The sequence below is a fragment of the Methylobacterium planeticum genome, assembly GCF_008806345.1.
GTDB classification, from domain to species: Bacteria; Pseudomonadota; Alphaproteobacteria; order Rhizobiales; family Beijerinckiaceae; genus Methylobacterium; species Methylobacterium planeticum.
Window position 1 is genome coordinate 56,422 of record NZ_VZZJ01000014.1, and the last position, 89,301, is coordinate 145,722.

The 89,301-nt window shown below is 67.8% G+C and carries 69 protein-coding genes and 5 pseudogenes; 44 read left to right on the forward strand and 30 right to left on the reverse strand.

All coding sequences use genetic code 11. The annotated features are described in order from the left end of the window. Positions 1 to 46 precede the first annotated feature (46 nt). The 5 genes and pseudogenes from F6X51_RS16415 to F6X51_RS29060 form a co-directional block, all read left to right on the forward strand. A complete protein-coding gene (locus F6X51_RS16415; protein ID WP_246696841.1) occupies positions 47 to 361 on the forward strand; it encodes a hypothetical protein in 315 nt (104 codons plus the stop codon). A gap of 64 nt (positions 362 to 425) precedes the next feature. After that, positions 426 to 1,772 carry an efflux RND transporter periplasmic adaptor subunit gene (locus F6X51_RS16420; RefSeq protein WP_150964759.1) on the forward strand — a complete coding sequence of 449 codons (1,347 nt, stop codon included), beginning with the start codon at positions 426 to 428 and terminating at the stop codon, positions 1,770 to 1,772. Positions 1,773 to 1,817: 45 nt separating this feature from the next. Further along, positions 1,818 to 4,988 (forward strand): efflux RND transporter permease subunit, encoded by a 3,171-nt coding sequence (locus F6X51_RS16425; protein WP_150964760.1) that lies wholly within the window; start codon positions 1,818 to 1,820, stop codon positions 4,986 to 4,988. Between the two features lie 74 nt (positions 4,989 to 5,062). Next, the gene (locus F6X51_RS16430; protein WP_150964761.1) at positions 5,063 to 5,257 is read left to right on the forward strand and encodes a hypothetical protein; all 195 of its coding nucleotides are present in this window, start codon (positions 5,063 to 5,065) and stop codon (positions 5,255 to 5,257) included. A gap of 26 nt (positions 5,258 to 5,283) precedes the next feature. Continuing rightward, positions 5,284 to 5,391: pseudogene (locus F6X51_RS29060) on the forward strand (ABC transporter substrate-binding protein); the annotation flags it as partial. A 123-nt stretch (positions 5,392 to 5,514) separates the two neighbouring features. On the opposite strand, the gene F6X51_RS16440 reads toward F6X51_RS29060, so the two are convergent. Further along, positions 5,515 to 7,290, reverse strand: coding sequence for a cache domain-containing protein (locus F6X51_RS16440; RefSeq protein WP_150964762.1), 1,776 nt, complete (start codon positions 7,288 to 7,290; stop codon positions 5,515 to 5,517). Between the two features lie 418 nt (positions 7,291 to 7,708). Here F6X51_RS16440 and F6X51_RS16445 point away from each other — a divergent pair, with 418 nt between their 5' ends. Together F6X51_RS16445 and F6X51_RS16450 are read left to right on the forward strand one after the other, a co-directional pair. Beyond that, entirely contained in the window at positions 7,709 to 8,686 is a 978-nt protein-coding gene (locus F6X51_RS16445; RefSeq protein ID WP_150964763.1) for an ABC transporter substrate-binding protein, read from the forward strand. 262 nt (positions 8,687 to 8,948) lie between these two features. Further along, positions 8,949 to 10,154: a PepSY-associated TM helix domain-containing protein gene (locus F6X51_RS16450; RefSeq protein WP_150964764.1), complete on the forward strand. Its 1,206-nt coding sequence runs from the start codon at positions 8,949 to 8,951 to the stop codon at positions 10,152 to 10,154. 15 nt (positions 10,155 to 10,169) lie between these two features. On the opposite strand, the gene F6X51_RS16455 is transcribed toward F6X51_RS16450, so the two are convergent. The 3 genes from F6X51_RS16455 to F6X51_RS16465 all read right to left on the reverse strand — a co-directional run bounded on the left by F6X51_RS16455 (position 10,170) and on the right by F6X51_RS16465 (position 17,194). Next, complete coding sequence (locus tag F6X51_RS16455; RefSeq protein ID WP_150964765.1) at positions 10,170 to 12,350, reverse strand: TonB-dependent siderophore receptor; 2,181 nt, start codon at positions 12,348 to 12,350, stop codon at positions 10,170 to 10,172. 478 nt (positions 12,351 to 12,828) lie between these two features. After that, a complete protein-coding gene (locus F6X51_RS16460) occupies positions 12,829 to 15,972 on the reverse strand; it encodes an efflux RND transporter permease subunit (protein WP_150964766.1) in 3,144 nt (1,047 codons plus the stop codon). Position 15,973: 1 nt separating this feature from the next. Then, positions 15,974 to 17,194 carry an efflux RND transporter periplasmic adaptor subunit gene (locus F6X51_RS16465; RefSeq protein ID WP_407658578.1) on the reverse strand — a complete coding sequence of 407 codons (1,221 nt, stop codon included), beginning with the start codon at positions 17,192 to 17,194 and terminating at the stop codon, positions 15,974 to 15,976. 144 nt (positions 17,195 to 17,338) lie between these two features. Between F6X51_RS16465 and F6X51_RS16470 the strand changes: the two genes are divergently transcribed. From F6X51_RS16470 to F6X51_RS16500, 7 genes are all read left to right on the forward strand, one after another. Continuing rightward, positions 17,339 to 17,821, forward strand: coding sequence for a MarR family winged helix-turn-helix transcriptional regulator (locus F6X51_RS16470; protein WP_246696843.1), 483 nt, complete (start codon positions 17,339 to 17,341; stop codon positions 17,819 to 17,821). A gap of 201 nt (positions 17,822 to 18,022) precedes the next feature. Further along, a complete protein-coding gene (locus F6X51_RS16475; protein ID WP_150964768.1) occupies positions 18,023 to 19,066 on the forward strand; it encodes an alpha/beta fold hydrolase in 1,044 nt (347 codons plus the stop codon). Then, a complete protein-coding gene (locus F6X51_RS16480; protein WP_150964769.1) occupies positions 19,056 to 19,592 on the forward strand; it encodes a cytochrome P460 family protein in 537 nt (178 codons plus the stop codon). Before F6X51_RS16475 ends, F6X51_RS16480 begins: the two co-directional genes overlap by 11 nt. 151 nt (positions 19,593 to 19,743) lie before the next feature. Beyond that, on the forward strand, positions 19,744 to 20,049 hold the full coding sequence (locus F6X51_RS16485; protein ID WP_246696844.1) for a GCG_CRPN prefix-to-repeats domain-containing protein: 306 nt from the start codon (positions 19,744 to 19,746) through the stop codon (positions 20,047 to 20,049). 125 nt (positions 20,050 to 20,174) lie between these two features. Further along, the gene (locus F6X51_RS16490) at positions 20,175 to 21,359 is read left to right on the forward strand and encodes a lipase family protein (protein WP_150964770.1); all 1,185 of its coding nucleotides are present in this window, start codon (positions 20,175 to 20,177) and stop codon (positions 21,357 to 21,359) included. 267 nt (positions 21,360 to 21,626) lie between these two features. Beyond that, positions 21,627 to 23,576, forward strand: coding sequence for an amylo-alpha-1,6-glucosidase (locus F6X51_RS16495; protein ID WP_150964771.1), 1,950 nt, complete (start codon positions 21,627 to 21,629; stop codon positions 23,574 to 23,576). 14 nt (positions 23,577 to 23,590) lie between these two features. Then, the gene (locus F6X51_RS16500) at positions 23,591 to 26,272 is read left to right on the forward strand and encodes an MGH1-like glycoside hydrolase domain-containing protein (protein ID WP_150964772.1); all 2,682 of its coding nucleotides are present in this window, start codon (positions 23,591 to 23,593) and stop codon (positions 26,270 to 26,272) included. A gap of 149 nt (positions 26,273 to 26,421) precedes the next feature. Here F6X51_RS16500 and F6X51_RS27975 read toward each other — a convergent pair whose 3' ends face one another. Then, a complete protein-coding gene (locus F6X51_RS27975) occupies positions 26,422 to 26,580 on the reverse strand; it encodes a hypothetical protein (RefSeq protein WP_191970145.1) in 159 nt (52 codons plus the stop codon). 1,053 nt (positions 26,581 to 27,633) lie between these two features. Next, positions 27,634 to 27,888 carry a hypothetical protein gene (locus F6X51_RS16510; RefSeq protein WP_150964773.1) on the reverse strand — a complete coding sequence of 85 codons (255 nt, stop codon included), beginning with the start codon at positions 27,886 to 27,888 and terminating at the stop codon, positions 27,634 to 27,636. 281 nt (positions 27,889 to 28,169) lie between these two features. On the opposite strand from F6X51_RS16510, the gene F6X51_RS16515 reads away from it, so the two are divergent. After that, positions 28,170 to 29,099, forward strand: a complete 930-nt coding sequence (locus F6X51_RS16515) for a UDP-3-O-acyl-N-acetylglucosamine deacetylase (RefSeq protein WP_150964774.1) — start codon at positions 28,170 to 28,172, stop codon at positions 29,097 to 29,099. A gap of 484 nt (positions 29,100 to 29,583) precedes the next feature. Here the strand turns inward: F6X51_RS16515 and F6X51_RS16520 are convergent, their stop codons facing one another. The 5 genes and pseudogenes from F6X51_RS16520 to F6X51_RS16540 form a co-directional block, all read right to left on the reverse strand. After that, positions 29,584 to 30,669, reverse strand: a complete 1,086-nt coding sequence (locus F6X51_RS16520; RefSeq protein ID WP_150964775.1) for an ABC transporter ATP-binding protein — start codon at positions 30,667 to 30,669, stop codon at positions 29,584 to 29,586. Continuing rightward, complete coding sequence (ugpE, locus tag F6X51_RS16525; RefSeq protein WP_150964776.1) at positions 30,669 to 31,493, reverse strand: sn-glycerol-3-phosphate ABC transporter permease UgpE; 825 nt, start codon at positions 31,491 to 31,493, stop codon at positions 30,669 to 30,671. The genes F6X51_RS16520 and ugpE overlap by 1 nt, the downstream gene beginning before the upstream one ends. A 70-nt stretch (positions 31,494 to 31,563) precedes the next feature. Beyond that, positions 31,564 to 32,445, reverse strand: a complete 882-nt coding sequence (locus F6X51_RS16530; protein ID WP_150964777.1) for an ABC transporter permease subunit — start codon at positions 32,443 to 32,445, stop codon at positions 31,564 to 31,566. Positions 32,446 to 32,475: 30 nt separating this feature from the next. Next, positions 32,476 to 33,819, reverse strand: coding sequence for a sn-glycerol-3-phosphate ABC transporter substrate-binding protein UgpB (ugpB, locus tag F6X51_RS16535; RefSeq protein ID WP_150964778.1), 1,344 nt, complete (start codon positions 33,817 to 33,819; stop codon positions 32,476 to 32,478). 691 nt (positions 33,820 to 34,510) lie between these two features. After that, positions 34,511 to 35,035 (reverse strand): annotated as a pseudogene (locus F6X51_RS16540) (LysR substrate-binding domain-containing protein); the annotation flags it as partial. A gap of 146 nt (positions 35,036 to 35,181) precedes the next feature. Between F6X51_RS16540 and F6X51_RS16545 the strand changes: the two are divergent. Next, positions 35,182 to 35,421 carry a hypothetical protein gene (locus F6X51_RS16545; RefSeq protein ID WP_150964779.1) on the forward strand — a complete coding sequence of 80 codons (240 nt, stop codon included), beginning with the start codon at positions 35,182 to 35,184 and terminating at the stop codon, positions 35,419 to 35,421. Positions 35,422 to 35,870: 449 nt separating this feature from the next. After that, on the forward strand, positions 35,871 to 36,176 hold the full coding sequence (locus F6X51_RS16550; RefSeq protein ID WP_150964780.1) for a DUF4214 domain-containing protein: 306 nt from the start codon (positions 35,871 to 35,873) through the stop codon (positions 36,174 to 36,176). Between the two features lie 42 nt (positions 36,177 to 36,218). Here the strand turns inward: F6X51_RS16550 and F6X51_RS16555 are convergent, their stop codons facing one another. From F6X51_RS16555 to F6X51_RS16570, 5 genes are all read right to left on the reverse strand, one after another. Beyond that, positions 36,219 to 36,473, reverse strand: coding sequence for a hypothetical protein (locus tag F6X51_RS16555; protein ID WP_150964781.1), 255 nt, complete (start codon positions 36,471 to 36,473; stop codon positions 36,219 to 36,221). A gap of 423 nt (positions 36,474 to 36,896) precedes the next feature. Beyond that, positions 36,897 to 37,106, reverse strand: coding sequence for a hypothetical protein (locus F6X51_RS16560; RefSeq protein WP_150964782.1), 210 nt, complete (start codon positions 37,104 to 37,106; stop codon positions 36,897 to 36,899). Positions 37,107 to 37,161: 55 nt separating this feature from the next. Next, positions 37,162 to 37,380: a hypothetical protein gene (locus tag F6X51_RS28640; protein WP_246696852.1), complete on the reverse strand. Its 219-nt coding sequence runs from the start codon at positions 37,378 to 37,380 to the stop codon at positions 37,162 to 37,164. Further along, positions 37,332 to 37,565 carry a hypothetical protein gene (locus F6X51_RS29065; protein WP_407658579.1) on the reverse strand — a complete coding sequence of 78 codons (234 nt, stop codon included), beginning with the start codon at positions 37,563 to 37,565 and terminating at the stop codon, positions 37,332 to 37,334. The genes F6X51_RS28640 and F6X51_RS29065 overlap by 49 nt, the downstream gene beginning before the upstream one ends. Before the next feature lie 150 nt (positions 37,566 to 37,715). After that, complete coding sequence (locus tag F6X51_RS16570) at positions 37,716 to 38,441, reverse strand: GntR family transcriptional regulator (RefSeq protein WP_150964783.1); 726 nt, start codon at positions 38,439 to 38,441, stop codon at positions 37,716 to 37,718. A 125-nt stretch (positions 38,442 to 38,566) separates the two neighbouring features. On the opposite strand from F6X51_RS16570, the gene F6X51_RS16575 reads away from it, so the two are divergent. From F6X51_RS16575 to F6X51_RS16605, 7 genes and pseudogenes are all read left to right on the forward strand, one after another. Continuing rightward, complete coding sequence (locus tag F6X51_RS16575) at positions 38,567 to 39,934, forward strand: class-II fumarase/aspartase family protein (RefSeq protein WP_150964784.1); 1,368 nt, start codon at positions 38,567 to 38,569, stop codon at positions 39,932 to 39,934. 105 nt (positions 39,935 to 40,039) lie between these two features. After that, positions 40,040 to 41,389, forward strand: coding sequence for a cation:dicarboxylate symporter family transporter (locus F6X51_RS16580; RefSeq protein ID WP_150964785.1), 1,350 nt, complete (start codon positions 40,040 to 40,042; stop codon positions 41,387 to 41,389). Next, positions 41,328 to 41,900, forward strand: a pseudogene (locus F6X51_RS16585) (transposase). The gene F6X51_RS16580 and the pseudogene F6X51_RS16585 overlap by 62 nt, the downstream one beginning before the upstream one ends. A 198-nt stretch (positions 41,901 to 42,098) precedes the next feature. Continuing rightward, positions 42,099 to 42,977 (forward strand): helix-turn-helix domain-containing protein, encoded by an 879-nt coding sequence (locus F6X51_RS16590; protein WP_246696846.1) that lies wholly within the window; start codon positions 42,099 to 42,101, stop codon positions 42,975 to 42,977. Between the two features lie 203 nt (positions 42,978 to 43,180). Then, positions 43,181 to 44,194 carry an aldo/keto reductase gene (locus F6X51_RS16595; protein WP_150964786.1) on the forward strand — a complete coding sequence of 338 codons (1,014 nt, stop codon included), beginning with the start codon at positions 43,181 to 43,183 and terminating at the stop codon, positions 44,192 to 44,194. A 9-nt stretch (positions 44,195 to 44,203) separates the two neighbouring features. Further along, positions 44,204 to 44,626, forward strand: coding sequence for an SRPBCC family protein (locus F6X51_RS16600; protein WP_150964787.1), 423 nt, complete (start codon positions 44,204 to 44,206; stop codon positions 44,624 to 44,626). Positions 44,627 to 44,738: 112 nt separating this feature from the next. Next, positions 44,739 to 45,161 carry a hypothetical protein gene (locus F6X51_RS16605; RefSeq protein WP_150964788.1) on the forward strand — a complete coding sequence of 141 codons (423 nt, stop codon included), beginning with the start codon at positions 44,739 to 44,741 and terminating at the stop codon, positions 45,159 to 45,161. Between the two features lie 119 nt (positions 45,162 to 45,280). On the opposite strand, the gene F6X51_RS16610 is transcribed toward F6X51_RS16605, so the two are convergent. Beyond that, positions 45,281 to 46,672 (reverse strand): MFS transporter, encoded by a 1,392-nt coding sequence (locus tag F6X51_RS16610; RefSeq protein WP_246696847.1) that lies wholly within the window; start codon positions 46,670 to 46,672, stop codon positions 45,281 to 45,283. Between the two features lie 87 nt (positions 46,673 to 46,759). Then, positions 46,760 to 48,136 carry an NAD(P)H-dependent oxidoreductase gene (locus F6X51_RS16615; protein WP_150964789.1) on the reverse strand — a complete coding sequence of 459 codons (1,377 nt, stop codon included), beginning with the start codon at positions 48,134 to 48,136 and terminating at the stop codon, positions 46,760 to 46,762. A 162-nt stretch (positions 48,137 to 48,298) separates the two neighbouring features. Here F6X51_RS16615 and F6X51_RS16620 point away from each other — a divergent pair, with 162 nt between their 5' ends. Beyond that, a complete protein-coding gene (locus F6X51_RS16620) occupies positions 48,299 to 49,195 on the forward strand; it encodes a LysR family transcriptional regulator (protein WP_150964790.1) in 897 nt (298 codons plus the stop codon). On the opposite strand, the gene F6X51_RS16625 is transcribed toward F6X51_RS16620, so the two are convergent. Continuing rightward, positions 49,143 to 50,135, reverse strand: coding sequence for a LysR substrate-binding domain-containing protein (locus F6X51_RS16625; protein ID WP_150964791.1), 993 nt, complete (start codon positions 50,133 to 50,135; stop codon positions 49,143 to 49,145). The genes F6X51_RS16620 and F6X51_RS16625 overlap by 53 nt on opposite strands. A gap of 402 nt (positions 50,136 to 50,537) precedes the next feature. Here F6X51_RS16625 and F6X51_RS16630 point away from each other — a divergent pair, with 402 nt between their 5' ends. The 12 genes and pseudogenes from F6X51_RS16630 to F6X51_RS16690 all read left to right on the forward strand — a co-directional run bounded on the left by F6X51_RS16630 (position 50,538) and on the right by F6X51_RS16690 (position 70,253). Beyond that, entirely contained in the window at positions 50,538 to 51,404 is an 867-nt protein-coding gene (locus tag F6X51_RS16630; RefSeq protein ID WP_150964792.1) for a class II aldolase/adducin family protein, read from the forward strand. A gap of 494 nt (positions 51,405 to 51,898) precedes the next feature. Continuing rightward, positions 51,899 to 54,133: a hypothetical protein gene (locus F6X51_RS16635; RefSeq protein WP_150964793.1), complete on the forward strand. Its 2,235-nt coding sequence runs from the start codon at positions 51,899 to 51,901 to the stop codon at positions 54,131 to 54,133. Positions 54,134 to 55,081: 948 nt separating this feature from the next. Then, the gene (locus tag F6X51_RS16640; protein ID WP_150964794.1) at positions 55,082 to 56,581 is read left to right on the forward strand and encodes an ABC transporter substrate-binding protein; all 1,500 of its coding nucleotides are present in this window, start codon (positions 55,082 to 55,084) and stop codon (positions 56,579 to 56,581) included. Continuing rightward, positions 56,581 to 57,525: an ABC transporter permease gene (locus tag F6X51_RS16645; RefSeq protein WP_150964795.1), complete on the forward strand. Its 945-nt coding sequence runs from the start codon at positions 56,581 to 56,583 to the stop codon at positions 57,523 to 57,525. Before F6X51_RS16640 ends, F6X51_RS16645 begins: the two co-directional genes overlap by 1 nt. Positions 57,526 to 57,622: 97 nt before the next feature. Then, entirely contained in the window at positions 57,623 to 58,534 is a 912-nt protein-coding gene (locus tag F6X51_RS16650) for an ABC transporter permease (RefSeq protein ID WP_150964796.1), read from the forward strand. Then, positions 58,531 to 59,577, forward strand: coding sequence for an ABC transporter ATP-binding protein (locus F6X51_RS16655; RefSeq protein WP_150964797.1), 1,047 nt, complete (start codon positions 58,531 to 58,533; stop codon positions 59,575 to 59,577). The genes F6X51_RS16650 and F6X51_RS16655 overlap by 4 nt, the downstream gene beginning before the upstream one ends. Further along, entirely contained in the window at positions 59,574 to 60,509 is a 936-nt protein-coding gene (locus F6X51_RS16660; RefSeq protein WP_150964798.1) for an ABC transporter ATP-binding protein, read from the forward strand. The genes F6X51_RS16655 and F6X51_RS16660 overlap by 4 nt, the downstream gene beginning before the upstream one ends. Beyond that, positions 60,506 to 62,093, forward strand: a pseudogene (locus tag F6X51_RS16665) (gamma-glutamyltransferase family protein). Before F6X51_RS16660 ends, F6X51_RS16665 begins: the two are co-directional and overlap by 4 nt. Positions 62,094 to 63,268: 1,175 nt before the next feature. Further along, positions 63,269 to 64,144: a DUF4344 domain-containing metallopeptidase gene (locus F6X51_RS16675; RefSeq protein ID WP_150964800.1), complete on the forward strand. Its 876-nt coding sequence runs from the start codon at positions 63,269 to 63,271 to the stop codon at positions 64,142 to 64,144. Positions 64,145 to 64,656: 512 nt separating this feature from the next. Then, on the forward strand, positions 64,657 to 66,336 hold the full coding sequence (aspT, locus tag F6X51_RS16680; protein WP_150964801.1) for an aspartate-alanine antiporter: 1,680 nt from the start codon (positions 64,657 to 64,659) through the stop codon (positions 66,334 to 66,336). Between the two features lie 29 nt (positions 66,337 to 66,365). Continuing rightward, positions 66,366 to 68,012 (forward strand): aspartate 4-decarboxylase, encoded by a 1,647-nt coding sequence (gene aspD / locus F6X51_RS16685; protein ID WP_150964826.1) that lies wholly within the window; start codon positions 66,366 to 66,368, stop codon positions 68,010 to 68,012. A 42-nt stretch (positions 68,013 to 68,054) separates the two neighbouring features. Further along, positions 68,055 to 70,253, forward strand: a complete 2,199-nt coding sequence (locus tag F6X51_RS16690) for a hypothetical protein (RefSeq protein WP_150964802.1) — start codon at positions 68,055 to 68,057, stop codon at positions 70,251 to 70,253. A gap of 42 nt (positions 70,254 to 70,295) precedes the next feature. Here the strand turns inward: F6X51_RS16690 and F6X51_RS16695 are convergent, their stop codons facing one another. After that, positions 70,296 to 70,529, reverse strand: coding sequence for a hypothetical protein (locus tag F6X51_RS16695; protein WP_150964803.1), 234 nt, complete (start codon positions 70,527 to 70,529; stop codon positions 70,296 to 70,298). Between the two features lie 388 nt (positions 70,530 to 70,917). Here F6X51_RS16695 and F6X51_RS28985 point away from each other — a divergent pair, with 388 nt between their 5' ends. After that, entirely contained in the window at positions 70,918 to 71,070 is a 153-nt protein-coding gene (locus F6X51_RS28985) for a hypothetical protein (protein WP_191970146.1), read from the forward strand. Between the two features lie 278 nt (positions 71,071 to 71,348). Here the strand turns inward: F6X51_RS28985 and F6X51_RS16705 are convergent, their stop codons facing one another. Next, positions 71,349 to 71,777, reverse strand: coding sequence for a potassium channel family protein (locus tag F6X51_RS16705; RefSeq protein WP_150964804.1), 429 nt, complete (start codon positions 71,775 to 71,777; stop codon positions 71,349 to 71,351). A 740-nt stretch (positions 71,778 to 72,517) separates the two neighbouring features. Here F6X51_RS16705 and F6X51_RS16710 point away from each other — a divergent pair. Then, a complete protein-coding gene (locus F6X51_RS16710) occupies positions 72,518 to 72,922 on the forward strand; it encodes a hypothetical protein (RefSeq protein WP_150964805.1) in 405 nt (134 codons plus the stop codon). A gap of 75 nt (positions 72,923 to 72,997) precedes the next feature. Next, positions 72,998 to 73,183: a hypothetical protein gene (locus tag F6X51_RS16715; RefSeq protein ID WP_150964806.1), complete on the forward strand. Its 186-nt coding sequence runs from the start codon at positions 72,998 to 73,000 to the stop codon at positions 73,181 to 73,183. Between the two features lie 51 nt (positions 73,184 to 73,234). On the opposite strand, the gene F6X51_RS16720 is transcribed toward F6X51_RS16715, so the two are convergent. The 5 genes from F6X51_RS16720 to F6X51_RS16740 form a co-directional block, all read right to left on the reverse strand. Continuing rightward, entirely contained in the window at positions 73,235 to 73,618 is a 384-nt protein-coding gene (locus tag F6X51_RS16720; RefSeq protein ID WP_246696849.1) for a PRC-barrel domain containing protein, read from the reverse strand. Positions 73,619 to 73,743: 125 nt separating this feature from the next. Continuing rightward, on the reverse strand, positions 73,744 to 76,926 hold the full coding sequence (locus F6X51_RS16725) for an efflux RND transporter permease subunit (RefSeq protein WP_150964807.1): 3,183 nt from the start codon (positions 76,924 to 76,926) through the stop codon (positions 73,744 to 73,746). Positions 76,927 to 76,930: 4 nt separating this feature from the next. Next, positions 76,931 to 78,049, reverse strand: coding sequence for an efflux RND transporter periplasmic adaptor subunit (locus F6X51_RS16730; protein ID WP_150964808.1), 1,119 nt, complete (start codon positions 78,047 to 78,049; stop codon positions 76,931 to 76,933). Between the two features lie 121 nt (positions 78,050 to 78,170). Continuing rightward, positions 78,171 to 79,343 (reverse strand): AraC family transcriptional regulator, encoded by a 1,173-nt coding sequence (locus F6X51_RS16735; RefSeq protein ID WP_246696850.1) that lies wholly within the window; start codon positions 79,341 to 79,343, stop codon positions 78,171 to 78,173. Positions 79,344 to 79,465: 122 nt separating this feature from the next. Further along, on the reverse strand, positions 79,466 to 80,077 hold the full coding sequence (locus tag F6X51_RS16740; protein ID WP_407658581.1) for a hypothetical protein: 612 nt from the start codon (positions 80,075 to 80,077) through the stop codon (positions 79,466 to 79,468). Between the two features lie 761 nt (positions 80,078 to 80,838). On the opposite strand from F6X51_RS16740, the gene F6X51_RS16745 reads away from it, so the two are divergent. Genes F6X51_RS16745 through F6X51_RS16755 form a run of 3 tightly spaced genes read left to right on the forward strand, consistent with a single transcriptional unit; the run spans position 80,839 to position 83,710 of the window. Next, positions 80,839 to 81,399, forward strand: coding sequence for a GbsR/MarR family transcriptional regulator (locus tag F6X51_RS16745; protein WP_150964809.1), 561 nt, complete (start codon positions 80,839 to 80,841; stop codon positions 81,397 to 81,399). Positions 81,400 to 81,443: 44 nt separating this feature from the next. Beyond that, positions 81,444 to 82,208: a DUF4166 domain-containing protein gene (locus F6X51_RS16750; RefSeq protein WP_150964810.1), complete on the forward strand. Its 765-nt coding sequence runs from the start codon at positions 81,444 to 81,446 to the stop codon at positions 82,206 to 82,208. Beyond that, positions 82,205 to 83,710 (forward strand): TIGR01777 family oxidoreductase, encoded by a 1,506-nt coding sequence (locus F6X51_RS16755; protein ID WP_150964811.1) that lies wholly within the window; start codon positions 82,205 to 82,207, stop codon positions 83,708 to 83,710. Before F6X51_RS16750 ends, F6X51_RS16755 begins: the two co-directional genes overlap by 4 nt. Positions 83,711 to 83,902: 192 nt before the next feature. On the opposite strand, the gene F6X51_RS16760 is transcribed toward F6X51_RS16755, so the two are convergent. The 3 genes from F6X51_RS16760 to F6X51_RS16770 are packed head-to-tail and all read right to left on the reverse strand — an operon-like array spanning position 83,903 to position 87,738. Beyond that, positions 83,903 to 85,498: a sensor histidine kinase gene (locus F6X51_RS16760; RefSeq protein WP_150964812.1), complete on the reverse strand. Its 1,596-nt coding sequence runs from the start codon at positions 85,496 to 85,498 to the stop codon at positions 83,903 to 83,905. After that, the gene (locus F6X51_RS16765) at positions 85,495 to 86,196 is read right to left on the reverse strand and encodes a response regulator transcription factor (protein WP_150964813.1); all 702 of its coding nucleotides are present in this window, start codon (positions 86,194 to 86,196) and stop codon (positions 85,495 to 85,497) included. Before F6X51_RS16765 ends, F6X51_RS16760 begins: the two co-directional genes overlap by 4 nt. 9 nt (positions 86,197 to 86,205) lie before the next feature. Beyond that, the gene (locus F6X51_RS16770; RefSeq protein ID WP_150964814.1) at positions 86,206 to 87,738 is read right to left on the reverse strand and encodes a DUF4153 domain-containing protein; all 1,533 of its coding nucleotides are present in this window, start codon (positions 87,736 to 87,738) and stop codon (positions 86,206 to 86,208) included. 432 nt (positions 87,739 to 88,170) lie between these two features. On the opposite strand from F6X51_RS16770, the pseudogene F6X51_RS28650 reads away from it, so the two are divergent. Further along, a pseudogene (locus F6X51_RS28650) lies at positions 88,171 to 88,278 on the forward strand (IS481 family transposase); the annotation flags it as partial. Between the two features lie 59 nt (positions 88,279 to 88,337). Here the strand turns inward: F6X51_RS28650 and F6X51_RS16780 are convergent. Next, a complete protein-coding gene (locus tag F6X51_RS16780; protein ID WP_191970147.1) occupies positions 88,338 to 88,844 on the reverse strand; it encodes a hypothetical protein in 507 nt (168 codons plus the stop codon). Positions 88,845 to 89,301 lie beyond the last annotated feature (457 nt).

Consider the following 89,301-nt stretch of genomic DNA (forward strand, 5'->3'; position numbering starts at 1 on the left):
TTCGCATCAGAGTTCGCGGCTGTTATTTGTACAGGATCGCACGGCCATGATGCTCACTCTTCCTGCTGTCTGGATCGGGGCGACTCTGATCGTCGCGGTCGCGGAGCGCGTACCGGACTACGATGTCCGCCCGAGCTGCCACGCGGCGACGTCGCTGATGAGCCTCGACCCGAAGCGTGAGGTGCAGTGCCTCAACGACGAGGACAGCGCCCGCCGCGAAGTCGCCAGGCAATGGGCCGGCTTCCAGCCCGTCGATCGCGAGCGCTGTGCGGCCGAGGCGCAGCTCGACGGAACCCCGAGCTACGTCGACCTGCTCGAATGCCTCACCCTCGCCCGCGAGGCGAAGGCCGGGAAGGATTGAGGGAGGCGCGGGCCGGTCGCTGCGGCCCGCACGAACCACCGCGCCGTGCGCGAGGCAGAACCGCATGCTCATCGCATCATGGCCCGCAGGATCCGCCCCGAGCGACGCCGAGGCCCAGGCCTCCGGAGGCACCTCGCCGTGCCTCCGGGCAGGCAGGATAGCGCCCGTCGCCACGCTTCCCCTCGCGACGCTCGCCCTCCCGCCGCTCCTCGTCCTGGCAGGCTGCAACGAGCGCAACCAGTACGTGCCGCCGCCGCCGCCCGCCGTCTCGGTGGCGCAGCCGATCGAGCGACCGGTCACGCGCTACTTCGAGCTCACCGGCAACACGCAGGCCTTCGCGAGCGTCGATCTCGAGGCCCGCGTCCAGGGCTTCCTCGACGCGATCACCTACACGGACGGGGCGAGCGTCCGGAAGGGGGCGCCCCTCTTCACGATCCAGCGCAACACCTTCGAGGCGCAGCTCAAGCAGGCGCAGGGCAGCCTGGCGGCGCAGGAGGCGGGGCGCACCAATGCCCAGTCCGAGTACCAGCGACAGGCGACGCTGGGCCGGCAGGAATTCGCCTCGCAGGCCCATGTCGAGGACACCAAGACCAAGCTCGACCAGGCCAGCGCGGCGGTCGTCGAGGCGCAGGCCAACCTCGACCTCGCCAGCATCAACCTCGGCTACACGCAGATCCAAGCCCCCTTCGACGGGGTCGTCACCAACCACCTGATGGATGTGGGGGCGCTGGTCGGCGTCGGCGGCCCGACGAAGCTCGCCACGATCGTCCGGGTCGATCCGCTCTACGTCTACTTCAATGTCAGCGAGCAGCAGGTGCTGCGGGTCCGGCAGGCCCTCGTCAGCGCGGGACGGACACTCGGCGACCTGTCGCGGATCCCCGTCGAGATCGGCCTGCAGAGCGAGACCGGCTACCCGCATACCGGCGCGCTGAACTACGTCGCGCCCCAGGTCGACCCGTCGACCGGCACGCTGCTCGCACGCGCGATCTTCACCAATTCGGACCACGCCCTCATGCCCGGCCTGTTCGTCCGCGTCCGCGTGCCGGTTCAGCGCGACGCGAAGGCGCTTCTCGTGCGGGACGATGCCATCGGCACGAGCCAGCAGGGCGCCTACGTGCTCGTCGTGGGCGCGGACGACACCGTTGCCCAGCGCGTGGTGACGCCCGGGCAGCGCGAAGGGCGCTACCGCGTGATCGAGGCCGGCCTCGCGGCGGGCGACTGGGTGGTCACCGACGGCATCCAGCGCGCCATCCCGGGCGCCAAGGTGGCGCCGCAGCGGATTCCCCCCCCGAGCCTGGCCGCGGAGGCCGCCGAAGCGACGGCCCTGCCGCCCACGGTCCCGCCCGGGACGATCCTGCCCGCGACGGCCTCGCCCGAGACGGCCTCGCCGGAGGCCTCTCCCCGCCGCTGAGGCGTCCCCGCCGGCTCTCCTCGAACCCGGATCGTCAGGCCTGCCATGATCTCGCGCTTCTTCATCGAGCGGCCCGTCCTCGCCAACGTGCTGGCCCTCGTCATGGTGCTGATCGGGGCGGTGTCGCTCTTCGGGCTGCCCGTGGCCCAGTACCCGAACGTGGTGCCGCCGACCGTGCAGGTCACGACGCGCTATCCCGGCGCGAGCGCCCGCACGGTGGTCGACACCGTGGCCCTGCCGATCGAGCAGCAGGTCAACGGCGTGCAGGGCATGCTCTACATGCAGTCGACGAGCGCGAGCGACGGCACCTACACCCTGACCGTCACCTTCGCGATCGGCACCAATGCCGACCAGGCCCAGGTTCTGGTGCAGAACCGGGTCGCGATCGCGATGCCGTCCCTGCCCCAGGCCGTGCAGGTGCAGGGGGTCACGACGCAGAAGAAATCGACCGCGATCCTGCAATTCGTGACGCTCTCGGCGCCGGACGGGCGCTACGACAGCCTGTTCCTGGCCAATTTCGGGGTCATCAGCCTGCAGAGCGAGCTGGCGCGCCTGCCCGGCGTCGGCAGCGTGACCGTGTTCGGCGCGGGCCAGTACGCCATGCGCATCTGGCTCGATCCCGATCTCGTCCAGGCCAGGGGCCTCACGCCGAGCGACGTCATCAGCATCGTGCAGCAGCAGAGCCAGGAGGTGACGGCCGGCGCTGTCGGCATGCCGCCGATGCCGAAGGGCCAGGATTTCCAGTACACCCTCAACGTCAACGGGCGGCTGAACGACGCCGCCGATTTCGAGGCCATCATCCTGAAGGCGGACGCGCAGGACGGCGGCCGCATCACCCGGCTGCGCGACGTCGGGCGGGTGGAGCTCGGGGCCCAGACCTACAGCCAGTCCTTCACGCTGAACGGCCAGCCCGCGGCGGGGATCGGGATCTACCAGCTGCCCGAGGCCAACGCGATCACGGTGGCGGGCGAGGTCCGCGCCCGGATGGCCGACCTCGCCAAGAGCTTCCCGCCTGGCCTCGCCTACGCGGTCCCCTTCGACACGACGGGCTTCGTCGAGGCCTCGATCCACGAGGTCTACGTCACCCTGTTCGAGGCCGGAATCCTGGTGCTCGTCGTCATCATGGTCTTCCTCCAGGACTGGCGGGCCATGCTGGTGCCGGCCACCACCGTCCCGGTGACGATCATCGGCGCCTTCGCGGCGATGGCCGCGCTCGGCTTCTCCGTCAACCTCTCGACCCTGTTCGCGATCGTCCTCGCCATCGGCATCGTGGTGGACGACGCCATCGTGATCGTGGAGGGGGTCGCCCACCACATCGAGCGGGGCCTGCCCCCGCGCGAGGCCGCCGAGAAGGCGATGGACGAGCTCTTCGGCCCGATCCTCGGCATCACCCTCGTGCTGATGTCGGTCTTCGTCCCGGCCGCCTTCCTGCCCGGCCTCACCGGCCAGCTCTACAAGCAATTCGCCCTCGTGATCGCCGCGACCGCCCTGATCAGCGCCGTCAACGCGGCCACGCTCAAGCCGACCCAGTGCGCCCTCTGGCTGCGCAAGCCCGTGCCGCCGGAGCGGCGCAACGCCTTCTACCGCGCCTTCAACCGGGTCTACGACGTCGCCGAGGGCGCCTATGCCCGGCTGATCGCCCGCATGGTCCGCCGCAGCGGCGCCATGGTGCTCGCGGCGCTCGTCCTGATCGGGCTCGCCGGCTGGGGCCTGACGCGCCTGCCGACCGCCTTCCTGCCGATCGAGGACCAGGGCTACGTCCTGATCGGGGCGCAATTGCCGGACGGGGCCTCGAAGGAGCGCACGGACGCGGTGATGCAGCGGATCGCCGCCCTGGCGAAGGAGACCCCGGGCGTCGACCAGGTGCTGACGATCAGCGGGATCTCGGTCCTCGACAACAATGCCACGCTGCCCAATGCCGGCGTCGCCTACGTGGTGCTCAGGAGCTGGGACGAGCGCGGCAAGGCCACCGGCCAGGACCTGCGCAGCCTCTACGCGCACCTCACCCGAAGCCTCGTGCCGATCGAGGGCGCCACCACCTTCGTGCTCGTGCCGCCGCCGATCCAGGGCATCGGCAACGCGAGCGGGTTCACCCTGCAGGTGGAGCTGCGCGACGGGAATTTCGACTACCCGCTGCTGGAGAGCCTCGCCCGGACGATCGTGGCGAACGGCAGTGCCCAATCCGCGCTGCAGAAGCTGAACACCTCCTTCCGCGCCGGCGTCCCGCAGCTCTCGGTCGTGGTCGACAGGGTCAAGGCGGAGGCGCTCGGGGTCACGGTCGGGCAGGTCTTCTCGACCTTGTCGGGCTATGTCGGCTCGGCCTACGTGACGCAGTTCAACAAGTTCGGCCGGACCTTCCAGGTCTACGTGCAGGCCGCGCCGGACTTCCGGCTGCGCCCGGAGGACATCCAGACCCTCTACGTCAAGGCCGGCAACGGCACGATGGTGCCCCTCGGAACGATCGTCGACGTCAAGACGGTGCAGGGCCCTTCGCTGATCAGCCTCTACAATCTCTACCCGACCGCCACCATCGTCGGGGGCCCGGCGGCGGGCTACAGCTCGGGCGAAGCGCTCGCGCTGATGGAGCAGATCGCCGGGACGGTGCTGCCCCTCGGGGCCGGCTACGACTGGACCGCGATGTCCTACCAGGAGAAGGCGGTCGGGACGCAGATCTACCTCGTGTTCGCGCTCGCCATCGTGCTCGTCTACTTCGTGCTCGCCGGCCAGTACGAGAGCTGGATCCTTCCCCTCGCGGTCCTGCTTGGGGTGCCCCTGGCGCTGCTCGGCACGGTCGGGACGCTGACGGCCCTCGGGGCGGCCAACAACCTCTACACGCAGATCGGCCTGATCCTGCTGATCGCGCTCGCGAGCAAGAACGCCATCCTGATCGTCGAGGTCGCGCGCGAGCGGCGTCGCGAGGGCCTGGAGATCGTGGCCGCCGCGGTGGAGGCCGCGCGCCTGCGCTTCCGGCCGATCCTGATGACCTCCTTCGCCTTCATCCTCGGCGTGCTCCCCCTCGTCACGGCGACCGGGGCGGGTGCGTCCGCCCGCAAATCGATCGGCATCACGGTCTTCAGCGGCATGCTCGCCTCGACCTGCCTCGCGGTGCTGTTCGTCCCGTCCTTCTACGTGGTGCTGCAGCGCTTCGAGGAGTGGCGAGCCGGGCGCAGGCACCCGTCGGGGGTGCAGCAGCCGTCGGTTTCAGAAGCGACCTGATGCGGGTGCGGAGCGAGGCGAGGCCGACGGGGCCGAGACCTGGTCCGCTCGCGACCGGAGGCCGGGACGGCCTCGTGTCGCCATCCTGTTGCCGGACAGCGACCCTCGGAGGGCGCGAGGCGGTGCTCGGGATGCGGCGGCGCGACCTCGGATCGCTCGTCTGCGGCGCGGCCATCGCCCTGCCCCGCGGCCTCCGCGCCCAGCAGCCTGCGCGGCCTGAGACCGGCTTCCTGACCTCCGCCGCGAATTCGCGGATGCGGGCGGCCTGATCTCCTACGGCTCGAACTTCCCCGAGCTGTTCCGCGTCGTCGGGCAGTATGTGGGCCAGGTCCTGAAGGGGGCTCGCCCCGGCGATCTGCCCGTCCAGCGTCCGACCCGGTTCGAGCGCGTGATCGATCTCAGGACCGCGAACGCGCTCGGCCTGACGATCCCGCCGATCCTGCCGGCTCGCGCCGATGCGGTGATCGAGCAGGGCGTCCCGGCGCGTTCGGGCTGGTCGTGCTCCCGGCGCGTCGGCGTCGCCTCTCTACCCGGCGACGACCGTTTCCGTGCGGACGATGCCGTAGACGTCGACGCCCGCCTCGAAGCCCTTCAGGGCGCGCGATCCGAGGGGGACGATCTCGATGAGCCCGTCGACCAGGCCGGCCAGGGCGGCATCGATCAGGATCTGGCCGTTCTCCGCGGCGGCGCAGAGGCGCGCGGCCAGGTTCACCACAGGGCCGATCGCCGTGTAGTCGAGCCGGTTCTCGTACCCGATCTGCCCGACGGTCGCAGACCCCATCGCGGCGCCCACCCCGAAGCCGATGGCGTAGCCCCGGCGGTGCCAGGCCGTGACGAGCGATTGCACGACATCCTGCATGGCGCTCGCCAGCCGTATGGCCTTCGGGCCGGGCTCGGGGCAGGCAACGGGCGCGTTGATGAGGACCATCAGCCCGTCGCCCGCGAAATGCGTGAGGGTGGCGCCATGCTCGGTGATCACGCGGCCGAGCGCATCGAAATACGCGGCGAGCACCTGGATGACCTCCTCGGGGGCGGTCTTCGCCGAGAAGGGCGTGAAGCCGCGCAGGTCCCCGAAGATCACCGCGACCTCCACGCGTCGCCCCTCGAGGACGCGGTCGTCCCCGGTCCGGTCGACCAGCTCCGCCACCTGAGGGGCGAGAAAGCGCCGGAGCCGCGCGATGCGCTCCTGCCGCTCCTGCGAGAGGGCGAGCTCGCCCGCCATGGCGTTGAAGCGCTGCGCCAGACGGCCGAGCTCGTCCGTCGAGGCCACGGCGATGCGGTGGTCGAAATGGCCGGCGCCGATCTGCTCCGTCCCGTATTCGAGCTGGCGGATCGGGCCCGTCATCCGGCGCGCCAGCCAGAACGCCAGGATCCCCGCGAAGGCGGTGCCGAGGAGGAGCAGGGCGGCCGTGCGCCAGAGCGCCCGGTCGATCGGGCCAAACGCTTCGACCAGCGGCTGGTGCACGATCACGGTCCAGTCGACGCCCGGAACCTGCGCCATCGCCGCGATCACGGAGGCTCCCGAGGTGTCCTGGCCGATCGCCGAGCCGCCCTCCGCCCGGATCGCGTCGCGCAGCATCCGGAACGGGCGGGCCGCCACCGGATCCCCGCCGCGCAGCACGAGGCTGATATCGGGATGCGCGATCAGCCGGCCCTCCGCATCCAGCACGAAGGCCTGCCCCGTGCGCCCGACCTGGATCGCCGAGATCACGTCCCAGATCAGCTTGAGGTTGATCTCCGCGATCACGATGCCGGCGGCGGAGCGATTGCCCGCGACCGCGATCGTCATGAAGGGTTCGGAGCCGCGATAATAGGTCACCGGCCCGTACCAGACCCGGGCCGCCCGGGCCTGCGCCACCGCGACGTCGCCGGAGAGGTCGACAAGGCTGCCCACCCGGTTGAGGCCGACGCGCGAGACGCGCAGGCGCTCCCTGCCGGCGCCGTCGACGAGGGTGAGGCTGACGATGGCGGGCACCTGCCGCATGAGCCTCAGGGCATCGAGCCGCTGCCCCTCCTCGGCGCCCGCATTCCAGGAGAGCTGAACCATCCAGCCGAGCTGGTCCCGGATGCCGTCGATGAAGCTCTCGATGCGCGAAGCGGCAGCGCGGGCCTCGACGCCCAGCAGCTCGTTCAGGCGCTCGCGCTGGTCCCGGTAGCCGAACCACGCCTCCGTGGCCCCGCTCCCCAGGAGCGGCACCATCACGGCGGCGAACAGCACGAGGAAGTACTTCCTCAGCAGCGACGTGCGCAGCAGCGACTTGCGCAGAACGGGTTCGCCGGCCCGGGTCGGTGAACCGCTCATGGCCGGGGATGCCGGTCCGGCCCGGCGCCCGCGCGGGCGCACGGCTCGGATCCGCCTCGCCGGAACAGGGTGTCGCGCCGCCCCATGCCATGGCCTCCCAGCGGCCCGCAACGGTCGGCCGACTATGCCACGGGGTGGTGCCGGCGTCAGTGGGGCGTCCGCGCACGGACCTTGCGGTTCAAACAGCGCGGCGCTTTCGCAACGGACCGCGCGGAGCCCGACACAACGCTCCGGCTCGCCCAGACCGGATTGGTGACCCGATCCCGCGGGACTATGGTGCCGATGGGGCGGCGGGCTCCCGAGATGGACGCGCCGTTGAGCACGCCCGACTGAGCACGCCCGACGGCGCGAGCGCGCGTCACCCGCGCGCCCGAAGGTCCGGCGTGGGCCAAGATCCTGATCGGACGATGGGGATCCCATGAGGCGACGCGAGGTCATCCTGTTGTTCGGGGCGACGGCCCTGACGCGTCCGGCCCGAGCGCAACAGCCGGCGATGCCGGTCATCGGATATCTCGGCCCGGAATCCCCGGAGATCTATGCCAGTCGCCTGCGTGCCTTCCGCAAAGGGTTGGCGGAGGTCGGCTACAGCGAGGACCGCAATGTCGCCATCGCGTTCCGGTGGGCGGAGGGGCGCTACGAGCGGCTGCCCGCGCTCGCGGCGGAGCTCGTCGGGCAGCAGGTCTCGGTCCTGGCCGCGCCGGGCGGGGCGCCCGTGGCGCTCGCGGCGAAGACCGCGGCGGCGCATATCCCGATCGTGTTCGAGATGGGGGGCGATCCCGTCGCGCTCGGCGTCGTCGACAGCCTGTCGCGGCCGGGCGGGAACCTCACGGGCGTGTCCAGCCTGAGCGTCGAGGTCTCGCGCAAGCGGCTCGAATTCCTGCACGAGATCCTCCCCGGCGCCCCGGTCATCGCGGTCGTGGCCAACCCGACCAGCCCGACCGCCCCCCTGCAGCTGGGCAATCTCCAGGAGGCGGCCGGCAATATCGGGGTGCAACTCCAGATCCTGCAGGCCAGCACGGAAGCCGAGCTGGAGGCGGTGTTCTCGGACCTGCCGAAGCAGCGCGCGGGCGGCCTCGTCTTCACCTCGGACCCGTATTTCGCCAACCGCAGCCAGAGGCTCGCGGATCTGACGCGGCGCCATCGCGTCCCGGCGATCACCCAGTCCCGCGACTTCCCCCTGGCCGGCGGCCTGATGAGCTACGGGGGCGACTTCGAGCAGTCGCACCGCGACGCCGGCATCTATGTCGGGCGGATCCTCAAGGGCGAGAAACCCGCCGACCTGCCCGTCCAGCTCGTCACGAAGGTCGAGCTGTTCATCAACCTGCAGGCGGCCATCGGGCTCGGCATCACGGTTCCGCCCACGCTGATGATCAGCGCCGACCGGGTGATCGAGTGAGCGTCGCTGACGCGTTCCGGAGGTGCCGAGACCGCAGCCCGACATTTGGTTGAACCGGGTCGGAAGGCGGACGCCGAGGAGTCGGGATCGCAGGCTCGGCCGGTCCGCCTCGAAGAGGTTTCCCGCTGAAGCCGGCTCTCGGCGATGGCGTGGCAGGGCGCCTTCGCCTCCTGCAACGCGGACCCGCGACTCGGACAGGCGCGCGGCCGTCCCGGTCCATCGTCAAGGCGTGTGTGGTCTGCTAGGCAGGCTCCCGATCGCCATGCACCCATCGCTTCCCACACCCCGCACCCTCCTGTTCCGCCTGCACTGGGCGCTCGGTCTCACGGCCGGTCTGGTGCTCGCCCTGATGGGCCTGACCGGCGCCCTGATGAGCTACGAGGAGGCGATCACCGCCTTCGCGAACCGCGACCGGGCCGTCGTCGCCGTCAGCGATCGCCCGCCTCTGGGGCCCGAGGCGCTGGTGGCCCGAATCGAGGCGCAGCAACCGGGCCTGACCGTCAACGCGCTCGTCCTGTCGGGGGACCCGAGCGCGAGTGCCTTCGCTCGCTTCCTGCGCGATCCGAAGACCGGCGCCCGCCCGGCCGCCGTCTACGTCGACCCCTACGACGGCACGGTGCTGGGCCCCACGCGGCTCGACGAGGCGTTCACGACCGTGCGCGCGCTGCACCGCTGGCTCCTGATCCCCGGCGACGGCAAGGGCTGGGGCCGCACGATCACGGGTGCCTGCGCGCTCGCGCTCCTCGTCTTCCTCGCCACCGGCCTCTACCTGCGCTGGCCGAGGATCCACCGCTGGCGCATCTGGCTCAAGCCGAGCCTGTCGCGTCCGGGCCGGCCGCGCTGGTGGTCTCTGCACGCGGTCGCGGGCACCTGGCTCCTGCCGGTCTATCTGGTGATCGCGCTCTCGGGGCTGACCTGGTCCTACGGCTGGTTCAAGGACGGCGCGACCTGGCTGCTCACCGGCAGCGCGGGCAAGGCCGGCGAGATGCGGCCCGCGCGCGGCGGCGGCCGCAAAGGGGCGGGAGACGCCGCCGCGACGAATCCCGGAGGACCCGCCATCGACCGGGCCTGGGCGGCGTTCCAGGCCGGCGAGGGTCGCGAGGCCGCCCGCTCACTTCTGACCCTTCCGGGGCCCGACGCGAAGGTGATCCGCATCCGCTGGCTCGCCAGGGGCGCGGAGCAGCCGAAGGAGCGGAACGAGGCGACGTTCGATCCCGTGACCGGTGCGCCGCTCGTCGCCGAGCGCTACGCCGACAAGCCCCTCGGTCAGCGGCTCGCCGACAACATGCTGGAGGTCCACCGCGGCCGGTTCTTCGGCGACCTCTTCGCGCTGATCTTCTGCCTCGCAGCCCTTTCCATGCCGGGCTTCGCCGCGACGGGCCTCGTTCTCTACGTCCTGCGCCGCCGCGCCGGCCGCCGCCGAGCGGCTGCGATCACGCCCCGGCCTCTCCCCGTCGCCGGCGAGTAGGCCCGCGCGCGATCGCTACATCCGCGCGGTCAGGGTGGCGAGCACCGAGAGCGGCGCGCCGGGCGCGTTGTTGAACTGGTTGAACGGTTGCTCGATGTAGCGCGCATTCGTCAGGTTGCGCATGTTGACCGACAGCCGGTAGTGCTCGTCGAAATCGTAGTACACCGCCGCATCGACCCGGGTATAGGCGCCCACCGCGTAGCTGTTGTTGAGGTCGCCGAAGCGCCGGCCGACATAGGTGACACCCGCCCCGAGACCGAGGCCCCGCAGGGGTCCCTCTTGGAACTGGTACGTCGTCCAGACGCTGCCGCTGAAGCTCGGAACGGCGGTGAGCCGGTTGCCGACCGCGAAGGTGGTGTCCTTCGTGATCCGCGCGTCGAGGTAGCCGACGCCGCCGATGATCTTCCAGCCCGGCAGGATCTCGCCGGCGAGATCCGCCTCGAGCCCCTCCGAGCGCTGCTGTCCGGTGATGACCGAGAAGCCGGTATTCGTCGGATCGGTCGCCGCGACGTTGTTGCGGGAGAGGCGGAAGGCGGCCGCCGACAAGGTCAGTCCGGGGTTGAGGTCGAGGCGCGTGCCGATCTCGTATTGCTCACCCGTTTCCGGTGCCGGATTGACGACGTTCAGCACGTTCGCGGTCTGGGGCACGAAGGACGTGGCGTAGCTCGCGTAGAAGGTCAGCGGCTCGAAGGGCCGGTAGATCAGGCCGACGCGCGGCGAGGCTCCGAACAGCTCCTGCTCCGGCGGGATGGTCTGGGAGGCCGGCAGGCGGTTGAAGAAGTACTGGCTGCCGAAATCGAACCGGGCACCGACGACGAGCTGCAGCTCGGGGGTCAGCACGATCTGGTCCTGCACGTAGACCCCGAAGAGTTCGAGCTTCTGCTTCAGGTCCGCCTGGAAGCCGAGGGCGCCGGGAATCGCGCCGTAGATCGGGTTGAGGAAGCTGATCGAGGCGAGGGTGCCCTGCTGCGAGAACGGATGCCGGTAGCCGTTACTGTACTCGAAGCCGACGAGTGCGGTGTGCGCGAAGCCGAAGGTGTCGAACTTCAGCACGGCCTCGGTCTGCGTGTCCACGCCGGCGAAGGTCGAGTTGACCGAGGTGTCGCGCCGCGCCACGAGCGTTCCGGCCGCATTGACGCCGGTCGCGCGGGCGGCGAACAGGTCGAAGGCGCCCCATTGCCCGTTGATCACCTGCCGGATCGTCAGGTGCTCGCTGACATCGTGCTCGGCCTTCAGCGTTATGGAATTCACCTCGCCGTAGTAGCGCGAGAAGGGCTCGCCGTAGAAGCGGCTGATGTTGTCGAGGGGAACGCGACCCCGATAGGCGATCAGCCCCTCGTCGTACTGGCTGTGCTGCTTGCTGAACTCGGCGTTGAGGTAGACCCGCGTGTCGGCGGACGGCGTCCAGGCGAGCGCGGGCGCCACGAAGGTGCGCGTGTTGGTGTTGTCGCCGAAGTTGCGGAAGGTCGGATCCTCCTGGGCCGCGAAGGTGAGGCGGCCGGCGAGCGTGTCCGACCCCGCGATCGCGCTCGACACCGAGCCCTGTACGCGCCGGAAGCCGAAGCTGCCGCCCTGGACGCTGACATCGCCGGACGGATCGAAGGTGGGGCGGCGCGTGACGATGTTGATGGTCCCGCCGGGATCCCCGCGGCCGTAGAGCACCGAGGCGGGCCCCTTCAGCACCTCGACGCGCTCGGCGTTGGCGAGGTCGCGCTCGACCGGATAGAAGGTCGCCGCCGGGCTGACGAGCACGCCGTCGACGGCGAAAACCTGCGTGCTGAACCCGCGGATGACGTAGTTCTGCGAGCGCCCCTGCACGGTGCTTCCGGGCTGCACGTTGCTGACATTGGTCACCGCATCCGTCAGGCGGCGGTCCTGCTGATCCGTCAGCACCTCGCGCGGGACGATGGTGATGCTCTGCGGCGTGTCGCGCAGCGCGGTGTCGGTGCGCGTCGCCGTGCCGGAACGCGTCGCGCGGTAGCCGATGACGGGGCTCGTCGCCGTCTCACGCCCCTGTCCGGTCCCCGACACGTTGAGTTCGGAGAGGACGACCTCGCTCTCGGCCGGGGCGGCCTGTGCCTGGGCGGCCGGCACGAGGTGCGGCGCGCAGCTGCTCACCAATCCGATCGTGACGGCCGCAAAGTGGTCGCGACACCGGCCGCTGGCCGGTCGCACGTGTTCGAGGGGGCGCACCATAGCTTGCACTCGTTCGCGGAAAGCAGGGTTACGCTTTCGGACGAGGACCGTTGAATGCAGTTAGACCGCCAAGGCAATATTTATGGGATCATTCATCCGGGGCTGAGCCGTTTATCAGCGGCAGGTTGCCAAAATAGCACGACATCAAATTATAATACTTATAAATACATCTTTTAGTTGTGTTATGAAGCATGTCTACAGATGCTGATCGTTGCCGTCGTGCAAGCATCCAGCGGGATGCGCCGGGATCGACCGCCTCGCTGCGCGCCGGGGCGACGGAAGATTTCACGAACGGATCGACGTCCGTGGGTGCGCGATCGCCGCCGACCGGTGGGGCCTCGGAACCGAATGTCCGGATAACCCGCAAGGCAGCCGGCAGGCCCGCGGCGCGGGTCGGGAACGGATCAATCGTGGCGGTTCGTCGCTCGCACGGCGAAGGATCGCACGGCGAAGGATCGCGATGCCCAAAACCGAAGGCTCACTCGGCGGCCTGGAGCGCGCGCGGCTCGTGGGCGTCCTGCCGGCGGAGCTTCGGATCCTCGGTCTCCTTGCGGGAGAACAGGTGTGCGAGCTTGTCGAGATAGATGTAGATCACCGGCGTGGTGAACAGGGTCAGCACCTGACTGACGGCGAGCCCGCCGACCATCGCGTAACCGAGCGGCTGGCGGATCTCGGCGCCGGTCCCGCCCTCCACCATCAGCGGGATGCCGCCGAGCAGCGCCGCCATCGTGGTCATCAGGATCGGGCGGAAGCGCAGCAGGGCCGCACGGCGGATCGCCTCCTCGGGCTCCAGGTTGTCGGCCCGCTCGGCCTCGATCGCGAAATCGACCAGCATGATGCCGTTCTTCTTCACGATGCCGATCAGCAGGATGATCCCGATGAGGGCGATCAGGCTGAAATCGTAGCCGGCCCAGAGCAGCACCGCGAGCGCGCCGACCCCCGCCGAGGGCAGGGTCGACAGGATGGTGATCGGGTGGATGAAGCTCTCGTAGAGCACGCCGAGGATCAGGTAGACCACGAACAGCGCCGCGAGGATCAGGAGCGGCACGGTGCTCAGGGATTGCTGGAACGCCTGCGCGGTTCCCTGGAAGCCCGTCGTGAGCGTCGGCGGGACGCGCAGCTCCCGGTTGGCCTGCTCGATGGCGGCCGTCGCCTGGCCGAGGGCGACGTTCGGCGCGAGGTTGAAGCTTACGGTGACGGCCGGGAACTGGCCCTGGTGGTTGACCGAGAGCGGCGCCACCGGGACGGTCGACCATTGCGAGAAGGCCGCGAGCGGCACCTGTCCGCCGCCGTTCGGCGCCTTGACGTAGATCTTGTCGAGGCTCTCCGTCGTGCCCTGCAGCGCGGGCAGCACCTCCAAGATCACGTGGTAGCTGTTGAGCTGGGTGAAGTACTGGGCGATCTGGCGCTGGCCGAACGCGTCGTAGAGCGTGTCGTCGATCATCTGCGGCGTGATGCCGAAACGGGAGGCGGCGTCGCGGTTGATCTTGAGGGTCAGCGTCGTGCCGTTCGTCTGCTGATCGGTCGCCACGTCGCGCAGTTCGGGCAGCGTCTTCAGCTTGTCGAGGATGCGCGGCGCCCAGGTGTTCAACTCGGACAGGTCCGGGTCCTGCAGGGTGTACTCGAACTGCGTGCGCGACGTCCGCCCGCCCGTTCGCACGTCCTGCGAGGCCTGCAGGAACACCTTCACGCCCGCGATGCCGTTGAGCTTCGGGCGCAGGCGCCCGATCACCTGGAAGGCGTCGGCCTCCCGCTCGTCGCGGGGCTTGAGCGTGATGTACATGCGCCCGGAATTGAGAGCCTGGCCGTTCCCGCCGATCACCATGGCGACGGTGGCCACCGCCGGATCAGCCTGGATGATGGCGCCGGCCCGCTCCTGGCTCTTCTGCATGGCCGCGAAGGAGATGTCCTGACCGGCCTCGGTGATGCCGATGATCAGGCCGGTATCCTGCTGCGGGAAGAACCCCTTCGGGATGATCACGAACAGGTAGACGGTGAGCGCCAGGGTGGCGAAGAAGGTCAGGAGCGTGATGAAGCGGAAGCGCAGGGCCACGTCGAGGGCGCGCTCGTAGCCGCCGAGCAGCGCCTCGAAGACGCGCTCGCTCATGAGGTAGAGGCGTCCGTGCCGCTCCTCGTCGTGCGGCTTCAGGAGGCGCGAGGCCATCATCGGGGTCAGCGAGAGGGAGACGAAGGCCGAGACGCCGATCGCCATCGACAGGACCACCGCGAATTCTCTGAACAGCCGCCCGATGATGCCGCCCATCAGGAGGAGCGGGATCAGCACCGCGATCAGCGAGATGCTGATCGACACGATGGTGAACCCGATCTCGCCCGCGCCCTTGAAGGCCGCCTCCATCGGGCGCATGCCGCCCTCGATGTAGCGGCTGATGTTCTCCAGGACCACGATGGCATCGTCGACGACGAAGCCCACCGAGATGGTGAGCGCCATCAGCGAGAGGTTGTCGAGGGTGTAGCCCGCCATCCACATCAGGGCGCAGGCACCCAGGAGCGCTAGCGGAACCGTGACGCTGGGGATGATCGTCGCCCAGAGGTTGCGCAGGAACACGAAGATCACGCCGACCACGAGGGCGATCGTCAGGAGCAGGGTGAACTGCACGTCCTCGACGGAGGCCCGGATGGTCTGGGTCCGGTCGCTCAGGATCCCGATCTTGATGCCCGAGGGCAGCGCGGCGGTGATCTTCGGGAGCTGGGCCTTGATGCTGTCGACCGTGTCGATGACGTTGGCACCCGGCTGCTTGAAGACGACCAGGAAGACGCCGCGCTTGCCGTTCGCCCAGGCCGCCTGCTTCGCGTCCTCGGGTCCCTGGACCGCCTGGCCGATGTCGCGGACCCGCAGCGGCGCGCCGTTGACGTAGGCGACGATGACCTCGTTCCAGTCCTTGGCCGCGGTGAGCTGGTCGTTGGCGTAGATCGTGTAGCTGCGCGTCGCCCCGTCGATGTTGCCCTTCGGGTTGTTGACGGTGGTCAGCGAGAGCTGCGTGCGCACGTCCTCCAGCGAGAGGTTCTTGGCGACGAGCTTGGCGGGATCGATCTGCACGCGCACCGCCGGCTTCTGCTGCCCGCCGATCAGCACCTGCGCCACGCCCGAGATCTGGCTGATGCGCTGAGCCAGCTGCACGTCGACGGCGTCGTCGACCTCGGTCAGGGGCAGCGTGTCGGAGGTTGCCGAGAGGAGCAGGATCGGCGAGTCGGCCGGGTTGACCTTCCGGTAGGTCGGCGGGCTCGGCAGGGTCTTGGGCAACTGGCCGCCGGCCGCATTGATCGCCGCCTGGATGTCGTTGGCGGCGGCGTCGATGTTGCGGGTGAGGTCGAACTGCACCGTGACCGCCGACTGGCCGAGCGCGCTCGTCGAGGTCATCTGCGAGACGCCCGGGATCTGCGCGAACTGCCGCTCCAGCGGCTGGGCCACCGAGGACGCCATCGTCTCCGGGCTGGCCCCTGGCAATTGCGCCGAGACCTGGATCGTCGGGAAGTCGACCTGAGGCAGCGGCGCGACGCCGAGCAACGGATAGGCGACGACGCCGAGGAACAGCACGCCGACCATGATCAGCGTCGTGGCGACGGGATAGCGGATGAAGGTGCCCGAGATGCCGGCCTTCATGTCAGCGCTCCTGGCTCGGCGATGCCGGGCGCGGCGCGGCCTGCGCGGTCTCCCGCGCCCTCGCCTCCGCCACCCTGGATCCGGGCTGGACGCGGTACTGCCCTTCCTGGATCACCCGATCCCCGGCAGCGAGGCCGTCGGTCACGAGGGTGCGTCCGTCGCTCGAGCCGGATACCGTGATGGCCTGCTGGCGGGCCTCGTTGTCCGGGCCGACGACGAACACGAACAGGCCGCTCGGCCCGTGCTGAACGGCGTCGTCCGGGATCGTGAGCGCATCCCGCACGATGCCGAGGCGCATGCGGGTCGAGACCGACAGGCCCGGCCAGAGCGCGTGGTCCGCGTTGGCGAAGGCGGCCTTGAGCCGGATCGTGCCGGTCGCGGTGTCGACCTGGTTGTTCACGAGATCGAGCCGCCCCTCGGACAGCTTGGTGAGGCCGTCCGTACTGCGGGCCTCGACCGGGACGGTGCCCTTGGCGAGCGCCGCCATGATCCGCGGGAGCTGCTCCTCGGGCGCGGTGAACACCACGAAGATCGGCTCGACCTGCGTGATCGTGACGATCGCGGTCTGGGCGGAGGCGTTGACGATGTTGCCGGCATCGACCTGCCGGAAGCCCGTGATGCCATCGAGGGGCGAGCGGATGGTGGCGTAGCTCAGCTGCGTCTGGGCGTTGTCGATCGCGCCCTGATCGGCGGCGATCTGCGCGGTGAGCTGGTTGACCGTCGAAGCCTGGGTATCGGTCTGCTGGCGCGAGGCGAACTCGCCGAGCCGGGTGTAACGGTCGAGGTCGGCCTTGGCGTTCTTGAGGTTCGCCTCGTCCTGCACCTTCTTGGCCTTGGCTTGATCGAGGGCCGCCTGGTAGGGGCGCGGATCGATCTCGGCGAGGATGTCGCCGCGCCGAACGGTCTGTCCCTCCTTGAAGGCGATCCGCTGGACCTCCCCGTCGACGCGGGTGCGGACCTGCACCGTGTTGAAGGCCTGGACCGTGCCGAGCCCGTCGAGCACGCGATTGAAGGGCTGCCTCTCGACGCTCGCCAGCGTCACGGGGATCGGCGGCGGCGCCTTGGCCGCCTGCGTCGCGGCGGCCTCCGGCCGGACCCGCTGCCAGCCGTAGAAGCCCCCTGCCCCCGCGAGCGCCGCGGCGATCAGCAGGACGAGCGCCGTACGCCCGGGCCGCCGCGACGGCTGCTTGTTCTGCTGCATGGGCTTCAAGGTTCCGTGCATCGCAGTGTATCCGCGTCTGCAATTCCGGCGAGCCAGCCTCGACCGCCCCCGCCCTTCGTTGACACTCCTTTGGATGCATACATATGATATGTATCCATATTGTTTCGGGGTCGTTCCCAAATGGCCGCAGGCCCACCGGAAGACTTGCGGCGCGAGCTGATTTCTCAGCTCATGGAGACGGCCCGACTTCTCCGGTACTACGTCGATCGTCGTGCCCGCGACCGCGGTATGACGCGGGCCGAATGGCTGATCCTGCTACGCCTGAGCGAGCGCGAAGGCCTGTCGCAGGTGGAACTCGCCGATCTTCTTGAACTGAGGCCGATCTCCCTCGTTCCACTGCTGGATCGCCTGGTTCGGCGCGATTGGGTGGAACGACGCCGGGGGATCGCGGACCGGCGCTCGAACCACCTCTACCTGACGGAGGCCGGCCGTGCGGCCGTTGCGGGTCTCGATGGGCTGCGGGAGGACATCGCCCGGCACGTAGTGGGCGAGCCCGCTCCGCATGATGTGCGGACAGCCCTGTCGCTGCTTCGCCAAATGAAGGAGCGGATCAAGGCGGACGAGCCCGACGCGGCGCTGTCCGCCTTGATGGCGCCCGACGTGCCGGTGCCGACGGAAGCGGGATGAAGGCCGGACTTTCGAGGCCGAGCGTCGCGCCCTGCGCGGAGGATGCGCCTGATGGCTCATGAGGCAGCCCACGGGCGCGTCCGCGCGCATCCGCACCGGCTCCGGCCTCAACCGGCTTTCACGTCGTCCGCATCGGCACTTGATCGGGACACGCGGGCTCGGCTTCATCCGCGCAACCGTCAACACGGGCAGGAGAGCCAGATGGGTGAGACGATCGATGTTGAGCGGCGGCGCCTCGTTGGCGCCGCCGCCGCGGCCTTCGCGGCGACCAGGCTCGGCCTGATCGAATCGGCCAGGGCGCAGTCCGGCCAAAGCCCGTCCGGCGGTCCCGCGGATGCGCCGCACACCGCGCTCGGCGCCCTGAAGCGGATCGACGCCGGTGATCTCAGCATCGCCTACGCCGAGGTCGGGCCGGCGAGCGGCGCTCCGGTCCTGCTGCTCCACGGCTGGCCCTACGACATCGACAGCTACGCCGACGTCGCGCCGGCGCTCGCCGAAGCGGGTTACCGCGTCCTGATCCCGTATCTGCGCGGCCACGGCGCCACCCGCTTCCTCTCCCCGGCGACGCCGCGCAACGGCCAGCAGGCGGCCATCGCCGTCGACACCCTCGACTTCATGGATGCGCTCAAGATCGAGCGGGCGATCATCGCGGGCTACGACTGGGGCGCGCGGACCGCGGACATCATCGCGGCACTCCGGCCGGAGCGCTGCAGGGCGCTGGTCTCGGTGAGCGGCTACCTGATCGGCAGCCAGGAGCGGAACGCGAAGCCTTTGCCGCCGAGAGCCGAGCTGCAATGGTGGTATCAGTTCTACTTCGCCACCGAACGGGGCCGGGAGGGCTATGCGCGCCATACCCGCGACTTCGTGCGGCTGATCTGGGAACAGGCCTCCCCGCGCTGGCGCTTCGACGATGCGACCTTCGCGCGCTCGACGCGCGCCCTCGACAATCCGGACCATGTCAGCGTCACGATCCACAATTACCGCTGGCGCCTCGGGCTCGCGCAGGGCGAGACGAGGTACGACGAATGGGAGCGGAAGCTCGCCGCCTTGCCCGTCATCCCGGTCCCGACGATCACCCTGGAGGGTGACGCCAACGGGGCGCCTCATCCCGAACCGGCCGACTATGCCAGGATGTTCACCGGCCGCTACGAGCACCGCCTGATCACGGGCGGCATCGGACACAATCTTCCGCAGGAGGCACCGCAGGCCTTCGCCAAGGCGGTGGTCGACGTCGATGGCTTCTGAGCGCCGCAACGCCTTCCCCGGGCCCCTTCGCCGCTTGCTGTTCGTGGCCGCAGCGCTTCCGGGCCTGCTCCTCGCCACGGCCCGCGCCGGCGACGACGCGCCGCGGCCGGAGGGATCGCCGATCTTCGGCGTGACCATCCCTGAGGGCTACCGCGACTGGCGGCTCGTCGCCCCGGCCCTCGAGGGGGAGCCGTTGAACGAGTTGCGGGCCGTGCTCGGCAACGACACCGCGATCACAGCCTACCGCGACGGCACGCTCCCCTTTCCGGACGGGACGATTCTGGTGAAGCTTGCCTGGCAGCACGTCCCCTCGCCCGAGTTCGAGCCGGCGACGATCCCGGGCCGATCCACGACCGTGCAGGTGATGGTCAAGGACGCCAACCGATACCCGGAGACGGGCGGCTGGGGGTTCGGCCGCTTCATCGACGGCAAGCCCGTCGACGAGGCTCAGCACCGGACCTGCTTCGCCTGCCACGAGGCCCGCGTGAAGCCGCACGATTTCGTCTTCACGCGCTACGCTCGATAGGCGCAGACCGCCTGGATGCGCGGGATCGTCCGCGCTCCGGCCCGGTGGGACGGTACGGAAATTACCGACACTTGCGCGAAGCTTGGCAGGGGATTGTCAGTGCGCGTGTCGCAAGTCTTCTTGGTTCGCGACCGCCGGAGGCTTCGACACCATGAAGACGACCATCCTGGCGCTGTGCGCCGGATTCGGGCTCGCGGCGCCTGCCCATGCCCTGCCGATGATCCGTGATCCCGGAGCTTCGGGCCCCGTCACCCTGGTGGCGGGGGGCTGTGGTCCCGGGCGCTGGCGTGGTCCCTGGGGTCATTGCCGGAACACGCCCTATGTCGGCCCGCTGCCCGGCGGCTGGTATCAGGTGCGCGCCGGCAACGGCTGCCCGCCCGGATATTGGCGCGGCCCCTGGGGCCATTGCCGCAACACGCCCTACCACGGACGCCTCCCGGGCGGCGGCTGGAAGTAGCGTCCCGCCATCCGCGAGGAACAGGGCGTGGCGGGTCCCGCCACGCTCAAGGCCCAGAACGTCCGGAGGGCGCGGTGAACGAAGTCGTCCAGCATGAGCCTGCCTCCCGGCGCGGTCGGCACGCGATGAGGCTGGGGGCATGCGCCGTCCGCGTGTTCGGGATGGTCGCCCTCGCGGCTTGCCTGCAGACCGTCGCCGCCGGCGTCGAGGCGCGACAAGCCCCTGCGGGCGGCGCGGGCGCCCGCGCCGCGCCCGGGACCCTGCTCGACTGGCAGCCGCTCCCGAATGCGCCGGAGGGAGCCGCGGCCTATCGCGTGCTCTACCGCTCGACCGGCCTGCGCGGCGAGCCGATCGCCGTCTCGGGCGCCATCATCGTGCCGGGTGGGCCGATCCCGCCCGGCGGCCGGCCCATCGTGGCCTGGGCGCACCCGACCACCGGGGTCGTCGACAAATGTGCGCCGTCGCTCGCTCGCGGCCTGTACCGCTCGATCCAAGGCCTCGGTGAGATGCTGGCGCGGGGCTACATCGTGGCCGCGACGGACTATCCGGGCCTCGGCACGCCGGGCGTGCACCCTTACCTCGTCGGCATCAGCGAGGGCCGGGCCGTGCTCGATTCGGTGCGGGCCGCTCACCAGCTGGCCAAACCGGCCGGAGCCGCGCCCGCATTCGCCGTCTGGGGTCATTCACAGGGCGGGCAGGCCTCGCTGTTCACCGGCATCCTGGCCCGGAGCTACGCGCCGGAGCTGACGCTCGTGGGCGTTGCGGCGGCCGCTCCGGCAACCGAGCTCGCCACGCTGATGATGGCCGATCTCGACACCTCGGGCGGCAAGAACCTGACGGCCATGACGCTGTGGTCGTGGTCGCGCGTCTACGGAGCACCCATCACGAAGGTGGTCACCCCCGCCGCGCTGCCCGTGATCGATGAACTCGCCAACGATTGCATCGAGACGATCGTCGACGTGCTGGAACGGCGCGGCCCTTCGCGGGCGCTCGACCGCAGCTTCCTCGCGGTGGACAACTTGGCGGATCGCGAGCCCTGGCGATCGCTCCTCGCTCGCAACACGCCCGGTCCGCTTCCGCCCGGCATACCGGTCTTCCTGGCGCAGGGCAGTGCGGACAACCTCGTGCTGCCGCGCGTGACGCTCGATTACCGGGCGAGGTTGTGCCGAGCCGGCAGCCGGGTCGCGTTCGATCTGGTCCCGGGCGTCGGACACCTCTCGATCGCGCGCGACGCGGCGCCGGCTGCGATCGACTGGATCGGGGATCGCTTCGCGGGCGAGCCGGCCCCGAGCAATTGCGGGGCGAATTGAAGGACCGGCCGGCGGCGGTGTCCGCCCCCCAGCGAGGCGGAAGCGATGCCGGATGTCCTCGCAGCACCAAACCGAGCGTGAGGGGCCGACGACCAAACCCGTTCCCGGTTGCCGCGACACGGGACACAGTGCCGTCGGGCGTCTGCCGTGCGGAATGCACCGTCCGCTTGCCGAACCCGACCGATCCGTATCCCGTGAGAGGCGCCGGCCGCCCCGAACGGCGAGCCTTTCGGCCAGTCGGGAGACCGGCATGACGCGGAGACCTCGATGCCCGCCACAGAACCCGCGGAGGCGATCGTTCCCGGCGAGCGCGATGAATGGCTGGAGGCGGATGGGCTCGGCGGCTTCGCTTCCGGGACGGCCTCCGGCCTGCGCACCCGGCGCTACCATGCGCTCCTGCTGACCGCGACGCGGCCGCCCACGGGCCGGGTCGTGCTGGTGAACGGGTTCGAGGCATGGGTCGGCACGGGGTCCGGCACCTTCGCCCTCAGCACCCAGCGCTACCATCCGGACGTCCTCTACCCTCGCGGCTTCGAGGCGATCCAGACCTTCACCACCGAGCCGTGGCCGACCTGGACCTACCGCCTCGCCGACGGAGCCGAGATCCGACAGGAAATCCTCGTCGATCCGGATGCCTGCGAGACGCTGCTGCGCTGGCAGCGCGTCACCGGAGAGGGGTCATGCCGGCTCACCCTGCGGCCCCTGCTCTCCGGGCGTGACTACCACGCGCTCCACCGGGAGAATGGCGCCTTCGACTTCGCGGCTCGCTGCCAGGGCGGGAACGTGGCCTGGCGCCCCTACCCCGACCTCCCGGCCATCGCGGCCCTCACCAATGGCCGGTACGCGCACGAACCCGCCTGGTATCGCCAGTTCCTGTACGCGGCCGAGCGCGAGCGCGGCCTCGACGACATCGAGGATCTCGCGTCCCCGGGCACGTTCGAGTTCGACCTCGACGGCACGCGGCCGGCCGTCATGGTGCTGCGGGTGGGCGACGGCCTGGCCATCCGTGCCTCGTCCTACGCGGAACGCCTCGCGGCGCAGGCGCGCACGGGTCGGCATGCGACGAGATCGCGGCTGCGCGGATCCGCGCGGAGCTATCGTGTCGACCGAGGCGCCGGAAGCACGCTCGTGGCGGGCTTCCCGTGGTTCACGGATTGGGGCCGCGACACGTTCATCGCGCTGCGCGGCCTGCTCCTTGCACTCGGGGAACTCGAAACCGGGGAGGGCATCCTCGATGCCTGGGCCGGCGTCGTCAGCGAGGGGATGATGCCGAACCGCTTCCCCGATTCCGGCGAGGCGCCCGAGTACAATTCCGTCGACGCCTCGCTCTGGTACATCGTCGCCGTGCACGAGTTCCTCGCGGCCTGCGAGGCGGCCGGCCGGGTGGTGGCCGAGCCTGTCGCCCGCAGGCTGCGGCTTGCATGCGAGGCGATCCTGTCGGGGTACGCGTCCGGCACGCGGTTTGGCATTCGGGCAGACCGCGATGGGCTGCTCGCAGCCGGGGCACCCGGCCTCCAGCTCACATGGATGGATGCCAAGGTCGGCGACTGGGTCGTGACGCCCCGCATCGGCAAGCCCGTCGAGATCCAGGCCCTCTGGATCAACGCGCTCCATATCGGGGCAACCCGCTGGTCGCCGAGCCTCGCGCAGGCCGAGGCGCGCGCACGAGCGGCCTTTCGCGACCGCTTCATCGGCCCCGCCGGCGGCCTTCACGACGTCGTCGATGTCGGGCACATACCGGGCACGGCGGATGCGAGCCTGCGCCCGAACCAGATCTTCGCGGTCGGCGGTCTCCCGTTCGCCATCCTCGAAGGAGAGGCGGCCCTCGCGGTGGTGGAGATCGTCGAGCGCAAGCTCCTGACGCCCCTCGGATTGCGCACCCTGGCGCCGGACGATCCGGCCTATGTCGGGCGTTATGCGGGCGATCCCCGGGCACGGGACGGGGCCTACCATCAGGGCACGGTCTGGCCCTGGCTGCTGGGCCCGTTCGTCGATGCGTGGCTCGCCGTGCGGGGCCGGTCCGAGGCGGCCAAGGCCGAAGCCCGCGCGCGCTTCCTGCCACCGCTCTCGGCGCATCTCGGCGAGGCCGGCCTCGGCCACGTATCGGAGGTCGCCGACGGAGACTCGCCGCATCGGCCCGGCGGCTGTCCGTTCCAGGCTTGGTCGCTCGGCGAATACATCCGGATCCAGCGCATGCTGGACCTCGCGCCCCCCTGACGGAGAGCCATGACATGCCAGAGCCAGAACCGGATGGACGCCGCCTTCTCGACACCGTCGAGGGCCGCCGCCTGCGCATCTGCGCCGACGAAGGCTGGCACCGCTGGGGGCCCTATCTCAGCGAGCGGCAATGGGGGACGGTGCGGGAGGATTACAGCGCCGACGGAACGGCCTGGGACTACCTGCCCCACGACCATGCGCGCTCGCGCGCCTACCGCTGGGGCGAGGACGGCATCGCCGGCTTCAGCGACGACCGACAGCTCTGGTGCCTCGCGCTGGGCCTGTGGAACGAGCACGATCCGATCCTGAAGGAGCGCCTGTTCGGCCTCACGAACGAGGAGGGCAACCACGGCGAGGACGTCAAGGAGCTCTACTACTACCTCGACGGGACCCCGACCCATTCGTACATGCGGATGCTCTACAAGTACCCGCACGGCGCTTTCCCGTACGCGGATCTCGTCGCGGAGAACGGGCGCCGGAAAGGTCACGATCTCCCCGAATACGAGCTGATCGATACCGGCATCTTCGATGAGAACCGCTACTTCGACATCAGCGTCGAATATGCGAAGGCCGGCCCCGACGACATCCTGATGCGGATCACGATCGTCAACCGGGGGCCCGTGGCCGCGCCGCTTCAGGTCCTGCCGCAACTCTGGTCGCGCAACACCTGGTCCTGGCGGGAGGGTGGCGCGCGGCCGCTCCTGCGCCTCGCCGAGGAGGCAACGGTCGAGGCGACGCGCGCGAACCGGCCGACGCTCTGGTTCCAGGCGCTCCAGCCCACCGAGTTCCTGTTCTGCGAGAACGAGACCAATGCACAGCGCCTGTTCGGCTGGGGCGAGACGCATCATTCCAAGGACGCGATCAACGACGATGTCGTGGCCGACCGCCGGGACCGCGTCAATCCGCTGAAGGAGGGGACGAAATGCGCCGCGCTGAGCCGGCACGTCATCGCCGCCGGCGCGAGCCTCGTGCTGCGCTATCGCCTGGCCCCGGACCGGACGACGCGCGACACCGCAGCCTTCGACCGTGCCGTGGCCGAGCGTCTCGCCGATGCCGACGAATTCTACGCCGTGCTCCAGCGCAGCATCGGCGATCCGGACGCGCGCCTCGTGCAGCGTCAGGCCCTCGCCGGCATGCTCTGGTCGAAGCAGTTCTACCACTTCGATGTGCGGCGCTGGCTGGCGGGCGACCCCGGGCAGCCCGAGCCGGCCGAGAGCCGCCGCCATGGGCGCAACAGCGATTGGGACCATCTCAACAACGCCGACATCGTCTCGATGCCGGATACCTGGGAATATCCCTGGTACGCGGCCTGGGACCTGGCGTTCCACTGCGTGACCTTCGCGCTGATCGACCCGGAATTCGCCAAGGGACAGCTCATCCTGCTCACGCGGGAATGGTACATGCACCCGAACGGCCAATTGCCGGCCTACGAATGGGCGTTCGGCGACGTCAATCCGCCGGTCCATGCCTGGGCGGCCCTGCGCGTCTACGAGATGGATCAAGCCCTCACGGGCAAGCCCGATCGCGCCTTCCTGGAGCGCGTCTTTCACAAGCTGATGCTGAACTTCACCTGGTGGGTGAACCGCAAGGACGCGCAGGGCCGCAACATCTTCCAGGGCGGGTTCCTGGGTCTCGACAATATCGGGATCTTCGATCGGTCCGCCCCCTTGCCGACGGGCGGCTACATCAACCAATCGGACGGCACCGCCTGGATGGCGATGTACACCTTGAACCTGATGCGCATCGCCCTGGAGCTCGCCTCCGAGGATCAGGTCTACGAGGACATCGCCACGAAGTTCTTCGAGCACTTCCTCTACATCGCCCATGCGATGACGAACATCGGCGGCCGCGGCATCGGGCTCTGGGACGAGACGGACGAATTCTACTACGACGTGCTCAACCTGCCCGACGGGCGGATGATACCCTTGCGGATCCGCTCGCTGGTCGGCCTGATCCCGCTCTGCGCGGTCGAGGTGCTCGACGTCAGTCTCGCCGATCGCTTCCCGGACTTCGCTCGTCGCGCGGATTGGATGCTGCGCAACCGGAGCGACCTCGCCGCGCTGGTCTCGCGCTGGAACGAGCCCGGAAAGGGCGAGCGTCTCCTGCTGGCGCTGCTGCGGCGGCACCGCATGAAGGCGCTCCTCACGCGCATGCTCGACGAGACCGAGTTCCTGTCCGATCACGGCCTGCGGGCGCTCTCGAAGGCGCATGCCGAGCGGCCCTTCACGCTGGACTGGAATGGGGCGCGGTTCGTCATCGATTACGAGCCTGGAGAATCGACCAGCAGCGTGTTCGGCGGCAACTCGAACTGGCGAGGTCCGGTCTGGATGCCGATCAACTATCTGCTGATCGAGGCCCTCCATCGGTTCGGCAGCTTCTACGGAAGCGATACGCAGTTCGAATGCCCGACGGGGTCCGGCCAATACCGCACCCTGCCGGAGATCGCCGAGGAACTCGCGCGCCGCCTGACGCGCCTGTTCCTACGCGGTCCGGACGGGCGTCGTCCGGTGCTGGGATCGAACGACCGGTTCCAGACGGACCCGGCCTTCCGCGACCACGTGCCGTTCCACGAGTACTTCCACGGTGACACCGGCGCGGGGCTCGGTGCCGGGCATCAGACCGGATGGACCGGGCTCGTCGCGTTGCTGCTGTTCCCCGATCTCCAAGACCAGATCCGGCCGCCGCCCTCCGCGTAGGACCGGAGCCCCGCTCGCACCGACGCGGAACCCTTCACCGATCGAACCTGATCACGATGCCTTCCGCAGCCGCATCGGCGAGCATTTGCCGTGGGCCGGCGAGATCGAGGATATCATGGTGGGCGGTGAGGGACTCGGCCCTCCGACCCTCACCGTTTGGCGGAGGCCGCCGTCCGGCCCGAATGCCCTTGCGCGTCGAATAGGGCGACGAGCGCCACGACATCGCGCACCGGCATGATCCGCTCGGCGTCGCGCTTGCAGGGAAGGGCGCGAATCTCGCGCCCGGCACGTCCGACGATGGTGGTCATGCCGGGCCTCCACTGATCAGCGCTCCGCCGATGTCCGCGTTTTCCGGCAACGCCTGGCCCCATCTGGGAAGCTCCTTGCCGATGTTTCCGTTCGGTTCGCGGCCGGCCGCGGACGCTCGACCAGCCGCTCCGCATGCTCGCCTCGCGTGAGGACCCGTCCGCAGACGTACGCACGGTTGAACCAGTTCCTGATCGCTACGATCCTGAGTTCAGACCCTGAAGATCTGCAATTTTTCTCACGGAGGCTCACATCGAACTCTATGTGCCCCTCTACACCGTCGCAGGCCTGCAAGAAGATGGCCGGAGCTGCGCAAGCTGCTCTGCGGCAGTCCTTACCAATATCGTGGATGATCCGCGACAAGTCGCGCTGTACTACCCCGAAGACGTGAAGACACAGCATTGGGCGCGAGCTTCGGCGATCACCGGTTTGCCATGGGACGAAAGGCGCGTCGAACTCTATGCGGGGAATAACCGGCCCTCGAGCGTTTGCGTAGAAAACTTCCTGCACTGGGCGCCGCCACGATACCTAGATCATCGCGCGGCGCTCTAAGATCGACAGCGGAACAGTTGACCGACGGCGCAGTCCATCACACCGAGCCGATGGTGATCGCGCCGTTGCCGGTCTGGATGGCGATCGCGGAGCCCTCGTGCGGGTCGGTGCCGGTGCGGTCGTGGTCGGTCATGACAACGCTCCGATCAGGAGGGGCTGCACCGTTCCGTTGGGGTCGACGGCGTCGCGTGGGGGGTGTCGGCGGTCGGCTCGTCGCCGTCCCAGCCGTCCGGCCGCGTGCCGAGCAGGACCAGATCGCGGATGCGCGCCTCTTCCTCGGCGTTCAGCAGGTCCAGTCGCGGCCGGCATTGCATCGCAATGCGTGAGCGATATCGCCAATATGGCGCGAGAGCCTGCGCACTGTATTCGCGACATGTTGAGTATCGTCGAAGACGAAAACATCGCCCCCTGGTCGTTGCCCTCAACGAGCGCAGATCCGAGCCCAGGAGAGAAAAATATTTCGCCCCGAACAGAGGATGAGTCGTCGCAAAGGACCGCACGGATCAATCGGGGATGGCATATCCGACCGCTGAGAAAAACAACGAGAGAGCCGTCACGCTGACGGCAAGGCGGTTCAATCTGCCGACATGCACCGTTCCCTCCGCGCTCGGCTGGGAACCGCCGAGCCGCAGATCGTCCTCATAGCGTGTGATGATCGTCTCGAAGCTTGGGAACACCCGCAGGGCGAACCAGAGCCACAACGCGAAGGCGATAAGCCCGAGGAGCTCGCCGCCGTAGGTGAAGATATCGTCCAGCACAGCAAAGCCTGTCTGTCAGCCCCCCAACATCTCAGCATAAGCCAGTCTGAGCGACGGCGCATCCGCCATGCTGCCGCCCACTCATGCGCAAGGTGCAGAGTGGCGTTCAAGCCTCACCCGCATCGGCCTCGACGCCCGTCGGCGGGATGGGGAAGCCTCGCCGAGCCCAGCTTCAGCAACAATTCAGTCTGCCACGCGCAATCCACAATTGGCGCGCTCCTGGCGCAGACAGGAAGCGGAGCCTCTGACCTTTGACGTCCCTGCGATCGTAACAACTCAGCATGACGTATCCGTTCATACCGCCGGCCGGCCCATCGGCCCCTCAGAGCGTTTGCTTCAGGTCTGAAGGAACTCTGGCTGCTTCGTTCGAAAAGCATGGGTCGAGCCTTCATACCGGACGGCATGCGAATGTGCGGCTTTCCCCGGCCGCAGCTGGCACCGGTGTCGTCTTTCAGCGGCGCTTGCGGAGCGGCCGGGTCGTCGCGGTTCCCGCCAGATGGCAGGCTCGGGTTTCCCAGCCCCTGTGCACCGCTCTTCAGGCCCCTGACGGGACGCTGGTCCGCACGGTCGAGCATCTGCTGGCCGCCCTCAGCGCCCTCGCGATCGACAACGCGCTGGTGGAGATCGACGCCGAGGAACTGCCGATCTTCGACGGAAGCGCGACACCGTGGTGCGAGGCAATCCGGGATGCAGGGCGGGTCGATCTCGACGTTCCCCGCACCATGATCAAGGTGTTGCGCAGCGTCGAGGTGCGGGATGGACGGCGCTCCCTGCGGATCGAGCCGGCGGAGAGGCTTTCCATCGCTGCGCACCTGGCCCTGGCGCATTTTGGCGAGATGCGGTGGGAGGGCGTGATCACGCCTGAGAGCTTCGTGCGGGACCTTGCCCCCTCGCGCAGTTTCGGGCGCCTGAAATGGGCGTTGCCCGCCAAGCTCTACACCTACCTGACGCGACGGCCCGTCCTGCGTGGAGCCAACCTGTCGACCACGGCCGGGATCGTCGGTGGGCGCATCATCGGCGGCATGCGGGTTCCGGAGGAGCCCGTACGGCACCGCGTTCTCGACCTCGTCGGCGACCTGTCACTTGCAGGACATTCGATCCTCGGGCGCGTCACCGCGGCTCATACGGGGCACGAGTTGAACCATGCCCTCGTTGCCAAACTGATGCGCGACCCGTTTGCCTGGGAGATCGTGGGAGCGACCGCAGCGTGAGAACGCTCTTGAGGAGACCGTCCCTCATCAAGTCCGGCCGGCAGGAGCGAGCGCCTCGGTGTCTCAAGCGGCGGCAGAGGCTGGAACATGCGCCACAGGTCTACGGTGGCACCGACACGCTCGGCGCCATGCTCGTGCGCCGTGGCCTGCTCGTGCAGACGGCCCCCATGATCGATCATCACCGGCGCGAGTATGAGATCACCCGAGCAGGCCGGGATACCCTTCGCGAGCAGGGGGGCCGGGCCAGGGAACAGACGGAGTGCTCCGGCTGTCAGGCGTTCCCTACGCCTCGGCCGGCGGCTGCCTGTATGGATCCCTGACACATCGGCACGAGGTCGACCGATGCCCGCGCCCCTTCGCACCCTCGCGCTGCTCGGCGCTCCCGCCGTCACGCTTCCGAGCGTCGCCGTGCCCGAGGCCCGGGCTTCGGGCACCCGGAACACGCTCAAGGCCGTGGATACCGACAGAAGCGGATCATCGCTGCCTAAGACGGGGGAACGCCGGATCCTGCCGGCGTGAGCCGGAGACCCGTCGCCTGATCGAAGAGGTGGACATGCTCGGACGGGAACGAAACCCGAATGACATCGCTCATCGCAGGACCGTGCACGATCTTGATCGTCAGCGAGGCTTCGCCGCCACGGCGGGCATGCACCAGCATCTCCGACCCGAGGAGCTCGACGATCTCGACCGGCCAGCTCATGCCCGACGGGTCGAGCACGACATGTTCCGGGCGGATGCCCAGGATCACGGCGTGGCCGTCGGGCGCGGCGAACCTCGAGGGCGCGAGCGCAATCTCGGTGCCCGCCACGGTCACCGCCGTCCCGTTCCTGCCGAGCACCCCGGGCAGGAGGTTCATCGCCGGCGAGCCGATGAAGCCCGCCACGTAGGTGTCGGCCGGATACTCGAAGACTTCGGTTGGCGTCGCCAGCTGCACCGGCACGCCCTGATGCATGACGAGCAGACGGTCGCCCAGGGTCATGGCCTCGACCTGATCGTGGGTGACGTAGAGGCTCGTCACCTTCAGCCGGCGCTGGAGGCGGCGGATCTCGCCGCGCATCTGCACGCGGAGCTTCGCGTCGAGGTTCGAAAGCGGCTCGTCGAACAGGAACAGTTTGGGATCGCGCACGATGGCCCGGCCCATGGCGACGCGCTGGCGCTGGCCGCCGGAGAGCTGGCGCGGCTTGCGCTCGAGGAGCGCCTCAAGCCCGAGCAGGGCCGAGGCCTCGTCGACCTTGGCGCGGATCGCGGCGCGGGGCAGGCCGCGGATCTTCAGCCCGTAGGCCATGTTGTCGAAAACGCTCATGTGTGGATAGAGCGCGTAGTTCTGGAATACCATGGCGATATCGCGCGCCGACGGGTCGAGCCCCGTGACGTCGCGCCCGTCGATCAAGATGCGGCCGGCGGTGGGCGTCTCGAGCCCTGCCACGAGGCGCAGGAGGGTGGATTTCCCGCAGCCCGACGCGCCGACGATCACCAGCATCTCGCCGTCAGCGAGCGCGAGGTCGACCCCCTTCAGGATCTCGATGGCCCCGAAGCTCTTGTGCAGTCCCTCGAGCCTCAGGCCCGCCATCACTTGTCGCCCTCCGTCAGGCCCTTGACGAACCAGTGCTGCATCAGGAACACCACCGCCACCGGCGGGATCAGCGCCAGCACGGCGGTCGCCATGACCTTGTTCCACTCCGTGGCGGTGTCGACGCCGATCATCTTGACGATGCCGATCACCACCGTGTCGTATTTCGGATCGGTGGCGACCAGGAGCGGCCACAGGTACTGGTTCCAGCCGTAGACGAACAGAATCACGAACAGGGCGGCGATGTTGGCGCCCGACACCGGGATCACGATGTCCCGCAGGAAGCGCAGCGGCCCGGCCCCGTCCATCCGCGCCGCCTCCACGAGTTCGTCCGGCAGGGTCAGGAAGGTCTGCCGGAACAGCAGGGTCGCGGTCGCCGAGGCGATCAAGGGGATCGTCAATCCCGTGAAGCTGTTGATGAGGTCGAGGGACGACATGACCTGGAAGGTTGGGATCAGCCTCACCTCGACGGGCAGCATCAGGGTCAGGAAGATCAGCCAGAACGCCGTCATGCGGAACGGGAAACGGAAGAAGGTCACCGCGTAGGCGGAAGGCAGCGACAGGGCGATCTTGCCGAACGCGATGGCGAGCGCCATCCCGGCCGAGACCATCAGCGCGTGCCAGACCGGCCCCGCCCCAGCCGACCCATGCAGCAGCACGTCGCGGTAGACGCCGAGGCCGGAGAGCCGCGGGATCAGCGAGATCTCGCCGCGCGCGATGACGGCGGAATCCTGCGTCGAGCCGGCGACCGCGATCCAGATCGGCAGGGCGAAGAGCAGGATCGCCAGGACCAGGACGGCATGAGGGATGAGGCGGCCGGTCATGGTGCCTCCGGTGCCGCGGCCCGCGGACGCGAGGGCAGGGACGTGTCGGGATGAACGTTGGCCCAGCGCGTCACGTGACGGCCTTTCGCCCGAGGAACCGGAACTGCAGCGCGCAGAGCACGATGACGCCGGCCATCAGCACCACGGACTGCGCCGAGGACGAGCCGATGTTCGCGTTGACGACGCCGTCGAGATACACCTTGAGGACGAGTGTCTGGGTCGACTGGGCCGGGCCCCCGCCGTTCACCGCGTAGATCGTCGCGAAGGTGTCGAAGGCCGCGTAGACAAGGTTGACGACGAGCAGAAAGTATACGGTCGGCATCAGCAGTGGCAGGACGATGGTGCGGAACCGGTGGACGCCGCGGCTGCCGTCGATGCGGGCTGCCTCGACGATCGTCTTCGGGATGGCCTGCAGTCCCGCGAGGAAGAAGATGAAGTTGTAGCTGATCTGCTTCCAGGCGGCGGCAAGGATCACCAGCGCCATCGCCTGCGTGCCGTCGAGCTTGTAGTCCCAGACGATCCCGATCCTGTTCAGCCACGCGCCGACGAGGCCAATCTGCGGGTGGAACATCAGCACCCACAGCACGGCCGCCATGGCGGGCGCCACCGCGTAGGGCCAGATCAACATCGTGCGGTAGAAGGCGCGGCCGCGGATCTCCCCGTCTGCCAGGACGGCGAGCAGCAGCGCCGCGCCCATCGAGAGGGCGGTGACACATGCGCAGAACAGAGCCGTCCGCCCTATCGACGCAAGGTAGAGCGGATCGGCGAACAGGTCGGCGAAGTTGTCGAGACCGACGAACTCCGTGCTGGTGCCGAAGGCGTCCTCGCGCATCGCGCTCGACCAGATCGCCTGAGCGGCAGGCCAGAGGAAGAACACGAAGGTCAGCAGCAGCTGGGGCAGGATCAGCAGGGCGGGCAGCAGTCGCCCTGGAAACAGCGTTCGTCGTTCCATGCCTGGGGAGCCTTTCGCCGACCCGTCGCGTCATCCCCTGGCAGATTTCTGGAACTCGCGCAGCACCCGGTTGCCGCGCGCGACGGCACTGTCCATCGCGATTTGCGCGCTCTGCTGCCCCTGCAGCGCCTTCTCGATCTCCTCGTAGAGGATGGCGCGGATCTCGGGCAGGCGGCCGAGCCGCAGCCCGCGGGAGTTCGGGGTCAGCTCCCCGCGGGAGAGCTGGCGCGCCGGCACATCGGTGCCGGGATTTTTGTCGAAGTAGCCCGACTGCTTCGTCGCCTCGTAGCCGGCGACCGTGACCGGGACGTAGCCGGTATGCTGGGCGTAGAGGGCGACCTGCTCGGGCTTGGCGATGAAGGCGTAGAACGCGGCGACGGCCTTGTACTCGGCCTCGCCCCGCTTCGGCGCGGTCATGGCCCACAGGCTGGCGCCGCCGATGATGGAGTTGTTCGGCTTGGGGTTCAGCGCCGGCTCGGTCGGCAGGAACGCCTCGGCGTAGCGGAAATGCGCGTTCTTGACGATGTCAGCGCGGCCCGACGACGAGCCGAACCCGATCGCGGCCTGGCCGGAATAGAACACCGCGTCCGGCGCCCCGTCGCGGCCGGCATACTTGAAGGCGCCGTCTTTCGACAGGTCCATGAAGCGCTGCAGCTGGTCGACGAAGGGCTTGGTGTTGATGAGCAATTGCGCGCCGAGGCCGTCGTAGCCGTTGTTCTCGGTGGCGTAGCCGAGGTTCTGGATCGCGGCGTATTCCTCGAACTGGATCCAGGTCATCCAGGCGGAGGTGCTGGCGATCGGCGTCGCCGCCTTGGCGGCGAGCGTACGGGCGGCCTTGGTGAAGTCGTCGTAGGTGGTCGGCGGACTGTCCGGGTCGAGCCCAGCCTTCTCGAACGCGTCCTTGTTGTACCACATGACCGCCGTCGAGGAGTTGAACGGCATCGAGGCGAGCTTGCCGTCCGGCAGGCTGTAGTAACCGCGCACCCCGGGAATGTAGGCGTTGGAGTCGAGGGCGAAGCTGGTCTCCTCAGCAAGCTTCCAGGCCGGCTTGATGGCCGGCCCGGCCTGCAGCATGGTGCCGGTGCCGACCTCGAAGATCTGGACGATGTGCGGCGCCTTGCCGGCCCGGTAGGCGGCAATCGCTGCCGTCAGCGTCTCCGGATAGGTACCCTTGAATACCGCTTCGAGCACGACCTCCGACTGGCTCGCGTTGAAGTCGCGCGCCAGCCGATCGACCTCCTCACCATTCGCCCCCGACATGGCATGCCAGAGGACGATGGGCGTCTTGTCACCCGCGGCGGCGGAGGTCGAAGGTCGTGACACTGTCCATGCGGCGAGGCTGCTGACGCCGGCCAACAGAGCGCGACGATTCATAAAAACCCTCCCGGTCGCGGGATCGAAGCGCCCGTTGAAGTCGGGCTTGAAACGAGATCCCTTGGTGACGCCTGCGCCGGAGCGGCAGCATGCTCACGGTTGCATCATGCACGCGCATGACAGCGGAAGAAAGCAGGACGAGCGCGGCTGGGTTCAGTTTGGCACCGACCTGAGGCAGGTCCCCCTCATGCTGCCTGCCGGACTGCGCCGACGTCCCGCAGCTTGAGGCGCCGAAAATCTTCGCGCGCGAGGTCGTCGCAGCACTTTGGACGGAAGAATGCGAGGCTGTTTCCGATCTGAGCCGGGACGCGGCCTCGGGCATAGGCGCTGGGAACATCCCGACAATCGCTTCCTGCGAAACGCAATTGACGCGCAATGTTCGCTTCCCGTTCCGACCCGTCCGAGAACCGCCATTCCCGCGTTCGCCCGACATGCCGCAGCCGCCTGCCTTGCGCCAGCAGCAGCCGGACATCGCCCAGCTTCGTCCTCTGCGGCTCAGGTCAACGCATGAGCGGTGGGCAGGCGAACCTCGTCGTCGCGCATCCCCGATCCTGGACCCGAGACCTCGAGCGCGCCGGATTGCCCGAGGGCGAGACGACGCGTAGCGGGGCGTTCTCGCGTCGCAACCGCAACCAAGCCATGCTCGAAATGGAATCGACGCCGTCAGATAACGACCACGCGGCCCTTCGAATCACGCGCGCTGCCGTGCCGGCGACGGCCTTTCGGTCGACTTGAGCCGCGCCCGCCACGTGCCCCTCTCCACGAGCTCGGCGATGACCCCCGCCAACACCTTGGCAACGCCTTCGCTGCCACGGCCGTTCAGTGTACGCTGGGAGACGACAACGGAGAGAAGCCAAGACGGCGTTGGGTCTGTGATAGGGACCGCAACCATCTCTCCACGCTTGATTTCCGCAGACAGAGCGAAGTGCGGCATGATCGCCGCGTACTTTTTCGAGCGGACGAGTTCCGCGATGGCTGGCAGGCTCTCGCAATCAATCGCCGTCGCCGTGACCTCGTGACGAGCGGCCAGCTGCTCGATCACGACCCGGAGGATATTCGGTCGCCCAGGCAGGACGATCGGTAATGGAAGCGAAAAGATGTGCTGGAAGCCGATCTGTTCCTGGCAGGCAATCGGGTGGCTGGCTGGCACGATGAGCATCAGGTCCTCGACCATCATCTCGGTCCAGGCCCCATGCTCGAAGGCTTTGTGATTGAACCGCCCCGACATGCCGCCATTGCTGCCGGCCTTGGCCAGTCCGCCGCCAACACCACCATGAACGCGGTCACCACCGTTCGCGCGGTCACCACCATTCGCGCGGTCACCCACGGCCTGCCAGATGCGCAGCCGACAGGAGACGCCGCATGGCCCCTCGCGAAGCTGCCGCCGCCAGTACCGGCTTTGAGATCGTGAGGCGGATGAGTATGGCCGCTGCCGTCACAATGGAGAGCCGGGACGACGCGACCGACGGGCGGAAGCAAACAGCGGTGGCTGCGCTTTCTGCCCGCGCGGATGGAGCCAGATCCGTTCTGATCGGCAAAAGCGAAACCGCTTCGCATTCGCAGGAGCAAGCCTCCAACCCTTCAGGCTCGATACAAAATTAGAAGTTGTATTCATTAAGAAACTTGTTCGGATTAAATATGACTTAACTATCCACAATTTGCTTCGCAACTTACATACTCGCCCCAGAGTTGCACAAAATATCAGAAATCGTCTGGTTTCTGAGAAAATCGCAATTTCGACGTGTATTTATGGCTCTTTTTGGGCTTCTCGGCACGTCCGGCGGTGCTCAGTCCTGCACAACCAGCGGTGGCTTGCTGTTCGATCTCGGCCTCGGGATCGGGAGCGGCACTGCCAGCGGAAGCATCCTCAACCTCAATCTCGACCCTCTGCTCACCCTCAATGTTGGAGCGGGGGGCACAACCTCGGCAGTGACGGTCGACGCGGGGCCGGGTTCGACGGGCTCGACCGCGATGTCGCCCGTGATCAATCCTGGGGTAGACGTTGGTACGGGCTCGACAGGTGGCAATGGTGGTCTCCTGACTGGGCTTCTGTGCAGTTGCTCGACAACGGCACCATCAACCTCCACGACATGGCCAACGCCTTCGTCTATTCACCGGAGGCGCTACAGACCTACGGCGCCAACACCACCAATGCGCAGTTCGTCACGAACCTCTACCACAACACCCTCCATCGAGAGCGGGATGCGGTCGGGTTCCAGAACTGGACCAACGCCCTGAACAATCATGTGCTCGATCGCGGTAGCGTGCTGCTCGGCTTCTCTGAGCGCGCGGAGAACCACAACCAGACCGACCATCAGCTGCAGAACGGCATCCTGCTGGATTACGGCATAGCCTGAATAAACCGCTGCGGCCGGTGAGACGATCGCCGGCCGCATCCCTCATGTCTCGTCATGCCGGCTCATGTGCACGGCCATCGTCATGTGGACGGTGTGGATGGTCGCGCGCTGGTAAGCGAGCATCTTCTCGAGACTGCCCCGCGCTCCGATGATGTCCGCGGTGTCCAAGCCGGAGGTGAGCGTCCCTGCTTGTCCAAGGAGGTCGAGGCGCTGCCGGCTGGCGTCGGCCGCCACGTCATCCGGCTTGTCCAGGGTGTCGACGACGATGGGGCGGGTATCCTCGGCAAGCTGCTCCACCGGGATCAGCTCATTGCCCGATCCGCGCGTCCCCGCTCCGACCGGCCGTTGCTCGCGAGCCTATGTTTCGCAGCGATCCGCGAAAGGTTCTCCGCCTTGCGCGTCCATCCGGAAGCGATCCGCCCCGAGCATGGCATGCCTACTTCGCGCGTGGGCGCCTCGGCTCTGTTTCAGGAGGTGGAGCAAGGGCGGTCGCCCGAGTGTCCTCCGCAAGCTCCTGCCACACATCACCGCTGGATGCTTCCTCTCGTGAGTCTTCACGTGAGGAAGTCATTTGTTGGAGGCACGACCTCTCCTGAGATCATAGGCCATGCAGCAACGAGAACAGCCGCTGATCAAATTCGGCGGTACTTGTACGCGACCAACGGCGCCGGAGGTGTTGAAGAGCCCCGCAAACCCTCAGGTTGCGGGGCTGGCAGTGGCTTACATGCCGTGGCGCATCATCCGACGCTTCATCATGTGCTTGCGCATCATGCGCTTCTTCATCATGTGCTCGCGGTGCGTCATGCGAACCTGCGTGACGTTGGCCTGATCGGCCTGCAGCCCACCCGGTCCAATGGGAGCCGCTGAGGCTGCGCCTGCGGCGAGGGTGCTGAGAAGAGCAGCAGCCGTGACGGCAAGGATCTTCTTCATCAGGTTCTCCAGTGAGGCATGCTCGCGCCCAGAGCCGGCGGAGCCGGCCTAGGCGTCAGGAGGGGGCGTGAGCACAAGGGCATTTCTCCTCCCGCCCCATACGGGCGGTGAGAAGAAAAGTTTCGCTGGAGTTTTTGTAGGCAGGCTGGGAGCCCACCCACTGACGCATCCTGCAGATTTCGCACATCGGTCGATGCCCCATGACCGTGCCGTCCGGGTGGATCTTCACCGTCTGCTCCTTGTCGGCACCAGCCACCTTGATCTCGTACTGCACCGCTGAGCGTCCTCATACCCGTATACAGGCACGGGGCGGGCATCGCCGTAGCCATAGGCCGGCGCCGCATGCGCCTCCGAGACCGCCGCGCCGAGCAATGCGCCGGCTGCCAGACCACTGATCACGCCAACCGCAATAGCTCCTCCGCCACGGGCTTCCGCCGCTGTCGAGCTCAGAGCGCCCATTGCTCGGAGACGTCCGCCTCCTCGCCCGCGACGGCGATACTCTTGCCTTGTGCCGTCTGCAGCTCGACGTTCGGCGGCGTCATCGCGAAGGCCCGATGCTGCTCCTCGAGCGGACGTTCGCAGGTTGGACGATACGGAACGCGACAGGTCTTATTCGCGGCGCAGGCGTTGAGTGACCGTGAAGCGGTCCGCCGGGTGAAGCGTGTCCGAAATCTCCACTGCCCTGCCGGTACTATCGAGATAGCGCCGCAGGATGCGCAAGGCAGGGGCGTCTGTCTCGGCCTGCAGGAGCGCTGCCTTCTCAGGTGAGAGGCGCACCGCCTGCACATCCTGTCGGATCTCGGCGATCCGACAATCGTAGCGCTGCTCGATCAGGGTGCTGATCAGCACATCGGGAGAAGCCCGCACGATCTCGCCGATCTCGGCATAGGCGGGATCGACATACACATCGGTGCAGCCGACGGGCGCGGCTCCCGGTTTTCCATCACGTCGGAAGCTGGAGATCCTGAGCCAGCGCGAGCCCACTGGGCAGCCGAGATGGGCCGCCAGCGCCGGTGCGATCTCGACCTCCGCGATGTCGCGGACCTCGCGAACGTGGGCAGCGCCGAACTGGATCAGATCCTCGACCGAGGTGAGGGCCTGCCGATAGCCAACGACTGGCACCGAGGTTTCAACCCGGGTCCCCGCCTTCTTGTTGCGGGTGACGAGGCCAAGGTCCTGCAGCTCCCGGATCGCGACTCGCACCGTGTGGCGGCTCGCGCCGTAATGCGCGCACAGGTCCAACTCCGTGGGCAGGGTCGAGCCGACCGGGAAGCGACCGCTCGCAATGCCTTCGGTCAGGTCTCGCGCCACCTGCGCATACCGCGTCTCTGCCATCTTTCCCTCGTTGCGCAGCGTGCGCTTTTCGACGCCGCGATCATATTGACATTATGTCCGTACATAAAGTAGGGATTTAATGTACGTACATAATAGGCACGCCTCAAGGCGTGTGGAGGAACGCCATGAGCCAGTCCGCCATTCCGGCCGCAACCACCGTCATCGACAGCGTCCTGTTCCGCGACGCTTTCGGCACGCCAGCCATGCGGGCTGTCTTCTCCGACCATGCTCTGATCCAGCGCTACATCGAAGTCGAGATCGCGTTGGCGAAGGCGGAAGCGGCGTGTGGCGTGATCCCGACGGATGCTGCCGCCATCATCGCCGAGAGCTGCAATTTCGACAGCCTCGACCTGGTTCTGCTGCGTCGGGAGACTGACAACGTCGGTTACCCGATCCTGCCGCTCGTGCATCAACTCGTGCATCAGTGCGGCGAGGCCGGACGCTACGTACACTGGGGTGCCACCACCCAGGACATCATGGATACGGCCAACGTCCTCCAGATGCGCGCTGGCTTGGAGATCGTGGCCGCCGACGTCGCGGAACTACGGGGCATCCTTGCCGACCTGTCGAGGCGGTACCGCGACACGCCGATGGCAGGGCGCACCCATCTGCAGCAGGCACTGCCCGTCACCTTCGGTTACAAGACCGCGATCTGGCTCGCCATGCTCGATCGGCACGCGGAGCGCCTGGAACAGGTCAAGCCCCGCATCCTGGTCGGCGAGTTCGCGGGTGCAGCCGGCACGCTGGCCTCGCTGGGCAAGGACGGTCTCGCCGTGCAGGAAGCCTTCTGTCGCGAGCTCGGTCTCGGGGTGCCGGCGTCCACTTGGCACGTCGCCCGCGACGGGTTTGCCGAGGCCGTCAACCTGCTTGCCCTGATCACGGGCTCGCTCGGCAAAATCGCCCTCGACATCATGATCATGGCCTCGACGGAGTTCGCGGAGGTCTACGAGCCCTTCGTCACCGGACGCGGTGCATCCTCGACCATGCCGCAGAAGCGCAACCCGATCTCCTCGGAACTGATGCTCGCCGCCTCCAAGGGTGTGCGCCAGCATGCAGGCCTGATGCTCGATGCGATGATCCAGGATTTCGAGCGCGCCACCGGCCCCTGGCACGCCGAGTGGATAGCCATTCCGGAGAGCTTCGTGCTGACGGCGGGAGCGCTGCATCAGGCCAAGTTCGCCCTCGGCGGCTTGATCGTCGACGAGACCAAGATGCGGGCGAACCTCGGGATCAGCCGCGGCCTGATCGTCGCCGAGGCCGTGATGATGGCGCTGGCACCCTACACGGGCCGGCAGGAGGCCCACGATCTCGTCTATGCCGCCTGCCGTGCGGTGAACGAGCAGGGCGGCACGCTGGCCGAGGCCCTGGCCGACGTGCCCGAAGTCACCGCCCATTTCGACCGCGCCGCGATCGAGCGGCTCACCGATCCTGCCAATTATCTCGGCTCCGCCCCGCAGATGGTCGACCGCGTGTTGGCCTCCGCCCAGCGCTGACGTCGCACCTCGCACTCTCCTGACCAGAGGCACCAGGGCCGCCGGGCACACGCTCGGCGGCAACGAAAAAGAGTGCCCGGTCATCGCAATCATTTGGAGGAAACCATGCCAACGACGATTAGCGATCCGGCCTCCTTGCCCCATCCGACGACCGCAACCCCCTCCACCGCAAAACCGAAGAAGAAGTCACTCTGGACGAACCTCGGTTTCCAGATCGTCGTCGCCATGGTGCTGGGCGCTGCGATGGGCTTCGTGTTCCCGGAGGTCGCCGTCCAGCTCAAGATCCTCGGCGACATCTTCCTGCGCCTGATCAAGACCGCGGTGGCACCGCTGGTGTTCCTCTGCGTCGTCGTCGGTGTGACCTCTGCCGGCGACTTCAAGCGGGTCGGCAAGGTCGGCCTTATCGCGATGCTCTATTTCGAAATCGTCTCCTCGATCGCGCTGGCCGTCGGCCTGCTTGCCGGCAACGTGCTCGGCGTCGGCAAAGGCATGGCGGACGCGACAAAGGCGACCCTCGCGCAGGGCAAAGCGCCCACCGGTGCGGCCGCCCCTCACTCGACCTTGGAGTTCATCCTCAACATCTTCCCCGACAACTTCATCGGGGCCTTTGCCAGGGGTGAGCTTCTGCAGGTACTCGTCATCGCTCTGATTTTCGGTGCCGGCCTCCTGCACCTCTCACCCGAGAAACGCCAGCCGATCGAGAACGGCCTGACCAAAATCTCGGATGCGTTCTTCGAATTCATTCACCTGATCATGCTGGTCGCGCCGATCGGCACATTCGGTGCGGTGGCCTTCGCGGTCGGATCGAGCGGCTCCAGCGTGCTGCTGTCGCTGATCTATCTGATCCTGAGCTTCTATGCCGTGGTGACCATCTTCATCGCGGTGGTGCTCGGCACAATCTCGGCCGTATTCAAGATCAACCTGCTTCAGTTCCTGAACTTCATCCGGGAAGAAATCTACATCGTGCTCGGCACGGCCTCGTCCGAGAGCGTGCTGCCACGGCTCCTGGAAAAGCTGCCGACCTATGGTTGCTCGCGACAGAGTGTCGGACTCGTCCTGCCGACCGGTTACGCGTTCAATCTCGACGGCACCTCGATCTACATGTCGATGGGCGTGATCTTCCTCGCCAACGCCTACCACGTCCCTCTGGATCTCGGTCAGCAGCTCGGAATCCTCACGGTCATGCTGCTCACCTCGAAGGGAGCGGCGACGGTCTCAGGCGGCAGCTTCGTGGTGTTCGCGGCGACCGTTGCGGCGACGGGCGTGCTGCCGCTGGAGGGGCTGCCGATCCTGTTCGGCGTCTACCGCTTCATGTCGATCGCCATCGCCACGGCGAACGTCATCGGCAACAGCGTCGCGACCGTCGTCACAGCGAAACTCGCGGGTGAGTTCGATCCAGAGATGGCACGTCACGCCCTCGCCCGCCTGCAGGCGGAGCGTGCCGGAGCTGCCTGAGACGCCGAAAGACGGGCGGCCGCGTGCCTCGGATCGATCGGCGTTGGCCGGCATCATCCTGGTGCTGCGCACCGGCATGCGGTGGCAGCCCCTGCGGCGTTCCGAGGTGGGCTGCAGCGGCAAGACGGACTGGCGGCGGCTGGGCGCGTGGCAGGCAGCCCGCGTCTAGGCCGCCCTGGATGCGGTACCGGGCACGCGCGCAGGTCGGCGCGGTCGCCCCCGGCGCAGACCGGCCAAGCTGCACGCCGGCAAGGGTTACGAGCATCGCGGCTGCCGGCGTGCGTGCCGGGCGCGCAGCATCACACCGCGGATCGCCCGGCGCGGCATCGCGAGCAGCGAACGTCTGGACCGCTACTGCTGGATTGTGGAGCGGACCCTGGCATGGTTGGCCGGCTTCCGCCGCCTCGCCATCCGCAACGAACGCCGCGCCGACCGCCACCTCGCCTTCACCACGCTCGCCGGTGCCCGCATCTGCCGTGCTCAGGCCAAACGGCTCTTTCCCGAACTCTAAGGCCGGTCGCGGACGTCATCCGCCCATGGATGCTCGGAAGCAGGTGGCGAACTCCACCAGGGGCAACAACGGCGCGTGAACGGCGACAGAAGCATCGTGGGTGGGACAGCTTGTCGTAGCGGGTTGCGATGCGCCAGAATTCCGTGAGGCTGCAGACCGTGGCCTTGATGCGTCGGCGCTCATTCCTGAGGTGCTCTGATGTCGTTCGAGACAATGGGGAACCAGCGGCGTAGTACGTGCCAGGTACTCGGTCGCCTCGATCATCGGTCGCAAGTGGTCATCGAACGCCGGATCAACGGGGCCGGTTCACATCCAAGGCAGGCCTACCCCTGCAACGAACTCATCGTGATGCTGGGCGGACGCTCGGTCGTGCGACGCAGCGGTGACGGTCAGAATGAGAGATGCCTCGCCAGGGCCGGAACGGCTTGGACCGGCCCCGTCGGCTTCATGGAAAAGGCCGAACTCTCCGACGCGATCGCGTGTCTCCATGTCTGCCTGCCGCCGGCCCTGATCGAGCACAGCGCGCTGGCGGACTACGGCATCGACGCTTCCCTGATCGAGCTGGCTTTCGTCGGCGGCTTGGCCGACCCGCTGCTCCTCAGTTTCGCGCAGGCCTTCGACGGCGTCCTGGCCAGACCGCCTCAGCCGACGGACCAGCTGTTCATCGACGGATTGACGACTGCTCTCGCGGCTCACCTGATCGCCAATTACACGATTGACCGCTGGAAGCCGCCGACCGCGACGCAGAAGCTCGACAGGCGTCGGCTCAAGCGTGTGCTCGACTATATCGACGCACACTTCGCCGAACTCATCCGCCTCGACCACCTCGCGGACGAGGCCTGCCTGAGCCCTTTCCACTTCGCGCGCCTGTTTCGCGAGGCCACCGGCGTGACGCCGCATCGCTACGTCACGAACCGACGCGTCCATGCGGCTCGAGAGGCGCTGGCGCTCGACCAAGCCTCACTCCTTGAGATCGCGTTGGCGTATGGCTTCGGCACTCAGGACAACTTCATAAGAGTCTTTCGCAAGAGCACCGGCCTGACGCCCGGGCAGTACCGGAACATGTTCCGGCCTTGAGGCGGCGCCCGACTCCCCGTCATGCGCTCCGGTCACCGCAAGAACTGCCGATAGACCCGCAAGGACGGATGATACAGTGGCGCCGAGAAGGTGTACGCCGTCATGCGGGGCTTGGCAGCAAGATCACCTGAGGTGAATTGCGCCTCTGAGCATGAAGGCGGCAGCCCCGATGCCGCTCTGACTTCCGCACCCTCGGAGGAGCCATGATCATCAGGGATGCCCTGCTTGCCGGTCCGCTCGGCTTTGGTGCCGCGCCTCTCGGCAACATGTTCCGCGAAATTCCGGAGAGTGAGGCGGAAGCCACCGTGGATGCAGCCTGGGAAGCCGGAACGCGCTACTTCGACACCGCTCCCTTCTACGGTACCGGACTGTCCGAGATCAGGCTCGGCAAGGCCCTGTCGAAGTACCCCCGAGACGCCTACCGCCTCAGCACCAAGGTGGGCCGCCTCATCCTCGACGAGATGGAGACGGGCGGGCGCGACCAGGGCGAGAAGGGCGAGATCTTCAAGTACGGGCGTCCGAACAAGATCGTCTACGACTACACGGAAGATGGCACGAAGCGATCCATCGCGGACAGCCTCAAGCGCATGGGCGTCGACAAGATCGACTTCGTCTGGGTCCATGACCTCGCCAGGGACTTCCACGGCGACAAATGGGTCGGGTTGTTCGAGCAGGCGCGGACCGGCGCCTTCCGCGCGCTCGACCGGCTGCGCGACGAGGGCGTGATCAAGGCCTGGGGACTTGGGGTCAACAACGTCGAGCCGGTCGAACTCCTGCTCTCGCTCGACGAGGCCCGGCCGAACGGAACGTTGCTGGCAGGCCGCTACACGCTCCTGGACCACGAGAGGGCGCTTGAGCGCCTGATGCCCGCCGCGATCGAGAAGAAGGTCGAGATCGTCATCGGAGGCCCATACAGTTCCGGCGTGCTCGCGGGCGGCCAGCACTTCGAGTACGGCTCGGTGCCGCCGAAGATTGCCGCGAAGGTCGAGACGATCAAGGCGCTTTGCGGCAAGCATGGCGTGCCAATCAAGGCTGCCGCGCTCCACTTCTCGCTGGCCCATCCCGCCTCCGCAGCCGTCATTCCCGGTGCGAGCAGGCCGGAGCGGATCGCCGAAGACCACGCGGCGATCAACTTCGCGGTGCCCGAGGATTTCTGGCGTGACCTGCGCCGGAGCGGCATCGTTGCGCCGAATGCGCCTCTTCCGTTCGGGCAGTAGGCGGCGGTCATGGCGACGGCATCGGCAAGCGTCGACATCCCAGCTTCCGCCTCAGAGGCGTGGCAGCTCATCGGCGGGTTCGGCTCACTCCCGGACTGGCTGCCCTACATCGTGAAATCCGAGCTGAGCGAGGGCGGCCGCGTTCGGCACCTCGCAAACCCGGACGGTGGCGTCATCGTCGAGCGGCTCATGGCGTTCGACGAGATCGGACGGAGCTACAGCTACCACATCCTCCAGTCGCCCTTCCCGCAGACGGGCTACCTGTCGACATTGCGGGTGAGAGAGAGCGCCGACGGCAAGCAGTCGCGCGTGGAATGGTTCGGCGAGTTCCAACCCGTCGGGGTGAGCGACACGGAAATCTCCAAGCTGTTCCAGGGGATCTACGAGGATGGCCTTGCCGCCCTGAAGAAGCACTACGCCGACAGAGGCTGAATGGCCGAGGCCCGCACGGAGTGGTGCCGATCTTCCCAGCATCGAGAGCCAATGAGGCGCGCCGCCTCCGCGAGATGCGCGGTTGCGGCGCGCCCTTTCCGGAGATGCGACGATGGCGAAGATCCTGTGCGTCCCGTACCCGGATCCGGTCGACGAGTACCCGAAAGCCTCTCCACGCGACGAGATCCCAACGATCTCGGTCTACGACATCAGGGTGCTGGCCGGCTCCAACCGGGCAGCCAGCCTCTCGGCAGACCGACCCAAACCACGTTCCAAACAACGCTTTGGTGAAGGACCGCCCGCGGTCCATCGAGATGAACGTGAACGCACCAGTGCTTGTTGCCTCGACCAATGCAGCCACCGGCAGCAGGATCGGCGTGGGCACTACCCTGCCGGACTGCATCTTGCCGCGACGTGGGACTTCCCGGTGCTGGGGCGACTTGAACCGACGCAAAATCGATCGCCGATCATTGGCTTGCCCGAAAGCGCCGTTTCGCTCTCGGCCAACCTCGATCATTCGAAGCCTCGAGGCTGAATTCGCCGATCGTGGGAACTGCGTTTGATGCCGACCATCTTCATCAAGAGCGGAACCGGGCCAATCCGGTTCCGCCGTGCCGTATTCACGGGAAGTCTGTGAGATGGCGACCTGACCGTCTAGCGATCGCCCAGCGAAGCCGGGATGATCCGCATCAGGATAGCGCCCGCCAACATGCACGCAGCCACGGCGTAGAGGCCGAAAGCCGGGTTGCCGGTGAGCACGTTCAACCCGCCTACCATGTAGGGCGAGACGAACCCGGCGAGGTTCCCGATGCAGTTGATGGTCGCGATGCCGGCGGCGGCCGAGGTGCCCGCCAGGAACGCACAGGGTACGCCCCAGAAGAGCGACAGGGCCGAGAGCATGCCCGCCGTGCCGATGCTGAGCCAGAACACCGCTGCGGCTGGGCTTTGCCCGACATAGCCGGCGAGTGCCAAGCCGAGCGCGCCGATCGCCAGCGCCGCGGAAAAATGCGCCCGACGTCGGCGGGTGCGATCGGCGCTGATCCCGGTCAGGATGATGGACGGGATGGCGACGAGGTAGGGAATGGCCGAGAGCCAGCCGACCGTTGCGACGTCCTTGATGCCCGACTCTTTCACGATCGAGGGCAGCCAGAAGCTGATCCCGTAGAGGCCGATGATCGTCATGAAGTAGACGCCGCTCAGCTTCCAGATCCGCACATCCTTGAGGAAGTCCATGGAGGTGGCGTGGACGACCTTGTCGCCGTCCTCATGGCGCAACTCGGCGCTCACCTCGGCCTTCTCGGCGTCGGTGAGCCACTTTGCCTGTTCGGGCCGGTCGACCATCAGGTACAGCACCGCGACGCCGGCGATCAGCGACGGGGCAGCCTCGAGCAGGAATAGCCATTGCCAGGCCTTCATCACCGTCGAGCCGTCGAAGTACTGGAGGATCAACCCCGACACCGGACCTCCGACGACGCCCGCGAGCGGGATCGCGATGTAGTAGAAGCCCAGGGCGAAGCCGCGCTTCTTGGCCGGGAACCAATACGTCAAGTAGAGCATGATGCCCGGCGAGAATCCGGCCTCGGCGAGGCCGAGGAAGAATCGCGCGGCGTAGAACTGGATTGGGGTTGTGACGAACAGCGTCAGGGCCGAAATGATCGCCCAGGTGATCATGATCCGGGCGATCCAGATCCGGGCGCCAAGCTTATGCAGAGCGAGATTGCTTGGAACTTCGAAAATGAAGTAGCCGATGAAGAAAACGCCCGCCCCGAAACCGTAGACGGCATCGCTGAAGCCGAGATCCGACATCATCTGGAGCTTGGCGAAGCCGACATTCACCCGGTCGAGATATGCGACCAGGTAACAGACAACGATGAACGGCATGATCCGCCACGTGATCTTGCGGTAGACATTCGTCTCCGCAGTCCGCGCGCCGAGGTCGAGGCTGGCTGCTTGATCCATGGTTTCCTCCAATCGGCCCTCTTGGCGGGCTCTGTCGCGGTGATCGGGATTGGCGTACCGGCCTCGCGGCACATGCGGGGCCGGCACGTGTTCGGGCGCCTGGCGGTCTCTTGCGCCTCGGGGGCTCGGACGTCGGCAGCCTCAGATTTAGCCCAAGGGTGACGGGCGCGACTGTCAGGCGACCTTTCGCGGAGCTTGAGCCGGACTTATCTCCGAGCGGAACATCGCCTCCATCTCCCGCCGGACGTGGATCGCCTCCTTGCTCGCGTCGTACTCGACGTCGCTCCATCGGACGGCACGGCCGGCGGGCACGTCATTCTTCAGCACCATGTTGTGCGCGAGCCCGATCGGCAGGGCGTCCTGGGCCAGCGAATCTGCCGTGGGCATCAGCTTGCCGTAGACGGTGAAGCCGCCCTCGCCGTCGAGCATCTCACCGGCGCGGAGGGCTCGCTTGGCGGTCGCTGCCACGTCCCCGCGCCATTCCGTGGTTGCGCCGGTCGCTTCGCCGCGCACCGCGATCGAGGCCACGGAAATTCCGAGCTCGAGACCGATCAGGTGATAGGGCTTGTAGGTTGCGGCGTAGCGGCCGCTATCGTCGGTCCTCAAGCCGTACTGCGCGAAGCAGTCCCGCACGTACCGGCTCGGCGCTTCGAACACCGCGTAGACGCCCCAGCGCAGATCGCGGAAGACGGGACGCCCGTCCCGCTCGAGCGAGGAGATCACCTCGACGGTGCCGCGATCCGCGAGGATCCCGCCGTCGCAGACGGGCCTCAGGATGTTGGGCAGGTCATCGACGCCGCAGGGCGGGAAGGCGAGCCCGTCGCGCGGGGGCGTCAACCCGCAGGCATTGGCGACGGCCGCCATCTCGAGCGCTGACTTGGTGCCGTCGAGGAAGGAGTTGAACATCTGTGCGTTGAAGTCGCCGCCCGCGACCTGCTCGGCACTGAAGCCGTAATGCCCCCAGACCGTGTCGGGCGTGGAGCTGTGATAGGCCGGCAGGTATTTCGTGCCCTTGCCCGCGCAGATCACCTCCAGCCCGATCGTACGGGCCCAGTCGACGAGTTCGGCGATGAGCGCCGGCTGGTCCCCCGAAGCCATGGAGTAGATGATCCCGGCCTCCGCCGCCCGGCGGGCGAGGAGTGGTCCGGCGAGCACATCCGCCTCGACGTTGACCATCACGATGTGCTTGCGGTGCTCGCAGGCCTTGAGCGCATGGTGGATACCGGCGGCCGGGCTTCCCGTCGCGTCGATCACGATGTCGACGAAGGGGCTCGCGATCATCGCGTCGGCGTCGTCGGTAATGACGGTCGTGCCGGCCTTGGCGGCGGCCTCCATCGTGCTCGCCGCGAAGCGGGCATCGTCCCAGCCGACGCGCAGCAACGATTGTCGCGCCCGGTCCGGCGACAGGTCGGCCACCGCGATGAGATGGATGCCGGGCGTCCGGGGCGCCTGCGACAGGTACATGGAACCGAACTTGCCGGCGCCGATCAGGCCCACGCGGACCGGGCGCCCCTCACTTGCGCATCGCTCCAGCTTGGAAAACAAGGACATGTCGCAATCTCCCTAAAGCGGCGCGCGTTCGGCGAACCCGAAACTCGGCGTCGCGCTTGCACTTTTTCGCGAGACTGGAACTATCATTCGAATCCGCGCACGCCCATGTGGAGGATCGCAAAGGCGCCGTGCGGAAATCCCAACATCCAGCGGCGACACCCGATGGCCGATTTCGATTGGAACGACCTGCGTGCCTTTCTCGCCATCGCGCGGGTGGGGCGGCTGACGATCGCTGCGCAGCGCATGGGCATCGACCACTCGACCCTGAGCCGGCGACTGACCGCGCTCGAGGCTGCACTCGGCACGCGGCTCTTCGACCGGCGCCCCTCGGGCTTCTCCCTCACGAGCGATGGCGAGCAGCTTCTCGCGGATGCCGAGAGGATGGAGAGCGTGGCGATCACCATGCGGTCGCGCCTGGACGAAGCCTCGCATCAGGTGAGCGGCACAGTGCGGCTCGGCACGCCGGAGGCGTTCGGAACATATTTCCTGGCACCGCGGCTCGCCGAGCTTTTCGCGGCACAGCCGGCCCTCGAGATTGAGTTGGTGGCCAACCCGCGCAGCTTCAGCCTGTCGAAGCGCGAGGCGGATCTCGCTGTCAGCATGGCCCGGCCGGAGACGGGCCGGCTCTTCGCCCACAAGCTCGTCGATTACGGTCTCGGCATCTACGCGGCGCGCGGCTACGCAGGAACGGTCCGTTCGGTCGACGACCTGCCGCACCACCGCTGGGTCGGGTATGTCGAGGATCTGCTCTGGACGAGCGAGCTCAACTACCTCCCGCAGATCTCGCCGACGATCCACCCGCACGCACGGATCTCGAACGTCATCACCCAGTTGGAGGCGGTGCGCGGTGGGGTGGGCCTCGGGATCCTACCGCATTTCATGGCGCGGGGCTGCGGCGACCTCACGGCGATCCTGCCCCAGGATGTGCGCATCACGCGCGCCTACTGGCTCATCGCCCACGCGGATACGCGCGACCTGCTCAGGGTCAAGCTCGTCTCGGAATTCCTCAGGCGGCAGGCGGCGGCGGCGGGCGACGCCTTCTGGCTGGCGCGACCGTAGGCGCGTCGGAGGTAGCCATCAGGCCGGCATCCGCGCCCGCCTGCGCCCGGCTCTCCCGCTCCGCCTCCAGAAGCCACCGGCGGAAGGCCCAGATCTTCTCCAAATCGCCGTCGCCGTCGCGGTAACAGATGAAGTGGAGATCCCGGTACAGGCTCCGCACCCGGCCGTTGCCGAGGCGAACGAGTTGCCCGGCGTCGATCTCGGCCTGAGCGAAGCGCAGACTCTCCAGTGCGACCCCAAGCCCCTGAACCGCGGCCGAAATCACGAGGGAGCCACGGTCGAACGCGGCGCCGCCCGGCGTTTGCGGAAGCGGGAGACCATTGACCGCGAACCAGTCCGGCCACCGCACCGGGCTGAACGAGGATTCGAGCCGCGTGAAGCGCCCGACCGTGGACGGCTCGATCTGTCCGAGGCCCCGATCGATCTCCGGAGTACACAGAGCCGCGATCTCCTCGCGGCCGAGTGACTCGACCGCCAATCCGGGCCCATGTGGAGGGCGACCGTAGGCAATCAGAACGTCGATCTCGTCATGCCGGCTCAAGTCGATCGGATCGGCGTTGGTAGAGAGGCGGATGCCGAGGCCGGGATGCCTCTCCACGAAGGAGGGCAATCGTGGGCTCAGCCACTTGGCCGCGAAGCTCGGCGTACAATGGACCGACAGGGTTGAGGGCGGCGGCGGGCTCAACCCGGTGCAGGCCCGCTCGATTATGTCGAACGCATCCGAAACGCCAGCGAGCAGGCGTTCGCCATCGACGGTGAGCATCACTTGCCGATTGGCCCTTCGGAAGAGCGCGCGCTCAAGCGTCCGCTCCAACGCGCGGATCTGGTGGCTCACCGCCGAGGGCGTGAGATGCAACTCCTCACTCGCCCGCGCGAAACTGCCGAGACGCGCGGCGGCCTCGAAGGCGCGCAGCCCAGGAAAGCTCGGGATCCGGCGCATTCAGCAACCCGTGAATAGAATTCATGAAAAGAGTGAAAAAACGTCGTTTGTCAACGGGTTGGTCCGGCACAATAGTGCTTCTCACGCCACGAAGGCGATTGAGCGGAGACGGTCGAGAACGCCGTCAACGGCGGACACGCGGGAGGACGGCACAGGATGCGACCGTGCGCGCCGGGCGCAACCGCGCGGTGGCTGGTGCCGTTCACGATGGCCTGCTCCGTGGCCGTCGCCTTCGATCCTCTCAATACCGGGTACGCGACGTCGCCGATGTCGGGCCGGTCTCCAGTATCGCCCGCCCTCTGACCGATCGGTCCCCAACCGCCGGTCTCGTCTGCGGTCATCGAGCCGGTTGGGCCATGAGGATCGCAGGGTCCTACCCCGCAAACTGAGAGAGTGCGAACCATGCTCGACGACGATCACGCCCACCCCGACGACGTTGCCCTCCAACTCGCCGATGACAGCGCCGGCCGCAAGCGGATCTCGATCTACCAGCCCGAGCAGGCCGGCCTGATCTTCCCCGAGATCCCGGATTTCAACAGCTTCGAGGAGGAGCGAACCTACCGCAAGCAGCACCTCGTTGCCGCCTGCCGCGCCTTCGCGATGCACGGCTTCGATTACGGCTTCGCCGGACATCTCACGATCCGCGACCCCGAACGTCCCGAACTCTACTGGACCAATCCGATGTGCGTGCACTTCTCTCAGGTGCGGATGTCGAACTTGATCCTTGCCGACCACAACGGCGACGTGGTTGAAGGCCGATATGCGGTCAACCGCGCGGGCTTCGTCCTTCATGCGGCCGTTCATGATGAGTATCCGGACGTGATGGCGATGTGCCACGCGCACACCGTCCACGGCACCGCCTGGTGCGCCACCGGCCGGCCGCTCGACATGATCAGCCAGGACGCTGCGGCCTTCTACAACAGCCACGCGGTCATCGGCGCCTCGGCGGGCGCGGTCGCGGTGGAAAAGGCGAGCGGCCAATCGGTCGCCCAGCAGATCGGTCGCAATCGCGGGGTGCTGCACCAGAACCACGGCCTCCTGACCACGAGCCGGCACAGTATCGACGATGCGGCCTTCTGGTTCATCGCGCTTGAGCGCGCCTGCCAGCAGCAACTCCTGGTGGAGGCGACGGGGATCAAGCCACAGGTATTGTCGGAAAAGACCGCCCGCTACAGCCGTGAGCACGTGGGCAGCGACTATATCGGTTGGCTACATTTCCAGACGCTCTACAGCCACATCGCGGCGACGCAGACGGACATGTTCGCATAGGCATCGCATGACAGGCCTCTCGCCCGGGGGAACTGGAGTTCTCCCGGGCGTTTTCGGCGAAGCCGTAAGCCATGTTCAGTCCCGCCGGACGCCTCCATTCCATGGTCGCTCAATTCAGGGGATCTATCAACGCTTCGATTTCTGAGGCCGACATCAGCCAAGAAACTGGCGTCAATCGTTCGGCGGACTTGGTCCGAGTCCTTGAGAGCGCCTAACAGGCGATCAACCCGAGGCAAGCATCTCGCCGTCCGGCAGCGTCCGCAATGGACCTGTCGATCAGCAGCTTGTTGGCCTCAAAGCTTGCGTCCGTCTCGACGGAGATATTGCTGAATTCCGTCGATGAATCCAATCCGATGCTGAATTTTCCCAGATTTGTCCTTAAGACAACTCTGCCTGATTGCGAGAACAGCGGGTACCAGTCTTGATTGTCACGGCCATGACGCTTAGGCAAAATGGCAGGTGTTCCCGCAGGCCTTGAGCAAGGCGTCGTTCCCGTGCGCTCGCAACAGACGACCGATCGGCGCACCGCATCCGGCTCGAGACGATCCTGGCTCGCGCCGATCTGGCGCGGCTACGTGCGCGTCCTGCACGCGATCACTGCCGCCGTGGTCGGCGCAGCCATCCTGGTCTTCGGCGTCCTGTTCGTGAACTACGGGGTTCTGTCGACGCCGAAGGCGCAGGCCTATCGCAACCTAGACCCCTCCATCCCCGAATGCCGCGATGGTCTCGCCCAGGGCTGGACCATCCTGGCCGAGACCGGACGTCGACGGCTTTCCGGAGCCAGCACGGCCGATGATGGCGGCTGGGTCGATCCGAGCAACGACGAGAATGCAGCCATCGCGAGCGATCCGCGCTGGCGTACCCGCTTCCGCTGCGCCCTGCAGCGCCACGTCGTCACCTCCGAACGTCCGGACGGCAAGCCGCTCGACTACACGCTCGGCTTCCTGGAGTTTCAGGAGGACGGCGAGCCCTACGCCCTCGTATCCCGTAGCGGCGGCAGCGACGTGGCCAACACGAGCGCGATGCTGCGCCACGCCATGGAGAGCCAGATGCGCGCGAGCGGCGCGGCGGCCTCCGGGGTCAGGCCGGTGATCACCCAGCTCGACGCGCTCAAGCAGCATCTCTCGACCGGCGCGAACTACGTCCTGGTTTTCGTGCACGGCTGGCGCCACGACGCCCGCATCGGCGACGGCAACGTCGCCGATCTGCGCCTCTACGCGGCCCATGCCGCACGCTTCCTGCAACAGCGCTGCCCCACCAATCCGACGGCGTGCGAGATGAAGGTCACCGCCATCTATGTCGGCTGGCGCGGCGCGCGCGTCGACGAGCGGGGCCTGCGGGATTTGTTCGGTGACGCGGTCGGGGGCTTCTTCGGCGACGTCTCGGCGGCCGCCACCCTGTTCGACCGCAAGCCGGTCAGCGAGGCCATCGCGCCCGCTGCGATCTCGGCCCTGCGCTCCATCGAGTCGGTCTTGGCTGCGCCGCGCCCGGGCGGCCGCGAAGGCGACAACCGACTGATCGTGGCCGGGCACAGTCTGGGCGGCAACATGCTGGCCACCGGCCTCAAGGACGACGTGCTCAAGGCCGTGCGCCGCCACCGCTTCGGCGAGACGCTGCCGCCCGTCCTCGGCAACCTCGTCGTCCTGATCAATCCAGCGTCCGAGGCGAGCAAATGGACGGCGATCCAGCGCGCGGTCTGGGAGCGCATCGCGCTCCACGCCGACGAGCACACCCCGGCCGCCGAGGTTGCCCGGGATGCCGGCACCTTCCCGCCCGAGCAGCGCCCCGTGCTGATCTCCATGACAGCGGCGCTGGCATTCCCGGCGGGCGGACTGCGGCCGGGCGATTGCGCCTGGATCGGCCTCGAGATCGACGATGGCTTCCAGGCTGCGCGGCAGCGGATCCGGCAGCGCCTCGCGAACACCGACGCCATGTTCGACTCCGGCGTCGACTATGATTGGGCGACGCACGACCTGTTCCCGACCTTCAAGCTCGATTTCCGCCCGGCGGCCGGCTACCTCGACCGGGTTGCCGCCCGCTTCGAACGCCGCCAGCCCCGCGGGATGAGCTGCGTGCCTCCGAAGGCCTCCGGCACCCTCGACGCGCTCCTGACGTTGCCGCTGCGCGCCCTCTCGGTGCTCGCCGAGACTTTCCCGTTCCAAGTCAGCCTGCGGGAGGAGTCGCACACGATCGGAAACCTCGATCCGCCTCGTCCGGCGGCCGGCGTGCTCGCGGACGCGCAACCGTCGGCCGCGCCGTTCGGCACCACCCACGAGCTGCTCGGCCTGCGCGATGCCCGCGCAGAGGGGCACCATCCCTACGCGACGCTCGCGGACGCCGCGATCGACTGCCCGCGCTCGGACCGCTGGCTGACCCGGGCGCGCACGCGCAGGAAGGAACTGTCCGGATTGTTCTGGGATAGCGAGGACCTCGCTCCGGCGGACTCAGTCGATTCCAGCCTCGGCAGGCCGGCGGCGCGCTTCCTCCACGGGCTTACCCTGACGGGAATCGCGCCGATCACGCTTGCCAACGATCCTTTCTGGAACATGCGCGCCTTCGACAACGCGCTCTCGCGCCACGACGGGTATCGCCTCTCGTCCTTCATCTGCGCCATGAACCAACTCGTGATGGACGACATCACGGGATCCGCGCCGCGCATGACCGATCGGATGGGCGGCCCGGATCAACAGCCGGCCGATAAGGCGCCGGTGACCAACGGAAGAGAGTGATCCGGAGCCGGCCTTCGGAGCCCGCGCTTCCGGGCAGACGGATTCGATCGGTCCAGAAGACGGATCATGGCCGATAGCGGCCTGTGTGCTTCGGGGCTCAAGGTGCGGGTAAGCGAACGTTCCACCCGGCTTCGACGAAAGCCTCGGAGTGATCCATTCCAAACCTTGACCACGCGCGAGAAGAATGCCCGCTCATGAGCGCCAGGCGTAACGGCCGGTATCGGGCGATACGAAGAGGATCGAGCCGCATACACAAAGTCTCACGGCTGCCCGTTCGTCATTCTTCAGGGAAATTCTGCCGCGCTGCCTGGTTGGGATGCGGCGGATGCCGAGGAAGCGTCCGCCCAATACATCCAGCACGGTGATTGATCATGATTTCACACGTCGCGCGCTCGGGAAGATCGCGGAGATGACCGGCGATGCGCGTTCTGGATGACGCTCCTGCAACTACGGCATCCACGTGCGCTTGTCGTCGGCCGCCTGCTCCCAGCTTTCGGCGAGACCCGGCAACAGTGAGGCGGGGCGGTCAGTTCGCGTGAGGTCCCACAGGACCAACCCTTCGAAGCGCGCGTCGTAGCGCTGGACGAAGAGCTGCGTCAGGCCCCGCGCGGCAACATGTCCAAAGCCGGGCAGCCTCGCACCGAACGGGCGCGCAGCGCCTCGCCGGTAACAGGCGCCGCCTGCGATCGATCAAGATGTGGCTGATGCCAGATGTGGCAGATGCCTGCGTGGCCGACGTTTCCTTCGTGCACCCTGGGATCCGAGCCGTCAGCCCACCGCGGCGCGGTAGTCTCACGTCGGATTTGACGGCACGCCGCCACTCGTGACAGCGTGCGCCGTGGCATGAATGGTGCCTGATCTCGGGCGGACCTGCGCCTCCGCGCGCTTCGGCCGCGACACCCCGGCACGGCGGGGTTCGCCCGACACCCCTGCACCCGGGAACCCTCGATGTTGCGTCATACTGCAGCCTGCTTCGCCGCAGGGCTCGCTCTCGCATCCGCCGCGCCGCCTGCCTCCGCCCAGACCCTGCGCTTCGGCCTGATGGAGGACTCGGACGCTCTCGATCCGACGCTGGCCCGGACCTTCGCGAGCCGAATGATCTTCGCGGCGCTCTGCGACAAGCTCGTCGATATCGGACCCGACCTGAAGCCGGTGCCACAACTCGCGACGCATTGGGAGCTCTCGTCCGACGAGAAGGCGCTGACCATGCACCTGCGCCCGGGCGTCACGTTTCACGACGGCGAGCCCCTCGACGCGGCGGCGGCGAAGTACAGCATCGAGCGACACCTGAAGATGCCGGGCTCGCAGCGCCGCGGCGAGATCGCGCCGATCGACACCGTCGAGGTGGTCGATCCCCTCACCTTCACGATCAAGCTGAAGCAGCCCTTCGCGCCCCTGCTGGCACAATTCACCGACCGGGCCGGCATGATGGTCTCGCCGAAGGCCGCCGAGCGGCTCGGCGACAAGTTCTCGACATCCCCCGTCTGCGCCGGTCCCTACAGGTTCGTCGAGCGGGTGCCGCAGGACCGCATCGTGGTCGAGCGCTTCCCCGCTTATTGGAACAAGGACCAGATCCAGATCCAGAGGATCGAGTTCCGGCCGATCCCCGATTCCACGGTGCGACTCACCAACCTGCGGGCCGGCCAGCTCGACCTCCTCGAGCGTCTTGCGCCCACCGACGTCCCCCAGGTCTCGCGCGATGCCAAGCTCAAGCTCGGCACGACCTACGAGCTCGGCTTCCAGGAAATTCTGTTCAACACGGGTCGCGAGGGCTCGCCCGTGGCCGACGCTCGGGTACGCGCGGCCTTCGATCTCGCGATCGACCGCAATGCCCTGAACCAAGTGGTGTTCAACGGCGAGTTCCTGCCCGGCAACCAATGGGTTTCCCCCAAGCACCCGAACTACGTGAAGGAGTACCCACTGCCGAAGCGCGACGTCGCCAAAGCGAAGGCGCTGCTCGCCGAGGCCGGTCAGCCGAAGCCTCAGATCACCCTCACGGTCTACGCCAACAGCGAGGCGCCCCAGGTCGGTCAGGTGATCCAGGCGATGACGAAAGAGGCGGGCTTCGACGTGAGGATCCAGGCCACCGACTTCACCACCGCCCTCGATGCCGCCGACAAGGGGAATTACGAGGCCTACCTCTATTCTTGGAGCGGCCGGCCGGACCCGGACGGCAACACATTCAGCTTCCTGTCGTGCAAGGCGCCCCTGAACTACGCGCGCTACTGCAGCACAGAGGCCGAGGCAGCGCTGCAGGCCGAGCGCGGCAGCGTCGACGCGGGCACCCGGCAGGCGGCTTGGAAGCGCCTCGCCGACCGCGTCCTGACGGACCGTCCCGGCATCTACCTGCTCCACCGGAAGTTGCTCTGGGCCTACGGCCCGAAGCTCACGGGCTTCGTGCCGTACCCTGACGGCCTCGTGCGCTTCACCGGCCTGAAGCTCAACTGATGCTGCGCTTCCTCGCCCAGCGCCTGACACTGGCGGTGCCGACTCTGGTGCTTGCCTCGATGATCATCTTCGCCCTGCAGCAGCTCCTGCCGGGCGACACCGCGACCGCGCTCTCGGGGGAGGAGCGCGACCCGGAGGTGATCGCGTTCATCCGCCAGAAATACCACCTCGATCAGCCGCTTCCCGTTCGCTACGCCTACTGGGCGGGCGGGGTGCTGAAGGGCGACCTCGGCGAGTCGATCCGGTTGCAGAAGCCGGTCTCCGAGCTCGTCATCGAGAAGCTGCCGGTGACGCTGGAGCTCGCCTGCCTCGCCATGCTGGTGGCCCTCGCCCTCGGGGTACCGATGGGCATCCTCTCGGCGGTCAAGCGCGGCACCTTCGCGGACACGCTCGCCAACGGGATCGCTCTCTGGGGCCTGTCGGTGCCGAACTTCTGGCTCGGCATCCTGATGATCCTGCTGTTCTCGGTGCATCTCGGCTGGCTGCCGGCCTCGGGCTACGTGCCGCCGAGCGAGAGCCTGGTCGACAACCTCAAGGCCATGGCGATGCCGGCCTTCGTTCTCGGCAACGCCATCGCGGCGGTGATGATGCGCCACACCCGCGCGGCGATGCTCGGCGTGCTGGGCTCCGACTACGTCCGCACGGCCCGGGCCAAAGGCGTCGCGCCGCTGCGCCTGATCCTACGCCATGCGCTCCCGAACGCCGCGATCCCGATCATCACCCTCGGTGCCCTCGAATTCGGGCAACTCCTCTCGGGCGCCGTGCTGACGGAGCAGATCTTCTCCGTGCCGGGCTTCGGCAAGCTGATGGTGGACGCGGTGTTCAACCGGGACTTCGCCACCGTGCAGGGCGTCGTGATCTGCACGGCTGCCACCTACATTGCCCTCAACCTCGCGGCCGACCTGCTCTCGGCCGCGGTGAACCCGAAGCTGAGGCGGGCATGACACGGTCCGAACCGGGTTGCGCCGCACAGCGTGCGGCGCTCCGCTGGCGAACGGGGGGGCTGACGCGCCGCGCGGAAGCGCGCTCGGAGGGGTGCCCATGAGCGGCGTCGGTCAGGGGAATGCGGGTGTCGCCGCGCCGCCCGCCGCATGGGTCGCCTCGACCCGCGAGCCCGGCCTGCTCGCGGCCTTCTGGGGGCGCCTCAGGGCGCGACCGAGCGCGGTGGTCGGGCTCGTGGTCGTGGGAGCTCTGATGTTGATGGCGGCGCTGGCGGACGTCGTTGCGCCCTACGATCCGACCGCCACGGATTGGGGCAATGTCCGCGGCGCCCCGAGCCTCGCCCATCCGTTCGGGGGTGACGAGGTCGGGCGCGATGTCCTCTCACGCATCGTCTACGGAGCCCGCGCGTCCCTCGGGGCCGGCCTCGTCTCCGTGCTGCTCGCCGTCTCCCTCGGGCTCCCGATCGGGCTGGTCGCTGGCTACGCGGGCGGTCTCGTCGACGGGGCGATCATGCGCCTCACCGACGCGCTCCTGGCCATCCCCTTCCTGATCCTGGCAATCGCCCTCGCGGCCTTCCTCGGTCCGAGCCTCACCAACGCGATGCTGGCGATCGGTCTCTCCGCCACATCGACCTTCGTGCGGCTGACCCGGGCCCAGGTACAGGCGGTGGCGGCAGAGGAGTTCGTCGAGGCGGCACGCTCGGTCGGCAATCCGCCTTGGCGGATCGCCTTGGTCCACATCCTGCCCAACATCGTGCCGGCGATCTTGGTCCAGGCGACGCTCACCATCGCGGCCGCGATCATCGCCGAGGCGAGCCTGTCCTTCCTCGGCCTCGGCCAGCAGCCCCCCGAGCCCTCCTGGGGCGCGATGCTCAACGTCGCCAAGAACTTCATGGATCAGGCACCCTGGATGGCGATCTGGCCCGGCCTGTCGATCTTCGTCGCGGTGCTGGCCTTCAACCTGCTCGGTGACGGTCTGCGCGACGCCCTCGATCCGAGGCAGCGGACATGACCGGCTCCACGACACGGCCCCCTCTCCTCGACGTGAGCGATCTCGCCGTCTCATTCGACACCGAGGGCGGTGCGGTCCACGCCGTTAACGGCGTTTCCTACACGCTGGCCGAAGGCGAGACGCTCGGCATCGTCGGAGAATCCGGCTCGGGCAAGAGCGTGCATGTGCTTGCCATGCTGGGGCTGATCCCGCGCCCGCCCGGGCGTGTCACGCGTGGGAAGGTCTGGTTCGGGGGGCGCGATCTCCTCGCACTCCCCGAGCGCGACCTGCGCCGGGTGCGCGGCGGCGAGATCGGCTTCGTGTTCCAAGACCCAATGAGCTCCCTCAACCCCGGCATGAGCGTCGCGGCCCAGATCGTCGAGCCCCTGCGCATCCATCTCGGTCTCGATCAGCGCGCCGCGCGCGCTCGGGCCCGCGACCTCCTCGACCTCGTGCGCATCCCGAATACGAAGGGCCGCCTCGACCAGTACCCGCACGAATTCTCAGGCGGCCAGCGTCAGCGGGTGATGATCGCGATCGGGCTCGCCTGCCGGCCGAAGCTCCTCATCGCCGACGAGGCCACCACGGCCCTCGACGTCACCGTGCAGGCCGAGATCGTCGCCCTGGTGCAGGAGTTGAGGCGCGAGATTGGCATGGCCATCATCTGGATCACCCACGATCTCGGCGTCGTGGCCGGCATCAGCGACACCGTTCAGGTGATGTATGCGGGGCGTATCCTGGAGCGCGGCCCCGTCGACGCTCTGTTTCGCGATCCCCGCAATGCCTACACGCTGGGGCTGCTGCGCTCCCTGCCGGATCTCAGTCGCGGTCGTGCGGGGCGGAAGCGCCTGCAGCAGATCGACGGGGCACCTCCCGACATGCGCACCCCGCCGCCGGGCGATCCCTTCGCACCCCGGAACGCCTACGCGACACCCCGTTGCCGGGCCGAGATGCCGCCCCTCTCGCAGGCTCCTGGCGCCGCGCCGGGCCATCTCGTGGCCGCGTGGTATGATCTGCCAGCGCTTCTCACCCGCGAAGCCGCCCAACAGGGGCACACCCCATGAAGGCAGCTCCGGCCTACCCCGTGATCTCGGTGCGCAATCTCTCGAAATCCTATCCTCTGCGGTCGTGGTGGGGCGGCAAGGCCGACGTCTTCCGGGCGGTGGAGGATGTCAGCTTCGAGATCCGTCCCGGTGAGACGCTCGGCCTCGTCGGCGAATCAGGCTCGGGCAAGTCGACGATCGGCCGTGCCGTGACCATGCTGAACCCGCCGACTTCCGGCACCATCGCATTCGAGGGCATCGACCTCGCGCGGCTCTCGCCCCAGGCGCTCTGCCGCACCCGCGCCCGCATCCAGACGGTGTTCCAGGATCCCTACGCTGCCCTAAACCCGCGCATGAGCGCGGGCGCCTACGTGGCCGAGGCGTTCCGGCTGCACCGGCCCGACATGGCCCGGTCCGAGCGGCGCGAGGCGGTGGCAAGCCTGTTCGCGCGTGTCGGCCTCGATCCGCACTTCCTGGGGCGCTATCCCCACCAGTTCTCGGGCGGCCAGCGCCAGCGCATCTGCATCGCCCGCGCCATCGCGCTGAAGCCCAGCTTCATCGTTGCCGACGAGCCGATCGCGGCACTCGACGTCTCGATCCAGGCCCAGGTCGTCAACCTGCTGCAGGACCTGCAGGACGACCTGGGCCTGTCCTACCTGTTCATCTCCCACGACCTGCGCATGGTGCGCTATCTCTGCCACCGGGTCGCGGTGCTCTGGCGCGGGCGCATCGTCGAACTCGCCGAGAGCGACCGCCTCTACGAGGATCCGCGCCATCCCTACACCCGACGGCTGCTCGCGGCCGTTCCGCTCCCCGACCCGGCGGCCGAGCGCGCCCGCCTCGCCGCACGGGAGACGACGAACCCGGCCCCCGGCCGGCCCGGCGACCTCGTCGAGGTGGGACCGGGCCATTGGGTCGCCGCAGACCCCTTGCCTGAGGAGACGGACCGTTGAGGGATTTCTCGAGACCCGGGCGCTCCCCCGTCCATGCCGGCAACGCCGCGGTCGCGACCTCGCACCCCCTCGCGACGCTGACGGCCATCGAGGTGCTGCGCTCCGGCGGCAACGCCGTCGATGCCGGGATCGCGGCGGTCGCGGTGCAGTGCGTCGTCGATCCGCTGATGACCGGCATCGGCGGCGATTGCTTCGCCCTCTACGCCCCGAAGGACGCCTCCGTGCCCGTCGCCCTCGACGGCTCGGGCCGCAGCCCCGCCGCGGCGCGCGCCGAATGGTATGCCGAGACCGGCACCGCGATCACCGAGACCTCGCCCCACGCCGTCACGGTGCCGGGCGCCGTCGCGGCCTGGGCCCGGCTCGTGGCCGACCACGGCACCCGCCCCCTCGGCGCGCTGCTGCGGCCCGCGATCCACTACGCCGAGGAGGGCTTCCCGGTGCAGTCCCGCGTCGCCTGGGACTGGGCCCGCAACGTCGCGCGCGTCGGCCACGACGCGCCGGCCGCCGCGACCTACCTGAGGGACGGCCGCGCGCCGGAGGCCGGCAGCGTCTTCCGCCACCCCCGCCTCGGGGCGAGCCTGCGGCGGATCGCCGAGGAGGGCCCACGCGGCTTCTACGAGGGGCCGGTGGCCGCCGACATCGTGGCGCATCTGCGCAGCCTCGGCGGCCTCCACAGCCTGGAGGATTTCGCCGCCGCCGCGCCCGCCTGGGTGACCCCGATCGCGACGCGCTACCGCGGCTACGACGTCTACGAGTGCCCGCCCGCCGGCCAGGGCCTCGCCGCCCTGATGATGCTGAACCTCCTCGAGCCCCACCCCGTCGGCGCCCTGTCCGACCTCGACCGGGTGCATCTCTTCGCCGAGGCCTGCAAGCAGGCCTACCACCACCGCGACGCGCTCTTCGCCGACCCGGACCTGCAGCGCGTCCCCGTCGACCACCTGCTCTCGGATGCCTGGCGCGCCTCCGCGCACGGCGCCATCGACATGGCCCGGGCCCGCGAGCCGGTGCTCTACCCGGAGGTCGCCCAGGAGGCCGCCCACCGGGACACGGTCTATCTCTGCGTCGTCGATGCCGAGGGCAACGCGCTCTCGCTGATCAACTCCCTGTTCCAGGGCTTCGGCACCGGCATCATGGCGCCGGAGAGCGGGGTGCTGCTGCACAATCGCGGCCTCAGCTTCCGGGTCGAGCCCGGGCATCCGAACAGCGTCGCGCCGGGCAAGCGCCCGATGCACACCATCATCCCGGGCCTGCTGATGCGGGACGGGCGGGCGGTGGCGCCGTTCGGGGTGATGGGCGGGCATTACCAGGCGATGGGCCATGTCGAGCTGCTCAGCGGCCTGCTCGACCGGGGGCTCGACGTGCAGGAGGCCCTCGATGCCCCGCGCAGCTTCGCCTACGGGGGCGCGCTGGAACTGGAGCCGGTCCTCGCCGACGCCCTCGGGGCCGGGCTCGCCGCGCGCGGGCACCCCGTGGTGCGCGCCCCTGCCGCTCGGCGGCGGCCAGATCATCTGGATCGACCGCGCCCGGGGCACGCTGGTCGCCGGATCCGACCCGCGCAAGGACGGCTCGGCAATGGGCTACTGAGGCCTGGCAGGTTCGGCCTCGCACGCGACGGCACGGCGAAGGTCCTCGCGCTCGACCACACATAGGACACGCCATGCACTTGAACTGTCAAGCCACTGGCCTTTCGGATGCGCCGGCAATTCCTTCGCGGCAAGATCGCGGGTCTCCTGGATCGGCTCGAAGAGGCAAACCGGATCGGACCGCCGCACCCCTTTGGGCTGAGGACAGTGCGGCGGAGGCGTGAGTGGGGGTTGCTGACTGATGGGACGTGAGCCACGCGTCCAAGCCGTAGATCGTCTTGAGGCGCCTGTCGGCTCTCTCGAGAAGCTTGGCGGCTTCGTCGAGGTCTCCGTTCGCCGCTGCGAGGTCGGCAGCCGCGACGTCGCGACCGGCGCGCTGACACAGCAGGTGTGTGCGAAGGCGAGACAGCAATTCCAGCATCGGCAGCCCCCACCGGAGACAGCGCACTGATGCAAAACGCGTGCTGCCGGGCCGGTATGCCGGCGGGACTGACGGCGCGCCATTCCCTGCCCGTTCACGCGGGACGCGACATCGACGCCTCGCTTCCGATCGCAGGTTTCTGCCCTCGCGGACGCAGTCGCTCAAGCCGCGTCCACCTCGGTCAGGCGGCTGAAGGTATCCGCGACCAGGCTGACGTGGTGCAGCATGGCCGCGTGCGCCGTCGTGATGATGACCTTAGCCTCCAGGACGGTTGAGCAGGCAATGGAAAAGACATGGGGGTTGCAGCGCCGCGGCTTCCGCGAGATCGTGGTCGTCGATCCCGATGGACGGGAACTAGGGCCTGCCGCCTCGATACGCCGTCGTCGGACGCGGATCGAGCGGCGTCCATTCACTAAAGACTGCGATCTCGACAGGGAAGTTCGCAGCGTTCCCAAGCCGACGGGGCCTAAGATGGCCGCCGTGGCGCCGACGGCAGATCCGGCCGAGAGTCCCGTTGGATCAAGCGGAGCTTTCCCTTCGATGCTAAGGCCCACATGGTCAAGGTGCCGAGTCTTGGTACACCTGCCCGGTCAGGTCGGCTGAAGCGCCGTGATGCCGGTGTCGATCTGATCGTGACAGGCGCCGACGCGCACATCCGGCTGCCGACACGGCTTTTCAGGGCTCCCCAAAGATCGTGACTCGGACGAGGCAGGTCCGCTGTCTGATGAGTCGTTGACTTCGAGCAGGCTGGTTCGATGCGGAGTTCCGAGGGATTCCCCGTAGGCCTCACGCTCCTTCTGGCGTCCCTGTCCGTGCTGCTAACCTGCGAGGACGTCGCGGCGCGCAGGACGACGCATCCTGGCAGGCGGCCCATCAGCGTCCATTATGATGCTCCGAAGGACCAAGCGCTTCGCGAGATCTCCGTTACCATGCGGGAGCGACACGTCCTGGAGCGGGTCGCGGCAATCCTCGACCTCGTCCGCCTGCCCAGGCGCCTGACCTACCGCCTCTCGGAATGCTCCGGCGAACCCAACGCATGGTATGACCCGCGCACGCACGCCGTCACCGTCTGCTACGAACTCATCGGCAGCATCCTGAGGCTGGCGCCGGCCACGACGTCTCCGGCCGGCGTGACTCGGGACGATGCTGTTCGGGGCCCTGTCCTTCAGATCCTCTTCCACGAGAGCAGCCACGCCCTGTTCGACCTGCTGCGGATCCCCGTCCTCGGCCGTGAGGAGGATGGGGCCGATCAGGTGGCCTCGCTCATCCTGCTGCATCTCACCCCCGCGCAGGCGCGCACCGTCGTGAATGGCAGTGCCTACTTTTTCGCAACGCTCGGCAAGCACGAGCCGATCGACCGCGGCAGCTTCGCAGATGCGCATGGTCTATCCTGGCAGCGGTTCTACAATCTCGCCTGCTTGGCCTATGGCTCAGATAGGCGCCGCTACGGCTACATCGTCGAGAAGGGATACCTGCCGCCCGAGCGTGCCAAGACCTGCAAAGAAGAATACAATCAGGTCAATGTCGCTTTCCAGGCTCTGATCGGCCCTCACCTGCGGGTCTGCCCGAGGCATGGCCAAGCTCTACGTCGAGCATTCAGCAAGATGTCGGGAGCACGCAGGCACGATTGAGGCGATAGTCCGCTCCGGTCCCTGGCCGAAGAGTTGCGGGCGTTCAGCGGTGTTGCTCGCCCGGTGGTATGTGGCGAACCGGAAAGGTCGGCGTCGACCGCTCGCGGGCGCATCGACCTCGTCGCGCCACAAGCCTGCCAGCATCGCTCTGGCCATGCCTCCGGCACGCCGGTGCTGCCGTCTGGCTCGCAGGTCAGAACAGGCGCGGGCGGCAAGTGGCTGACCCGGCTTCGACAGTGCAGTTGAGTACTGGTGTTTGTCCCGTTTGATCAAGCAGCCATCGAGGGTGTCGGTTATACCTTCGACTGGCTAGCAATATAAGCCGAGTGGCCTCCGCGTCCGCTCGCGCCGTCTAGGACCCATCCGCCTGCCTCCGCGATCCCCCGTCGCCGAAATGGTCTCGAAAACGCTTCCGATTGCCTCTCGTTCCACGGTGACCCGTCCACTCTCGTCGGGAGGAGGGAACAGCGCAGGTCAGTGACGTTCCCGTGTCCTTGCGTGGGAGTGCGGTCATGATCGACTGGTTTGTCGGCACGCTGCGTAACTACCCAGAACTGGCGATCTTCCTGTCGCTGGCGATCGGTTTCGCAATCGGCCCCCGAAAGCTCGCGGGGTTCAGCCTCGGAAACGTCACCGCGACCCTGCTGGCCGCCGTCGCGATCGGGCAACTCGGCATCGCCGTGTCCCCGAATGTGAAGGCGGCCTTCTTCATCCTGTTCATCTTTGCCATCGGCTACGGCGTCGGACCGCAATTCATGAGCGGGCTGACCCGAGAAGGCCCGCGGCAGATCGGGTTCTCGATCGTCGTCCTCGCGCTGTGCCTGATCGCCCCTCTGCTCTGCGCGCGCATCGCGGGGCTCGATCTCGGATACACGGCCGGGCTCTATGCCGGGTCACAGACGATCTCGGCCTCGATCGGCGTCGCCTCCGACCAGATCTCGCGTCTCGGCCTCACGCCCGAACAGGTGAAGGCCTACAATGACCAGATCCCGATCGGGTACGCCGTGACCTACATCTTCGGGACGATCGGCTCGGCGATCATCCTGGCTCAGCTCGGCCCGAAGCTGATCGGCGTCGATCTCGCCAAGGCCTGCAAGGAATACGAGGCGAAGATGGGCGGCGGCGAGACCCTGGAGCCGGGCCTCACCTCCGCCTACCGCCAGATCGAGCTCCGCGCCTATCGGGTCGGCGCCGACCGCAGCATCGTCGGGCAGCCCGTGGGGGCGATCTGGCCGGGCCTGCGGATCTTCGTCGAGCGCGTGCGGCGTGGGCGGGAGATCATCGAGGCGGACGCGAGCACCGTGCTGCAACCCGGCGATGTCGTGGCGATCTCGGGGCGGCGAGAACTCCTCGTCGAGACGATCACCCCGATGCTCGAGGAGGTGCAGGACCGGGAACTGCTCGACGTGCCCGCCGAAATCGTCGACGTCTTCGTGACAAGGCGGAAAGTGGGGGGCCAGACCCTGCGGGAACTGTCCGAAAACGAATGGACGCGCGGCGTCTACCTTCGCAAGATCACCCGCAACATGATCGAGATCCCGGTGCTGCCGGGCACGCAGATTCTGCGCGGTGACGTCCTCACCCTCGTGGGCGGGCGGCGCCATGTGGAGCTCGCGATCCAGCATCTCGGCTATCCGGACCGGCCGGTCGAGACCACGGACGTGGCCTTCCTGGGAGCCGGCATCGTGCTCGGCGGGCTGGTCGGAGCCTTGAGCTACAAGATCGGGGGAATTCCGATCAGCCTGTCCACCACGGGCGGCGCGCTGCTGGCAGGGCTGCTGCTGGGCTGGCTGCGGACGATCCGCCCCGTCTTCGGCCGTATTCCCGGGCCGGCCCTGTGGCTCTTGAATACGCTCGGGCTCAACGTGTTCATCGCCGTCGTCGGCATCACGGCCGGTCCCGGATTCGTCGCCGGGCTGAAAGCGGTCGGCCTGAGCCTGTTCCTGTGGGGCGCCGTCGCCACCGCGTTGCCGATGATCCTGTCGATCTATATCGGCCGATACCTTTTTCACTTCCACCCGGCGATTCTCTTCGGCGCCTGTGCGGGCGCCCGGACGACGACTGCGGCGCTCGGGATGATCCAAGAGACCGCCAAGAGCAAGATCCCGGCGCTCGGCTACGGGATGCCCTACGCCGTCGGCAATACGGTGCTGACCATCTTCGGCATGGCCATCGTACTTCTCTCGGTATGACAAGAATCCGCAATCACGGGAGTATCGACATGTCCGGAGCGCTGAACCTCAAGGATTTCGAAGCCCTGTCTCCGTTCGAGATCAAGGACGAGTTGATCAAGCTGGCCAAGGCGAGCTCGCGGAGAACCCAGGCGGCCTTTCTCAATGCGGGGCGCGGCAATCCCAATTGGATCGCCACGGCGCCGCGCGAAGGCTTCTTCCTGCTGGGGCAGTTCGCCATCGGCGAGAGCAAGCGCACCATGAGCCACCCCGCCGGGCTCGGAGGCATGCCTCAAGCCGGTGGCATCGCCGCCCGCCTGGACACGTGGCTTGCGCAACACCCGGACATGCCGGGGGCTCCGTTCCTTTCCGAAATGATCCCCTTTGCGGTGAAAACATTCGGCTTCGAGCCGGACGCGTTCGTGCATGAGCTCGTCGACTCGATCATCGGCGACAATTACCCGGTTCCGGATCGGATGCTCGTCCACAACGAGCGGATCGTCCACGAGTACCTGCTGTGGGCGATGTGCGGCGGAAAGAAACCGGCCGGCAGGTTCGACCTCTACGCGGTCGAGGGCGGCACGGCGGCGATGTGCTACCTCTTCAAGTCGCTCAAGGCCAATCGATTGCTGCTTCCGGGGGACACGATCGCCCTCGGGACGCCGATCTTCACGCCTTACCTGGAGATGACGCATCTCGAGGATTACGCCCTGAACGTCGTCCACATCAAGGCGCCGCAGGAGAACAGGTTTCAATTCACCGACGAGGAGCTCGACAAACTGCTCGACCCGAAGGTCAAAGCCTTCTTCCTCGTCAACCCGGGCAATCCGACCGGCATGGCTCTGAGTAAGGAGACCGCCGCAAAGATCACCAAGCTCGTCAAGTCCAAGCGGCCCGACCTGATGATCCTCACCGACGACGTCTACGGGACATTCGTTCAAGACTTCCAATCCCTTTTGGCCAAACTGCCGCAAAATACGATCGGCGTCTACTCCTACTCGAAATACTTCGGCTGCACCGGCTGGCGCCTCGGTGTCATCGCGCTGCACGAGAACAACATCTTCGATGATATGATCGCCGCGCTGCCGCCATCCGAGACCGCGACGCTCGACAGGCGCTACGGCCCTCTCACGCTCGAGCCGCGGAAGCTGAAGTTCATCGACCGCATCGTGGCCGACAGCCGCGACGTCGCGCTGAACCACACGGCCGGCCTCTCGCTGCCGCAGCAGGTGATGATGAGCCTGTTCTCCCTGGCCGAGCTGATGGACGAGCAGAAGGCCTATCAGGCCGCCTGCATCGACATCGTGCATCGGCGTGCCCTGGCGATGATCGATGGACTCGGCCTCAAGCTCACGCCGAACCCGAACTTCGACGCCTATTACGGCCTGATCGACTTCGAGTTCTGGGCGCGCAAGAACATCGGCGACGATGCGGTCGAATACCTGAAGGAGAACGTTCACCCGCTGGATCTCGCCTTCCGCCTCGCCGAGGTCCACGGCATCGTGCTGCTCAACGGCGGCGGCTTCGAGGCGCCGAACTGGTCGCTCCGCGTCTCGCTCGCCAACCTGCCCGACGATGTCTACGACGATATCGGCCGCGGCGTGCGCGCGGTCGCGCGCGGCTACCGGGATGCCTACGAGGCCGGCAAGCGCGCGACGGAGGTGAGGCGCGAGGCGGAGGAGGTGCCGGCTGAGTAGACGCCGCCGGGCGCGGCGCCGTCGCGCGGACAGGAGATGCCGATGAAGGCCACACCGGTCCTGCCGTCAGCCCGCGGCCCCGCGCGGCCGGCCCGGGCGTCCCGCCCGCGCTTCGGCGCGGCCGGTCCTGCACTCATGCTCGCGCTCGCCATCCTGACCGCCGAGGGCGCGGCACAGAGTGCGGCCGCCAAGACCATCTTCGTGACGCCGGCGGGTTCGGGGCCCGGCTACGCCGCGGACGGCACAATGGCCGCGGAGCTGACGCAGCCCTACTCGTCGGCGACCATGCGGTCCGCCCTGCCGGGCGACGTCGTCCAACTCCTCGCGGACGATCCGAAGCCGGACGCCGTGACGCTCTACCGGGAGCGCGTTGCGCTCTCGCAGAAGGGGGCGCCGGACGCGTTGCCGATCACCGTCAGGGGCCTGGGCGCGAAAACCCGCATGGTCGGAAAGAGCGTCGACCGGGTCCGCGACTGCCCCATGCCGGACGACCATGGCGAGCGATCCTGCGGCGATCTCTACGCCGTTCTCGCCGCGCCGCGGAAATCCGACCTGTTCGCGGCCCTGCTGGGATCCGCCAGCCCTCCGGCGGACGGCGGGGCGCGCACTGCCGGCGCGCATCTCGCAATCCCCATCGGCAGGATCGGACGGCTCGCCGAAGCCGCCTGTCTCGATCTCGACCGCGTCGACGGGCTCGTCGTCGAGGACCTGACGTTCGAGGATTGCTGGCTGGCAGCGGTCCGCGCCATCGGCAGCCGGCGCATCGTGCTGCGTCGGTCGCTGATCATCGGGAGCAGCTACGGTCTCGCCGCCAGGGGACGGGCGGACCATCCGTCCGACACGCTCACCGTCGAGAACGTCACCTGGGTGCAGGATGCAAGCGGCTTTGACCCGGCGAGTCTCACCCGCGAAGGCCCGTTCCGGTGTCGCGACGGACGGACGACCGAACTCGGCTGCCCGGGCCTGATGTGGCGGAGCATTCCCTGGGGTGTGAGCCACCATGGGACCTACGAGCATTTCAACGGCGCGCTCCTCGGAGGCAGCGACGTCCAGGGGCCGGTCATCTTCCGCCGGAACAGGGTGCTGGCTGCCTATAACGGGATCCGCCTGAAGGCGAGCGGTTGCGAGGACCTTCCGGCATCGGGGCTCTCGCCCACCTCCTGCCCCTTCAACGCGAACCTCTGGATCTTCGACAACTTGTTTTCCTATGTGCGCGACAATCCGGTCGAGCTGGAGACTTGGGCGACGAACGCGCACATCTTCCACAACCGCATTCACAATGCCCATGCCTGGTTCTCGTTCGACGACATGGGCGGCGGTCCTGTCTACGTCTACGGCAATCGAGGCTGGTTCGACGACATGCCATCGCTCGCCTGGACGCCCTCGGCGCCGGGCGGCCCGCCCTGCTCGCGCCGGCCGCTGCCCGCGACCGGCGCAGGGTTTGATCCCGCGCTCGACCGCCGGTTCGATTACCTCAAGGTCCGCTGGCTCCCGGTCGGCGTCGAGGCGATCGACGCCGCTGGCCGGGTCGACTGGATGGATCCGGCGGAACAATCCTGCGCGGCGAGCATCCTGGGGCGCGTGATCAAGCTCGCCCTGCCGGAGAAGGGAGCGGCCCCGGGCACGTTCCGGTACGCGGCGCGAGCGCCGATCTACGTCTTCAACAACAGCTGGTTCCTGCGGGCACCCGTGACGGGCATCGGCGCCGCCGCCAACCTGCGGCACTGGAACAACGCCGTGCTGTTCTGCGAGCCGGGCGTCCCGGGCTACGATGCGAGCCTCTGCAAGGTCAGGCCCGAGACCTTCGCGACCGATTGCGGTCGGGAATTCGTCAGATCGGACGATCTTGGCCGCTATGCCGGCACTCGGGGCAGCGTGCCCTTCTTCGACTGCTTCCGCTGGCTGCCGATGGACGAGCGCGGCGAGGACCTGCCCTCGCTCGCCAGCGTGTTCGACCATGATGTCAGTAGCAACGGCTTTCCCCAGGGGAACGGGTTGCCGGCCACATTCGAGCGTCACGGGCGCATGGGCGATCCGGGCTTCCGGACGCCTGCACGCGGAGACTTCACCCTCGTGCCGGGCGCGCTCGCCGCAACCTCCGCCTGCCTCGTCGGCGAGACGGGCGAGGGCGGCCTCGCCTGCGCGGATGCGTCGGGGGAGCGCGCCTTCGCGGGCGCCGTCGGCCCGGACGGCAAGCCCTACGCCGCGCCGGCATCGCCCCGCTTCCGGCCGCCGGACTGAGACGCCTCATCGGCGCCGGCGCGCGCCTGGCGTTCGAAGCGGTCAGAGGCTCAGATGCGCGATCTCGACCAGAACGTCCTGAAGGTAGGCCCTGATCCGGCCGATGGCATCGGTGCCCGGCCCCGCGATGCTGTAGGCGACCAACTCGCCCCGCGCGTGAACCCTACGGATCAGGAATTCCGCCTTGGTGGCGATCTCGCGCTCGGTCGGCGCGCGCAGGATGCTGCCGGTCTCGCTGGTCGTGATTCGAATTTCGAAGGTAGGCGATGCAGTCATGATCGTCCCATGCGGCAACCTCACTGAGGCGAAAGCGTGGCCGTATGCACTCGGACAATCTTTGCGGGCCCGACGATTCGACATCGGAGCCCAATGCACCCGACAAGTTCAAATTCTCAATGTGCAAGACGCCGTCGCGTGCTCTCGACCACTTCCCCGTTGCCTCGACGGCGAGCCCGGCGCCGGCACGATTGCCTTCGTCACCGGCGCTCGCGGCTTGCACATCTTGGCGCCGGGACTTCCGCCGAACCGGTGTGCACTTCGGCGGAGAGCGCTCGAGTTGGGCGCTGAGGGCGCGTGAAGCGCCTGGTAGCGTGCGGTGGCGGCTCGCGCGTTGAACGGGAGACGGTCCGGGCCGAGTTCCTGATCCAGGGCTGCGCGCCGCACCATGTCGAGCACGCTCGGGTCGCAGATCACGAGCCAGACGGTCACGCTGGTCCGCCACTCCCTTTGCCGCAGCCTCTGCAACGCCGAGTACGCGATGTCGGGCATTCGGCTCAGATTACTGGCGACGACGCGCGGCTGTGCAACGCTCGCGTGACCGTGGCCGGCCCCATCGTGATCGCGCGCGATCCGGTGCGACGGAACGCTCCATCCCGACCTTCGCAGAGTTCGAAATGCCGAGCTTGATGGGCTGGGGCATCCGGCTTGTGCTGCCCGCACCGCGATCCGAAGCAGCGTCCGCACACGCTGCATCTCGCGCCGCCCCAGCCCGCCTCATGTCACCACTGGCTGCGGTCTCGTGCTGGCCTTGATGTCTCGGGCCGGTAAACCGGAGTGCAAAGATCCGGGCGGAGCGGCTCGCCGTCGGCGGTGACCTTACCGCACGACCTCGTCCATGCGCATCAGGGTTCGGCGGAGGATCTCGAAGATGACGGCGGTCGACCAGCCGAACAGCAGGATGCCGTTCATGGCGGCGACCGGACCGAGGAGACGCCAGCGTGCGACCGGGATGAGGTCGCCGTAGCCCAAAGTCGTGTAGTTCACGAAAGCGAAGTAAAAGAGATCGGCGCCCACCGGGGCGATCCCGACGGCCTTGTAGATGGCCGCCCAGATCGTGACCTCCAGCGTGTGTGCCGCCATCAGGACGCACACGGCGGATGACATGATCCACGCCAGTGACATGCTGCTGTACCCGGGCCTTACGGCATGCGAACGGGCCACCCTCAGGACCGCAGCCATCATGAAGGAATGGATCGTGATGCCGCAGACGCTCGCACCGGCACCGACCATCAATTGAGTCAGCATGTCTAGTCTCCGCTGCCCGCCCACGCCTGAGCACCGGCGCGGGAGCCAACGACCGGCCCCGGCTCAGCACAGGGTTGCGGGCATCGTCATCCAAGAAGGAACACCGATGCGACGCTCTGGCGAACCTGCGCCGGTTGCCGAGAGGGGCAATGTTTCGCTCGCGCGATGGTGGACAGATCCGTCGGCAGCCAGCAACCCGGGAGCTTGGCGGTTCACGACGAAGCCGAAACCTGCTCTGATGGCGCGCGACGAAAGCGGAGCCGGACCATGGCACATCTTCGTAGCCTTCGTGCGCATCTGGAGACCGAGGCAGGGCTGACGCAGATCTTCACCTTCGTGTTCGCAGTCATCACGGCAGATTGCGCGGTGACCTTATACGGATTGCTTGCCCAATAGGGTGCGGCGTGCAAGGCCCACCGGGCCCGATGGCCGTCTCACCGCGCGTTGGGTGCGCGCCATGGTACGATTTGCTTCCGAGCTTGCCCGACACGGAGGCGGGGTCAGGTTCAGGGGTGCCGAAATTGTTGACGCGCCCCGCCTCCCGGGGCTGCCATGGGCATCCGACCGAGGTTTCAAACAGACTTTGCCCGGGTGTCCCCTCGGATCAAGCGACGTTGCCCGCTCGGTGCTACTGTCCGGGCGAAAGGCGTTGGAGCCGCTCGGACCGCAGGTCCGATCACGCCGGCGGCTTCCGCTGCGCCTCACTTCGTCAGATCGTCATCCGGAACGGAGACACTCTCATGAAGGTGCTCCTGATCTCGTCGGCAGCCTTTGCCGCCCTGATTTTGACCAGCGTGACTGCAGACGCGCGCGGCTTTCGCGGCGGCGGCTTCCATGGTGCCGGCGTCCGGGGTGGTGGCTTCCGGGGAGGCGGCTTCCACGGCGCTCGGGTGGGCGCCTTCCGCGGTGGCTATCGTGGCGGCGTGGCCGGCTATCGCGGTGGATACGGACGAGTCGGCCGCTACGGCTATGCGGGGGGCGGCCGTTACGGCTACGGTCGCTACGGATACGGCTACCGCGGCTACGGGCTCGCAGCGGCCGGAATCGGCGCTGCCGCGGCCGCCGGCTATTATGGCTCGACTTACGGACGTTGCGGGCCGTACGCGTATTTCGACAGCTATTCCGGCGTCTGCCGTGCCAACTGACCGCCTCTCGGTGCATCCGGGCCAAATCCCGGCTCCGCCGGCGAGGAGGCCCGAGCTTCGGCGGGAGGCATCGCCATGAGATTCGTCCTCGTCATCGTGGCACTGTTCGCCGGCTTGGTCGCGTTCGCGCCGACCGATGCGAACGCGGTCGTCTGTGCGCGCGGCGTGTACCGGGCCGGTTGCGTGGGTCCGCACGGAGCCGTCGGCGTCCGGCGCGGGCCTTACGGCCATGCGCGCGCCGTGCGCGTCCGGCGATACTGACGCATTTCCCGTTCCGCCGCGGCGAGTGGATCAGGGGCCGGCCTCCGGTCCTCAGAGGGCCGGCATCGCCCGAATGGTCCGGCTCGTGCCGCTGACGGTCAGGTCGTTGTCCACTTGGCTCAGGGACGGAACCGGGATGCCGATCGCTCCACCTCCGAGCCAGCGTCGACGGGCCACGACCGCGATCAGCGTGTTGCCGTCCTGCGAGACACGGACGTCCTGGACACGGCCCACGACGAGCCGGTGATCGGCATAGAGCCACCGTCCGCGGAGCGTGGGCACCAGCGAGGCAGCACCGCTCTGCATGCGTGAATCCGCCCGGCTCAGAAGGAGCGAGCGGGCTTCCTGCGCGCTTGCCAAACCTGCCGAGCCTGCCAAGCCGGCGAGCGTCATCGCGGCCGTGGCGTAGACCCAGAGGCGAAGATGCCTCGGCATTGCCGACTCCCACAACGTTTCCCCGAGGACCAATCCAAGATGTTCGCGACCGCCCGGCCCTGACCTGCTAGGCGGCTCTGGCTCATCGCATGTCCTCCCGACGCCCTCGGAGCTCCCCCGTTCGGTCATTCGGCCGGAAGGTGCTCTGGCGCGGCCACGCCCTCCACGGGAGCGGCCGTCTTCCCGCCCTTGCCCGCCAGGAGGCTCCAGGCACGCTCGCGCAGGCTCTGGAACAGCACGTAGAGGGGTGGGATTACGAAGATGCCCAGGAAGGACGCGGCGATCATCCCGCCGAAGACCGGGGTACCGACGTTGCGCCGGGCAAGTTGCGAGGCGCCGGTGGCGATCACGAGCGGCAGCAGGCCGAGGATGAAGGCGAATGAGGTCATCATCACGGGGCGGAAGCGCAGGCGCGCGCCCTCTGTCGCGGCCAGCCGCAGCGGAACACCCTTCTCCCGCTGCTCCTTGGCGAACTCGACGATCAGGATGCCGTTCTTGGCCGCCAGGCCGATGAGCACGATCATGCCGATCTGGGCGTAGAGGTCGAGGGTGAGCTTGCCCCACGCCATCGCCGCGTAGGCTCCCAGGATGCCCACGGTGACGGACAGCAGCACGGGAACGGGGATCGTCCAGCTCTCGTAGAGGCCAACCAGGAACAGGAACGCGAACAGGACCGCGAACCCCAGGATGATCGCGGTCTTGCCTTCCGCCCGCTTCTCTTGGAAGGCCGTGTCGGTCCACTCGCCCGAAAATCCCGTCGGCAGCGTGCGGGCCGCGACGCCTTCCAGCGCGGCCAGCGCCTGGCCCGACGAGACGCCGGCAGCCGGCGAACCTTGCACCGTGACGGCGCGCAAGTTGTTGTAGCGGATCAGCGCGGGCGGTCCCACCACGACCCGCACCTCCGCGAGCGAGCGCAGCGGCACCATCTCGCCGTCCTTGTTGCGCACGTTGATGCGGTAGATGTCGTCGATCTTTGCCCGGTCGGCGGCCTCGGCCTGCACCTGCACCTGCCAAACGCGGCCGAACAGGTTGATGTCGTTGACGTAGAATCCGCCGAGCGACGCCTGGAGCGCCTGGAAGACGTTGTTCAGCGGCACTCCGAGGATCTGAACCTTGTTGCGGTCGATATCGAGGAACACCGAGGGGTTCGTGGCCGAGAAGGTGCTGAAGACGCGGTTGAGCTTCGGCTCCTCGTTGGCCGCCACGATCAGGCCGCGCAGGACCTGGGCGAGTTCCTTCGGGTCGCCGCCGCGCAGATCCTCCAGGACGTAGGCGAAGCCGCCGCCGGTGCCGAGGCCGATGATGGGCGGGGGCGCAAGCGGAACGACGGTGCCGCCGGGGATCTCCCGGAAGCGCTGGCCCAGGCGCGCGATCAGGGCCGTCGCCCCATCCGCGGCGCCCTTGCGCTCCTCGAACGGCTTCAGGGTCACAACCAGGAAGGCCGCGTTGCCCTGAGAGTAATTGTCGATGAAATTGAGGCCGATCACCGACGTGGTGTCGGCGACCGCAGGCTCTTGCCGCAGGATCTCCTCGGCGCGGGCCACCACCTCGGAGGTCCGGCCGACCGAGGCACCTTCCGGCAGCTGCACCACGACGAAGAATGCCCCCTGGTCGTCCTCGGGCAGGAAGCCGGTCGGCGTCGCTTTCGCGAGTTGCAGCGTGCCGTAGGCGGCCGCTCCGGCGAGGACGAGGCCGAGGATCGAGAGGCGCACGATCCGGGCCACGGCGGCGCCGTAGCCGTCGCGGACGCGGTCGATCGAGCGCATCACCAAGCCCATGATGCCACGGCGCGGACCGTGATGGGGCCGCAGCAGCACGCCGCAGAGCGCCGGCGACAGGGTCAGCGCGTTGATCGCCGAGATGAACATCGAGACCGCGACCGCGACGGCGAACTGGCGGAAGAGCTCGCCCGAGATGCCGGGCACGAAGGCGACCGGCACGAAGACCGAGAGCAGGACCAACGTGATGGCGATGATCGGCGCCGTGATCTCGGCCATCGCTCGCTTGGTGGCCTCGCGCGGTGAGAGTTCGGGATGTTCCTCCATCACGCGCTCGACGTTCTCGACGACCACGATGGCGTCGTCGACCACGATGCCGATGGCCAGTACCAGGGCGAGCAGCGAGACGGAGTTCGCCGAGTAGCCGACGGCCTTGAGCACGATGAAGGTGCCGATCAGGCTGACGGGGACGGCCAGCGTCGGGATCAGCGTGGCGCGTAGGCTGCCGAGGAACAGGAACACCACGATGACGACGAGCACGAAGGCCTCGACCAGGGTCTTCTGGACCTCGTGGACCGTCTCGGTGATAAAGGCGGTGGGGTCATAGGTCACCTTCCAGGCGAGGCCCTCGGGAAAGGCCTTCGCCAGCTCTCCAATCCGCCTCTCGACCTCCTTCAGGGTCGAGAGCGCGTTCGCGCCAGGCGACTGGTAGATCGCGATCACGGTCGCCGGGCTGCCGTTCAGCCGCGTCTCCCGGTCGAGATTGGCCGCGCCGAGCTCGATCCGGGCCACGTCGCCGAGGCGCAGCACCGAGCCGTCGGGATTGGTGCGCAGGATGACGTTCCGGAACTGATCCGCGGAGGTCAGGCGCCCCTGCGTCTGGATGCTGAGCTGCAGTTGCTGCTCGTCCGAGATCGGGCGGGCACCGATTCGCCCGACTGGGGCCTGGACGTTCTGGGCCTGGATCGCCCCGATGACATCCCCCGTGGTGAGGTTGAGGCCAGTCAGCTGGTCGGTCCGCACCCAGGCCCGCATGGCGTAATCCTGCGGTCCCCACAGGGTCGCGTCGCCGACCCCGGGCGTGCTCTTGATGCGGTCGAGCAGGTTGATCGTGACGTAGTTCGAGATGAAGAGCGGGTCCTGCGTCGCCTTCGGCGAATAGACCGCCAGCACGCCGAGCAGCGCGGAGGACTTTTTCTTGACGGTGACGCCTTGCCTGCGGACATCCTCGGGCAGCTTGGCGAGGGCGATCTGAACGCGGTTGTTGACGTTGACCGCATTGATGTCGGGATCGGTCCCGAGCTCGAACGAGCCGGTGAGCGTGTAGCTGCCGTCGTTGCCGCTGACGCTCTTCATGTAGATCATCTTGTCGACGCCCACGACCTGGGACTCGATCGGCTGTGCGACCGTCGATTCCACCACGTCGGCGGCGGCGCCCGGGTAGGTGGTGGTCACCGAGACCTGCGGCGGCACGATGTCGGGGTATTGCGCCACCGGGATGGTGAGCAGCGCCAGCGCGCCCGCGATCGCGGTGATGATCGCGATCACTACCGCGAGCCGCGGCCGGTCGACGAAGATCGCGGAGACCATGGCCTCAGATCCTGCTTGCCGACTGGGCCACCGGGTTCGCCCGAACGGCGATCCCGGGCCGCACCCGCTGCAGGCCATCGACGATGACGAGTTCACCGCCCGACAGACCCTCGTCGATGACGGCATCCGGCCCGGCGCCTCCGGAACCCGGCTTGACGCGCCGCATCGCGGCCCGCCCATCCTCGACGATGAAGACGTAGACACCCCCCTGGTCGGCGATGAGGGCCGATTGCGGCACGACGACCTTCTGCTCCGGCTGCCCGGCCTGAAGGTCGACACGCACGAGTTGCCCGTCGCGAAGCGCGCCCGCCGGGTTCGGCATCCTGGCCCGCACCACGACCGTATCGGTGGCACGGTCGACGCTGACATTGACGAAGTCGATCTGCCCGACCTCCCCGTAGGTCGAGCCATCCGAGAAGCGGATCCGGACCGCGACCTTGCTGCGGTCGGGGCGCGCTCCGCTCTGCCCGTAGCGCAGGAACTCGCGTTGGCTCACCGGAAAGGTGAGATACATCGGATCCTGGCTGACGATCGTGGTCAGCACGCCGCTGTCGGGCCCGACCACGTTGCCCTTCGTCACGCTGGTGCGGCCGATCTGGCCGGCAATCGGCGCGAAGATCTGGGTGTAGCCGAGGTTGATCCGCGCCGTCTGGAGGCTCGCCTCGTCGCCCGTGACGGCGCCCCTCGCCTGATCGAGAGCGGCGCGGGCCTGGTCGCGGGCCACGACGGTGCCGGAATTCTTGTCGAGCAACTCTTGCGCGCGCTGCAACTGGATGGCCGCGAGCGTGTAGGCAGCCTTGGTGCGCTCGAGCGCGCCCTCGGCCTGCTTGACCGCCGCCTCGAACAGGTCGGGCTCGATGCGGTAGAGCGGCGTTCCCTGGTCGATCGTCTCGCCCTCGCGGAACAGGACGCCGTCGAGGAAGCCGGTGACGCGGGCGCGCACGTCGACGCGCCCCACCGCCTCGATGCGGCCGACGAAATCGAGAGCCTTGTCGATGGCCTTGCGCTGCGCCGTCACCGTTCCGACCGACAAGGCCGAGGCGGGGTCCGGTTCGCTGCGGGCCGGCAGGCCGAGCCCGACCGCAAGCAGCGCGGCGAGCAGTGGAGGGGGAATGCGGGTCATGGTCGTCCCTCGCCTGATCGCGGCTGCCGAGCATGGGCAGGGCTGACCCATTCTCGCAGATCGGGCGCATTCCGCTTGATCGGACGGGACGTCCTCGGCCGGAAGATCTGCGGCCGAAGCTTCAGGCCGGCTCCGCCTTGTCCTGCTCGGCTCCCGCCCCGGCCGGACGGGTCCTCGTGCCGGAGGATTCGACGTCCGTCCTCCGTCCGGTCGGCTGATTCACCTGTCTCCAGGCGCTGGGCGTCGTGCCGGACCAGCGCCGGAAGGCATGCGTGAAGGCAGCGGGCTCGGAGAAGTTCAGGGCGACCGAAATCTGCGTCATGTCCATGCGGGTGTCGGCCAGCAATTGCTTCGCGACACGGTATTGAGCCTCGTTGGCGAGCCGCGTGAACGTCGTGCCCTCGGCCTTCAGGCGCCGGCCCAAGGTCCGTCTGTCCACCAGCCGCAGGCGAGCCACCCTCTCCGCCTTGCAGCGCTGCCGGGTCACCTCCGTTCGGAGATACTGGCGGAGCTCATCGGTCAGGGAGGAGGGCTCCGCGGCTTCGAGCTGACGGATGCTATCCTCCACCCTTTGGCGAACGGCCGGGTCCGCGTCCGCGATGCGCTCGGCCAAGTGTTTGGTCGGGAACACCAAGGCGGCCGTTTGTTCATCGAACCGGATGGGTGCCCGGAAGAAGCCGGCATACGGGGAGATGTCGTGCGGCATGGAGCGCGGCAGCAGCACCTCCAGCGGCGTCCACTCCGACCCGCACAACGCCCGCAGGAGATTGGTCGTCTTGGCGAGCCCTCGCTCCGCATGATGGGCGGCACCCTTGGCCTCGGGCTCATGAGGCGCATAGGTGAGGACGGCAATGTCGTCGTGGACGCCGAGTCCAACCGCAGCACCCCGGTTCCGCACGCAAAGATGGGCTTCGAGCGCCCGCAAGGCGTTCCCGACCGTATCGGAGTTGCGCATCAGCAGGCCGATCAGCCCCAACGAGGTCAGCGTAGTGCGCTGCCCAATCAGCAGGCCAAAGTGGGTGCAGCCCGTGCGATCGGCCGCCAGAGCGATGAGACGCCCGACAGCGGTGAACGGGACGAACTTGCCGCCACCGAAGACCCGAGGATCGATGCCTGCTTCGGTGACGAGATCGTCAGGATCGGTCCCGTGTTCGACCAGGACGGTGCAAATTGTCTGCAGGACGTTGACATGGATGAAGCCAGCCGGAAGAGCTTGCCCCGCATCATCAAGATATCTGGCCGACTCCATGCCAAACGATGAGACTTTTGTGCGCAACTCGACAGAGGAAATCATAGGAATCCTCACGACTGGTGTCGAATCGGCGCTAAACCTAATCGATGTTAATTGATAATGCAATGATATGATATTTGATTAAACATGATTTGTACTGAAAAATACGGTGATAATTCGGATGATCACGTTGGGTTTGCGCTCCGTCGATCCTGGTTCATAATGGTTCCGTCCCGGAACAGGAGCGTGCGCAAACGTCGCCGCCCCAGAACGCGACCGAGTTCCCGGAATGTGAAATAGGGGATGAGGGCTACGGCCATGATCGAGACGACCGCCACCGGACCGAGGATCCCACCCGCGTCGACGAATGGCACGCTGTCGGCCAGCGTCTTCCCCCTCCAGAACCCGAGCACCATCTCCTCAAGGGCATAGGCGCAGACAAGGAGTACCGCGAACGCGAAGGAGCGCGCGAGGATTGCATAGATCAGGGGCCTGCCCTGGAAATGCGGGCGGACATCCAGGCGCTCGGCCACGAGCATGATTTTCGCCAGTATCCAGGCGTTGAGAAAGGCCAGGCCGTAGAAGCCATGGCTCATGCCATGGCGCGACAGGACGATGTGCTCGTGGAGTATGAGGATCCCGAATACGACCCAGAGATAGGCGAAGATGCCGAGGACCCGCTTGCCCTCTTCGAGGATCCAGCGACCGATCCGCCGCATCTGGCCGCCGGCCTGGCCCGCAGCATTTGGGGAGGAGACGGTCACGATGGCTAAAGACTGGGACCGCGAATCGCCCATGGACGCCACTCGCCGCGGGTAGATGGTGACAGCCTAGCCTAACAGTCTCCACATGGGCTGCTTGATCGAGCGGGACACCGTGCCGTGATCTCTTCCGCAATCTCGCTGCCTAAAGCAGCGCGATCGAGCCGGCTCACTTCGATGGCGCAGACGCGCGTGATCGCTCGATCGGTGCACCTCGCAGGCCCGCTATCGATCGCACTTCAAACCTCGGACGCGCTGATCAATCCTAGGGGGAAGCCCAGACTCACACCTTGTGGAGAGGAAACGATGGGAAACCTAGCAGGTCGATCGGGTAGCCGGCGGCGAGCACGAGGCAAGCGATACCTGTCCGGAGAGCCTGTCAGGAAGGCAAATGTCCGGACAGCGCTCGTGAGCGGACATTCCTCTCGCGCGGGGTGCAAGGTGTCGAAGGGATCACTTCGAGGCCTTCGCCTGGGTCGGGCCGAACGTCGGCTTACCCACGACATGAGCCTCGAAGCTGACGGGCTGCAATCGGCCAGCTATGGACAGATGAGCGGAAGTCTCAGTTCGGATGGTTTCAAGACGATCCGTTTTCGAGGGTAACGCCGGTCGAAGCCGATATTCCGTGCGTCGCACAATTGCGGACGCTGCGCCGATATCGGGAGGCCCGTCCGCGCTGCGCAGCACGTCGAGTGCAATGCCACTGCCGTCTCGGCGAGCCGTGGACCGATCACAATCCCACGGCGCACGATTCCACCCCCTTGACAGGCCGATCGCTTTGATCTGTATTTTCTGTCATGACAGAAAATACAGATCAGGCCAGAACCCTCCCAGCCGCGGTCGAACGCTTCGTGCTGCACTGGGGCGACCTTGGCAGCCAGTGGGGCGTGAACCGCTCCGTCGCGCAGATCCACGCCCTGCTCTATCTCTCCGAGCGCCCGCTGACCGCCGATGAGATCGCCGGCACGCTCGGCATCGCCCGCTCGAACGTCTCGACCTCCATGCGTGAACTGCTCGGCTGGAACCTGATCCGCCGAGTGCCGGTGATGAACGAGCGCCGCGACCACTTCGCCGCCGAGACCGACCTCTGGGAAATGGTCACGCGCATCGCCGCCGGCCGCAAGGAGCGCGAGATTGATCCCGCGATCGCCGCCCTGCGCGCCTGCATCGCCGAGGCCGACGGCGATCCCAGGGTCGGCGCGGTCGCGCAGCGACGCCTGCGCGCGATGCTCGACTTCACTGAGACGATGGAGCGCTGGTACGGCCAGATGCTCAGCGTGCCCCGCGGAACGCTCGCCAAGCTGATCCGGCTGGGCGGCCAGATCGTGCGGTACCTGCCCGCGAAGAGCGAGCCGTGATCCGCGCCCTTCCGACATCCGAGCCCTGAAACCGGGAGACCGCCATGAGCGGCGCCGTTCCTGCCCGCACGATCCCCTCCCCCGCAGGTCCCGTCCCGCTGCGCCATTTCGTGCGCGTACCGGAGGTGGGCGGCGATCTCCTCGATGCGCGCTTCCGCGCGCTGATCTCGGAGGAGGATTGGGCATGCCTGTCACCGGCTGTGCGGCGCCGCTTCGGCAAGCGCCTCGCGCAGGGCGCGAGCGCGGTCTACGTCGGACGGGTCGTCGCGGTTCGCTTCAGCCCTCTCGGTTGGCTCACGGCGCAGGCGGCGCGCTTGGTGGGCGGGCCGCTGCCCCTGGACACTGCGCCCGGCCGCGCCAGCATCGTCGCCGTCACCGAGGACCCGGATTGTGGCGGTCAGATCTGGACGCGGCTCTACGCCCGCGCCTCCGGCTTCCCGCAGGTGATCCACTCGGCCAAGCGCTTCGCCGGCCCGACCGGGCTGGAGGAGCACGTCGGCGCCGGCGTCGGCATGACCCTCACCGTCTCGGTGGCAGACGGGGCACTGACCTTCCGCAGCGGGCGCTACTTCGTCGAGCGTTTCGGGCGGCGTTTGCACCTGCCGGGCTGGCTTACACCCGGCGCGCTCACCGTCACCCACGCCGAGGCAGGCACGGGTGAGCCATCGGGAGCGTTCCGTTTCACCCTTGACATCCGCCACCCGTGGCTCGGGCGGCTGATCCGGCAGGAGGCGATCTTCCGGGACGCCGAGCCGGCCGACTTCGGCGGCGCCGAGGATCTCACGACGGACCGGAGGACGATGGCATGACCTCGACCCTGCTGTGGTGGCTCATCGCAGTGCAGATCGCGATGGGCGCCTTCGACACCCTGTATCACCACGAGCTGACGGAGCGACTGGCGTGGCGCCCCTCCCAGCGCGGGGAACTGCGCCTGCATGCCGTGCGCAACGCGCTCTACGCCGCGCTCTTCCTGACCCTGGGTTTCGCCGAGCCGAGGGGGTGGCTGGCCGCCCTCACCCTCACGGTTCTCCTGGCGGAGGTCGGCATCACCCTGGCCGACTTCGTCGAAGAAGACCTGAGCCGGCGCCTGCCGGCATCCGAGCGGATCAACCACACCCTGCTCGCCCTGAACTACGGCGGCATCCTGGTGCTGATCGTGCCGATCCTGCTGATCTGGGCGGGAGAGCCGACGGCGCTGCCGCTGACGACCCATGGGGCGTGGAGCGCGCTGGCCGTCTCGGCCGCGCTGGGCGTCGCCGTTTTCGGTGCCCGCGACTGGCTCGCGGCGGCGCGCTCCGAACGCCTGGCCGAGCCTTCTGCGGTCGGACTCGCGAGCGCCCTGTCGCCTGGGCGGCGCATCCTCGTTACCGGGGGCACCGGCTTCGTCGGGCGCCGGCTCGTGGCAGCGCTGGTCGCCTCGGGCCACAAGGTCACCGTCCTGACGCGAGAGGCGCCGCGCGCCGCCGCCCTGCCCGCGCCGCACGCGGTGGTGACGAGCCTCGATCAGATCCCGGACGACGCCCGCTTCGACGCGGCCGTCAACCTCGCGGGCGAACCCGTTGCGGATGGCCTCTGGACGCGAGCGCGCCGCCGCCGGATCCTCGCCTCGCGGTTGCGTGTGACCGGCGATCTGCGTCGCCTGATCGCCCGCCTCGATCATCGTCCGGCGGTCGTGATCAGCGCCTCGGCGGTTGGCTGGTACGGCGTGCGCGACGACGCGGCGCTGACCGAGGCGAGTGCCGCGGGCGGGGGCTTCACGCACAGGGTCTGCGCGGCCTGGGAGCGCGAGGCTGGCCGGATCGATGCACTCGGGCCGCGGGTCGTGATCCTGCGCTTCGGTCTCGTGCTGGCCGTCGAGGGCGGGGTGCTCGCCCGGTTCCTGACGCCGTTCGAGTTCGGGCTGGGCGGCCCAGTTGGTGACGGGCGGCAGTGGATGTCGTGGATCACGCGCGACGACCTCGTGCGCCTGATTGTTCACGCGATCGTCGAGCCCAGCCTCGCGGGGCCGGTGAACGCGACGGCGCCGAACCCAGTGCGCAACGCTGAGTTCGCCCGCGCGCTGGGCGCGGCACTGCGTCGGCCGGCCCGCGTGCCGGTGCCAGCCTGGCCGCTCGTCCGGATCGGCGGGGACTACGCGCGGGAACTCCTGATCGGAGGCCAGCGTGTCCTGCCGGAGGCGGCTAGTGCTGCGGGCTTCCGGTTCCTACAGCCGGATCTCGCACCGGCGCTGATCCGCCTGCTCGGCGCGAAGGTGCGGCTAGCGCAGGATGATCCACACGTCGAGGCGCGGAGCTTGCCGAGCGCTCCGTAGCATCCCCGGCCGGGTGCTTGCGCTCGTCCTGTCCGTCGAAGGGCTGGCCGAGGGCTGCTTTTGCCAACGCACCAATGGCCGATAGGCCGCTGACTCAGGGTGGAAGGCATCCCTGGCAACAGGTGCAAGCGTCGGATTCGGGCACGGGATCCGAGTCAGATGTTCGGTGCCGGTTCCGCGCCAAGTTCGCCATCAAGCCTCCCGCAAGGGTATGCCAATCGCGAACGCCGCGCCCTGTTCCGATCGTAGTGCCCGGATCGTGCCGCCATGGGCCTGCAGCATCGCGCGGACGATCCCAAGCCCCATGCCGGTGCCGCCGCCCTCGCGGCGCGTGGTAAAGAACGCGTCGAAGATCCGGCTCCAGTTCTGCTCCGAGATGCCCTCGCCGTCGTCCCGCACGATCACCTCGAGATGCGGGCCGCGGACTTGCGCGACCAGTTGCAAGGAGGCGGCGCGGTGACGGGCTGCGTTGTCGGCGAGGTGAGAGAAGACGATGCCGGCATTCTCCGGCGACATCGCGAATGGTCGGTCGAGGTCACCCTGCACCGCGATGGCGAGATCCGGGAAGGCACGCTCCAAACCGGCAACGACCCGCATCAGGGTGGTGGTGCCGCGGATATCCGGGTTGTCGGCCCGCGCCTGCTCGCGCAGTCGGCCGAGAAGCGCCGTCAGGCGCGCCGCGTCGGCCAGGATGTTGTCGAGGAAGCGCATCTGCTCGGGCCCGCTCATGCCTGCGGCCGGATCGGATTGTGCATCCCGCATCAGTTCCGCCGCCCCCTGGATCGCGCTGAGGGGCGTCTTCAGCTCGTGCGAGACGTGGGCCGCGAAGGTAGCGACGTAGTCGGAGCGCTCGTGCAGCTGCCTCGCCATCCGATCGAGCCCGCACGACAGCAGCGCGACCTCCCGTGTCCCGAGCGGACCGGGCCGGGCCAGCACCGCGCGATTGCCGCGGGCAATCTCGGCGCTGCGCGCGACGAGGGCGTGAATGGGGCGCGTGATGGCGCGGGAGAACACGATCGCGATGGCGAGCGTGGCCCCGAGGATCGCGGCTGCGGTGAGGGCGACCTTCCTCCACTCGCCGTAGAGCTGCCGCACGATATTGTTTGGCGACCGGGATGCGTAGACGACCCCCGCGACCCGGTCTCCGACGAGGACCGGCATGGCCACGAAGACCCGGACGCTGGTGCCGCGGCTGATCGAGTAGAGCGGCGGCGGCGGGTGCGCGGAGATGCGCTGGCGCAGCACCGCGCGGTTGCGGCCCTCGAGTGCGGCGGCGACCTCCGGGAGATGCGCCAGCGACTGGCCGATCTCGTTGCGCCCGGCGATCACAGTGCCGGCGGCATCGGTGATCCGAAAGCCCGCCAGCGTCACCGCCTGCGCCCGTTGCAGGACCGACTGCAGGCGCCCCCCGATCGCGAGGGCGAGCGGGGCGGCGGCCGTACCCGGTTCGACCGCGGCGGGGCGTCTGTCGAGGATCTCGTCCCTCGTCAGGTCGAGGGAGGGTTCGACCGGCGTGAAGGGGTTTGCCGGAGTTCGATCCTCCGGTGACCGCGCGACGGCACCCAGAAGCTTCGCCCCGCCCGGCGCCTCCTCGATCTCTCGGGCGAACACGGCGGTCAGGACGGCACCCTGGGCGATGAGCTCGGCCTCAGCCTCCCTGATGAGCTGGTTCTCGTAGACCCGAAAGAAGGACAGCCCGACGAGTGGCAGCGCCAGGACAGTGGTGAGGACGCCGAGAACGACGAGGCCGAGGCTCGGACGCCACTTGTCGGTGGCCGCGGGTGTCACGTCCGGATTCCACAGCGGCCCAGACGGAAGCCGACGCCGTGCACGGTGACGATCGCGTCTACGCAGCCAGCCGCCGCGAATTTCGCGCGCATGTTACGGATATGGCTGTCGATGGTCCGGTCCGACACGTGGACCCGCCCATCGTACGCCGCGTCCATGAGCTGATCGCGGCTGAAGATCAGGCCCGGCCGTGCAACGAGGGTCCGCAGGATCGCGAACTCGGTCGCCGTGAGGGCCAGCGGCTGCGCGTCGAACGCCGCGTCGTGCCGCTCCGGATCAAGTGTCAGGTCACCGTGGGACAGCACCTTCCCGGAAGGGCCCGAGGCCGCCTGCGCGGCAGTCCGGCGCAGGATGATGCCCACGCGCGCGACGAGTTCGCGCGGGCTAAACGGCTTCGTCACGTAGTCGTCGCCGCCGATCTCGAGCCCGAGGACCCGGTCGATCTCCTCGTCACGAGCCGAGAGGAAGAGGATCGGCACGTCGGAGGTGCGGCGGACCTGTCGGCAAACCGCGAGCCCGTCCATGTCCGGCATGCCCACGTCGAGGACGATCAGCCGCGGCGCGTGTGCCTCTACGCTTGCCAGGGCCTCAACGCCGTTGCGTGCCACCACCGTAGAATACCCGGCCCTGCCGAGCGCGAAGCAGAGGACGTCACGAATGTGCGGGTCGTCGTCCACGACGAGGATCAGGCTTGCCATCTCGGCTGCCTAGCGGATGCCCGGCTCGTTGAACACGGGAGGCGCGTCGACTGGGGTCGCCTGATGCTGCGCGAGGTAGCGCTGCAGGCGCCAGTCGCGAAACGTCCAGGCGCGCCAGGCGGTCATCGCGGCGGCATGCTGGGCCGCGCTGGACGAGCGCCAGGACGCAACCCGCCTGTCGAGCGGTCCCGTTGGGCCGGCGAGGTAGCGGTCGATGGCCGGGATGGCCTGGGGGCCGAAGCTCATGGCGTACTGGACGTCGAACGGGCCTCCGGTGCCCGTGATCTCTCGACTATGGGCGAGGTTGTAGACGCTGATGAACGCCCCGAAATTGCAGAAGGCGCAGGCGTAGAGCACTGTCGCGAGGGTGAGCCCGTTGGCTCCGATCAGCCAGGCGTTGGAGCACCGCAGCGCAATGCGCGCGACGATCAGGATCAGGCCCACGGCCACCAGGCCCATCCAGACGAAGGCGGCGGTGCGGACCAGCGTGAGCGAGTAGGTGGCCACGTAGAGATCGAGGCGCAGGATCGCCGAGACGACGAGGAGCACAGTCTGGGCGATCCACAGATACACGAGGCCGCGGATCGTGGCGGAGCGCTCGCCGGGGCCCCCTGGTCCCATCGTGATCAGGACGAAGGCCGCCGCGAGCAGCGCCGTGACGATCAGCGGGTAGGCACCACGGTGGGCATAGGCCGCGTAGGTCATGCCCCGCGGCAATGCGATCCCACCCCAGAGATAGAGGGCATCGAGGATGCTCTGGACGGCAAAGAGCAGGTTGAACATCACGAGGCAGCGCCGGATCGTGGCGGCATCGAAGGCCTGCCCGACGACCGGCCGGACGGAATCCTCCGGATTGGGTCCACCGGGGCGCGGGTCGGGGCGCACGGCGTTGCGCGGCAGCCGGATCGCGAGGAAGGGCCAAGTGGCCGCCATCAGCGCAAGCCAGAGCAGGAGCCGGCCGACGCTGACCTCCGCAAGCAGGGCCGACCAGGAGATCGCGTCGAGCCAGCCGTCGATCAGGGGGTTCGCCGACGCGAAGAGGGCGGCGAAGACACCGGCCAAGCTCACCGGCACGGCCCAGCCGAGGAGGAATTGGACGGGGATCCCGACGGGACCACCGATCCGCTGCCGGAACTCCGCGGTCAGATCGAAGGCGAGTCGGAGCGGCCCCGCGAGGAGCAGCCGGCGCGCTGCCGACAGAGTCTGCGCCCACCCCTGGGCGAGGCTGCCGGTGAGCACCACCGCGAAGAGCGCGAGGCCGACCGCCGCGAACACGACGGAGAGAAGGCCGGAACTCTCCATGAGGGGTAGGATGCCGACGGTGAGCAGAGCGCCGGCGGCGACGAGCTCTCGGCCCCGGAGCCGCACCGCGTTCGTTACGGGTACCACGGCCGCGAGGGCGACCAGGAATAGGGCGAGGGACATCCCTAAGCAGTGGCCGTAGAAGAGCCAGTCGCCGAGGACCGCGAAGCCGACGGCGAAGATCCACCTCAGTCGCCTCAGCGGAGCCGTGAGAGATCGGGTTGAGAACGAGCTGATCATCGACGGGCGATCTCAGTGCCAGGAGGGAGCGCCGGGTATGCGGGGCATAGTCCGATCGCAGAGCCACCAGCCATCCTTCACGAGGCGGTGCGGCAGTCCTGCTGCCCCGTGAGCCCGGCTGTGCGGGTTCATGCGGTGAGACTGCATCCGCACCATGCAGCGGTCTGGGAGCGCCTGAGGAGAGAATCAGGAATTCTGTGCAGGTTCCGTGCAACTGCTGCCCGAGGGAGGAGCTCGACCAGCCTGACGGCGAGCCTCCGGCTCCGACCCAGCTATGGGTTGGCAGCGGACGGCCTTTAGCGTCAATTCAGATGCAGCAGTCAGGACTTGATCTGACAGACGGTGTCGTTGAGCTGAGGCGAGAGCCGAGGCCGCGCGCGGAGTGGTCGGAGTGCAGAGCGTCCGGCCTCGGCGTTTCTGAGGACACCGACCATGACGAGGGAACAGAAGGTCGTCGGCGGCAAGGTGGGCCCGCTGAAGCTGGCCAAGCAGCTCGGCAACGTCAGCCGCGCCTGCAAGGTGACGGGCTACTCGCGCGACCATCAGGCAGTCGAGACCGACCATCTCCAGACATTAACTGTCAGATCCAGTTCCAGCCACTACGACTCATCACTCCCGGCATCGACGAAGACACTGGTGACCAGTCCGCCCATCAAGGCAACGCCGAGAAAGCCCACGGTCGTGCCGGTCGCGGTTCCGCCCATCGACACCGATTGGGTCGCGGTCAGGACCAAATCGGTGAGGCTGAACCCTCCGCCGAGCTTGGCGCCTGTGGCCAGGCCGCCCGATTGAACGGTCTCGGCGCCGCCGTCGGTCACGAGGGTGCCTTCCGCGCGGCCGGCGACCTCTTGCACGCCCGCGGACCGCACTTGGGAGCCCGAGGCGAGGCCACCCGCGGTGGCGACCTCCTTGCCGCCGTCATTGACGAGGCTCTTCGTCGACTTGCCGCCTGCGGCGACCGTCAGCACCTGCTCCGAGCCGACCGTCACACCGTCAACGACGACGCCGGCGCCGACGGTCTGCGCATTCGTCCCGATCGCGATCGCTTTGCCAGACTCGAGCAAGGCTTTCTGGCCGTTGTCGATTTCGGTGAACGAGAAGTTCACTGTGGTCGTCTGGTCGAGCCTGCTCGGCAGGGCCGAGGACGTGAATAGGACCGGCTGGAGGCGACGCGCCGTTCCGGGTCTGGCGCGCCGAAGCCGTCGCAAAAGCCGCCGAGGAAGCGCAGCCGCTCTCGATCGACCCGTTACGTTCCTGATGGAGCCAACTCGGCCAGCAAATGTGGCGCGACGATTTGCATGATAGGTCAGCAAGCGACCTTAATTACTGATTTTCTATTGGTTCAAAGGGTTATAGAACGGCCACGAGATTTGGCTCCACACACGTGCGCCGCGTCGGGTGGGCTCCTGGTGGTCGTAGAAGGAGCGGCGGCGCATCCGTGAAAGATGGTCCCGGTAGTCGGCGCACAATCAGCGCTTGCTGGGCCAAGGGCGCCTTAGAGCGACATCCGATCAGTTTGCGTCGTAGCCAGCAGAGGCGAGGTAGGCTCGACACTCAGCCGGG

Coding starts and splice junctions, on each gene's coding strand:
- F6X51_RS16415 (WP_246696841.1), top strand. CDS start 47: ATGATGCTCACTCTTCCTGCTGTCTGGATCGGGGCGACTCTGATCGTC.
- F6X51_RS16420 (WP_150964759.1), top strand. CDS start 426: ATGCTCATCGCATCATGGCCCGCAGGATCCGCCCCGAGCGACGCCGAG.
- F6X51_RS16425 (WP_150964760.1), top strand. CDS start 1,818: ATGATCTCGCGCTTCTTCATCGAGCGGCCCGTCCTCGCCAACGTGCTG.
- F6X51_RS16440 (WP_150964762.1), bottom strand. CDS start 7,290: ATGAGCGGTTCACCGACCCGGGCCGGCGAACCCGTTCTGCGCAAGTCG.
- F6X51_RS16445 (WP_150964763.1), top strand. CDS start 7,709: ATGAGGCGACGCGAGGTCATCCTGTTGTTCGGGGCGACGGCCCTGACG.
- F6X51_RS16450 (WP_150964764.1), top strand. CDS start 8,949: ATGCACCCATCGCTTCCCACACCCCGCACCCTCCTGTTCCGCCTGCAC.
- F6X51_RS16455 (WP_150964765.1), bottom strand. CDS start 12,350: ATGGTGCGCCCCCTCGAACACGTGCGACCGGCCAGCGGCCGGTGTCGC.
- F6X51_RS16460 (WP_150964766.1), bottom strand. CDS start 15,972: ATGAAGGCCGGCATCTCGGGCACCTTCATCCGCTATCCCGTCGCCACG.
- F6X51_RS16465 (WP_407658578.1), bottom strand. CDS start 17,194: ATGCACGGAACCTTGAAGCCCATGCAGCAGAACAAGCAGCCGTCGCGG.
- F6X51_RS16475 (WP_150964768.1), top strand. CDS start 18,023: ATGGGTGAGACGATCGATGTTGAGCGGCGGCGCCTCGTTGGCGCCGCC.
- F6X51_RS16480 (WP_150964769.1), top strand. CDS start 19,056: ATGGCTTCTGAGCGCCGCAACGCCTTCCCCGGGCCCCTTCGCCGCTTG.
- F6X51_RS16485 (WP_246696844.1), top strand. CDS start 19,744: ATGAAGACGACCATCCTGGCGCTGTGCGCCGGATTCGGGCTCGCGGCG.
- F6X51_RS16490 (WP_150964770.1), top strand. CDS start 20,175: ATGAGGCTGGGGGCATGCGCCGTCCGCGTGTTCGGGATGGTCGCCCTC.
- F6X51_RS16495 (WP_150964771.1), top strand. CDS start 21,627: ATGCCCGCCACAGAACCCGCGGAGGCGATCGTTCCCGGCGAGCGCGAT.
- F6X51_RS16500 (WP_150964772.1), top strand. CDS start 23,591: ATGCCAGAGCCAGAACCGGATGGACGCCGCCTTCTCGACACCGTCGAG.
- F6X51_RS27975 (WP_191970145.1), bottom strand. CDS start 26,580: ATGACCACCATCGTCGGACGTGCCGGGCGCGAGATTCGCGCCCTTCCC.
- F6X51_RS16515 (WP_150964774.1), top strand. CDS start 28,170: ATGACGTATCCGTTCATACCGCCGGCCGGCCCATCGGCCCCTCAGAGC.
- F6X51_RS16520 (WP_150964775.1), bottom strand. CDS start 30,669: ATGGCGGGCCTGAGGCTCGAGGGACTGCACAAGAGCTTCGGGGCCATC.
- ugpE (WP_150964776.1), bottom strand. CDS start 31,493: ATGACCGGCCGCCTCATCCCTCATGCCGTCCTGGTCCTGGCGATCCTG.
- F6X51_RS16530 (WP_150964777.1), bottom strand. CDS start 32,445: ATGGAACGACGAACGCTGTTTCCAGGGCGACTGCTGCCCGCCCTGCTG.
- ugpB (WP_150964778.1), bottom strand. CDS start 33,819: ATGAATCGTCGCGCTCTGTTGGCCGGCGTCAGCAGCCTCGCCGCATGG.
- F6X51_RS16545 (WP_150964779.1), top strand. CDS start 35,182: ATGGCCCCTCGCGAAGCTGCCGCCGCCAGTACCGGCTTTGAGATCGTG.
- F6X51_RS16560 (WP_150964782.1), bottom strand. CDS start 37,106: ATGAAGAAGATCCTTGCCGTCACGGCTGCTGCTCTTCTCAGCACCCTC.
- F6X51_RS29065 (WP_407658579.1), bottom strand. CDS start 37,565: ATGGGCGCTCTGAGCTCGACAGCGGCGGAAGCCCGTGGCGGAGGAGCT.
- F6X51_RS16570 (WP_150964783.1), bottom strand. CDS start 38,441: ATGGCAGAGACGCGGTATGCGCAGGTGGCGCGAGACCTGACCGAAGGC.
- F6X51_RS16575 (WP_150964784.1), top strand. CDS start 38,567: ATGAGCCAGTCCGCCATTCCGGCCGCAACCACCGTCATCGACAGCGTC.
- F6X51_RS16580 (WP_150964785.1), top strand. CDS start 40,040: ATGCCAACGACGATTAGCGATCCGGCCTCCTTGCCCCATCCGACGACC.
- F6X51_RS16590 (WP_246696846.1), top strand. CDS start 42,099: ATGTCGTTCGAGACAATGGGGAACCAGCGGCGTAGTACGTGCCAGGTA.
- F6X51_RS16595 (WP_150964786.1), top strand. CDS start 43,181: ATGATCATCAGGGATGCCCTGCTTGCCGGTCCGCTCGGCTTTGGTGCC.
- F6X51_RS16600 (WP_150964787.1), top strand. CDS start 44,204: ATGGCGACGGCATCGGCAAGCGTCGACATCCCAGCTTCCGCCTCAGAG.
- F6X51_RS16605 (WP_150964788.1), top strand. CDS start 44,739: ATGGCGAAGATCCTGTGCGTCCCGTACCCGGATCCGGTCGACGAGTAC.
- F6X51_RS16615 (WP_150964789.1), bottom strand. CDS start 48,136: ATGTCCTTGTTTTCCAAGCTGGAGCGATGCGCAAGTGAGGGGCGCCCG.
- F6X51_RS16620 (WP_150964790.1), top strand. CDS start 48,299: ATGGCCGATTTCGATTGGAACGACCTGCGTGCCTTTCTCGCCATCGCG.
- F6X51_RS16625 (WP_150964791.1), bottom strand. CDS start 50,135: ATGCGCCGGATCCCGAGCTTTCCTGGGCTGCGCGCCTTCGAGGCCGCC.
- F6X51_RS16630 (WP_150964792.1), top strand. CDS start 50,538: ATGCTCGACGACGATCACGCCCACCCCGACGACGTTGCCCTCCAACTC.
- F6X51_RS16640 (WP_150964794.1), top strand. CDS start 55,082: ATGTTGCGTCATACTGCAGCCTGCTTCGCCGCAGGGCTCGCTCTCGCA.
- F6X51_RS16645 (WP_150964795.1), top strand. CDS start 56,581: ATGCTGCGCTTCCTCGCCCAGCGCCTGACACTGGCGGTGCCGACTCTG.
- F6X51_RS16650 (WP_150964796.1), top strand. CDS start 57,623: ATGAGCGGCGTCGGTCAGGGGAATGCGGGTGTCGCCGCGCCGCCCGCC.
- F6X51_RS16655 (WP_150964797.1), top strand. CDS start 58,531: ATGACCGGCTCCACGACACGGCCCCCTCTCCTCGACGTGAGCGATCTC.
- F6X51_RS16660 (WP_150964798.1), top strand. CDS start 59,574: ATGAAGGCAGCTCCGGCCTACCCCGTGATCTCGGTGCGCAATCTCTCG.
- F6X51_RS16675 (WP_150964800.1), top strand. CDS start 63,269: ATGCGGAGTTCCGAGGGATTCCCCGTAGGCCTCACGCTCCTTCTGGCG.
- aspT (WP_150964801.1), top strand. CDS start 64,657: ATGATCGACTGGTTTGTCGGCACGCTGCGTAACTACCCAGAACTGGCG.
- aspD (WP_150964826.1), top strand. CDS start 66,366: ATGTCCGGAGCGCTGAACCTCAAGGATTTCGAAGCCCTGTCTCCGTTC.
- F6X51_RS16690 (WP_150964802.1), top strand. CDS start 68,055: ATGAAGGCCACACCGGTCCTGCCGTCAGCCCGCGGCCCCGCGCGGCCG.
- F6X51_RS16695 (WP_150964803.1), bottom strand. CDS start 70,529: ATGACTGCATCGCCTACCTTCGAAATTCGAATCACGACCAGCGAGACC.
- F6X51_RS28985 (WP_191970146.1), top strand. CDS start 70,918: ATGTCGAGCACGCTCGGGTCGCAGATCACGAGCCAGACGGTCACGCTG.
- F6X51_RS16705 (WP_150964804.1), bottom strand. CDS start 71,777: ATGCTGACTCAATTGATGGTCGGTGCCGGTGCGAGCGTCTGCGGCATC.
- F6X51_RS16710 (WP_150964805.1), top strand. CDS start 72,518: ATGAAGGTGCTCCTGATCTCGTCGGCAGCCTTTGCCGCCCTGATTTTG.
- F6X51_RS16715 (WP_150964806.1), top strand. CDS start 72,998: ATGAGATTCGTCCTCGTCATCGTGGCACTGTTCGCCGGCTTGGTCGCG.
- F6X51_RS16720 (WP_246696849.1), bottom strand. CDS start 73,618: ATGCCGAGGCATCTTCGCCTCTGGGTCTACGCCACGGCCGCGATGACG.
- F6X51_RS16725 (WP_150964807.1), bottom strand. CDS start 76,926: ATGGTCTCCGCGATCTTCGTCGACCGGCCGCGGCTCGCGGTAGTGATC.
- F6X51_RS16730 (WP_150964808.1), bottom strand. CDS start 78,049: ATGACCCGCATTCCCCCTCCACTGCTCGCCGCGCTGCTTGCGGTCGGG.
- F6X51_RS16735 (WP_246696850.1), bottom strand. CDS start 79,343: ATGATTTCCTCTGTCGAGTTGCGCACAAAAGTCTCATCGTTTGGCATG.
- F6X51_RS16740 (WP_407658581.1), bottom strand. CDS start 80,077: ATGGGCGATTCGCGGTCCCAGTCTTTAGCCATCGTGACCGTCTCCTCC.
- F6X51_RS16745 (WP_150964809.1), top strand. CDS start 80,839: ATGACAGAAAATACAGATCAGGCCAGAACCCTCCCAGCCGCGGTCGAA.
- F6X51_RS16750 (WP_150964810.1), top strand. CDS start 81,444: ATGAGCGGCGCCGTTCCTGCCCGCACGATCCCCTCCCCCGCAGGTCCC.
- F6X51_RS16755 (WP_150964811.1), top strand. CDS start 82,205: ATGACCTCGACCCTGCTGTGGTGGCTCATCGCAGTGCAGATCGCGATG.
- F6X51_RS16765 (WP_150964813.1), bottom strand. CDS start 86,196: ATGGCAAGCCTGATCCTCGTCGTGGACGACGACCCGCACATTCGTGAC.
- F6X51_RS16770 (WP_150964814.1), bottom strand. CDS start 87,738: ATGATCAGCTCGTTCTCAACCCGATCTCTCACGGCTCCGCTGAGGCGA.